94 protein-coding genes, 1 tRNA gene and 2 pseudogenes (1 of these 97 cut by a window edge) are annotated in these 104,938 nt (G+C 66.6%); 59 read left to right on the top strand and 38 right to left on the bottom strand.

Annotated elements, in window-relative coordinates; genetic code table 11:
• Positions 1-142 precede the first annotated feature (142 nt).
• Both MF607_RS02625 and MF607_RS02620 read left to right on the top strand, forming a co-directional pair.
• Positions 143-6,139, top strand: a complete 5,997-nt coding sequence (locus MF607_RS02625) for an autotransporter outer membrane beta-barrel domain-containing protein (protein WP_242115904.1) — start codon at positions 143-145, stop codon at positions 6,137-6,139.
• A gap of 151 nt (positions 6,140-6,290) precedes the next feature.
• Entirely contained in the window at positions 6,291-6,587 is a 297-nt protein-coding gene (locus tag MF607_RS02620; protein WP_242115903.1) for a hypothetical protein, read from the top strand.
• Positions 6,588-6,604: 17 nt separating this feature from the next.
• Here MF607_RS02620 and MF607_RS02615 read toward each other — a convergent pair whose 3' ends face one another.
• Positions 6,605-8,929, bottom strand: a complete 2,325-nt coding sequence (locus MF607_RS02615; protein WP_242115902.1) for a GH92 family glycosyl hydrolase — start codon at positions 8,927-8,929, stop codon at positions 6,605-6,607.
• 125 nt (positions 8,930-9,054) lie between these two features.
• Positions 9,055-11,661 (bottom strand): M1 family metallopeptidase, encoded by a 2,607-nt coding sequence (locus tag MF607_RS02610; RefSeq protein WP_242115901.1) that lies wholly within the window; start codon positions 11,659-11,661, stop codon positions 9,055-9,057.
• 191 nt (positions 11,662-11,852) lie between these two features.
• On the opposite strand from MF607_RS02610, the gene MF607_RS02605 reads away from it, so the two are divergent.
• Positions 11,853-12,908 carry an SPL family radical SAM protein gene (locus tag MF607_RS02605; RefSeq protein WP_242115900.1) on the top strand — a complete coding sequence of 352 codons (1,056 nt, stop codon included), beginning with the start codon at positions 11,853-11,855 and terminating at the stop codon, positions 12,906-12,908.
• Positions 12,905-13,414, top strand: a complete 510-nt coding sequence (locus tag MF607_RS02600) for a metallophosphoesterase (protein WP_242115899.1) — start codon at positions 12,905-12,907, stop codon at positions 13,412-13,414. The genes MF607_RS02605 and MF607_RS02600 overlap by 4 nt, the downstream gene beginning before the upstream one ends.
• A 39-nt stretch (positions 13,415-13,453) precedes the next feature.
• On the opposite strand, the gene MF607_RS02595 is transcribed toward MF607_RS02600, so the two are convergent.
• The 3 genes and pseudogenes from MF607_RS02595 to MF607_RS02585 form a co-directional block, all read right to left on the bottom strand.
• Complete coding sequence (locus MF607_RS02595) at positions 13,454-14,434, bottom strand: aldo/keto reductase (RefSeq protein ID WP_242115898.1); 981 nt, start codon at positions 14,432-14,434, stop codon at positions 13,454-13,456.
• Positions 14,435-14,504: 70 nt separating this feature from the next.
• Positions 14,505-14,804 (bottom strand): putative quinol monooxygenase, encoded by a 300-nt coding sequence (locus tag MF607_RS02590; RefSeq protein ID WP_242115897.1) that lies wholly within the window; start codon positions 14,802-14,804, stop codon positions 14,505-14,507.
• Positions 14,797-15,824: pseudogene (locus MF607_RS02585) on the bottom strand (zinc-binding alcohol dehydrogenase family protein). The gene MF607_RS02590 and the pseudogene MF607_RS02585 overlap by 8 nt, the downstream one beginning before the upstream one ends.
• A 160-nt stretch (positions 15,825-15,984) precedes the next feature.
• Here MF607_RS02585 and MF607_RS02580 point away from each other — a divergent pair.
• Positions 15,985-16,272 (top strand): winged helix-turn-helix transcriptional regulator, encoded by a 288-nt coding sequence (locus tag MF607_RS02580; protein ID WP_322539925.1) that lies wholly within the window; start codon positions 15,985-15,987, stop codon positions 16,270-16,272.
• A gap of 23 nt (positions 16,273-16,295) precedes the next feature.
• Here MF607_RS02580 and MF607_RS02575 read toward each other — a convergent pair whose 3' ends face one another.
• The 4 genes from MF607_RS02575 to MF607_RS02560 are packed head-to-tail and all read right to left on the bottom strand — an operon-like array spanning position 16,296 to position 22,229.
• Complete coding sequence (locus tag MF607_RS02575) at positions 16,296-16,553, bottom strand: hypothetical protein (RefSeq protein WP_242115896.1); 258 nt, start codon at positions 16,551-16,553, stop codon at positions 16,296-16,298.
• A 6-nt stretch (positions 16,554-16,559) separates the two neighbouring features.
• Positions 16,560-19,835, bottom strand: coding sequence for an error-prone DNA polymerase (locus MF607_RS02570; protein ID WP_242115895.1), 3,276 nt, complete (start codon positions 19,833-19,835; stop codon positions 16,560-16,562).
• Positions 19,835-21,523 (bottom strand): Y-family DNA polymerase, encoded by a 1,689-nt coding sequence (locus MF607_RS02565; protein ID WP_277925644.1) that lies wholly within the window; start codon positions 21,521-21,523, stop codon positions 19,835-19,837. Before MF607_RS02565 ends, MF607_RS02570 begins: the two co-directional genes overlap by 1 nt.
• Before the next feature lie 16 nt (positions 21,524-21,539).
• Complete coding sequence (locus MF607_RS02560) at positions 21,540-22,229, bottom strand: ImuA family protein (protein ID WP_242115894.1); 690 nt, start codon at positions 22,227-22,229, stop codon at positions 21,540-21,542.
• A 551-nt stretch (positions 22,230-22,780) separates the two neighbouring features.
• Between MF607_RS02560 and MF607_RS02555 the strand changes: the two genes are divergently transcribed.
• The gene (locus MF607_RS02555; protein WP_242115893.1) at positions 22,781-23,407 is read left to right on the top strand and encodes an SOS response-associated peptidase; all 627 of its coding nucleotides are present in this window, start codon (positions 22,781-22,783) and stop codon (positions 23,405-23,407) included.
• A 2-nt stretch (positions 23,408-23,409) separates the two neighbouring features.
• Positions 23,410-24,390, top strand: a complete 981-nt coding sequence (locus MF607_RS02550; protein ID WP_242115892.1) for an MBL fold metallo-hydrolase — start codon at positions 23,410-23,412, stop codon at positions 24,388-24,390.
• On the opposite strand, the gene MF607_RS02545 is transcribed toward MF607_RS02550, so the two are convergent.
• Positions 24,387-25,217 (bottom strand): aldo/keto reductase, encoded by an 831-nt coding sequence (locus tag MF607_RS02545; protein ID WP_242115891.1) that lies wholly within the window; start codon positions 25,215-25,217, stop codon positions 24,387-24,389. The genes MF607_RS02550 and MF607_RS02545 overlap by 4 nt on opposite strands.
• A gap of 117 nt (positions 25,218-25,334) precedes the next feature.
• Between MF607_RS02545 and dinB the strand changes: the two genes are divergently transcribed.
• A complete protein-coding gene (gene dinB, locus MF607_RS02540; RefSeq protein WP_242115890.1) occupies positions 25,335-26,417 on the top strand; it encodes a DNA polymerase IV in 1,083 nt (360 codons plus the stop codon).
• 17 nt (positions 26,418-26,434) lie between these two features.
• Positions 26,435-26,881: pseudogene (locus MF607_RS02535) on the top strand (transposase); the annotation flags it as partial.
• A gap of 687 nt (positions 26,882-27,568) precedes the next feature.
• Here MF607_RS02535 and MF607_RS02530 read toward each other — a convergent pair.
• From MF607_RS02530 to MF607_RS02505, 6 genes are all read right to left on the bottom strand, one after another.
• A complete protein-coding gene (locus tag MF607_RS02530; protein WP_242115889.1) occupies positions 27,569-28,111 on the bottom strand; it encodes a hypothetical protein in 543 nt (180 codons plus the stop codon).
• Between the two features lie 64 nt (positions 28,112-28,175).
• Positions 28,176-28,460: a class I SAM-dependent methyltransferase gene (locus tag MF607_RS02525; RefSeq protein WP_242115888.1), complete on the bottom strand. Its 285-nt coding sequence runs from the start codon at positions 28,458-28,460 to the stop codon at positions 28,176-28,178.
• Positions 28,457-31,678, bottom strand: a complete 3,222-nt coding sequence (locus MF607_RS02520; RefSeq protein ID WP_242115887.1) for an ATP-binding protein — start codon at positions 31,676-31,678, stop codon at positions 28,457-28,459. The genes MF607_RS02525 and MF607_RS02520 overlap by 4 nt, the downstream gene beginning before the upstream one ends.
• A gap of 161 nt (positions 31,679-31,839) precedes the next feature.
• On the bottom strand, positions 31,840-33,291 hold the full coding sequence (locus MF607_RS02515) for an RES family NAD+ phosphorylase (RefSeq protein ID WP_242115886.1): 1,452 nt from the start codon (positions 33,289-33,291) through the stop codon (positions 31,840-31,842).
• Complete coding sequence (locus tag MF607_RS02510; RefSeq protein WP_242115885.1) at positions 33,288-38,417, bottom strand: NACHT domain-containing protein; 5,130 nt, start codon at positions 38,415-38,417, stop codon at positions 33,288-33,290. The genes MF607_RS02515 and MF607_RS02510 overlap by 4 nt, the downstream gene beginning before the upstream one ends.
• Before the next feature lie 416 nt (positions 38,418-38,833).
• Positions 38,834-39,232 (bottom strand): VOC family protein, encoded by a 399-nt coding sequence (locus MF607_RS02505; protein ID WP_242115884.1) that lies wholly within the window; start codon positions 39,230-39,232, stop codon positions 38,834-38,836.
• 188 nt (positions 39,233-39,420) lie between these two features.
• On the opposite strand from MF607_RS02505, the gene MF607_RS02500 reads away from it, so the two are divergent.
• The gene (locus tag MF607_RS02500; protein WP_242115883.1) at positions 39,421-40,053 is read left to right on the top strand and encodes a tyrosine-type recombinase/integrase; all 633 of its coding nucleotides are present in this window, start codon (positions 39,421-39,423) and stop codon (positions 40,051-40,053) included.
• 157 nt (positions 40,054-40,210) lie between these two features.
• Here MF607_RS02500 and MF607_RS02495 read toward each other — a convergent pair whose 3' ends face one another.
• On the bottom strand, positions 40,211-40,675 hold the full coding sequence (locus MF607_RS02495) for a GNAT family N-acetyltransferase (protein ID WP_242115882.1): 465 nt from the start codon (positions 40,673-40,675) through the stop codon (positions 40,211-40,213).
• Between the two features lie 77 nt (positions 40,676-40,752).
• Here MF607_RS02495 and MF607_RS02490 point away from each other — a divergent pair, with 77 nt between their 5' ends.
• A complete protein-coding gene (locus MF607_RS02490; RefSeq protein ID WP_242115881.1) occupies positions 40,753-41,709 on the top strand; it encodes a bifunctional helix-turn-helix transcriptional regulator/GNAT family N-acetyltransferase in 957 nt (318 codons plus the stop codon).
• Between the two features lie 109 nt (positions 41,710-41,818).
• Here the strand turns inward: MF607_RS02490 and MF607_RS02485 are convergent, their stop codons facing one another.
• Entirely contained in the window at positions 41,819-42,280 is a 462-nt protein-coding gene (locus MF607_RS02485; protein ID WP_242115880.1) for a GNAT family N-acetyltransferase, read from the bottom strand.
• Between the two features lie 246 nt (positions 42,281-42,526).
• On the opposite strand from MF607_RS02485, the gene MF607_RS02480 reads away from it, so the two are divergent.
• The 5 genes from MF607_RS02480 to MF607_RS02460 all read left to right on the top strand — a co-directional run bounded on the left by MF607_RS02480 (position 42,527) and on the right by MF607_RS02460 (position 46,080).
• A complete protein-coding gene (locus MF607_RS02480) occupies positions 42,527-42,826 on the top strand; it encodes a PadR family transcriptional regulator (protein WP_242115879.1) in 300 nt (99 codons plus the stop codon).
• A gap of 23 nt (positions 42,827-42,849) precedes the next feature.
• The gene (locus MF607_RS02475) at positions 42,850-43,464 is read left to right on the top strand and encodes a hypothetical protein (RefSeq protein ID WP_242115878.1); all 615 of its coding nucleotides are present in this window, start codon (positions 42,850-42,852) and stop codon (positions 43,462-43,464) included.
• Complete coding sequence (locus MF607_RS02470) at positions 43,464-44,159, top strand: DUF3108 domain-containing protein (RefSeq protein ID WP_242115877.1); 696 nt, start codon at positions 43,464-43,466, stop codon at positions 44,157-44,159. The genes MF607_RS02475 and MF607_RS02470 overlap by 1 nt, the downstream gene beginning before the upstream one ends.
• A 139-nt stretch (positions 44,160-44,298) precedes the next feature.
• A complete protein-coding gene (locus MF607_RS02465) occupies positions 44,299-45,312 on the top strand; it encodes a hypothetical protein (protein ID WP_242115876.1) in 1,014 nt (337 codons plus the stop codon).
• A 153-nt stretch (positions 45,313-45,465) separates the two neighbouring features.
• Complete coding sequence (locus MF607_RS02460; protein WP_242115875.1) at positions 45,466-46,080, top strand: LysE family translocator; 615 nt, start codon at positions 45,466-45,468, stop codon at positions 46,078-46,080.
• Positions 46,081-46,124: 44 nt separating this feature from the next.
• Here MF607_RS02460 and MF607_RS02455 read toward each other — a convergent pair whose 3' ends face one another.
• From MF607_RS02455 to recJ, 3 genes are all read right to left on the bottom strand, one after another.
• A complete protein-coding gene (locus tag MF607_RS02455; RefSeq protein ID WP_242115874.1) occupies positions 46,125-46,574 on the bottom strand; it encodes a GNAT family N-acetyltransferase in 450 nt (149 codons plus the stop codon).
• A gap of 418 nt (positions 46,575-46,992) precedes the next feature.
• Positions 46,993-47,067: transfer RNA gene (locus MF607_RS02450), tRNA-Glu, on the bottom strand.
• A gap of 65 nt (positions 47,068-47,132) precedes the next feature.
• Entirely contained in the window at positions 47,133-48,896 is a 1,764-nt protein-coding gene (gene recJ / locus MF607_RS02445; RefSeq protein ID WP_242115873.1) for a single-stranded-DNA-specific exonuclease RecJ, read from the bottom strand.
• 88 nt (positions 48,897-48,984) lie between these two features.
• On the opposite strand from recJ, the gene MF607_RS02440 reads away from it, so the two are divergent.
• The 22 genes from MF607_RS02440 (at position 48,985) to ftsZ (ending at position 71,807) form a co-directional block, all read left to right on the top strand.
• Positions 48,985-50,193 (top strand): trans-sulfuration enzyme family protein, encoded by a 1,209-nt coding sequence (locus MF607_RS02440; protein WP_242115872.1) that lies wholly within the window; start codon positions 48,985-48,987, stop codon positions 50,191-50,193.
• Positions 50,190-50,588, top strand: a complete 399-nt coding sequence (gene apaG / locus MF607_RS02435) for a Co2+/Mg2+ efflux protein ApaG (protein ID WP_242115871.1) — start codon at positions 50,190-50,192, stop codon at positions 50,586-50,588. Before MF607_RS02440 ends, apaG begins: the two co-directional genes overlap by 4 nt.
• Entirely contained in the window at positions 50,585-51,376 is a 792-nt protein-coding gene (locus MF607_RS02430) for a LysR family transcriptional regulator (protein ID WP_242115870.1), read from the top strand. Before apaG ends, MF607_RS02430 begins: the two co-directional genes overlap by 4 nt.
• Positions 51,377-51,460: 84 nt before the next feature.
• A complete protein-coding gene (locus tag MF607_RS02425) occupies positions 51,461-52,453 on the top strand; it encodes a cysteine synthase A (protein WP_242115869.1) in 993 nt (330 codons plus the stop codon).
• A gap of 11 nt (positions 52,454-52,464) precedes the next feature.
• Positions 52,465-52,743, top strand: coding sequence for a hypothetical protein (locus MF607_RS02420; protein WP_242115868.1), 279 nt, complete (start codon positions 52,465-52,467; stop codon positions 52,741-52,743).
• Positions 52,744-53,100: 357 nt separating this feature from the next.
• Positions 53,101-53,571 carry a division/cell wall cluster transcriptional repressor MraZ gene (locus tag MF607_RS22895; protein ID WP_242115867.1) on the top strand — a complete coding sequence of 157 codons (471 nt, stop codon included), beginning with the start codon at positions 53,101-53,103 and terminating at the stop codon, positions 53,569-53,571.
• Complete coding sequence (gene rsmH / locus MF607_RS02410) at positions 53,568-54,518, top strand: 16S rRNA (cytosine(1402)-N(4))-methyltransferase RsmH (protein ID WP_242115866.1); 951 nt, start codon at positions 53,568-53,570, stop codon at positions 54,516-54,518. The genes MF607_RS22895 and rsmH overlap by 4 nt, the downstream gene beginning before the upstream one ends.
• Positions 54,515-55,099, top strand: coding sequence for a hypothetical protein (locus tag MF607_RS02405; protein WP_242115865.1), 585 nt, complete (start codon positions 54,515-54,517; stop codon positions 55,097-55,099). The genes rsmH and MF607_RS02405 overlap by 4 nt, the downstream gene beginning before the upstream one ends.
• The gene (locus MF607_RS02400) at positions 55,096-56,811 is read left to right on the top strand and encodes a peptidoglycan D,D-transpeptidase FtsI family protein (protein ID WP_242115864.1); all 1,716 of its coding nucleotides are present in this window, start codon (positions 55,096-55,098) and stop codon (positions 56,809-56,811) included. Before MF607_RS02405 ends, MF607_RS02400 begins: the two co-directional genes overlap by 4 nt.
• Positions 56,808-58,223: a UDP-N-acetylmuramoyl-L-alanyl-D-glutamate--2,6-diaminopimelate ligase gene (locus tag MF607_RS02395; RefSeq protein ID WP_242115863.1), complete on the top strand. Its 1,416-nt coding sequence runs from the start codon at positions 56,808-56,810 to the stop codon at positions 58,221-58,223. The genes MF607_RS02400 and MF607_RS02395 overlap by 4 nt, the downstream gene beginning before the upstream one ends.
• Entirely contained in the window at positions 58,213-59,601 is a 1,389-nt protein-coding gene (locus MF607_RS02390; protein ID WP_242115862.1) for a UDP-N-acetylmuramoyl-tripeptide--D-alanyl-D-alanine ligase, read from the top strand. The genes MF607_RS02395 and MF607_RS02390 overlap by 11 nt, the downstream gene beginning before the upstream one ends.
• The gene (gene mraY / locus MF607_RS02385; protein WP_242115861.1) at positions 59,601-60,671 is read left to right on the top strand and encodes a phospho-N-acetylmuramoyl-pentapeptide-transferase; all 1,071 of its coding nucleotides are present in this window, start codon (positions 59,601-59,603) and stop codon (positions 60,669-60,671) included. Before MF607_RS02390 ends, mraY begins: the two co-directional genes overlap by 1 nt.
• Positions 60,668-62,044 carry a UDP-N-acetylmuramoyl-L-alanine--D-glutamate ligase gene (murD, locus tag MF607_RS02380; RefSeq protein ID WP_242115860.1) on the top strand — a complete coding sequence of 459 codons (1,377 nt, stop codon included), beginning with the start codon at positions 60,668-60,670 and terminating at the stop codon, positions 62,042-62,044. Before mraY ends, murD begins: the two co-directional genes overlap by 4 nt.
• On the top strand, positions 62,041-63,273 hold the full coding sequence (locus MF607_RS02375; RefSeq protein ID WP_242115859.1) for an FtsW/RodA/SpoVE family cell cycle protein: 1,233 nt from the start codon (positions 62,041-62,043) through the stop codon (positions 63,271-63,273). Before murD ends, MF607_RS02375 begins: the two co-directional genes overlap by 4 nt.
• Complete coding sequence (gene murG, locus MF607_RS02370; protein WP_242115858.1) at positions 63,270-64,415, top strand: undecaprenyldiphospho-muramoylpentapeptide beta-N-acetylglucosaminyltransferase; 1,146 nt, start codon at positions 63,270-63,272, stop codon at positions 64,413-64,415. Before MF607_RS02375 ends, murG begins: the two co-directional genes overlap by 4 nt.
• The gene (gene murC, locus MF607_RS02365; RefSeq protein ID WP_242115857.1) at positions 64,412-65,818 is read left to right on the top strand and encodes a UDP-N-acetylmuramate--L-alanine ligase; all 1,407 of its coding nucleotides are present in this window, start codon (positions 64,412-64,414) and stop codon (positions 65,816-65,818) included. The genes murG and murC overlap by 4 nt, the downstream gene beginning before the upstream one ends.
• On the top strand, positions 65,815-66,009 hold the full coding sequence (locus MF607_RS02360; RefSeq protein ID WP_242115856.1) for a hypothetical protein: 195 nt from the start codon (positions 65,815-65,817) through the stop codon (positions 66,007-66,009). The genes murC and MF607_RS02360 overlap by 4 nt, the downstream gene beginning before the upstream one ends.
• Complete coding sequence (gene murB, locus MF607_RS02355) at positions 66,006-66,887, top strand: UDP-N-acetylmuramate dehydrogenase (protein WP_242115855.1); 882 nt, start codon at positions 66,006-66,008, stop codon at positions 66,885-66,887. Before MF607_RS02360 ends, murB begins: the two co-directional genes overlap by 4 nt.
• Positions 66,888-67,059: 172 nt before the next feature.
• On the top strand, positions 67,060-67,983 hold the full coding sequence (locus MF607_RS02350; protein WP_347340853.1) for a D-alanine--D-alanine ligase: 924 nt from the start codon (positions 67,060-67,062) through the stop codon (positions 67,981-67,983).
• Positions 67,980-68,909, top strand: coding sequence for a cell division protein FtsQ/DivIB (locus MF607_RS02345; RefSeq protein ID WP_242115854.1), 930 nt, complete (start codon positions 67,980-67,982; stop codon positions 68,907-68,909). Before MF607_RS02350 ends, MF607_RS02345 begins: the two co-directional genes overlap by 4 nt.
• A gap of 13 nt (positions 68,910-68,922) precedes the next feature.
• Complete coding sequence (gene ftsA / locus MF607_RS02340; protein WP_242115853.1) at positions 68,923-70,182, top strand: cell division protein FtsA; 1,260 nt, start codon at positions 68,923-68,925, stop codon at positions 70,180-70,182.
• Positions 70,183-70,286: 104 nt separating this feature from the next.
• Entirely contained in the window at positions 70,287-71,807 is a 1,521-nt protein-coding gene (gene ftsZ / locus MF607_RS02335; RefSeq protein WP_242115852.1) for a cell division protein FtsZ, read from the top strand.
• A gap of 141 nt (positions 71,808-71,948) precedes the next feature.
• Here the strand turns inward: ftsZ and MF607_RS02330 are convergent, their stop codons facing one another.
• A complete protein-coding gene (locus tag MF607_RS02330) occupies positions 71,949-72,101 on the bottom strand; it encodes a hypothetical protein (protein ID WP_242115851.1) in 153 nt (50 codons plus the stop codon).
• 18 nt (positions 72,102-72,119) lie between these two features.
• Here MF607_RS02330 and MF607_RS02325 point away from each other — a divergent pair, with 18 nt between their 5' ends.
• From MF607_RS02325 to tatC, 11 genes are all read left to right on the top strand, one after another.
• Positions 72,120-74,009 (top strand): SPOR domain-containing protein, encoded by a 1,890-nt coding sequence (locus tag MF607_RS02325; protein WP_242115850.1) that lies wholly within the window; start codon positions 72,120-72,122, stop codon positions 74,007-74,009.
• Positions 74,006-75,166: a deoxyguanosinetriphosphate triphosphohydrolase gene (locus MF607_RS02320; RefSeq protein WP_431311881.1), complete on the top strand. Its 1,161-nt coding sequence runs from the start codon at positions 74,006-74,008 to the stop codon at positions 75,164-75,166. Before MF607_RS02325 ends, MF607_RS02320 begins: the two co-directional genes overlap by 4 nt.
• A 73-nt stretch (positions 75,167-75,239) precedes the next feature.
• A complete protein-coding gene (argS, locus tag MF607_RS02315) occupies positions 75,240-76,967 on the top strand; it encodes an arginine--tRNA ligase (protein ID WP_242115849.1) in 1,728 nt (575 codons plus the stop codon).
• Positions 76,967-77,698, top strand: a complete 732-nt coding sequence (locus tag MF607_RS02310; protein ID WP_242115848.1) for an SPOR domain-containing protein — start codon at positions 76,967-76,969, stop codon at positions 77,696-77,698. Before argS ends, MF607_RS02310 begins: the two co-directional genes overlap by 1 nt.
• Before the next feature lie 59 nt (positions 77,699-77,757).
• Positions 77,758-78,762, top strand: a complete 1,005-nt coding sequence (gene nagZ, locus MF607_RS02305; protein ID WP_242115847.1) for a beta-N-acetylhexosaminidase — start codon at positions 77,758-77,760, stop codon at positions 78,760-78,762.
• Between the two features lie 72 nt (positions 78,763-78,834).
• Positions 78,835-79,260, top strand: coding sequence for a hypothetical protein (locus MF607_RS02300; RefSeq protein WP_242115846.1), 426 nt, complete (start codon positions 78,835-78,837; stop codon positions 79,258-79,260).
• Positions 79,261-79,293: 33 nt separating this feature from the next.
• Complete coding sequence (locus MF607_RS02295) at positions 79,294-80,025, top strand: segregation and condensation protein A (RefSeq protein WP_242115845.1); 732 nt, start codon at positions 79,294-79,296, stop codon at positions 80,023-80,025.
• A complete protein-coding gene (gene scpB, locus MF607_RS02290; protein ID WP_242115844.1) occupies positions 80,022-80,588 on the top strand; it encodes an SMC-Scp complex subunit ScpB in 567 nt (188 codons plus the stop codon). The genes MF607_RS02295 and scpB overlap by 4 nt, the downstream gene beginning before the upstream one ends.
• A gap of 38 nt (positions 80,589-80,626) precedes the next feature.
• Positions 80,627-80,911 carry a twin-arginine translocase TatA/TatE family subunit gene (locus MF607_RS02285; protein WP_242115843.1) on the top strand — a complete coding sequence of 95 codons (285 nt, stop codon included), beginning with the start codon at positions 80,627-80,629 and terminating at the stop codon, positions 80,909-80,911.
• Positions 80,912-80,958: 47 nt separating this feature from the next.
• Positions 80,959-81,360, top strand: coding sequence for a Sec-independent protein translocase protein TatB (tatB, locus tag MF607_RS02280; RefSeq protein ID WP_242115842.1), 402 nt, complete (start codon positions 80,959-80,961; stop codon positions 81,358-81,360).
• Complete coding sequence (tatC, locus tag MF607_RS02275) at positions 81,357-82,133, top strand: twin-arginine translocase subunit TatC (protein ID WP_242115841.1); 777 nt, start codon at positions 81,357-81,359, stop codon at positions 82,131-82,133. Before tatB ends, tatC begins: the two co-directional genes overlap by 4 nt.
• Positions 82,134-82,400: 267 nt before the next feature.
• On the opposite strand, the gene MF607_RS02270 is transcribed toward tatC, so the two are convergent.
• From MF607_RS02270 to lipB, 4 genes are all read right to left on the bottom strand, one after another.
• On the bottom strand, positions 82,401-82,535 hold the full coding sequence (locus MF607_RS02270) for an entericidin A/B family lipoprotein (protein ID WP_242115840.1): 135 nt from the start codon (positions 82,533-82,535) through the stop codon (positions 82,401-82,403).
• 318 nt (positions 82,536-82,853) lie between these two features.
• Complete coding sequence (locus MF607_RS02265) at positions 82,854-83,528, bottom strand: hypothetical protein (protein WP_242115839.1); 675 nt, start codon at positions 83,526-83,528, stop codon at positions 82,854-82,856.
• 203 nt (positions 83,529-83,731) lie between these two features.
• Positions 83,732-84,001 carry a hypothetical protein gene (locus tag MF607_RS02260; RefSeq protein WP_242115838.1) on the bottom strand — a complete coding sequence of 90 codons (270 nt, stop codon included), beginning with the start codon at positions 83,999-84,001 and terminating at the stop codon, positions 83,732-83,734.
• 89 nt (positions 84,002-84,090) lie between these two features.
• Positions 84,091-84,780: a lipoyl(octanoyl) transferase LipB gene (gene lipB / locus MF607_RS02255; protein ID WP_242115837.1), complete on the bottom strand. Its 690-nt coding sequence runs from the start codon at positions 84,778-84,780 to the stop codon at positions 84,091-84,093.
• 60 nt (positions 84,781-84,840) lie between these two features.
• On the opposite strand from lipB, the gene MF607_RS02250 reads away from it, so the two are divergent.
• Both MF607_RS02250 and MF607_RS02245 read left to right on the top strand, forming a co-directional pair.
• Entirely contained in the window at positions 84,841-85,677 is an 837-nt protein-coding gene (locus tag MF607_RS02250) for a hypothetical protein (protein WP_242115836.1), read from the top strand.
• Positions 85,674-86,414, top strand: a complete 741-nt coding sequence (locus MF607_RS02245; protein WP_242115835.1) for a hypothetical protein — start codon at positions 85,674-85,676, stop codon at positions 86,412-86,414. The genes MF607_RS02250 and MF607_RS02245 overlap by 4 nt, the downstream gene beginning before the upstream one ends.
• Here the strand turns inward: MF607_RS02245 and MF607_RS02240 are convergent.
• Both MF607_RS02240 and hemF read right to left on the bottom strand, forming a co-directional pair.
• The gene (locus MF607_RS02240; RefSeq protein WP_242115834.1) at positions 86,387-86,980 is read right to left on the bottom strand and encodes a GNAT family N-acetyltransferase; all 594 of its coding nucleotides are present in this window, start codon (positions 86,978-86,980) and stop codon (positions 86,387-86,389) included. The genes MF607_RS02245 and MF607_RS02240 overlap by 28 nt on opposite strands.
• A gap of 4 nt (positions 86,981-86,984) precedes the next feature.
• Positions 86,985-87,827, bottom strand: coding sequence for an oxygen-dependent coproporphyrinogen oxidase (gene hemF / locus MF607_RS02235; protein ID WP_242115833.1), 843 nt, complete (start codon positions 87,825-87,827; stop codon positions 86,985-86,987).
• A gap of 368 nt (positions 87,828-88,195) precedes the next feature.
• On the opposite strand from hemF, the gene kduI reads away from it, so the two are divergent.
• The 6 genes from kduI (at position 88,196) to MF607_RS02205 (ending at position 95,596) form a co-directional block, all read left to right on the top strand.
• Positions 88,196-89,035, top strand: a complete 840-nt coding sequence (kduI, locus tag MF607_RS02230; protein ID WP_242115832.1) for a 5-dehydro-4-deoxy-D-glucuronate isomerase — start codon at positions 88,196-88,198, stop codon at positions 89,033-89,035.
• 152 nt (positions 89,036-89,187) lie between these two features.
• Positions 89,188-89,940 (top strand): 2-dehydro-3-deoxy-D-gluconate 5-dehydrogenase KduD, encoded by a 753-nt coding sequence (kduD, locus tag MF607_RS02225; RefSeq protein WP_242115831.1) that lies wholly within the window; start codon positions 89,188-89,190, stop codon positions 89,938-89,940.
• Positions 89,925-90,938, top strand: coding sequence for a sugar kinase (locus MF607_RS02220; protein WP_242115830.1), 1,014 nt, complete (start codon positions 89,925-89,927; stop codon positions 90,936-90,938). The genes kduD and MF607_RS02220 overlap by 16 nt, the downstream gene beginning before the upstream one ends.
• 71 nt (positions 90,939-91,009) lie before the next feature.
• Complete coding sequence (locus tag MF607_RS02215) at positions 91,010-93,598, top strand: PAS domain-containing protein (protein ID WP_242115829.1); 2,589 nt, start codon at positions 91,010-91,012, stop codon at positions 93,596-93,598.
• Positions 93,595-94,791 (top strand): MFS transporter, encoded by a 1,197-nt coding sequence (locus MF607_RS02210; RefSeq protein WP_242115828.1) that lies wholly within the window; start codon positions 93,595-93,597, stop codon positions 94,789-94,791. The genes MF607_RS02215 and MF607_RS02210 overlap by 4 nt, the downstream gene beginning before the upstream one ends.
• Positions 94,792-94,837: 46 nt before the next feature.
• Complete coding sequence (locus tag MF607_RS02205) at positions 94,838-95,596, top strand: metallophosphoesterase family protein (protein ID WP_242115827.1); 759 nt, start codon at positions 94,838-94,840, stop codon at positions 95,594-95,596.
• A 412-nt stretch (positions 95,597-96,008) separates the two neighbouring features.
• On the opposite strand, the gene MF607_RS02200 is transcribed toward MF607_RS02205, so the two are convergent.
• From MF607_RS02200 to MF607_RS02185, 4 genes are all read right to left on the bottom strand, one after another.
• Complete coding sequence (locus MF607_RS02200; RefSeq protein ID WP_242115826.1) at positions 96,009-96,758, bottom strand: class I SAM-dependent methyltransferase; 750 nt, start codon at positions 96,756-96,758, stop codon at positions 96,009-96,011.
• 282 nt (positions 96,759-97,040) lie between these two features.
• Entirely contained in the window at positions 97,041-97,601 is a 561-nt protein-coding gene (rpsI, locus tag MF607_RS02195; RefSeq protein WP_242115825.1) for a 30S ribosomal protein S9, read from the bottom strand.
• Positions 97,601-98,080 carry a 50S ribosomal protein L13 gene (gene rplM / locus MF607_RS02190; RefSeq protein ID WP_242115824.1) on the bottom strand — a complete coding sequence of 160 codons (480 nt, stop codon included), beginning with the start codon at positions 98,078-98,080 and terminating at the stop codon, positions 97,601-97,603. The genes rpsI and rplM overlap by 1 nt, the downstream gene beginning before the upstream one ends.
• Positions 98,081-98,208: 128 nt before the next feature.
• A complete protein-coding gene (locus MF607_RS02185; RefSeq protein WP_242115823.1) occupies positions 98,209-99,240 on the bottom strand; it encodes a COX15/CtaA family protein in 1,032 nt (343 codons plus the stop codon).
• Between the two features lie 100 nt (positions 99,241-99,340).
• Between MF607_RS02185 and MF607_RS02180 the strand changes: the two genes are divergently transcribed.
• Positions 99,341-99,892, top strand: coding sequence for a DedA family protein (locus MF607_RS02180; RefSeq protein WP_242115822.1), 552 nt, complete (start codon positions 99,341-99,343; stop codon positions 99,890-99,892).
• On the opposite strand, the gene coaD is transcribed toward MF607_RS02180, so the two are convergent.
• Genes coaD through MF607_RS02165 form a run of 3 tightly spaced genes read right to left on the bottom strand, consistent with a single transcriptional unit; the run spans position 99,889 to position 101,533 of the window.
• A complete protein-coding gene (gene coaD, locus MF607_RS02175) occupies positions 99,889-100,389 on the bottom strand; it encodes a pantetheine-phosphate adenylyltransferase (protein WP_347340852.1) in 501 nt (166 codons plus the stop codon). The two genes, MF607_RS02180 and coaD, sit on opposite strands and share 4 nt — an antisense overlap.
• Positions 100,386-101,291: a polyprenyl synthetase family protein gene (locus MF607_RS02170; protein ID WP_242115821.1), complete on the bottom strand. Its 906-nt coding sequence runs from the start codon at positions 101,289-101,291 to the stop codon at positions 100,386-100,388. Before MF607_RS02170 ends, coaD begins: the two co-directional genes overlap by 4 nt.
• Positions 101,291-101,533 carry an exodeoxyribonuclease VII small subunit gene (locus MF607_RS02165; protein ID WP_055999565.1) on the bottom strand — a complete coding sequence of 81 codons (243 nt, stop codon included), beginning with the start codon at positions 101,531-101,533 and terminating at the stop codon, positions 101,291-101,293. Before MF607_RS02165 ends, MF607_RS02170 begins: the two co-directional genes overlap by 1 nt.
• A gap of 190 nt (positions 101,534-101,723) precedes the next feature.
• Here MF607_RS02165 and MF607_RS02160 point away from each other — a divergent pair, with 190 nt between their 5' ends.
• A complete protein-coding gene (locus MF607_RS02160; RefSeq protein ID WP_242115820.1) occupies positions 101,724-102,185 on the top strand; it encodes a hypothetical protein in 462 nt (153 codons plus the stop codon).
• Between the two features lie 49 nt (positions 102,186-102,234).
• On the opposite strand, the gene MF607_RS02155 is transcribed toward MF607_RS02160, so the two are convergent.
• The 3 genes in view from MF607_RS02155 to MF607_RS02145 are tightly spaced (at most 39 nt apart) and all read right to left on the bottom strand, a layout consistent with a single transcriptional unit that may run on beyond the window.
• Complete coding sequence (locus tag MF607_RS02155; protein ID WP_242115819.1) at positions 102,235-102,756, bottom strand: DNA-deoxyinosine glycosylase; 522 nt, start codon at positions 102,754-102,756, stop codon at positions 102,235-102,237.
• Positions 102,720-103,886 carry a BaiN/RdsA family NAD(P)/FAD-dependent oxidoreductase gene (locus tag MF607_RS02150; RefSeq protein ID WP_242115818.1) on the bottom strand — a complete coding sequence of 389 codons (1,167 nt, stop codon included), beginning with the start codon at positions 103,884-103,886 and terminating at the stop codon, positions 102,720-102,722. The genes MF607_RS02155 and MF607_RS02150 overlap by 37 nt, the downstream gene beginning before the upstream one ends.
• Positions 103,887-103,925: 39 nt before the next feature.
• A protein-coding gene (locus tag MF607_RS02145) for a M48 family metalloprotease (protein ID WP_242115817.1) crosses the window boundary here: on the bottom strand, positions 103,926-104,938 show its 3' portion. The gene runs 406 nt beyond the window's last position; only the last 1,013 of its 1,419 coding nucleotides appear in the window; the start codon falls outside the window, past its right edge — the gene reads right to left on this strand; it ends in the stop codon at positions 103,926-103,928.

Raw genomic sequence — 104,938 nt, 5'->3', positions numbered from 1 at the left:
GGTAGCAGCGGCCCGATCAGCGACCATTCCTCATCCGACAAACCGATCCGCTCGCCCAAGCCTGCCTCCAAATGGCAGCCTTGAATCAGTAGCAATTCATGCGGTCAAGCTTTGTCCACGATGCCTAGCGAACTACGACGATGTGAAGACGATGTTCGGGGACGACCTGAGCGCGGCGGCCCATCATTTCATCACGACCGGCTATGCTCAGGGTCGCACGGACACGGCTCTGGCCGGGCGTCAGGTTGTGTCGATGCCACACACCGGCGATATCGTGACGACCGGTGATCACTCGCAGGCGATCCACGCGCAGTCGATCGGCGGCGGCGGCGGCAATGGCGGATCGGCCCTGTCTGCTGCCACAAGCAACAAGTACGCGGCCTCCGTCTCGATCGGCGGCTTTGGTGGTGGCGGCGGCGACGGCGATGCCGTGGTCGTCTTCCGCGATGGCGGTACGCTCAACACCAGCGGCAAGATGTCGACCGCGATCTTCGCCCAGTCGGTCGGCGGCGGTGGCGGCAATGGCGGCTCGACTTCGGCCAGCGGCGCCGGTGCGGAAGGCGCATTGGAGGAGGCGGGCGCCGCGGCGTGGACGGGGCTGGTCGGCGACTTGGCCGGAAAGGCCACGCTGGCGATCGCGAGCAAACTGAGCGAAAGTTCGGGCGAAAGCAGCAAGGGTGATGCTGCCGCGGAGGAAAGCCCCGACAATGGTGCTGGGGCGGGCATCAGCATCGGCGGTGCCGGCGGCGGCGGCGGTCACGGCGGTATCGTGCAGGTCGAAACCGCGGCTACGGTCCTGACGAGCGGTGCCTTGTCCAACGGCGTGTTCGCGCAGTCGATCGGCGGCGGCGGCGGCAACGGCGGTTCTGCGGTGTCCGACTCAAAGGGCGGCATTGCAGCGGCGTCGGTCAGCCTTGGCGGCACCGGCGGCGGCGGCGGTAACGGCAACAAGGTCGACGTCCGAAACCATGGGTCGATCACTACGAGTGGCAGTCAAGCGACCGCCGTGTTTGCCCAGTCGGTCGGCGGCGGCGGCGGCAATGGTGGCGCGGCGCATGCAACGTCCGAATCGGGTGGTATTGCCGCCGTGTCGCTGGGCCTTGGCGGCTCGGGCGGCGGTGGCGGCACCGGCGGCACGGTGCTGGTTCGCAACGATGGCACGATCAGTGCGACCGGCAGCAACTCGGCGGGTGTCTTCGCCCAGTCGGTCGGCGGCGGCGGCGGCAATGGCGGCGCGGCATCGGCTGGCGCGGTGGCCGCGATGTCGGAAGAGGATGACGACAAGAGCACCAGCGCCTCGACCAAGCCCGCCAGTTCCGCCCCGGACGGTGGCAAGAGCGCGGCTTCGGCCGGTAAGACTGGCAACGGAAGCGACAAGGGTGCTGGTGCCGGGTCCAGTGGGGGCTATGCGGCCGGCATCGCTATCGGCGGTGCGGGCGGCACCAGCAGCCCGGGTGGCGACGTGAAGGTTGAAAACACCGGAACGATCACGACCGGCACTGCGGACAAGGTTGCGGACGGCGCCAATGCGCACGCCATCTTCGCGCAGTCGATCGGTGGCGGTGGCGGCAATGGCGGTTCGACCAGTTCCGAAGCCAATGCGGGCAAGGCTAGCGTTGCGCTATCGGTGGGCGGCACCGGCGCTGGTGGCGGAAACGGTGGCCAGGTCCGTGCGGGTTCGACGGGTACGCTCAGCACCTATGCGGCCAATTCCGCTGCGATCTTCGCGCAGTCGGTCGGCGGCGGCGGCGGTACGGGCGGTTCGGCTTCCTCCAAAACCGGCGACGGCGGCGCGACGTCGGTCGCGTTGGGCCTGGGCGGTTCCGGCGAGGGCGGCGGTGATTCCGGTTGGGTCTATGTCTGTGGCACGTTCAAGGACGATGGATCGTGCGCAACCTTCCTTTCGGGCACGGTGACGACGGCGGGCGCCAACAGCCACGGTGTCTTCGCCCAGTCGGTCGGCGGCGGCGGCGGATCCGGCGGGTCCGTGACGACCGCGACCACGGCGAAAACTGCGGACAAGAAGGAAGGCGCGGTCGCGATGGCATCGAACGACGATTCCGGATCGGAATCGTCGACCGAATCGGGCGTCGCGGTGTCGATGGGCCTTGGCGGGAAAGGCGCTTATGGCGGTAGCAGCGGCGTGGTGCAGATCCAAAGCGCAGCGCGGGTGACGACCACGGGCGACTTCGCCACGGCGTTGTTCGGCCAGTCGGTCGGCGGCGGCGGCGGCGCGGGCGGCACCTCGATCAGCAACGCCAATGGCGGCACCTATGCCGTGGCGCTGGCGCTCGGCGGTTCGGGTGGACGCGGCGGACAGGGAGGCGAGGTCTATGTGTCGGCGATGCGCGGCAGCGTCCTGACGACCTCGGGCACCATGTCGCACGGCATTTTCGCGCAGTCGGTCGGCGGTGGCGGCGGCGCGGCGGGCGTGGCCAGCGCCACGGCGGCGGATGGCGGCGACGGTAGCGGATCCCTGTCGCTCAGCGGTGCGGGCGGCGGCAATCAGCACGCTCAGAAAATTCATGTCTGGAGCGATGGCAAGATCGCGACCAGTGGCGCCGGTTCCAGCGCCATCATGGCGCAGTCGATCGGCGGCGGCGGCGGCAACACCGTATCGCGGCTGGCGACGATCAGTGCCGGTGATACCAGCATGTCCTTCCAGGTCGGCGCGAGCACTAGCCAGGGTAACGGCGAAGACGTCTCGGTCCGCGCGAGTTTCGACCCTGCAGTCTATACGGCGGGCTATACCGATCTGATCAACGCTTTCGGTCAGAATAATGCGGCCGCGCAGGCCCACTATGTCAACACCGCCGATATGCGGTCACCGACCGCGTTCAATGTCTCGCAATATTGGGCGAACAATGCTGACTTGCGCGCCGGCTATGGCGCCGACGTCACCGGGTTGGCCAATCACTATATCGGGGGTGGCAGGAACGAGGATCGCTCCTTGTCGGTCGGCGCTGGTTCCGTTGCCGATTACACCAACGCCGAATATGGCCGCTACAGCACTACCGGCAACCAGGCGACCGCGATCATCGCGCAGTCGATCGGTGCCGGCGGCGGTGTGGCGATCTCCGACGTTGCACGCGGCACGGCGGGCAAGAGCGTCACCGCGCCGTTGAACCTCGGCGCGACCAGTTCGAGTGCCGCCGGGCGCGGCAAGAGCGTCACGCTGATAACTGGCGATGGCACCGGCGGAACGCGGGCGACCCTGACCACCACCGGCGTCAACAGCAGCGGCATCATCGCGCAGTCGATCGGCGGCGGGGGCGGTATCGCATCCTTCTACATCGACAGGATCGCGCCCAACGGAACGATCAGCGCGCCCGTCACGCTCGGCAGCAAGGCCCATGGTCATAATGAGGGTGGCACGGTCGACATGACGATCGGATCGACGACGATCGATCTGACGGGGGGCAACAGCTATGGCCTGGTCGCGCAATCGATCGGCGGCGGCGGTGGCGTCGCGACGTTCGCGGCGGGCAGCACGGGCAATGGCGCATCGGGCAGCGCCCAGTTGGGGCAGTATGACGGCGACGCATATTCGAGCACGTCCAGCACGGTGAACGTCGCCTCGCACGCGAACATCGCCGTACATGGCCAGCAATCCGCGGGTATCGTTGCCCAAAGCATCAGCGCTGGTGGCGGGTTGGCCAGCATGCTGACCACGAACAACGCGACCTTCAACGACACGGTGCGCCTGGGCCATAGCCGCGGATCCGGAGGACAGACCGCGGGCGCGGTCAACGTCAACAACTATGGCACGATCACCACGTCGGCGGTCTATTCGCCGGGACTGGTGGCGCAAAGTGTCGCGGGCGGCGGCGGCCTTTCGCTGACGCGGCACAGCGCGGCGGAACTCGGCGACGGTGTCGGCGGCGTCAGCGGCGCGGTCACGGTCAGCAACGCTTCGGCGATCGTCACCAACGCCGACGCCTCGCCCGGAATCGTGGCGCAGAGCGTGGGGGGCGGCGGCGGCTTCGCCATCGCGAACAGTGCGAAATTCGGGGGCGGCCAGCCCGGTGCGGATGCCGGAACCGTCAACGTGACCAGCAATGCTGCTATTGAAACCCATGGCAGGAACTCGCCTGGCATCATCGCGCAGAGTGTCGGCGGCGGTGGCGGTGTCGTCCTGTCGAACAGCGGCTCCGTTTCGACGACGTTCGTGCGGGGGGCGGGCAGCTCGTCCGACGTTACCGTCACGATCAACAACAGCGTCACGACCTCCGGCGATTACTCGCATGGCGTTATCGCCCAGTCGATCCGTGGCGGCGGCGGTATCGTGCTTGGCGGCTCGACCAGTGTCGTCCAGGACGCCGGAGGCGATGGCCGTTCGGGTGTCGTCTACGTCAATGGCAGAGCCAACGTGCATGTCAGCGGGGCCGGGTCGAGCGCGATCGTCGCCATGTCGTCGAACGATCCGGTCATCGACATCGCCGAAGGCGTCCAGATCACCGGCGGTGTCGGCGGCTCGGCGCTGTTGCTCGACAGCCCGATCAGCCAGATCACCAATGCCGGCACATTGTCGACGATGGATGGGGCCGCTGGCCGGACCGTCCACTCCCTTTCGGGCGACACGACCTTCACCAACAAGGGTACGCTGATCGGATCGGTGAAGCTGGCCCAGGGCGGTACGAACGTGCTGCACAACCTGGCCGGTGCCACGATCAATGCCGGCGCCTCGCTCGATCTCGGCGGCGGCACGCTCAACAACGCGGGCGTGCTGGCCAATGCGGGCACTCTGGGCAAGGTCACGATCAACGGGTCGTTGCTCCAGTCCGAGGGTGCCTCGCTGCTGGTTCGCCTCGATCAGGCGACCGGCGCGGCCGACAGTTTCGAGGTGACGGGCACCGGCAAGCTGGCCGGCACGTTGCGCCCGACCCTCCTCAATCTCGGCGCGATTAAGCCCGGTACGATCCTGAAGACCATCATCACGGCGGCGGGCGATCTCGACGTATCGGGGCTGAAGGTCGAGAGCAGCGTCATTCTGAGCCATGCATTGAGCGTCCGGAACGGTCAGGTGTCGCTGGCATCGACGGTCGATTTCGCGCCAGCCGCGCTTTCCGAAAGTGGCAAGGTGATCGGCAAGGTCATCGCCCACGCGCAATCCGGTGGCCTGACGCACTTCCATAACGTCGTTCCGACCTTGCTGGCGATGAAGGGCCGCGTCGATCTGGACCAGGCCTATTACAATCTCAGCGGTGCCGCCACCTCCGCGATGTCGACGGTCGGCACGCAGATGTCTACCGCCTTCATGGCGACGCTGGTCCGTCAGCCGGGCGGCAGCAATGACGGCAGGGACTGGAACCTCTGGGGTCAGGGGCTGGCCGGATCGATCGAGACCGACAACCCGAATGTCGGTATGGGACATTTGTCGGCCCATATGCGTGGCCTCGCCATGGGTATCGATCACCGCTTCGATGCGAACACCACTTTTGGCATGGCGATGGGTCTTGGTGCGAGCGGCTTCGCGACCGCCAATGGGGTCAATGGCAAGGCCGATGTGTACCAGTTCGGGGTATATGGCCTCCGGCGCTTCAACGCAGCCTATGTCGCCGGTACGCTGTCTGCAGCCAGGTACGACAATGTGCTTGGTCGTCTCCTGCCGCTGACCGGCGGTCGGTACGTCGCCAGCCTCCGCGCACGGAACTATGGCGGACGGCTGGAAGCCGGATACCGCCTGTCGATGCTAAGCGGAGGCATCACGCCCTACGCCGCCGCGCAGGTGCAGGACTTCGTTACGCCGGCCTATTCGGAACGGGCCAGCGCGCAATCGCCAACCATTCTCGCCCTGAGCTTCGACCAACGGTCGACCTGGGACAAGCGGTTCGAACTTGGTTCGGCGTTCGACAACAGCTTTGCGCTTGGTCGCGAGCGCCGGTTGGCTCTGCGGATGACCGCCGCCTGGGTTCATCGGGCATCGTCCAATCCCGATGTAGCGGCAAGGTTCCAGGCTGATCAGACGGACGGCTTCCATGTCGCCGGCGCGGCACCGGTGGCGGATCTTGGCCAACTGTCGGCAAATGCCGAGCTGCGGTTGACGCCCAACCTTTCCCTGGGGATGCGCGTCGAAAGCGAAATGTCAGCTCGAACGGACGTTCACAGCGGCACTGCCCGCCTGAGCTATCGCTGGTGAGGCGTAGGGGGAAGCATCTGCAGGCAGATGCTCCCCCCGCTTTCCGCTTCCACCACAAGACGGTTTTGACTGGTCACTTACAAGACCGGCATGATCCTGCGGAAGACGGAAGATGTATAAGGGGGAGGTCGCAGCATTCGACAGGACTCGAATGCTGTGGCCTCTGCCTGCTGAGGGCAAAGCTGAATGTGAGCAAAAGGCACGGCTGCTTCTGCCGTTCTTTCACATAAATCCCGACATACCGCTGACAACCCAGCAGCAACCACAGTTCTTGTCGAGCGGATCGTTCGGCACGCGTCCGGTTCCGGTGATGGACCTGCCGTTGAAGCCGCCGTGTGGGAACGGCAGCTTCGTCCCAGATTTCGCCAATTTTCGGCCGCCAATTGAATCGTCTACCGGAAATGAACGGATGTCTGACGTTGGGGAGCGCGCAACGGCCCCCCAATGACCGGAACTGAGTCGTTCTCAACGCGTCGTGCTGGCAGAATATGGTCGCTCTTTGGGGTAGGTTGCCCAGGCGGTATTCGGCGTCGCCTGCATCGTGAAGCGCAACTCACCCCCGGCCATGATCTCGTCGTGCCGCAGATAGGCCCGCGTGACGGGTATTCCGTTCAGCATGACCTTCCCGACATAGGGGTGCCGATCGTCCAGCCGCTCGGCGATTACGGTCAGCTGCCGCCCGTTGGGCAGGGTCAGCGCAGCCCGATTCACGAAAGGACGACCGATCACATATTCCAGACTGCCGGGCGTCACCGGGTAGAAGCCCAGCGCCGTGAACACGAGCCAAGCCGACATCTGCCCAAGATCGTCGTTGCCGGATAGGCCATCGGGCGTCGGCCGATACTGGCTTTCGACGATCTGCTTCAGCCGGGCCTGCGTACGCCACGGCACCCCGGCATAGCTGTACAGATAAGCGACGTGGTGGCTGGGTTCGTTGCCGTGGATATACTGACCGATCAGCCCGGCGATATCCTCGGCGTGACTGTAATCGAGTTTCGAATTGTCGAATTCGAACATCGCGTCCAGCTTTGCTATGGTAGCCGCATCGCCGCCGAGCGCGCGGACGAGCGCAGCCTGATCCTGCGGTACGAACCAGCTATATTGCCAGGCATTACCCTCGGTATAATCCGATCCGTAGTTGATCGCCGTCGGATCGAACGGCGTGCGGAACGACCCGTCGCTTTTGCGCGCACGGATGAAGCCAGTCCGGGCATCGAAGCTGTTGCGCCAGTTGCCTGCGCGCTTTTCGAATGTCGTCGCGATGTCGGTACGGCCCATGGCGCGCGCCATCCGCGCGATCGTCCAGTCGTCATAGGCATATTCGACGGTCTTGGAGGCCGCCTCCGGCTCCTGATCGATCGGCACATAGCCGCGCTTCATATACCCGCCCAAGCCGCCATAGGGCGCATAGGTCGCGCTCGCGACCATCGCGGCAAGCGCCGCGTCCGCATCGAAGCCTCTGATTCCCTTCAGATAGGCGTCGGCGATCACGGGGGCGGCGTGATAGCCGATCATCGTCCACGTCTCGCGGCCCTGGAACTGCCAGACGGGGAGAATGCCGTCAGGACTGTCCCTGCGGCTGGCCACGAGCGACCGGACGATCTCGCTCGACAGGCTTGCCGGCTGGATGAGCGTCAGCAGCGGATGCTCGGCGCGGAACGTATCCCAGAGCGAGAAGGTCGAACGGAATGTATAGCCTTCCGCACGATGCACCTGATTGTCGGGGCCGCGATAGCGACCGTCCGCATCGCTCGCGACGGCGGGGGCCAGCAAGCTGTGGTACAGTGCCGTCGCCACGGACTTCGCCATCGGGGCAGACGCGTCGATCTTCACCGTATCGAGCGCTACGCGCCATGCCTGCGTGGTCTTTGCCCGGATCGCGTCGAAATCGCCGGGTTCGCTCGCTAGGTTTGCGATCGCACCCGCCTCGTCGACCGACGAGATCGCGCTGGTCACTTCAAGCGGTCGGTTGAGGGGGCCGAAATCGAAGCGGGCGACCAATGCGCGTCCGGCGCGGTCCGCAACGGCGTCGCTGCCGCGCCCCGGTCCCTGGAAGCCCTTATAAGGGACGTCCGTCTCGGTCGAGACGAACGCATGCCCCTTGAGCGGCGCGGAAAAACGGATCGCAAAGCACAGGTTGCGGTCGGGCGCCCAGCCGCGCGTCTGTCGGCAGCCGGTGACGATGCCGTCGGAGCGCAGCCTGATCGAGGACCACAGGACCTTGCCAGGGTAATTGTAGAGTGAGCTGCGCAGATCGAGCACCAGATGCATGGGCGGTGCGCCGGACGTGGTACGATAGCGCGCGACGCCGATCCGCGTCCCCGCGGTCAGCTCCGCCTGAACGCCTCGATCCTCAAGCTTGACGGCGTAATAGCCCGGCCGCGCGACCTCTGTCGCGTGATCATAGCGCGAGCGATAACCCGAACCCGGCTTGCCTGCGGTGCCGCGCTCCAGGGGCACGCTATCCCCGCTGACCGGCATCATGAGGAAATCGCCGAGATCCGAATGCCCGGCGCCGGAGAAGTGCGTCAGCGAGAAACCCTGGATAGTCGGATCTTCATAACGATAGCCCGCCGCATGGCTGTAGCATTCCCGGATGACGCATGTTGTGTCGGTATCAGGCGAGAATTGCACCATGCCAAAGGGGGCGACGGCACCGGGAAAGGTGTGACCTTCTCCTCCCGTGCCGATCATCGGGTCGACCTGATCATAGGTCGATTGCGCGGACAGCGGCATCGCGGCAAGACCGGCGAGCAGGGCCAGCACGGCCCCCTGACGAAAATGCTTCATCGCCGCATTAAAGCACCCCGGGGCATCTGGCGAAAGTCGCTCGTCGCAGTACGTCCATCATCTCAAAGGTTTGGCTCGATTGCGGCATGCAAGGCGGGCTGGCTATCCGGTTGCCGGGTCTTTCATCAGACCTTTGTTAACGTTGGAAATGTTGCGGCCCTGATATGCACGGTTAAAGCCAGTTCGTCGCGTGCGGTCAAAACCTTGCGACGTACATCGAGGGGAAGGCCGGGGTGCGCCTCCAGGAACCGATCGACGACATCGAGCGCCGCGGCATCGCGCTGGCCGCCGATAAAGGCGTCGATCCAGGCGGGCAGGAAGAAGATGCGCCGGTTCTGGCGAATCCATTCGAGCCGGTCGAGCGCCGGACGAAGGAAGGGCAGAGTGAGTTCGGCCTGCTCGATCGTGTTGAAGGCGCCAAGGCTTTCGCTCGCCCAAGCTTCGTTGAGCGTGGCATCGTCGAAATAGCGGCTGAAATAGGCCGCCTTGACAGAGCGGTCGGGTGTCGCCGCACGGGCGACGAACGCGTCCTTCACCGCTTCGCTCGTTTGGTCGAGCCGTTGCTCGGATGCGTAAAGCGCGGCGGCATCGGGCGCTGCGACCGCAATCAGGCGACGGACGATCGCCCAGCGTGTCGGCTGGCGGATTGCGGTGCCGGCCAACGTCGCGCGGCCCGCCAGAAGGTCGCGTAAGCGGGCAAATGCGAGCGGCGTCCGCGCGGTTGCGATCAGGCGATCGAGAGCGTCCTTGCGCAGGCCGTATCCCAGGTTCGCATTGTCGATGCGGGCGAGCAGCGCCTGTTCCCAGCGGGGCCGCAGCGGCGCGGACGCATCGTCCGGCAGGTAGACGTCGAGTGCGGCGGCGCCGCGCGACAGGATGGTGCGCGAAATCTGTTCGTCGGTTTCGCCGGGCAGGTGGTCGAGCAGCATCGTGATGTAGCGCGCCGGTGAGAAGCGGATGTCGCGGACGGTGTCCCACACCGCGCTCCACAGCATCGCGCGTAGCAGCGGATCTTTGACTGTACCGACGTGCCCGACGATCCAGGCAAGGGTGCGGTCGTCGGGCAGGAACAGGCCGTATCCCTGATCGTCGTCGTTCGGCCAGACATAGTCGGGCACCGGCAGCCCTGCCGCCCCGGCGACGGTCGCTGTCGTGCCGGAGAAGGCGGCGTCGAGCACCACGTCGGCGCGGTCGCGATAGCCCAGCCGTACCCGGACCTTCATCGGCCATGCGCCGCCGCGGTCGCCAGGTAGTGACCGCACCGGCCGTTGGACGAGCGTCAGCGACCCGATCCGGTCGCCTGCGATGCGGAGCTGCGTGTCGACGCGGGGGAGGCCGGCGCGTAGCATGTACTGGCGGCCGAATGCGGTCAGGTCGACGCCGGATGCCGCACCGACTGCGCCGAGCAGGTCTTGCCAGGTTGCGTTGCCATAGGCATGATCGATGAGGAAGCGGTGGAGGCCACGGCGGAACCCCTCCTCGCCGACCAGGAAGGCGAGCTGTTTGATGACCGCCGGCGCCTTGTTGTAGACGATCGGGCCGTAATTGCTCTTGGCGGCATCTAGGTTGGCGAGCGGCTGCCACAGCGCCTGCGTTCCGGTGGTCGCATCGGCGCGATAGGCGGGCGTTTTGGTCGACAGCAGGAAGGTGGTCCAGGCGTTGCTGTCGGGCTGTAGCTCCGCCTGGATGCGCGCGGCCATATAGGTCGAGAAGCCTTCCTTCAGCCACAGGTCGTCGAACCAGCGCATGGTGATGTCGTCGCCGAACCATTGATGGCTGATCTCGTGATAGATGGTGGCGTCGCGACCGACGCGCTGCGGCAGCGTTGGCGGCTCGCGGAAGATGAAGCGGTCCTCGTTGTAGAAGACCGCGCCGACATGCTCCATGCCGCCGAAGGGAAAGGCGGGCGCAAGCACCAGGTCGAGCTTGGCGAAGGGGAAGGGGATGCCGAACCAGTCGGCGAGCCAGCGCACCGCGGCGCGGTTGGTCGCGATCTGCGCCTCGGCATCGACTTCGGCACGGCGCGAGGCGCGCGCGTAGAGGCTGATCGGCCGCTCCCCCGCGGGCGCTGACGTCCAATGTGTCCAGGGTCCGGCGGCGAAGGTGGCGAGATAGGTAGAGATCGGCTCGGTTTCTGCAAAGCGCCAGCGCGTACCGCCGGTCGCCTGCTGCTGCTCATCGAGCGGCCCGTTGGCGATCACTGTCCAGCCGGTCGGCGCGGTGATCGTCCAGCGGAAGCGCGCCTTGAGGTCGGGCTGGTCGAAACAGGGGAACAGCAGATTGGCATCGGAGGGGACGAGCAACGTGTAGAGATAGGCTTGGCCATCCTTGTCGTCATGATAGCGGATGATCGCCGCCCCCGATGCCGCGATCGGTGTCGCGAACCGTGCCGAGACGATATTGGCGCCGGTCTTCAGCAACGCTGCGGGCAGGACGAGGTGTCCGTCGACCCGCCCCGCGGCCGGTAGCGGACGGCCGTTGACTGTCAGATCGGCGAGCGTAGGGCCGCGAAAGTCGAAGACCAGATCGCCGCTGTCGCCCGCGCGATCGAAACGGATGACGACCGTGCCCGCAGCGGTGTCCGCCGCAGTCAAGTCGAACGACAGGTCATAGTGGAGGGCGGAGATCTGCGCCGCCCGCGCCCTTGCGAGTTCAAGCGAAATGCCGCGCCCGACGGTGTCCTTCGCCGACAGACCGGCGGCACGCGCCTGGGCCGCGGCCCAGAGCCCCATCGGTGCCAGCATCGCGGAGCGGAGCAGCGTACGGCGTGTGTCGAGCAAGTGCAGGTCGGCCCCCTGTCTCGGTGGAGCGCCGATCCTAAGACGATGGGGCGGTGCCTGTCGATCGGTCGGACCGTCCCCGCGTGCCGTTCGTTTCCTTGGCCATGGCGACGATATCGACAGCACCGACGACGGCCAGACCCGTGGTAGGATGGCGCCCGCGTCGGTTGCTGGTGACGCGTTCGGCGCTGGGCTTCGCCCACGGCCGAGGGATCGTCGCGCGTGCTGAAGCGCAGGGTGTCGAAGTCGTGGCGCTTCCCGGCGATCCCCTCGCACTGGGGCTGCCCGACGATCCGCGGCGCGCCTATGCGGCGGCGAAGTCGACGCTCGCGGTGGTGGTTGCGCCGCCCTCGAAGCGGCGGCTCCAGCCGATCGCGCCCAGCGCCGACTGGCGGGTCGACCTCGCCGAGGGATGCCCGGCGCATTGCAGCTATTGCTATCTGGCGGGATCGTTGAAGGGGCCGCCGATCACCCGCGTCTACGCCAATCTCGACGAGATACTGGACGGGCTGCCAGCCTATCTGGGGCAGGGCAGCGTCACTTCGCGCAGCCAGGATCGCGCCCACGAAGGCACGACGTTCGAGGCATCCTGCTACACCGATCCGCTGGGGCTGGAAGCGATCACCGGATCGCTGTCGGCGGCGATCACCTGGTTCGGTCGCTGGGATGCGGCGGCGCAGCTGCGCTTCACCACGAAGTTCGCCGACGTCGGGCCGCTGCTCGGCCTCGACCACCAGAAGCGTACGCGGATGCGTGCGTCGATCAATCCGGCGATGTTCGCCCGGTTCGAGGGCGGCACCGCGCCGGTCGCGGCCCGGCTCGCGGCCTTGGCCGACATGGCGTGCGCGGGATATCCGATCGGCCTGACGATCGCGCCGATCATCGCGGCTGAGGGCTGGCGCGAGGCCTATGGTGCTCTGCTTGCCGATGCAGCGGCGGCGCTGGCCGGCATCGCCGGTGTCGACCTGACGATCGAACTCATCACGCATCGCTTTACGCCCGGATCGAAGGCGGTGTTGGAGAGCTGGTATCCCGGCTCCGCGCTCGACATGGGGGCGGACAACCGGACGACAAAGCGCACTAAGTTCGGGACTGAAAAGCAGGTCTATGATGCGCCGACGATGCGATCACTTCGCCTGTTTTTCGAGGAAAGGATCGCGGCGCTGCTACCGGCGGCGCGCATCCTCTATTGGACATGACCGTCTTCTTCACCGCCGACACGCATTTCGGCGATCACCGCACGATCAACATCCACAAGCGACCCTTCGCCAGAGTGGCCGAGATGGATGCCGAACTGATCGGCCGCTGGAACGCCGTCGTGGGCGCGGAGGATGTCGTCTGGCATCTGGGTGATGTCGCCCGGCGGCCGGCTGATGTCGCGGCGCTGCTGGCCAGGCTCAACGGAACCAAGCACCTGCTCCGCGGCAACAACGATTCCGATGCCACGGGCGCCGCACCGGGCTGGGCGAGCGTCGGCGACTATGCCGAGATCGAGGTCGAAGGCCGTGCGCTCGTCCTGGGGCACTACGCCTTCCGCAGTTGGAACCGCCAGCACAAGGGCGCGCTAAACCTGCATGGCCACAGCCACGGCCGCCTGACATCGATGCCGCGCCAGTTTGACGTCGGCGTCGACGTGCGCGATTTTTTGCCGGTGACGCTGGCACAGTTGCTCGCGAAGCGAACCACGGGGCCGGCAGGCGGATAAGCCCCGCAGCCGGCTTGGTCGATCCGTCCGTGGGGGCGGTTACGAGAAGCCGACCACCGCATGTGGCACGTACGGCGCCTCCAGCCGGGCAATCTCGTCGTCCGACAGGGTCAGGTCGAGCGCGGCGAGGGCGTCGTCGAGATGCGCCGGCTTGGATGCGCCGACGATCGGCGCGGACACTTCCGGCTTGGCGAGTACCCAGGCGAGCGCGACCTGCGCACGCGGCACGCCACGCGCGCTGGCGACGGCCGCGACGGTTTCGACCACCTTGCGATCCGCCTCCGCCGTTGCCGCGTAAAGCGTGCGGCCGAACTCATCGGTGGCCGAGCGTTCGGTCGTCTCGTCCCAGTCGCGGGTCAGCCGTCCGCGCGCGAGCGGACTCCACGGGATCACGCCGATACCCTCCGCGTCGCACAGCGGCAGCATCTCGCGCTCCTCTTCCCGGTAGAGGAGGTTGACATAGTTCTGCATGGTCGAGAAGCGCGTCCAGCCATTCGCCTCGGCGACGTGGAGCATCGTCGCGAACTGCCACGCGGCCATTGACGAGGCGCCGATGTATCGCGCCTTGCCCGCCTTCACGACGTCATGCAGCGCCTCCAGCGTCTCCTCGATCGGCACCTCATGATCGAAGCGGTGGATCTGGTAGAGGTCGACATAATCGGTGCCGAGCCGGGTCAGGCTGGCATCGATCTCGGTCATGATCGCCTTGCGGCTGAGGCCCGCGCCGTTCGGGCCGGGGCGCATCCGGCCATGGACCTTGGTGGCGATCACCACCTCGTCGCGGCGGGTGAAATCCTTCAGCGCGCGGCCGACGATCTCCTCCGATGTGCCGTCCGAATAGACGTTCGCGGTGTCGAAGAAGTTGATACCTGCCTCCACTGCCTGGCGCAGGAGCGGCCGGCTCGCCTCTTCGTCGAGCGTCCAGGCGTGATTGCCGCGATCCGGGATGCCATAGGTCATGCAGCCGAGGCAGAGGCGCGACACGTCGAGGCCAGTGTGGCCGAGCTTGATATAGTCCATGGATGGTCTCGCTTGTCCGGTTTGCTGCTGCAACGAACGGGAGGCTCTTGCGTCGCAAGCGATGGAAAGATCAGCCGATCCGCCGGAGTCGTTCGACGGATGGCGGCTCGGCAAGCAACGCGTCGAAGCGGGCGGCAAGGCGAGTGAGGGCAGGGGCGCGGCCATGGGCATCGAGGGCGGCCTGGTCGGCCCAGCTCTCCACCATCACGATCACGCCGGGCGCGTCGCGGCTCTCGTGCGCATCGTAGAGCAGGCAGCCCGGTTCCGCACGTACCTCGTCAAGCATCTCGAGTAACGTGGTGGCCAGTGCCTCGGCCTTGCCAGGCCGCGGCACGAGGCGGGCGACGACGTGAACGATCGGATCAGTCATGCTGGGCCTCCCATCCTTCCAGAACGATCTTGCCGCGCGTGGTGGTACTCTCGATGCGGCGGTGCGCCTCGATAAGGTTGGCGGCATTTATTGGCGAGAGCGTGTCAGTCGCCGTGGTGCGAACGCGCCCCACGTCCACCAGTTCGGCCACCGCGTCCAACAGTCGCCCCTGCTCGCCGACGTCCGGTGTATCGAATAGCGACCGGGTGAACATCAATTCCCAATGGACCGACACCGCCTTGCGCTTGAAGTCGACGATGTCGAGGCTGGCGGGATCGTCGATCAGCGCGAAGCGCCCCTGCGGCGCGATCAACTCGGCAATGTCGGTCAGATGGCGATCGGTATGGGTGGTCGAGAAGACGAAGGCAGGCGCGCCTAATCCCAAGGCAGTGATCTGCGGTGCCATCGGTTGGGAATGATCGATGACATGATGCGCGCCTAGGTCACGCACCCAGCTTTCCGTCTCGGCGCGCGAGGCGGTGGCGATCACGGTCAGGTCCGGGCTCGCGCGATCTGGATCGTAGCGGAACCCACACCACCCGCGCCGCCGATGATCAGGATGGCGCGGGCACCGCTGGCCGGCTGGTCGTCGACCTTCAACCGGTCGAACAGGGTTTCCCACGCCGTGATCGCCGTCAGCGGCAGCGCTGCCGCCTCGGCGAAGCCGATGCTGCGTGGCCGATGGCCGACGATGCGCTCGTCGACCAGCTGATATTCCGCATTGCTGCCGTCGCGCATCAGGTCGCCCGCATAGAAGACCTCGTCACCCACCTTGAAGCGGGTGGCTTCCGGGCCGACCGCCTCGACGACGCCCGCCGCATCCCAACCAAGGACGCGTTCGTCACGTCCGTCGAACGGCGCGGCGCCGGCGCGAACCTTCGCGTCGACCGGGTTCACCGAGATGGCCCGAACCGCGACCAGGATATCGCGCCCGGTCGGAATGGGCCGTGGCAGTTCTACGTCGATCAGGGCATTGGCTCGATCGATTGGCCCCGGCTGGCGATAGGCTATGGCGCGCATGGGTCTTGCTCCTTCTGCTGACGCACGCGAGATAGAGACGGTGTCAGCTTTTGTCGTAGGCACAAAAAACGCTCATAGTGTCGAAAAGGATACCGCTCCGATGGCGAAAGCCCGTCACTCCCGCCTCGATTGTACCCCGGGTTGTGCCGTCGAGGCAGCGGTGAGCCTGATCGACGGCAAGTGGAAGGCGGTGATCCTCTACCATTTGCAGGACGGAACCACGCGCTTCAACGAACTGCGCCGCCGCGCTGGTGATGTGACGCCGCGCATGCTGACCAACCAGCTGCGCGAACTGGAGGCCGACGGCTTGATCGAGCGCGAGGTCTTCGCCCAGGTGCCGCCGCGTGTCGAATACAGCCTGTCCGATCGTGGTCGATCCCTGTCGCCGATCATCGCGGCGCTGAAGGCTTGGGGCGACGCCAATATGGATCTTTTCGCCTTGCGGTGAAGTCCCGCCCGGCGACAGCAAGGCTATCTTGGATCGGCCTCCAGTTGCCGGACGATACCATTCAGCGCTGCCGTGCAGCCCTGGGCGCGTCCAATGTCGTGATCGGTTCCGGCGGAGTTCCAGAACATGTCGAGTGGCCAGCGCTCCGGGCAATGCGCGATCAGGCAGCGCAGCGCGAGCCGCACCTCGATGGTATCGACCTTGCCCTTGCCCGACCGTGCGGCGGCGGCGCGGAGGATGTGGAGCGATAGCTCGATAATGATCCGCTGATGGCGTGACACGGGCGATCAATGGAAGTCGCGCGACTTGATCCGCACCACCTGCTCGGGATCCCGGCCATTGGCGTGGGGTGGCCAGTAGCTGTCGCGCGGGCCCGGTCGCCAGCCGGCATCGCCCCGGTCGGGCGACCCGGCATGGCGCGCACCGTCTCCCCGGCCGGTCGCATGGGGGAAGTCCATCTGTCCGACTTGGGCGAGCAGCCCGCCATGGTCGATGATCCGGTCGCAGATGACATGGATGACAAGCCCCTCACGCTGGACCCGGCCCTTCATTCCGATCATCGCCGCCGACATGACGGTGCGGCGCTGCGCCTCGAACCGGTCGGGCCACAGGATGCCGTTGGCGATGCCGGTCTCGTCCTCGATGGTGATGAATAGCACGCCCTTGGCGCTGCCGGGCTTCTGGCGGACAAGGATGATCCCGGCGACCTCGACATGGTGGCCGTCCTTGATGTGGGCGAGGTCGGCGCAGCGGACGATGCCGCGGCGGGTGAGATCCTGCCGCAGAAAGGCAAGGGGATGGGCGCGCAGCGACAATTGTAGCGCGCGGTAATCCTCCACCACCTCGCGGCCTTCGGTCAGCGGCCGCAAGGGTACGTCCGGCTCCAGCCCCTCGGGGCTGAATGAGGCTTCGCGCGCATCGGCGGCGGCGAACAGAGGCAGGGGGGCCTCGCCCAGGCCTTTCACCTTCCATAACCCCTGGCGGCGATCCTCGCCCAGCGCATGGAAGGCGTCCGCCTCGGCCAGTCGCTCGATTGCCGCGCGCGGGACGCCCGCACGCCGCCACACCTCTTCGACCGACTGGAAAGGTGCGTCCCCCCGCGCCGCGACGATCGCCGCACCATGCGCATTGGCAAGGCCGCGCACTTGGCGCAGTCCGAGCCGCACGGCGAGATAGCGGCCGCGTGTCGGTTCTAGCGTACAGTCCCAGCGGCTGGCGTTGATGCAGGCCGGCCTTACCTCGACGCCGTGCTCGCGCGCGTCGCGGACGACCTGGGCGGGCGCGTAGAAGCCCATCGGCTGGGCGTTGAGCAGCGCCGCGCAAAACACGTCGGGATGATGATGCTTCATCCAGCAACTGGCATAGGCGATCTTGGCGAAGCTGGCGGCGTGGCTCTCGGGGAAACCGTAGGAGCCGAAACCCTCGATCTGCTTGAAGGTCCGTTCGGCGAAGTCGCGGGGATAGCCGCGCGACACCATCCCCTCGACCAACTTGTCGTAGAAGTGGCTGACGCCGCCGGTAAACTTGAACGTCGCCATGGCGCGGCGGAGCTGATCGGCCTCGACCGCGGTGAAGCCTGCACCCACGATCGCGACCTTCATCGCCTGTTCCTGGAAGAGCGGCACGCCCAATGTCTTCTCCAAGACCGCGCGCAATTCCGGACGGGGATAGTCGGGCTTCTCGCGCCCCTCGCGGCGGCGGAGGTACGGGTGGACCATGTCGCCCTGGATCGGTCCCGGCCGGACGATCGCCACCTCTATGACCAAGTCGTAGAAACGCGCGGGCTTCATGCGCGGCAGCATGCTCATCTGCGCGCGGGACTCGATCTGGAAGGTGCCGAGCGTGTCGGCCTTCTGGATCATCGCATAGACGTCTGGATCGTCGTCCTGCAGGTCGGCCATGCCGACGCGCAGGCCCTTGGCTTCCTCCAGCAGGTTGAAGGCGCGGTTCATGCAGCCGAGCATGCCCAAGCCCAGCACATCGACTTTCATGAACTTCAGCGCATCGATATCGTCCTTGTCCCATTCGATCACCTGCCGGTCGATCATCGCGGCGGGTTCAATGGGGACGAGGTCGTCAAGCCGGTCATGGGTGAGGACGAAGCCGCCGGGATGTTGTGACAGGTGACGCGGTACGCCGATCAGCTGGCGCGACAGTTCCAGCGCCAGGCGCAGCCGCCGGTCATCCATGTTGAGGCCGAGCTGGGTAACCTGCTTCTCGCCGACGCCCTCCTGGCTCCACCCCCAGATGAGGCCGGCAAGCGCCTTGGTCAAATCCTCGGGCAGGCCGAGTGCCTTGCCGACCTCGCGCACCGCCCCGCGTGCGCGGTAGCGGGTAACGACGGCCGTCAACGCGGCATGGTTGCGGCCATAGGTTTCATAGATCCACTGGATGATCTCCTCGCGTCGCTCATGCTCGAAGTCGACGTCGATATCTGGGGGCTCGCGCCGTTCGCCGGAGACGAAGCGCTCGAACAGCAGCTCGTGCTTGATGGGGTCTATGCTGGTGATGCCGAGCACGAAGCAGACGCAGCTGTTCGCCGCCGAGCCGCGCCCCTGACACAGGATGCCGCGCCGCCGGCTCTCCGCGACGATGCTGTTCACGGTGAGGAAGTAGGGTGCGTAACCCAGTTCGCCGATCAGCCTGAGCTCGTGCGCGATCTGGTCGCGATAGGCTTTTGGAAGTCCGTCGGGGAACATTCGCGCCGCGGCGGTCTCGGTCAACTGTTCGAGCGCGCCCTGCGCGGTCAGCCCCTCGACGACTCGTTCATGCGGATATTGGTAGCTGAGTTCGCCGAGGTCGAAGGTGCAGGCGCGCGCGATGGCGGCGGTGGCGGCGATCGCATCCGGGAAGGCGGCGAAGCGCCGCTCCATCTCGACTGGAGATTTGAGGTGTCTGTCGGCATGCCGCTCGCGCCGGTAGCCCAGCGTGTCGACCGTGCACTTCTCGCGGATCGCGGTGACGACGTCCTGCAACAGCCGAGCCTGCGGGGCATGGTAGAGGATGTCACCGAGCGCTACGGTTCGTACGCCTGCCTCCTCGGCAAGCGCTGTGAGATCGTGCAGCCGCAACGCATCGTTGGGCCGGCGGCGAAAGGCTAGGCCACAATAGCCGCGCGCCCCGAAGGTTCGGCGCAGATCGGCGAGATGGCGTGCGGTCGCGGCGTCGGCCTCGTGCGGGAGCAGGATCGCAATCAACCCCTCATTCCAGGCAACCACATCCGCCCAACCGAGCGTGCAGCCGCCCTTGCCCGCGCGCGACTTGCCCAGCGTCAGTAGCCGGGTGAGCCGCGACCAGGCGTTCTTGTCGGTTGGATAGAGCAGCAGCGCCCGCCCATCGTCGAGATCGACGCGCGCGCCTGCGATCATCCGCACGGCAGTGGCCTTCTGCGCCTCCCACCCGCGCACCAGTCCGGCGACACTGCCCCGGTCGACGATTCCGAGCGCGGTGTGGCCTTGCAGCGCGGCTGCGGCGAAGAGTTCGTCGGGGCTGGAGGCGCCGCGCAGGAACGAGAAATGGCTCGTCACCTGAAGCTCGACATAGGTCGCGGTGGGGGCCGCCATCAGCCGAATAGCCCGTGGAGGTACCAGCTGAGATCACCGGTTGCGGCATCGACCCCGTCGCCGCGGCGGAACAGCCAGAAGCGTGCGCCGGTGTCGTCCTCGACCCGAAAATAGTCGCGCACCGCCCAGACCTCGCCGTCGCGCCGCCACCATTCGCCGTGAATGCGCTCCGGACCATCTCCGGCCAACACCGCATGGACCTGCCCGCGCCAGGTGAAGCGGCGCGGCGGTGCGTCGGGGAGGAGGGCGAGCACGCCGGTCAGTGGCTCGGGCCGGCTGAGCAGCCGTACCGGCCGGCGCCAGGTCGGCCAGCCAGTCGGCGCGGCGAGCGGCGGCGCGCGGCGTACCGCGCGTTCGGGCACGTCGCTCTCGACTGGCGCGGCGGTGAACAGCGCCGCCTCGCCCACCCGGCCGGCGATCTGGTCGACAAGCGTCGCGACGTCGGGCACCGCCGCCTCGCCGGTCAGGTCGCCCGCTACCGCGGTAGCACCCAGCGGATCGGTCCGCGTCGCTGCGAGGCGCATCGTCTCGATCCCGTCACCCGGATCGATCCGCTCGATGCGCAGGTGGAAGAGGCGGGCGAGATGCACGACATCGCGGGTCGCGCGCGCGGTGCCGATCGCGAGCCGCTGCTCGCTGCCGTCGATCCGGTCGAGCAGCAGCACCAATGTGCGCACACCGCGCCTGCGCGCCTGCAACAGCAACATCATGTCGGCGAGCAGGTCGGCGATCACTTGCTCAATCGCCTCGGCGGTGCCGATCGGCTCGAGCAGCCGGCGCTTTGCGACCGGCGTCTCCTCGGGCACGACCGGCACGATCGGTTCGGGGACACGCCCCAGTGCCTCGTCGAGGCGGCGGACACTCGCCATGCCTAGCCGCCGGGCGAGCGGCCCGCGTGGCAGCGGCAGGAGATCGGCGATCCGGTCGAGCCCAAACCGGCTCGCCGCCGCTGTTGCCTCCGGGGTCAGGCGGAGTGCGGCAGGAGGTAAGGGAGCCAGCGCCTGTGCCTCTTGTCCGCCGGGAACCAGCAGGATGGCATCGCGACCGAAACGGGCGAGCGCATGAGCTGCGCCCGGCGTGGAGGCGACCGTGACCCGTGCGGTCAGGCCGAAGCGTCGGCAGAACCCGACCAGTCGTTGGCAGAAGCGGGTCTCGCCCCCGTGCAGATGCGCGACGCCGCTCAGGTCCAGCCAAAGCCCGTCCGATCCGCTGACCGCGGCGGTCGGGGTCCAGTGACGCACGGCATGCAGTGCCAGATCCGCCAGCAACGCGGCATCTGCCGCCCGGTCGGCGGGTCGGATGTCGAGATCCGGGATCAGCGCCCGTGCCTGCGTCACCGCCATGCCTGGGGTCAGTCCTAGCGCCATCGCCGCCGGGCAAGCAGCGGCGATGACCTGTCGCTGTCCGATCTGCTCGGCCAATACCATCGGCACGAGGTTCATCGCGGGTGCCGGCCCCGATACTGCCCTGTGCTGGCCCGGTAGGCTGGAGTATTTGAACGGATGGTCTGCCGCCTCCGACCGACGACCCAGCTCCCGCATCGGCGGTCGCTGGTGCAGCGGCAGTGCCGCCACCTGCTCCTCGACCGTTGCACGCGTAGCGCCTTGCTGCGCCCAGCGCGCGCCGGGACGCCAGCCGCCGCCCCGTGGCACCGAGCAGGCACCGGGGTCGTCGTCGATGGGAAGCATAGGCGCGGACCTTGGTTCAGGCAGCGCGCGCGGCCGCTCCAGCCATCGCAGTCGCTCGATCGCGAGATGCGGCAGGTAGAGCGAGGCGACCCGTGTCATCGCATGCCTCCAATTCCATCGTGAAACCCGGGCCGCCCCGTTGGCGCGCCAGCTCGACCATCCACCGCGGGCGGCCGACCCCGGGGGCGGGGAGCGGCGTGGACGGTGCGCAGGCGATCCGCCACCGTGTCATCGCCGCCGATAGTTCGGTGAGTGGGCATGTGCCCTGTCGGCGCCAGCGGCGCGAAAGCAGGGCAGGGGTATTTCCCGTCATTGCCGCCAGCTGCAGTCGCCGGGTCGCAACCATGTCGGCGCGCTTTACCTCGCCGACGACCGCTGCAAGCCCGCCATGACGCAAGCCATCCTCCATGACGGCCAGAACGTCCTTGTCCTCACGTACTTCGGCGAAGAACAGCGTGGCCGGGCTGAGTCCGGCCTGTTCGAGACCCGGCGCATAGAGGTCGAACCGGGTGAGCGCCCAGAGCACCCGGCGGCCGCTCAGCGCTGCTGCGCGCGCGGCAATCCCGACCGCGAACAGCGTGGCAGCTGCATCATCCGTAAGGGTCGGCGTCGCTGAAGTCGTCTCGTGTAGACCGCCGAGCGCCAGGCCGCCGCCCGTCAATCGCGTGTCTACCGCTTCGATGCCGAAAGGCAGGACCGCACCCACACCGCCGCCTACAGCGCCTATGGCGCCCCGCAGGCGGGCCAATGTTTCGAGGGGTGGGGCGGTAGAAGACATCATTGCTGCGACTCATATGTTCGCTATATGTTCTGTTGATTCCACAACCGGGTCAAGGCGTTGCGCAAGCGGATCGATAATCGGAGCGGGACAGGGGCGTGGCAGAAGAGGGCCGTAAAAGGGGCAGCCAGGAAGGCAGGGCAGGGGCCGATCACGATCATATCGGGCGGCGTCTGCGCACGTTGGAGGACTGTGCCCTGCACAAGCGCACGCTGCGCCTCACTTGTCCAAAATGCCGTCACGTCCGCGTCCTCGACGCGGTTGCGCTCTGGTGGATATTTTACCGGCGAGGATGGGACGGCACGCTCGGATTGGTGGGACGGCGATTATGCTGCTTGGCATGCCAAGCGGAAGGACGCACCCAGCGTCCCCATATGGTGATCGGGCGGGACCAGCCCACCGGCGCTGCTCTGCCCTATCCAGACGCTGCGACGTGGAAGAAGCTTGTCTCGCGCTACCGGTCGTGATCGAACAGGCGAATGTGTAATCTTTACAACATCAAGGTCGATCCCCGGACCTATTTCGACGCGCTTGCTGAGGTCGACGATGCGAGCAACACGCTGGAGGTCGAGAAGGATTACGCAGCGCCCGGCAAACCCGGCTATGTCGTTCGCGCCGAGGAGGGGCGGCGGGTTTTGAGCACGATGCGCTGGGGCTTCCCGACCCGCAAACCGCGCAAGCGGCCAGCGCGCGAGGGGGAACTGCCTTTCCTCTACGACTGGTGGACCAACGCCCGGAACATGCAGAGCAATATGTGGAAGCCGTGGCTGATGAAGGCCGAGCATCGCTGTCTCGTGCCCTTCACCCGCTTTGCCGAACCCAAGGCCGCCGCCGATCGGAAGGCGCCAGGCGACACCAACTGGTGGTTCACCGTCGAGGATCAGGCGGTGCCCTGCTTCGCCGGGCTATGGAAGGTCGATCAGGATCATGACCGGGTCTATGCCTTCTGCACGACCGAGCCCAATCCGCTGGTCGCGCCCAAGCACCCCAAGGCGATGCCGGTCATCCTGCTGGCCGAAGATCTGGAACGCTGGCTGACCGCCCCGTTCGAGGACGCGCTCAGCTTGCTGACGGCCTATCCATCACAGCTGATGAGCGTCGCCTGACCATGGCCCGCAACCGCTATTATGACGGTCCGCCGAGCGATCACTTCGACGGTACGCGCTTCTTCAATCCGGGGCAGCCCAGTACCGATCGAGGCTTGAGCGCCATCCTGCGCTGGAAGCTGGCGGGGGCTGCTGCCAAATGGCCGAAGTCGGCGCCGGTGACGCCCGCCAAGCCTAAGGCGCGCGTCGATGGCCTGTGCGTGACGATGGTGGGTCATGCTTCGCTGCTGATCCAGGCGGCGGGGGTGAACATCCTCACCGATCCGGTCTGGTCGGAGCGCGCCAGTCCGTTCCGCCGCGTCGGGCCGAAGCGGGTGACCGCGCCGGGGATCGCGTTCGACGACCTCCCCCCGATTGATGTCGTGCTGCTGAGCCATGCGCATTACGACCATCTCGATGTCGACACGCTGCGGCGCCTTCAGGCCGCGCACGACCCGCTGATGGCGATGCCGCTCGGCAACGATGCGATCGTCCGGGCGGCGGTACCGGCCGCGCGATGCCAGATCGGCGACTGGTGGGACCGGGTCGACCTCGGCGGCGGCATCGCGACGACGCTGACCCCGGCCAATCACTGGTCGAACCGCTGGCCGAGCGACACGCGCATGACGCTGTGGAGCGGGCATTATTTGGAAACCCCGACGGGTTCGATCTGGTTCGTCGGCGACACTGGCTATGGCGACGGGCGTATCTTCGGTGAGGTGCGCGAACGCCTGGGGGCACCTGACGTCGCCCTCATCCCGATCGGTGCCTATGCGCCGAAGTGGTTCATGGCCGTGCAGCATGTCGATCCGGCCGACGCGGTGCGGATCTTCAACGATGTAGGGGTGGGGCGAGCGCTCGGCATCCACTGGGGCACGTTTCAGCTGACCGATGAGGCACGCGAAGAGCCCGTTGAGGAATTGGCCACGGCATTGCGTGCTGCGAGTATCGCACCCGAACGCTTCGTCGCGGCCGAAGCGGGCGGTGTTTACCGCTTCGCCTAGAGCATCTCCAACGGCACGCGGCCCTTGGGGCGGGGGAACAACTGGTCCAGACGATCAAGGACGCTTCCATCGAGGGTCAGGTCAGCCGCAGCCCGATTGTCGCGCACATGCGCAACTTGGCCAGCCTTCGGAATGGCAATGACGTTGTCGCGCGCCAACAGCCAAGCCAACGCTAGCTGGGCGGGTGTCGCACCGATTTCGTCTGCAAGGGAGCATAACCCGGCATGGCCGACGAGGCGGCCCTGCTCGACGGGGCTGTACGCCATCGTCGGGATTGCATGTTCGGCAAGCCAGGGCAGCAAGTCGTGCTCGGGACCGCGCCGGGTCAGATTGTAGAGGATCTGGTCAGTTGCGCACGCATCGCCACCGCTGGCGACCAGCTCTTCCATATCATCGGCATCAAGATTGCTGACGCCCCAACGGAGAATCTTGCCCGTGTCGACCAGTCGCTCCATAGCCTCTACGGTCTCGCCCAGGGACACATTGCCTCGCCAATGCAGTAGGTAGAGGTCGAGCCGGTCGGTGCCGAGCCGCTCCAGACTGGCCTCACACGCGCGGGGCAGGCGATCACGCGACGCATTTTGCGGATAGGCCTTGCTGACAAGAAAGACCTGATTCCGCTTGCCTTGAATCGCCTCTCCGACGAGCCGTTCGGACCCGCCATCGGCGTACATTTCGACCGTATCGATCAGCGTCAGACCGAGATCGATACCTCCGCGCAGGGTGACGATCTCTTCTGATCGGACTCGCCGATCCTCAGCCATCATCCAGGTGCCTTGGCCAAGCGCGGGGACAGTGGTGCCGTCAGGCAAGCGGATCGTCTTCATGGTACCCTAAACGTGCCACTGGAATTTCGGAGCCATCACCAAACAGTTGCGTGTCAGTCTCGTTTATCGGACCAGCATATGTTCCCAATTCGTTCCGAATGCGATAGGCTCTGCGGCATGGTCACGCGCAAGATCATTCACGTCGATATGGACGCCTTCTTCGCGTCGGTTGAGCAGCGCGATGATTCCAATCTTCGTGGGCGTCCCGTTGCGGTCGGCTCGGCCGCGGCGCGGGGCGTGGTCGCGGCGGCGAGCTATGAAGCGCGCAAGTTCGGCGTGCGGTCGGCCCTGCCGTCGGTAACGGCGCTACGCCGTTGTCCGGACCTTCTCTTCGTGCGGCCGCGGTTCGAGGTTTACCGCGAGGTCTCCCGCCAGATCCACGCGGTCTTTGGCCGCTACACGGACCTGATCCAGCCGCTGTCGCTCGACGAGGCCTATCTCGACGTGACTGCTGACAAGCAGGGACTCGAGACGGCTTGGCGAACCGCCAAGGCGATCCGTGCCGACATCCTGGCAGAGACCGGGCTGACGGCGTCGGCTGGCATCTCGTACAACAAGTTCCTGGCCAAACTCGCGTCCGATCACCGTAAGCCCAATGGGCAGTTCGCGGTGACGCCGGAGATGGGCGCCGCATGGGTCGAGACGCTGCCGGTCGACCGGTTCCACGGAGTGGGGCCGGTCACTGCCAGGAAAATGAAGGGTCTCGGTATCGAGACGGGTGCAGACCTGAGGGCCAAGCCGCTGGAGTTCCTGCAAGAGCATTTCGGCAGCTCGGCTCATTGGTACTATTCGATTGCGCGCGGAGAAGATGACCGGCCGGTCAATCCCAACCGGGTCCGCAAGTCATCCGGATCAGAGACGACGTTCGACCGTGACTTGGTCGAAGCGACGGAGATCGAAGCGGGCGTCTTGCAAATGGCGGATGACGTCTGGCGATGGTGTGAGAGCCGACAGGCGTTTGGACGAACCGTGACGGTGAAGGTCAAATATGGCGACTTCCACCAGATCACGCGCAGGCGCAGCCAGCCGATGGTCGTGGCGACGCGAGATGCGCTGCACCGTGCCGCCCTCGAATTGATCCGATCGGTGTTGCCGACCCAGAAGGGTGTTCGGCTGGTCGGCGTGACGGTGTCGAATTTTGCTGACGCGAAGGCCACCACGGCCCCTGAACTGGCAATCTTTGCAGAGGCGGCAGCATGACCCTCGATCTGTTCGATACCTACGACTATGACGACGACAGCTACGTCTGCCCTGGCGGCAAGCGCTTGCGCCCCAGGAACCGCAACTTCGCAACCGCCCGGGGCGATGTCGGCCAGGACGGCTTCATCCGCTATCGCGCGCGACAGCAGGACTGCGGCGGCTGTGCCTTGCGGGAACGCTGCACGCCCAACATGCCGGCGCGCAAGGTCACCCGCTCGGTCCACGAATGGGCTCGCAACCTGGCCCGCGACATCGCCACCACCGACGCCTACGTCACTTCGCGGCGCCAGCGAAAGAAGGTCGAGATGCTGTTTGCGCACCTCAAACGCATCCTGAAGCTCGACCGATTGCGCCTTCGCGGTCCAAACGGTGCCAGGGACGAGTTCCATATGGCAGCCACCGCCCAGAACCTCCGCAAGATGGCCAAGCTCATCCCCATGCCGGCGCAGCCGCTACCCGCCTGAGCCGGCCGGCGTGGAACACCGCAACTCAGCGGCAACTCGTCAGACGGCCCCAACCCCAACTTCTTCAACACAATTGGGACAAACCCGTCGTTCCGAGGCCACAGGTTCAGCGTCAGCTTTTGCCGGAAGCCGACGTTCAGCGTCTGTTCGTGTGGCGTAGTTTTATGACTTGAAGTGGGCCGTTTGCAGTCTGGCGGGTATTGGACAGTTGCGCGGGGAAAGCGGACCTTCGTTCAGCTCGCTGCTGAAGCCGCAAAGATCCAAAATCGGTCATTGGCGACGTTACGAGCCGCTTCCGAAAGCTGACGAACGTGGGCGCGGCTCACGCCGCAAGAGCAACTTTGCTGCTTTTGGCGTAAAGTTAGCAGAACTCCATCAGAATGTGCCGCCCTATTGGCTCGCTTTTGCCCGCTCCTACCTGGTCACATGGTGAATGGGGCAAGCTCACTACTTCATCAAGGGCGACGTCGAGCCAAAAATCCTCGAGCTTGAGGCGCGTTTTTCCTAATCGCCCAGGACACAGCAGGGACGCGCAGCTTGGCGAAATCGGAGATCGTCGTAATCTACAGCAAGCGAGATCCGGACATCGCTGACCACAAAACGCCGGTGCGGCAGCTTTATCGCGCGTTAATACCACGTCCCAGGAAGTGCCTCCGCCGAAGGGAAGACGGTTTGCGACGATGACGATCAGGCGATCTTGGTACCGACCGTCGAGCGTGCCGTCTCGACGACGGCGCGCTGCAATGCCTCGCCGCGCTCGTTCATGAGTTCGACCGCCCGCTGGAACTTGGTGCCATGCTCCTGAGCAGGAACTTCGCCGTACCGCCTGTAGTCGCGCTTCATCGCGTGAGTGACTTCGTTGAAGGCGTCGCGCGCGGCGAACAACTCGTCCAACGCGGGCCTGACCGAGGGGAAGTAGAGGGCAACCAGCATCTCCATCACCTCTGCGCCCTCGTGCTTCCCCGGGTTCGAGCCGCTTGCTATCTGAAGGTCCAGCATCTGGTTCCAGTCGATCTCCCCGCGAAGCACTGGATAGTAGGTGAGCGCATGCTGGCCGAGGACCTTCGCGTACTGGTCGACCGCGAGATAAAGCGTCTCCGCTTTTCCCCGCAGGAACTCGAAGCGGTCCTTGCTCCGATTCAGCCGGCTAGTGACGAAGGCAGACGTGACGCCGCTCGCCAGTATCGTGGCGATGCCCAGGCCGAGCGTGATCCAAGCGGCCGCGTTCATGCTACTAGGCCTCGCCGCTGCGCCCGCACGTCGGCATCGCTCAATCCACGCACGGCGGTCCTCATCAGATCCCCAGTTTCTGGAAGAAGACCTTAATGCGCATCTCCGCGTCGACCATGCCCGCGTCGCGCATCCATGACGAGGGCTCAGCGGCGACGACCTCGAACCCGATAACCGCCAGCCAGGTAGCTTCGCGCCCGAAGCTCGCGCCCACGTCGAGCGCCAGAAGGCCTGGACCGGACGGAAGCAGCGTCGAGTAGGTGGCGCGGTATCCCGACGGGTCGTGAGCCTCGTATTCCGCGGTCAGCCGCTCGGACTGCGCGTCGTATGCAGCGACATGGTCGTTCATCCGGCGTCGCGCCTCGCGATCGTCTGGAGCCCCACGTGCTCGATGTCGTGCTCCGCCACATCGGCCGCCTCGACCACGTTGATGAACCTCTTGAGTATGACGAGGTCGGTCAGCAGGTCCGGCTCCTGGCCGGAGATCACGGCGGGCGCGAGGATGAAGCAGCCGGCCGCGCGGAGCCTCCTCAGGAAACCTTCCAGGTTCACGTCGTCGTCCGGCTCCACGACGTGGATGCGGAAGACCGTTTGGTATAGCGTGCCACGCTCCCACTCCCCGTCGTCCGGTCGTCGGCTGGTTATCTGGATGGCGTAGTGCGTCGACGGATAGCCCGGCAGGTTGCGGATGATCGAGATGCTGATCTCATGGTTCACGTCCTTCGTGCCGAACCGCTCCCGCCAGCGTTCGAAAATCCGGCGGGCGGCCGCACGGTCGAGAAACGCGAGCGCGAACACCGGCGGAACGTCGTCGCCGAGCGTCGTGTAGAGGATGCCCTTCCAGCTGGCCGCGTCCCAGCTGTGCATATCGATGACCGATTGCACCTTGACCTCCCGGTGCCGCGAAACGGTCGGGCGCCCGTCCTCGGTCATTCCGCGCGCGGGCCTGCCGTCATCGTCGTCGGCTGGACCTGCCGGCTCGACCTCCTCCACCGCCGGCCGCTCCCGCATGGGATAGTCGCGGCCGCCGCCATCGAGGCGGACGACGGGGCGACCGGCGATGCGCTGCAGCCCGCTGAGCGAGCCGAGGACGCTGGACACCCTGTCGTGCGCGTTGCCGCGGTCGAACAGGCGCCACAGCGCGTCGTTGAGGTTCGGCAGCGCGAAGGTGGCCGCCAGCATCTCGCCCACGATCTGTATGAGAAACGCACCGATGTCTGGTTGGCGTGGAAAGTCCCAGACCGGCAGCGACCTGGGCCAGGAAACCATCGAGCGCATCCCCCTGGGATCGGTCTGCACCTTCGGTCCGTCCTCGTCCGTCTCGACGACGTCGATACGGAACCGCTCGGTGTGCGGGCCGACGCCGTCCTCGATCATAGTCGCCAGCATGGCCTCGACCGTAGCAACCAGCGCCTGCCCCGTGACGATCCCGGCATCAGTGCCGGGGGTCGCGACCTCTACTGTCAGTCCGCAGATGCACGTCTCGAGGACTTGGCCTGCCGGCGAGTTGAGGACCAGTCCGCCGACGAGGTCGCGCGAGACCGGCTGAGCCTTGAGGAGCCCGAGGAACTTCGGCAACCCACCTTCCGCCTCGAGCTCCCGGTAGCCCTCGTCCTCGCGGAGGACCTCCTCATGGCCGAGGGCGTGGAGCAGCGCCATCCGGGCGATGGGCATCCCGGCCTCCTCCAGCGCGTCCGGCGCGCGCGAGAGCGAGGCGACCTCGGCATCGGTCATGTTGAGGATGTTGCTGCCGAGGCCGGCGTCCAGCTCTTGCAGGCCTTCCGTGACCCTGGCCTTGGACGCCTCATCGAGCGGCAGCGTGGCGAGCGCCATGCGCAGCAGGCGGAACGAGAGGATCAGCTCCGGCACGAGTCTCAGCTGGAGGGCCACCCAGGCCCAGATCTTCACCGTCGGCACGAAGCCGACAGGCAACTCGCTCGACTCCTCACCTTCGGCGGCAAGGCCGGCCGCCGCCATCAGGAGTGACGATCGCGACGCCCAGAACAGGTCAGCCCCGCGGTAGGCGATCGCAAGGTGCTGATGGGCCTCGATCATCTGCTGGGCATGCTCGCGCTTGGCGAGACGGACCGCCGCGCGACCCAGCAGCCGGATACGTTCGCAGCGCTCCTCGAAGTCTAGCCGGAGAGCCTGCCGGAGGAGGATGAGCGCACCTTCCGCGTCGGACGTGCGCTTGGCCACGAAATCGGCGAGCCGCTCTGCCACGGCGCGGTATGTCGGATCGCGGCCGGCGGGGATGGATACGACGTCGATCAGCCTCACCAGGCGATCGGCATCGAACTCCGCAAGGCCGGCGGCCTCGTCGAGGATAGATCCCAGCTCTGCCCAGATGGCAGGCAGTTCACCCGTCCTGCCCTCGGCGAAGTAGCGACCGAGGCGGACGACCGCGAGCGAGGTGCGAGCCTCAAGGCGGTGGTTCGGGCGCCCCTCGTCGCGCGTCATTGCCTCCAACGCGGCCTCCAGCCGGTCAGACCGCGCCGAAAGGTCGGCAGCATCCGGTGATAGCATGCGGTAGAGCACCGCGTTTACCAGCAACTGGTGGAGCTGGACAAGGAACTCGATGTTGCGGGCGTGGTCGGCGCCGAGGGCTTCCGCCTCGATGCCGGCGTAGCCATCCGACACCGCCGCAGCGTCGTCGAACCACCAGAAGGCGGTCCAGAGCGCATCGTGCCGCGCCTCTAGCTGCTGCCGCGCGGACCCGTGCTTGACGGCGAGCCGGATCGCGCGGGCGTGTCGACCATCCGTCTCGTGGCGCGGCAGCTCGAGGTTGCGCGACAGCTGCGCCGCGACCATCGCCTCGGTGACAAGCTGGCGCTCCATGCACTCGAACGAGGACGGATCGGCCAACGCACGCTCGACGTCCTCCAGGCGGCGGCGCCTCGAGTAGTCCTCCGGTCCCATGCGCATCGGATCGGACACGACCTGGCCAACGCACAGATAGTCGTGCGCGATGTCCTTGCGCTCCCTGTCGATCACCTCCTCGACGATCCACGCGCGGTCGAGGATCTTCACCGGCATGCCGTGGGCAGCTTCTAGCTCGGCCTCAATGCGTGCGCGGTCGGCCGCACGTGCGGACTGGCTCGTGACGAAGTAGACGCGCTCGAGCTTGCGGCCGGTCCCGGCGATGCCCGCGACGTCCTTCACAACCTTGCGCTTCCAGTCCTTCATCGCGCTGAAAGCGAAGCCCCAGTCGTCGCGGTCGGGTCCGTGACTGCCGACATAACCGAGATCGGCGATCGCCTCTGCAACAGGGAAGGTGTCGGCGTCGGTCTTGCCATCGCCGCCGCCCTCGGGCCCGCTCTGGGGGCGGATGTGCGGGCAGATCACGCGCTGGCAGAGCTTGCGGCAGAATATCTCGAAGCGCTGGTGCTCGTTGCGCGCCGTCATGGTCTCGAGTTGGAACTCGAGCATGGCGCGGTCGAGGACGTAGAGCGGACGGTCAACGGTGTCCGAGTAGAGTTCGGGCCGCATCTCGCGCATGAACAAGGAAGGCGTTGGCGGTCGCTTCCGTTTCTCGGTGCCGCCCTCCTCGATTCGGTCGTCGCTCATGCGAACGAAGGTAGAACGGGCGCCGCACCTAAGCCAGCCCAAACTCTCCCTGTGGCGCTCACCCCTGCTGGCTCCGCTTCATGCTCAGGTGCTCGAGCGACCATGACGATCCAGCGAAGTGCATGAGGGACCTCGCCATCGTCGAGCACGAGGCCACGAAGTCAAATGTCCAACGTGCGGCGTTGACTGCGGTAACGGGTCACCTGGGTCGCCTTGGTCATGATTTGGACCGCAGCGACCTCGAGTACGGTTAGGCTGTCCACCTCCAGGCGCAGCGCTGGGTCCCGGTCGTCATCTGGCGTGGCGAAGGGATTGATGAACGGGCCTTCCCAGAACAGCGGCTCCGGCCGGGGTGGAGCCGGAGGATCCGGCGGTGGAACGACCTCCGAAACCGAGCAGCCCGGCGACCACCCGCCCTCGTCCATCTCGCCCAGGCTCGCCGAAACGACCGTGCCGTCGGGCAACGCCACCGGCTCGATCTTTGACGCCCTCCGGAACAGCACCACGTTGTGGTGACTTCCTGCGCGCTGCACCGACGGATACAGCAGTCCGTCGAGATCCAGCTCCACGTTCGACGCGAGGTAGTCGGCGATCGCCTGCGTGATCAGGTACTCGGACCTCTCGTCGTTCGGCATCACCGGCATGGTCATGCGCCCGCTCAGGCTCTTCAGGAACTTCGCGAGCTCGAGGCGGACCATGTAGCCGGAGTCGAACACGCTCCCATCGATGTAGACGGACCGCAGCGCGTTGATATCGAGCAGCCGCAGGGGCCGGACGGCGTCGAACCTGCCGACCAGCGCGCGGCTGCCGACAGGGGGGCGAACCTCCGCCAACGCCGCCGCTGGGTCGGTCGCGCCGTAGAACAGCGAAACGCCGCGCGCGTTCATCCTCCCGTCGACTGCGATCTCGTTGGGCGGAGGCCCAAGCTCGCGCACCGGCTGCTCGAGCGCCAGCGCCAGCCGCACATCGCCATGGAACACCCGCGCCCTGTGAAAACCGCTCAGCTCCTCGCCGGGGCCTGCCAGCCTGACGACCGGACGGCCATCTCCCGTGGTCAGGCTGCCAACGCCATCGAAGATCCGCCCAAGGAGCGACTCCGCCTCCTTGTTGAAGAAGCGCGTCTCAGTCCGAAGCGACCGCTCGAAGCTGCGCCATTCGAGCTGATACTCGACGTCGTCCGGGCCGCGCTGTTCGTAACGGCTCTCCGGATCGAATTCGCACTCCTCGCCGGCCGCGGCGGAGTCGAAGTCGCTGTGCCGCTCCGAAAGTATCTCGAGGACCTCCTCCGCGATCTCTTCCGACACCTCGGCGGCGCCTGCGATCGCCCACAGGACATCCTCCCCGCGTCGCTCGAACTCGAAATCCGATTCGCGGTCGGCGAGCATCGCGGACTCGAACGCGTCCGGCTGGTCCGTGGTCCGGTAGTAGTGGACGGAAAACGCTGCTTCCACCGCGTCGGCGAGCTCCTCGACGGTCATGGCCGGTGCCATCTCGCCACAAAACGAACAAATCGCCTCACCGCAGCGGCGCGTCACGCCGGCACTCAGAAAGGCTTCGCCGATGCATTCGGCGCAGACCATCCGCTCGCCATCGTCGTCGACGTCGGCGGTCACCTAGCATGCCTCACCAAGTCCTGTTGCAGGAACGCGGCGCCCTTCACGCCCAATTCGATGAGTGCGTCCGAGACCTCGACCACGATCTCGCGGTGGTGCTGCTCGAGCGCGCGCGCGGCGATCAGCTCCCGCAGGAGAAGGACCACCTTCTCGCCGTTCGACGCGTATTCCCAGAAATCGAGGCTCGACCTCCGGGCACGCACGACCCGGCCAATCCAGCCGAGGCCGGGATCGGGCAGCAGGCGGTCGGGCCTCGCGCGCATGAGGGCGAGCATTGCGTTGAACGCGGTCTTCTCCGCGCCGAAGGCGGCTGCCGCGCGGTCTAGCATCGGCATCACCGCGTCGAGATTCGGCCACGCGGAATCGACGCCGCAGACCATCCCGCCGGACGCCGCGCAGAAGAAGGACGACACGGCTAGGCCCCGCTCGTGCTGGCCCGCATCGACCGGTTCTCCCGCCCACACGGGCCGATCGACGATCCAGCCGGTAAGGAGATCCCAGCTCTCGAGCGTCCCGGCGTCGAGCGCCTCAGTCCGCAGCATGCGGTCGATCAGGAAGCTGCGCACGACCATGTCCATGACCTCTTCGCCGGCGCGGCGGGCCGCGGCATCGACGCGCGCGATAACGAGCGTCCGGATTTCCGACGCAGGCAGCAGAGCGCACAGGCGCCCCAGCCACCGGCCGAACTTGAACAGCCATTCAAAGGGCGTGTCCCCACGCCCGTCCCTCTCGCCAAGCGAGGCGAGCGCCCAGTCCAGGGCGGACGCCGCGTGGGCGATCAGTGCGTCGCGCGTGCCCGGCGCGAGCATCGGGGGGATCGGGAGCCGGAACGCGTTGGAGTGCAGGTCGGAGCGGTAGTAGTCGCCATTGGGCCGCGAGCCCGCCGAGGCCGGCGCCGGATCGGGACTGGGTGTCTCACCTGCCGCCAGCGCGCGCTCGAACTCGTCGGCCATCTCCGACTGCTGATGGGCTTCGGCCCGCGACCAGTAGAGGCCGTGGCCGCTGTCGTGCGAGCGGGCGGCACGGCGCGTGGCGAGGCAGAACAGCGCCCAGACCATCTCGGGCACCGTGTTCGCGAAGACCGGCGCGGCGTCGTACACCGCCTCGACGACCTTCTCGATCGGGTCGACCGCGAGCTGGAGCAGCCCCTCTCGCCACTCCGGATTGGAGGGCTGGCGGCGCATGAGCGAGGCATAGGCGTGCGCCGCCATCGCCGGCGGGTGGGCCGTAACGTGGGCGCTGCGGATGGACAGCTCGTCCTTCACCTCGGCCATCGTCGCCGCGCGCCGGGTTATCCCGACGACGGTCTCCTCCGACTTCGCCCACAACTCGTTCTCGGCGTGCCGCGCGATCACGGCCGCGGTGGCCGACACCGCCGACTGCGCATTGTGGCGGGTCATGTCGGTGATGGGGGCGATCTCGTCGAACAGGTCCTCCTCGTCCAGCGCCACCATCTCGTCGAACGCGTCGTCCAGCGTGAACTCTCCACCCGGCACGCCGCTCTCGACCGCGGCGCTAGCCCAGAGGTAGAGCCGCAGGACCCGATTGAGCGCCGCGTGACCGGCCAGCATCTCCTTGTGCTCTTCGCCCTCGACGTAAGGCGGCTTAATCGAGATGTATTCCCGGCCATCGACCACCTCGCGGACGAGGTTGGCCGGATCGGCCTGCTGGCGCAGCGCCTCGAACGATGAGCGGCGCGTTTCCGCGCGTTCCGGGTCGTCCTGTTCCTCGGCCGTTGAGTAAGGGACACGGTCGAGGAAGGTGGCGATCGCGGACGCGTAGGCGGCCTTCACCTCTTCGGGCGCCAGGCCCGCCAGCAACGGCGCGAGGTCGCGCACGGTGCGCTGGCGGTGGGGAAGCCGGTTGAGCGTCCGGAGCGCGCCGGCGAGAAAGGCCGACCCGCCCCAGTAGCCCATCTCGTTGGCCTGCGACCCCATGTCGAGGACCTGCCGACCGATGTCCCATGTCCACAGCGCCGGATGCGTGCCGATCGCGAGCGCGACCGTGCTCGTCGCGGCGCTACCCAAGTTTGCAAGCACCAGACCGGCGCAGATCCCAAGGACCGCGTTGCACTCGTTGCCCCGCGCGATGCGCCGGCAGAGTTCGTCGAGCGGGTCGCCGGCCTCAAGGCGCTCGTGCGCCCAGGCGTCCAGCGCCAGGAACGCCGTGTCGAGGATGTGGACGTGCGATCCGCCGCGGAACCAGCGATACGTGCCGTCATCGCCCCAGAACTCGGCGTCGCCCTCACCGAGGTCGATGGTGATCGGTATCGGGGTCTCGCCCCGCTGGCGCCAAGACCGTCGCCAGCCGTCCATCGCGTGGTTGCAGAGGTCGCGGATGAGCGCCAGGCCGACATCGGCATCCGTCCGCAGGAGCTGCAGGAACGGCGGACGCAACGGCGACGCCGGATAGAAGTCGCTGTCGTCGCCGATTCCGAGCACGTCGGAGCGGTCACGGACCGAGGAGTAGCCATCGCTGCGCCGACGGTCATGGGCGAGCAGGTAGGCCCGGCGGACGAAGTCCGCGGTCTCGGCGGGTAGCGATGCGGCGAGACCGGCGCTCCCGTCAACGATCTGCTTCCTCACGCGGTCAAGGGCGTAGTCAGAGATCGAGGCGAGGTAGCTCCGAACGGTGTCCGGATCACCCGCCGCGGATTTCAGTAACAGCGCTCGGACGGGTGCCCGATCGCCACGGCGTCCGGTCCAGGCTCCGCGTTCAGGCTTGCCGGCGGAATCGCCGTCCCCGAGGCGCCCGTTGGCCCAGGCCGCGATATCCGGAACGAGCGCGTATCTCGCGAGTTGCGCCGGCAAAGCTAGCACCCATGAATCGAACAGCGGCACCAGCTCCGCGTCGACGGCCGGCGGAAGGGTGCCCAGTCGCGAGACGAGCCAGGTGATCAGGCGTATCCAGCTCACGAACTGCGGTGCGGCCGCCTCGGAGGCGTATTGCTCGCGCTGATCGCCCGTCAGGTCGGGGAACTGCGTCTCGTCGAGAAAGCGCAGGTCGCGCACGGTCTCGGTCGTGCGGACCGACAGGATCAGGCGCATGAGCAGCCGTCCGTCTTCGCGCATAAGCGCGTCCTCGATGCGGTCGAGCATCTCGGCGCTGCGGACTGACCGGACGGGGGCCGAAAGGACGACGCGGCTCCAGGTAGCGCGCAGGTCGTCCGCCCCGAGCGCGCCCAGCAAGGCGGCCCACGCGTCGCCGTCCTTCGACCGCTCGAGCAGGTGGGCCGCAAGGAGCTGGAGGGGCCGGGCGAGCTGCAGGTCCTGGTGCCCGTCGCGAACCGCGGTCGCGATGTCCCCGCGCCGGTCGAACAGGACGCGCTCGAGCACCCACTCCTCGTAGATGTCGTGGCTGAACGCCACGGTGCTGCCCTCGTCGACGTGCCGCAGCACACCCGACCGGAGCAGCTGGTCCAGCGCGACGGGATCGATGTCGCGGATCGCCAACGGAGCACCTGGCCCCATGAGAAGCTGCTCGCCCAACTTCAGCAGCACGTTCCGGCGCCCCTGCGCCGGCGCGAAGTCGGCGACGTCCGCGCCGCCGTGAGCCCACCACAGCTCGACGAGGTCGACCTCTGACCGGACCTCGGCACCGCCGGCGACCGGCAGGCGGGATAGCGCGTCGAGGAAGAACGGCCGCCGGAGGACGGTGTCGTAGTTGCGCGCGTCGGCGAGCAGCGGCCGCAGCAGCGGTATCGCCTCGGCCGCCTCGACCGCCTCACCGTCGTCGAAGCCCTCGACGCGCATGGTCCGCGAGCTGAGCTTAGCGTTCGCGTCGGGATCCAGCCAGCCGTCCACGCGCTGCGCGTTCTCCTCGCGCATCGTCATGACCACCCGCCAGTCGTCCAGGTCGGGGGTGTCGGCAATCGTCCGCAGGACGTCGTTGACCGTGACTTGGGTCGCGGCATCCATCTTGTCCGCACCGTCGATGAAGAGCGTGCGCGAACCGCCACGCCCGAGTTCACGCAGCGTCGTTGTCAGGGGAACGACGACGCCGAACTTCGCGGCGTGGGCCGGCCAGCCGCCTCCCGTGACCCGCAGATCGCGGAGCACGAGGATTGGCGCGCCCGCCGGCTGGTCGAGGGCGATCCGCTTCAGCACCGCCGACTTGCCCGCGCCGTGTTGGCCCACGACGCGCACCAGCCTGACCTCACTCAGCGCGTCGAGGACCTGCCCGTTGACCACGTCGCGGTTGATCCGCCGTCCGCCTATTGTGTCCCTGATGCTCGTCAGGGCGTGATGCGATTCCTGGGTCAGCGCGTCGATGAGCCGCGCGTGCGCCCGGTCCGAACCGACGGTCACGCCCTCGACCTGCAGTTCGCGCGCAACGGTCGCGCGGTCCACGCCGCCACCGCTCGGGATGACGCGGCTGGCCATCGCCGTGAGACTGCTCCAAGTGCGCCGCGCCTCGTCGGGCCCGCCGACGACGGAAGCCAGCTGGTCGACGGAGGCGAGCCGGTCGCGCGACGCGTCCTCTTGGTCGAGGTCGAAGGCGATGATCGTCAGCGACTTCATGAACGCGAGGATGTCCGCGTCGGTGGCGGTCGCCTCCCGCTCTCGGATCAGCTCATCGAGGATGCGCTGGAACTCGCGCTGGTCCTTGTTCGAACCGTTGGCGACGGCGAGCCGCTTCCGGTACTGCGCGGCATCCGCCGCGTGCCGGGCGCGCGCGAGGAGCGGCTGCACGCTGCGTTCCAGCTTCGTCGTGGTCTGGCTGACTGCGACGCCGATGCGATCGGTGTCGGGATTGAACCCGGTCCGCCTGAAGGTGGCCCAGGCGCGGGGGACGATGTCAGCCCACTTGTCGTCGCTGTCGGTGAACGACAGCGTGGTGGTGACCTGCAGGTCTAGCCGCGTAGGGGTGCCGTCAGGCAGGCGGCCATCGACGACGAGGTCGTCCAGCGGCGCGTCGATCTCCGACTGCTGGGTCTTCACCGCCGTGACCGTCCCAAGCACGCCGCGCGCGCCGCCCTCCGCGATCAGCGCGGCGAGGTAGTGGCTGGTGACACGTGATTCGAGGTGGGTTCCGCCCCTCCGGCGACATAGACGGGCAAGCTGATGACCTGACGGCAAGATGTTATTCTTGCGAAACAACGTGGTGATCGCCGGCCCGGGATTCAACGTGGTGTCGATCGCGATGGTTCCGTCAGCTACGCCGCCCGAAGAAGCAGACGTCGTACTGTTTTACACCGTTGCAGTAGCACACCTTCCGCGTCCCGTCGGGTAGTCGGTCGCCGAACACAGTCCGACGAGTCCGGTTCCCACCCAAATCTGTTGATCGCGACGGCATAAAGGAACGGCGGGTTTTGGGATAAATGCTAAGTTCGCCGAACGTCAGAAATTAGGGCGGGAGGCTGACTCGCCGGTCTCGCACCCTTGAAAGGCAACTCTTGGGAAAAGCCGCCGTTTAGTCGGGAATCATCGAATGTCGTAAGCTGGTCGAGAGCCGCTATCGCGGAAAACGGTGGGAAGCGGACACTCGCGCGATCGCAAAACCCGGGTCCGCTAGGGTAAAAAGCGAACCCGTGTTGGACAGATCATGCAGGAAAATGAACTCCGCACAATTTGTTGCCGTCTGGGTCGCGAAAATAGGCGAGTTCGACTGTTCCCAGCGATGCCGTATTGCGCGGGCCGGGCGGGGCTTCGATCGAGGTGCCGCCGTTGGCGACCGCGGTATCATGAAGCTGCTTCACTTGTTCGGGCGAGTTGCACGAAAAGGCGACGGTGCTGCCGTTGGCGACGCTTGCCGGTTCGTCGTTAATCGGCTGGCTGACGATGAAGTTGGTTCCGTTGCCATTATTATAGATCAGCCGCGTATGGCCGCTGTCGGCGATGTTCCGCGCCCCTTCGCCTGCCCCCAAAGTGGCGAGCACCGTGTCGTAGAAGCGCTTCGACCGTTCAACGTCGTTCGATCCGACCATGGTGTGAAAAAGCATCAGGACTCTCCTTGGGGCTGATCGACTTCCGATCGCCACTAGCCTTATAACCTACCCGGCCCATAGGACGCGGTCACCCCCGGGTCGTCGAATGTCCACAATTGGTCGGCATAGGCACCCGAGCAATACCAGACCGTCATACCCGCAAGCGTTCTTCCGATGGCCGATCTGGCCATTGGAGAACGATCATGGAGATGCCTGAAACCGAGCGCACCGTCACAAAGCGGCAAGTCTGGAATGCCGGAAGAACCGTCGGTGCGAAGCGTGCCCTCAAACCGAAGCAGATTTGGGAAATTCGGTTCTATCTCAATCAGCGTCGACGCCTGCGAGATCGGGCGCTGTTCGATCTGGCGATCGCCAGCAAACTCCGAGGCTGCGACTTGGTGCAGATGAGGATCGGCGACCTTGTCAGCAGCGGGCAAGTCCGAACGCGAGCGATTGTCATGCAGCAGAAAACAGGCCGACCGGTTCAGTTCGAGCTACTTCCAGATGCTCGCGCCAGCCTGCTGGCTTGGCTGGAGCGGCGGGGCGGCACGGTGGACGACTACGTCTTCCCCAGTCGAGTCGATCGTGATGGGCATCTCAGCACTCGCCAGTACGCCCGGCTTGTCGATGAATGGGTGACAGGGGTCGGTCAGATGCGAAGTGAATACGGTACGCACTCGCTCCGCCGAACGAAGGCATCAATCATCTACAGGGCAACCGGCAATCTGCGAGCTGTCCAGATCCTGCTCGGCCATAGCAAGATCGAGAACACGGTCCGCTATCTCGGCATCGATGTGGAAGACGCACTTGCCCTCGCCGAGAACACCGAGATTTGACCTGTCGGCTCCTCGCTCGGGCGAGGGGCCGCCCTTACGGCGCATGGGACAAAACAGCCAAATACGGGGCCTCGCCGAACGGCGGGTTCAACTGAGAGCTGCCGTCCGCCGCTGTCCCGAATACGATCGAATTTTGGGAAAGCCCGACCTCGATTGATTAAAGGTGTAATCCGAGGAATGAAGCGCCGGGAACGGGATTGAAAGAGATGGGCTCGGCCGCGACAAAGCCGAGGTCCGCATACAGGGTGCGGGCTGAAACAAACTTCCCATGCACGTCGAGCCGCATCTCGCAGTAACCAGCGGCACGAGCCTCCTCAATTAGCCGCTCCGCCAACGCACGGCCTAGCTGCCGACCACGCGCTTGGGGGCGGACATACAGTCGCTTCATTTCGCATATGGTGTGAGTGACCTGCCGCATGGCGACGCACCCTTCGATCGCGTCATCCGCCTCCGCGAGCAACACGCAGCCCTTGGGAGCGGCATACTTCTCGGTGAAAGTCGCGAACTCAACTTCGTTGTCCTGATAATCGAGATTCACCGAAGAGTTGGCGATGAACTCCCGCCAGATACCGAGAACAGCCACGCTGTCCGCCGGAAACTCTGCATGCCTGATGACCGCCATACCCCGTCCCGCCTTTCCTACTTCCAATCTGACCTTTCCAGTATATAACACGGTATATATCAGGCAATGGGGTTTCTATGAGCGATGTGATCCGGGAAATGGGCGCGGGCTTCTTGGGGAGTCGGCTGAAGAGGTTGGGAGAACGGATGCAGGCTGGCGCGGCACGGGTCATCACCAATGCCGGCCTCGAGGTGCAACCCGCCCATATGCCTCTGCTCGTCGCCTTGGACGGTCGCGCTCTGACGATTGGCCAGCTCGTGCAAGCGGTAGGCATAAGTCAGCCCGGCGTGACGCGGGGCGTCGGCCAGCTCGTGGACATGGGGCTAGTGCAGGCGGAGACTGGCAGCGATCAGCGACACCGGACCATATCGCTCACTGACAATGGTGCTGCCGCAATCGCCCGCGCCAAACTCTTCGTCTGGCCGCAGGTCACCGACGCAGTCGATCGGCTTTTGAACGGACGCTCCGAAGAGCTTCTGGCGATACTCGCAGACGTGGAAGACGCACTCGCTTCAACCCCGCTGGATCAACTGGCGGCGCAAGCCCAGCCCGAGGTGCTGTCCATTCGTGACTACTGCGACGATTTCGCCCGCGAGTTTCACGACATCAACGCCGAATGGATCTCCGACATGTTCCGCATGGAAGAGACGGATCGGAAAACGCTGGAAAATCCGCGCGCCAGCATCATTGACGCTGGCGGTGCGATCCTGTTCGTGGAGGCGGCAGGGATGGGGATCATCGGAACGTGCGCGCTACAGAAGACCAGCGCGAGCGGTTTCGAGTTGACCAAGATGGGAGTCCGCAAGGCCGCGCGAGGGCTAAAGGCCGGCGAGTTCCTGTTGAACGCCGTCATCGATAAGGCGCAGGAACTCGGCGCCGATCCCCTCTACCTGTTGACGAACGGTCGATGCGCCGCGGCGATCCACCTCTATGAGAAGCTGGGCTTCCAGCATGATCCCGGCATCATGGCTGACTATGGCGCGCGCTACGCCAGATGCGACGTTGCCATGCGCTACAATCGGGCGAGCGCATAGCACTGTGCCAGCTAAGGGCCGCTATGTTCCCATAAACGAACGGCCCGAGAGACGACCGGGGCCTTCTCGATCGCGATCGGATAATGGGAAAGGCTCGCGCGGGGTGGTGCTAGCCGACCGTATAGACCTTTTGCACAATGCCTTCTGGCGTACGGTAGGTCTGGAAGCCCATCGCCTCATAATAGCGAAGGCCGGATGGGTTATCAGCGCCGATATAGGCATCGATCTTCTCTAGTCCCGCTTGCTCTGCCGCCTCCCGGCTAGATCGAAACAGGGCGCTCCCTACGCCTTGCCGATGCGCGCGCGGACTGATGTGGGTGCCGATGATCCCCCAGCCCGCCGGCACGTCGTAACGGTTGCCGGCTTCCGCTCGAACCAAGGACTGGAAGCCGATAACATCCCCTTCGTCGTCAATCGCGACTGTGCAACGAACACTGGCCGGGTTGGCGATGTATTGCCGGGTCACGAACGCTTCATCGTTGGGCCGTTCTCGACCTGTATGTGCGATTATCTCGCGCAGCACTCGGCTCATAGCTACCGCATCATCGAGTAACGCTATGCGGGTATCCATCCATATATTCCCAACCTCTGTCCCCGGTGCCGACCTTATGCGCCAGTGGGCACGGCCTGCAAATGAGCGGTGGCAGTCCGTTCCCGAATGGAAACGACCAGCGAGACGACCGGGGCATTCCCATTGGGATGGAATATCGGGAAGACCCGCGCCTTATCATAACCCACTCACGATGACGCTGTGAGACGCCAAATGGCTCTTTGCGCGACCGTTGACTCTTAAATCTACATATGCCGTATTAGGCGGATGATCCGCAAACGTCGGCCTTCAAAGCAGATGCTGTCGCTCCTCGCCGCTCTGATGACGGAGCCATCGGCGTGGCGGCATGGCTACGACCTGATGAAGGACACCAGCCTGTCGTCGGGCACGCTTTATCCTCTGCTGATGCGTATGACCAAGCAGGGCTTGGTCGAGGCCGAATGGCAGGAACCGGCTCGGCTCGGACGACCGGCGCGCCATGCCTATCGGCTGACCGCGACCGGCGTCGCTCTTGCCGGTTCGATCCTACCCCAAGCCGGCACCGCGTGCGGATTATCATTCGCATGACGGCCGGTGCCGCAGAGCTTGTAATGATGCTGGCGCTGCGTTGCCTGCCGCGTGACGGCAGCGAATGGGGGCGGGCGATGCTGGCGGAGTTCGACGCGGCTCGGCGTGAGGGCAGGGCTCTGGGCTTTGCCTGCGGATGCCTGATGGCCGCAGGACGCCGGTTGCCTCTTCACGCCGAAGGGCGGATCGCGTTGGTGAGCCACGCCCTCATACTCGGGCTGATCGTCCCAATAGCCACCTTTCATCTCGGCTGCGCCCTGTCCGGAGCCAGGTTTATGCTGGCCGGTCACGATCACTACCATGCCATGCTGATGGCGGGCGGTACTCGCGGGCAGGCATTGGCCGATGCCTATGTCGCGGTAACCCCGGCGCTGACGCTGTTGCTGCTGCTGCTCGGTTCGGCTCACCTGGCTGTCGCCTGGTTCGTGCTCGAAGGGGGATGGCGCAAGGCAGCGGTTCTCTGGCTGGGGGCGACAATCATCGCCTCGCTGATCGTCCACATCATTACCACGACCATCCCAAACGCTGGCGGCAGCGCGATCCAGTTCGCGGCGCTGGCGATCGAGTTGGTCGCGATCCCGCTATTGGCCTGGTGGCGGAAGGCCGGTGCCAATTCGTCTCATTGGAAGGATGCTTGATGAAGACGTTAGTCATGGTCGCGGCGCTCACCGTTGCCGGCGCGGCGACGCCGAAATTGGAAGGCAATCGCCTTCAGGCCGGTTCGACCTGCTACGCGATCATCGCCGGTGACAAGACGATCGGCTCGACGCTGCAGACGGTCACGGCGTCGCGAGCTGGCGGCAAGCCAGTGTGGGATATCGTCGTACATCAGAAGCTCGACAGCGGTGCATTCGATATGCGCGACCATTTCGTCGTTGATCGCGAGACGCTGTTGCCGATCAAAATGGATAGTCAGCGCGGGCGCGAACAAACCGACAAGGGCTGGCACCGCATCAGCATCGAGTATGGCGCGCATGGCATTCGCGGGGAGAGGGAGACGGCGACAGGATCGGTTCCGCTGAACGTTGCGCTGACGGGGCCTACCTGGGACGGCAACCTGTGGGGACTGACCTTCGCCGCGTTGCCGCTCAAGGAGGGGGGCACCTACGCCATTTCGTTCTGGCAGTACGACAAGGGTTTCGGCACCTTCACCGCGCGGGTCGTTGGCAGCGAGGACGTGGACACACCATCGGGCAAGGTAGCGGCCTGGATCGTCGAGGCGGGTGACAACCCGGCTCAGCTCGCGCGCTACAGGATCGCCAAGGCGACGCGACAGGAGCTGGGATATGCGGCCGGTCCGAGTGGTCAGCGCCTTGGCGGTGTGTGCCAATGATCGTCGTTGAGGATCGCGAAAAGAGAGCCGCAGATGCGTTCCCGAAACTGGCCGAAAAGGCTGTTCCGAGAAGATGGCGACGCTGGTGATTGCGAGCGAAGGCGGTGTATAAGCACGAGCGCAGAAATCGGGGGTTTCTATGGCGGTCTCGACTGGTGAGGATGTCGATCGCAGGCATGTTGCAGCAAGCATTGCGCCCATCATCATTATCGCGCTGGCCGGATTAGCGATACGGACGCCGTTAGCGATCGCCCATCCGTTCGCGGCGCTGTTGCTGTTCCTGTGGGTGGTTGCGGACACGCTGATGCTGTCGCTGATCGCCCGATCAGCCGGAAAGCCAGCATGGAGCGCCGTGCTAGGCGTGCTGGCCGGCGCCAGCTTCACCGTCTGGCTGGGGTCGCCATCGGTGATACGAGGCACCCTGTTCGAGGCGCCGATCCTAGCGCTGACGATGGCGGGAATCGTTCTGGGCCACGTCGCTTGGGCGACGGCCCGAGCGCGCTGGACGATGGATAAAGGCATCGCTCGGAAGGAGCGGTGGGTGTTGGCCGCATCGGAGATATGTCCGCCGGCGCTGGTCCGCCTGGCCGTCGCAGAGATGACGGTGATCCATATGGCGCTGTTCCGCTGGGGTGGCCCGGCCGACGTGCCGGCGAACGCCCGAGCCTTTGCCTATCACAAGCATCTGACACCGATGTGTGCGACGCTGCTGATCCTGTCGGCAATCGAGATCGCGGTTTACCACCTACTCGTCGGGCATTGGAACCGCACCGCCACGCTGGTCATGTTCGTGCTAAGCGACGTAGGCTTCGTGTACCTGGTCGGGCTCATCAAGTCGTTTCGATTCAGGCCGGTGCTGTTAACGCCTGAGGGCGTGCGCGTGCGGGCCGGCTTCCTGATCGACCAGTTCGTGCCGCTCGATGCGATCGCTGCCGTTGAAGGCGGCTTCACCGGCGAGGAGGTACGCGATCCCGCGACTCTCAATGCCGCGCTGCTTGCTTGGCCCAACATCATGCTGCGGTTAAATCGCCCTCTGTTTCGTCACTCGTTCTTGAAGAAGCGGGGGCCAGCTACTCGTGTCGCGTTTCGCTTGGACGATCCGGAGCCGTTCATGCGGTTGCTTATTTGGCGTTTGGGGCAGCGGCCTAGCTAAGCGTCGTTCCCGCAAACGAACGGCCAACGAGACGGCCGGCACCGTCTCGTTTGGAATGGTATTTTGGGAAAGCCGTCTTTGCCCAGTCGCGAGCGGGGGCTTGACCACCGATGCTAAGCTGGCGAGATTTCTCAGATCCCACGGAGGTTCTGCATGGAAGCAATGTCGATCGCTATCTTCGCAGGAGCATTGCTTCTAAACGCGGGAACGCCGGGACCGAGCGTCGCTGCCTTGGTATCCCGCGTGCTGACCAATGGTTGGCGCGACGTTCTCCCGTTCATCTTGGCGATGTGGCTGGGTGAGGTCGTCTGGCTGACGATGGCGCTCGCAGGTCTGACGGCACTCGCTCAAACCTTCCAATTCGGATTTACGGTGCTGAAGTGGGCTGGCGTTGCCTACTTGGCCTGGCTTGCGGTGAAGATGTGGCGGCAACCGCCAGAAATCCCCGATGAAGCATTGCCACGCCGGACGTCACCTCTCTCCATGTTTGGTGCCGGCATGGCGGTCACACTCGGCAATCCGAAGATCATGGTATTCTACGTTGCCCTACTTCCCGCTTTGATAGATGTTTCCAAGGTCGGGCTTTCGCAATGGGCCGCGTTGGCCGCAGTGACTCTCTTCACCTTGGCTGCGATTGATCTGACGTGGACATTTCTCGCCCACAAGGCGCGTGCCTTCCTGCGCACCCCCCCTGCCGTGCGGCTTGCGAACAGGATCAGTGCTTTGACACTTGGTGGAGCTGCGGCGGTCATAGCGGCGCGCGACTGATAGATCGGCTTCTTAAATAGCCGATTTCGTTAATTCTGGCGTCGCTAAATAGCTTTGACCATATGAACGAGAACGCCGTCACTTATGGCTTCTTCTCGCTCAACGTCATACCCCAACGAGCTGTAAAGACGGACATTATCTTCAAACTTCGCGTTAGTGTAGAGCCTGACCGCCTCGAACCGTGCCTCTGCCGCCAAGCTCTCCGCATGAGCGACCATTTTCCTGCCGTAGCCAAGCTTTTGGAAACGCGGAGCGACAGCCACATTTTCAATCAATAGATCGTCGCGGCGCTGATTGATCTCCACCAAAGCAGCCACTTCATCCTCTACAACCAGAAGGTCGGTACGATGATCCCTGATATGGGCAGCGTGGTCGGCTTTCATAGGTAAGGGTTCGCGACCAATGACCGGCACCCATTTGGCATAAGCTGCTCGTGTGATCGTGGTGACGGCATCGGCGTCTGCCAAGGTCGCAGTTCGGATCGTTTCGCTCATGCGCTAACTATGCCGCCGTAGGTGGCGGAGGAAAAGAGCGAACCATATTCCCGATTGGGAACGGCGGGCGGGACAGCGGGGACCATCCCGTTTGGGATGGGTGCGAAGGATCGCGGCCGTACAATATTAGGGAACACCACTCCGAGGCGTGCCCTTCTCGAAATCCGTTCCCGATTGCCATTGCTCGAAACGGTCGAACCCGCATGGGAAAGCGAGAATATTGAAACACCCGCTAAAGTTGCAGCCCACCGGTGCTGAGCGTGCCGCGGCGACCGCCTAAAGGGCCGTCCAACGATGGCTCTTCAATCGAAAGAATCGATTACCAGCATCCACCGCCATCCGCGCGCGTCCGTGGACGACGTATGGACCAGATCACCGACTTTGGGAGGTCAATCACCATCTAAGTGATTGATTTCGCTGGTGACCCCTACGGGAATCGAACCCGTGTTTCAGCCGTGAAAGGGCCGCGTCCTAACCGCTAGACGAAGGGGCCGTGAAGGCGTGGACGGGCTGTTAGGGGAGGGTTGGCGATCGGTCAACACACTTTTGCATTTTTTGTCAGTCGGCCCATGCCATGTCGTCGATATGCAGTTCGGCGGAGGGTCGGCTGCCCCAGTCGTCCAGCTTGGCGCGGCCGGCCAGCCAGACGCGGCGGTGCGCGGGGGCGCCGAGCAATGCCGCGCCGAGATCGGTCTCGGCCTGGCGAAACGCTACGCCCTTGAATCGGCGGCCGTCGTCGCCGGTCAGGATCGCTCGGACATGGCCGTTGCCGACGATGTCGGCCTTCACGATCCGGACCGGCCCGGCAGCGACGCGGGGCGAGGGCCAGCCCATGCCATAGGGGCCGCCGGCCTCCAGCGCCTCGATCAGCGACGGACTGACCCCGCCGGGCGCCAGCACCGCGTCGACCAGCAATGCGCGGTCTTCGCGCGCCCTTTCGACCGCATCCTCCATTCTTTCGTGCAGGAAATCGGCAAGCGCGGGGATCGCCGCCGCTGCCACCGTCACGCCCGCCGCCGCCGCATGGCCGCCACCGGCGCTGACCAGCCCTAGTTCCTTTGCGGCGAGGATCGTCGCACCCATGTCGACGCCAGGGATCGACCGGCCCGATCCCTTGCCGACGCCATGTTCGTCGATGGCGATGACCAGCACCGGCCGGCCGAGCTTCTCCTTCAGCCGTCCGGCGACGATGCCGATGACGCCCGGATGCCAGCCGCATCCCGACACGACCACGCAGCCACGCGCCTCCTGCGCGCGCGCCGACAGATCGGCCTCGGTCTGCACATCGCCCTCGATCAGGCGGCGTTCCTCGTTCAGCCGGTCGAGTTCGACCGCAAGCGTGCGCGCTTCCTCCGGGTCCTGCGTCGTCAGCAGACGGACGCCCAGATCCGATTTGCCGACGCGTCCACCGGCATTGATGCGCGGTCCCAGCGCGAAGCCGAGATCGGTACAGGTCGGCGCACGGGTCAGGCGCGACGCTTCGATCAGCGCGGCAAGGCCGATATTGCGCCGCCCGGCCATTACTTTCAGCCCCTGCGCGACGAATGCCCGGTTCAACCCGCGCAACTGCGCGACATCGGCGACGGTGCCCAGCGCTACCAGGTCGAGCAGGTCGAGCAGGCGGGGTTCGGCGCGGGACGCGAAAAAACCCCGCGCGCGCAAGGTGCGCAGCAGCGCCGCGCCGAGCAGAAACGCGACCCCGACCGCCGCGAGATGCCCATGCGCCGCGCCTTCGCCTTCATCCAGTCGGTTCGGGTTCACCACCGCCAGCGCCGGCGGCAACTGCGTCGTACATTGATGATGGTCGACCACCAGCACATCGACCCCGGCGCCCTGTGCGGCGGCGAGCGCGTCGAACGCCTGCGCGCCGCAATCGACCGTGACGATCAGCGTGGCACCTTCGCCCGCCAGCCGCAGCATCGCCGGGGCGTTGGGGCCGTAGCCCTCCGTTTGCCGGTCGGGAATGTACGGGCGGGCGCTCAGCCCCAAATCGCGCAACAGGCGCACCAGCAACGCCGCCGAGGTCGCGCCATCGACGTCGTAATCGCCGAAGATCGCGACCGGCTCGCCCGCAAGCACTGCGTCGGCGAGGCGTTCGGCGGCGCGGTCCATGTCGCGGAAGATCGATGGATCGGGCATGAACTGGCGGATGCTGGGCGCCTTGTGCGCGTCGAGCCCGTCGCGCGGACAGCCCCGCGCCAGCAGGATACGGGTGACGAGGTCGTCGGCGACGAACCCTTCGTCGCACACATCGCCCTCCAGCCCCCGCCAGCGCCAGGGCTGGCCGAGGATGGAGCGATGCACATTGAGTACGGAACGCATCGCCGCGATGTACTCTCTGCTGCCAAGGCGGTCTAGCGGGGCGCATCCCCTCTGGAAATTCTCCGCCCGAGCGCGCAAAGACCCACGCATGAAGCGCAAGACCGGACAAGACCGCAGCATCACCGCCAATTGGCGCCCCGCAACGCAGGCCGTGCGCGGCGGCACTGCGCGCAGCGAATATGGCGAAACGTCGGAGGCGCTGTTCCTCACCTCGGGCTATGCCTATGATTGTGCGGGCGACGCCGCCGCGCGCTTTGCCGGCGAACAGGTCGGCATGACCTATTCGCGGTTGCAGAACCCGACGGTCGAGATGCTGGAAGAGCGTATTGCCCTGCTGGAGGGGGCCGAGGCGTGCCGGACGATGGCGACCGGCATGGCGGCGATGACCGCCGCGCTGCTGTGCCAGTTGTCGGCGGGAGACCATCTGGTCGGCGGGCGTGCGGCGTTCGGGTCGTGTCGCTGGTTGACCGACACGCTGCTGCCGAAATTCGGGATCGAAACCGATGTCGTCGACGCACGCGATACGCAGGCGTTCATCGACGCCAGCCGCCCGAATACGAAGGTCTGGTTCTTCGAGACGCCGGCCAATCCGACGATGGATGTCGCCGATCTGACCGCGATCTGCGCGGCGGCGCGCGAGCGGGGCATCGTCACCGTCGTCGACAACGCCTTTGCCAGCCCCGCGCTGCAACGGCCGATGGCGTTCGGTGCCGACGTCGTCGCCTATAGCGCGACCAAGCTGATGGAAGGGCAGGGCCGCGTGCTCGCCGGGGCGGTGTGCGGGACGAAGGCGTTCATCGACGACGTCCTGTTGCCCTTCACCCGCAACACCGGGCCGACGCTCAGCGCGTTCAATGCATGGGTGGTGCTGAAAGGGCTGGAGACGCTCGACCTGCGCGTCATGCGCCAGTCGGAAAATGCGTTGAAGGTCGCGAGCTTCCTCGAACAGCGCGTGCCGAAGATCAACGCGCCGGGCCTGCCCAGCCATCCGCAGCACGACCTGTGCATGCGCCAGATGAAGATGGCCGGGCCGATCTTCTCGTTCGAACTCGATGGCGGGCGTGCCCAGGCGCACGGGCTGCTCGACGCGCTGCAACTCATCGATATCTCGAACAATATCGGCGACTCGCGGTCGCTGATGACGCATCCCGCCTCCACCACCCATTCGGGCTTGGCCGAGGAGAAGCGGATCGAGATGGGCATTTCGGAGGGCATGATCCGCATCAATGTGGGTCTGGAGGACGCCGACGACCTGATCGCCGATCTGGATCAGGCATTGCGGGCGGTCGCCCTATGAAGGCGCTGTTCCCGCATGAGGCGACGACCGACGGCATCGCGGTGCGGGTATCGGCGACCTATCTGCCCGAACAGTCGCAGCCCGCACAGGGACGCTGGTTCTGGGCCTATCATATCCGGATCGAAAACGGGTCGTATCGCACCGTGCAGCTGCTGACCCGCCACTGGATCATCACCGACGGGCGCGGCGAACGGCACAGCGTGGAGGGGGAGGGCGTGATCGGCGAATTGCCCGTGATCGAACCGGGCGGCAGCTTCGACTATGTGTCGGGTTGTCCGCTGTCGACCTCGAGCGGGGCGATGCAGGGCAGCTATCACATGCTTGCCGACGATGGCGATACGTTCGACGTGGCGATTCCGCGCTTCGCGCTGCTGGCCCCGGCGGTCGGCGCATGAAGCGGACGCATCTTCCGCTGAACGGCCTGCGCGTGCTCGATGCGGCGGCGCGCCATCTGTCGTTCACCCGCGCCGCCGACGAACTGGCGGTGACGCCGGCGGCGGTGGGCCAGCAGGTCCGCGCGCTGGAGGATACGCTGGGTGTCGTGCTGTTCCGGCGCACCACGCGCGGCCTCGAACTGACGCCCGAGGGCGAGGCGGGGCTGGCGGCATTGCGCGGCGGTTTCCTGCAATTCGAGGAAGCGGTCCGCGCGATGCAGGCGGGGCAGTCGTCCAAGTCGCTGACCATCGCCGCGCCGCGCGACCTGACCCAGAAATGGCTGTTGCCGCGCCTGTCGCGGATTGCGACGACCGACCCCGAACTGCGCTTTGCACTGGTCGCGGCGGACGATGCGATCGACTTTACCGAGGCGAATCTCGACCTCGCCATCCGTTGGGGCGACGGGCCGGGCGCGCATGAGGGCGAGGCGCTGGAGTCGGATGGCATGGTCACGATCGAGCGGGCCGGCGGGGGTGCCGACACGCGGATCGGCTGGGCCGGGTGCGAGCCGGAGGACGCGTCGGCGCTGGTGCGCGTGGCCGATGCCGGGTTGGCGATCGACGCGGCGGCGGCGGGCCTTGGGCGGGCGACGGTGCCCGAACTGCTCGCGCGCGGCGACATTGCGGCCGGACGGGTGAGCGTGGTCGGCGAGCCGAAGGGCGGGCGACAAGGCTATTGGCTGGTCGCGCCCTTGCCGCAATGGCGGCAGGCGAAGGTCAAGGCGTTGGTGGATGCGTTGGTGGGGTAGCCCCAAGCCACCATTGCCACCCACCAATCCATTCTACGGCCCCGCGCGCTTGCCCCGGCGGACGTCCCGCGCCATCTGGAACCCATGCATATCGCCTCCGACACGCTCGCCCTGATCGGCAACACCCCGCTCGTCCGCCTCAAGGGGCCGAGCGAGGCTTCGGGTGCGGAGATTTTCGCCAAGTGCGAATTCGCCAATCCCGGCGCCAGCGTGAAGGATCGCGCCGCGCTGTCGATCGTCGAGGATGCGGAGGCGCGTGGCCTCATCCAGCCGGGCGGTACGATCGTCGAGGGGACGGCGGGCAATACCGGCATCGGCCTTGCCCTGGTCGCCAATGCCAAGGGCTATCGCACGATCATCGTCATGCCCGAGACGCAGAGCCGCGAGAAGATGGACACGCTGCGTGCGCTTGGCGCCGAGCTGGTCCTCGTGCCGGCCGCGCCCTATTCGAACCCCGGCCATTTCGTCCACACCAGCCGGCGGATCGCCGAGGAAACGCCGAACGCGATCTGGGCGAACCAGTTCGACAATATCGCCAATCGCCGCGCACATATAACCGGTACCGCCGCCGAGATCTGGGAGCAGATGGGCGGGCGGATCGACGGCTTCACCTGCGCGGCCGGGACCGGCGGAACGCTGGCCGGGGTCGGGCTGGGGCTCAAGGAAAAGGACGAATCGGTCACCATCGCCCTGACCGATCCACACGGCGCGGCGCTGTACGACTATTATGCCTGCGGTGAGTTGCGGTCGGAGGGATCGTCGGTTGCTGAGGGGATTGGGCAGGGGCGGATCACCGCCAATCTCGATGGCGCTCCGGTCGATACCCAGTTCCGCGTGTCGGACGCGGAAGGCATGGTTTGGGTCCGTCGCCTGCTGGCGGAAGAAGGGCTGTGCCTCGGCCTGTCGTCAGGCATCAACGTTGCCGGGGCAGTGCTGCTGGCACGGCAATTGGGGCCGGGCAGCCGGGTCGTGACGATCCTGTGCGATACCGGCTTCCGCTACCTTTCGACGCTGTACAATCCCGAATGGTTAACGGCGAAGGGCTTGGCGGTCGACAGCGCGGGGACTTCGGCGTAACAAGCGTCCGAATGTTGCCACGGTCCGATCAATCGCAACTGCTGCAACGCCTGCGCGTCGGGGCGACCGGTCTGGTGCTGGTCGTGCTGCTGATCGTGCTCGCCAGTGCGCTGTTCCGCTCGGCGATCGACGAGCCGCCGATTACCGAGGACGTCACCGCGGTCGATGAATCGGCCAATGTCGCGCTCGCCAACCTGACCGCCGGCAATCCCGACGAACCGCTCGCCGAACTGGGCATCGCACCCGGTACCGCGCCCGGCAACAACGCGACGTTCGCCGAAGCGCGCTGACCGCGTACGCGCGGCACCGATTACCGTAAATTCGTTGCCCGCGCCCCCTAGCTAGCCTCTGTCCGGTCGCCAATCCCAATGATGCCCATTCATTTCCGGTCCCGGTGGGGGGCGATCCCATCGGCGCGCGCCCTGCTGTCCACAATCGGTGGGCGAACAAACAACGTACAGCCCACAATCCACCGGTCTGGTGGGGTAAAATCCCACTCTCACCCAACTTCTCCCATTGTGACCCAAGTGTAGTTTTGGTACCTCTCGAACCGTCACAGGGGGCAGGTCCTGGGATCGTCGAACTTTCTCGCGCGGCGCGTATTTGCCGGGCGCGACGCTTCTCCTGCGTCACCAAACAGGGGCGATGTGTCGGACAGGGAACTCTACCTGAGCTACGGGCTACAGGCGGTCGACGCGAAGGGTCGCGTCGCAGTGCCTGCCAAGCTGCGCTCGGTGCTGGAGAAGAATGCCGACGCCCGCGAACTGCTCGTCAAACGCCATGGCAAGCATGTCTGCCTCAGTGCGTTCGACACCGCCTGGCCCAAGATCCTGTACTCGCGCCGGCCGCAGGGCAGCGATGAGGATGTCGACACCGACTATAACGTCGCGGGCAAGGCGTTCGGCAATCTCGAATCGGCGCCGTTCGACAGCGCCGGTCGCTTCGTGCTGCCGACCTTCTACCGCCGCCGGGCGAAGATCGACAAATGGGCGTTCTTCCATGGGCGCGGCGACACCTTCAACATCTGGGACCCGTTCACCCTGATCGCCGACGAAGAGATCGACGCAGACACGCGCGAGCTGTGCGCTTTCCTGATGGAAGAGAAGGGGCTGCAATGACCGCCGCTCCGCATATCCCGGTCCTGCTGAACGAAGCGGTCGCGGCACTCGCGATCCAGCCTGGCGAGACCCATGTCGACGCGACGTTCGGCGCGGGCGGCTATACGCGTGCCATGCTTGCGGCGGGCGCGCGGGTGATCGCGTTCGACCGCGACCCGACCGCGCATGCCGCCGCCAAGCCGCTGCTCGACGAGGCCGGTGACCGGCTGACGCTGATCGAAGCGCCTTTTTCGGCGATGGCGGGCGAATTGGCGGCGCGCGGCATTGACGCGGTCGACGGGGTCGTGATGGATATCGGCGTGTCGTCGATGCAGCTCGATCAGGCCGATCGCGGCTTTTCCTTTCAATCGGATGGCCCGCTCGACATGCGGATGAGCCGGGAAGGAATGACGGCGGCCGAATGGCTCAACACCGCCGACGAGGCCGAGATTTCGGACGTGCTCGACCGCTATGGCGAGGAGCCGCGCCATCGCCGCGTCGCGAACTTCATCGTCGGCGCGCGGCCGTTGTCGCGTACCGGCGAACTCGCCGCCGTGGTCCGCCGCGCGCTCGGTCATCGTCCGCACGAGAAGAAGGACCCGGCAACCCGCGCGTTCCAGGCGATTCGCATCCACCTGAACGACGAACTGGGCGAACTGACCGCCGGGCTGGATGCGGCCGAGCGGGTGTTGCGCCCGGGCGGGCGGCTGTCGGTGGTCAGTTTCCACAGCCTCGAGGACCGCATCGTCAAGCGGTTCCTGCGCGAGCGCGGCGGGGCGATGCCTGCCGGTTCGCGCCACCGCCCGGTGGTGGTGCAGGGACCGGCGGCCAGTTTCGGCAGCATCGCCAAGGCGGTGCGGCCAGGTGACGAAGAAGTGACGATCAACCCGCGCGCGCGTTCAGCGACGTTGCGTGCGGCCATTCGCACGGCGTCCGCGCCGTGGAGTTCGAACGGGAGTGCGATGTGATGGGTGCGTTCGGGTTCGGAACGTTGGGCAAGCTGGTGGCGATCGGCGTGATGGCGCCCGCCTTCTACCTCGTCATTTCGCAGGGGGCGGCCGAGCGCGGCCGGGTCGAGGCGGTCGAGCGATCGATCGTACAGGCGCGCAAGGATATCCGCGCGCTGGAAACCGAATTCGACACTCGCGCGAACATGGCGCAGCTCGAACGCTGGAACGGGGACGTGCTGGCGCTCGCCGCGCCGCGCGCCGAACAATATGTCGGCGGCGAACACCAGCTGGCGTCGCTGCCGGGCCGGACCGAGGGCGGTAACGTCGCGCTCGCCTATGTCGTGCCGAGCGCGCCGATGGAACTCGCACCCCCGACGCCCGAACCCGCGCCTGCCGCCGCTGCACCCGCCGCCGCCCCGACGCCGGTGAAGGCCGAGCCCGCCCGTACCGTCAGGCCGGTCGGTCCGGTCCAGACGGCAAAGGCCGATGTGATCCCGGCCAAGGCGCGGGCGGTGGCGATGCTCGACCGAACCCTGCTAAGCGATGCGACCATGGCCGATCTGGCCCGTTCCGCCCGCAAGGAAGCCGCCCGCCCGTGATCGTCGTCGTCGCCCCGCCGCTCAACCAGCAGCGTGCCGACGGCGCGCGCCATACGCTGGTGAACATCGCCCATTATCGGTTGATGGTGCTGATGCTGCTGTTCGCGGCAGGGGTGGCGGCGATTCTCGTGCGGCTGATGCTGCTCGGCGTCATGGCCGAACCGCGCTCGGCGATCGCTGCGGAATCGGCGCTGGTCCCGTTGCGCGGCGATCTGGTCGATCGCAACGGCGCGCCGCTGGCGCGCACCATCGATGCATGGTCGATCGCCGTGCGCCCCGACAAGGTGATCGGCGACAAGCGGCAACTGGCCGAACAGCTGGCGGCACTGATGCCCGACCATGACGCCGGCTATTATTACGCGCAGCTCAATCTCGACCGCAGCTTCGTCTATCTTCGCCGCCGCGCGCTGCCCGAACTGGTGCAGCAGGTGAATGCGCTGGGCGAACCCGGCATCGCGCTCGGGCGCGAACCCGAACGCCTCTATCCGCAGAGCGCGATGGCGGCGCATGCGCTCGGCTATCTCGACATGGACGGGCGCGGCGTGCGCGGTATGGAGAAGTTCCTCGACGCGCGGCTGGTCGACCCGGCCGAGCGCGGGCGTCCGGTCGCGCTCAGCCTCGACACCCGGGTACAGGCGGCGCTGGAAAGCGAGCTCGCCAATGCGATGGCGGTGTTCCAGGCACGCGGCGCCGGAGGCATCGTCCTCGACAGCGATACCGGCGAAGTCATCGCCATGACCTCGCTGCCGACCTTCAATCCCAACCACGTCACCGCCAACACCGGTCAGATGAATACGGTGACGCAGGGCGTGTACGAACTCGGGTCGGCGTTCAAGCCGCTGACCATGGCCGCCGCGCTCGACGACGGCGTCGTGCCGTCGCTGTCGAAGCGCTATGATGCGACGCAGCCGCTGGCGGTGGGCGGCTTCCGCATCCGCGACGATCATGCCCAGAAGCGTTGGATGAACATCCCCGAGATCCTCGTCCATTCGTCGAACATCGGCACGGCCCGCATCGCCGACGAAATGGGGCAGGCGCGGATGGAAAAGCTGTTCCGCTCGCTGCATTTCGACGCGGCGCCCGATCTGGAGGTCGAAAAGTCGCGCCCCATCTGGCCGCATTACTGGGGCCGGACGACGACGATGACCACCGCTTATGGTCACGGCATCGCCGTCACCCCGCTGCACCTTGCCAGCGCCTATGCCGCGCTGGTCAATGGCGGCATCTGGCGCCCGGCGACGCTGATGAAGCTGAAGCCCGGACAGGCACCCGCCGGACGCCGGGTCTTTTCGGAGGCGACCAGCGCCAAGATGCGCGCGCTGCTGCGCCTGATCGTCACCGACGGCACCGGTCGGAAGGCGGAGGCCCCCGGTTTCCGCGTCGGTGGCAAGACCGGCACCGCCGAAACGGTCGGCGCCGGCGGCGGCTATTCGAAGAAGGTCAACGTATCCACCTTCGCCGCGGTCTTCCCGATGGATCGCCCGCGCTATGTCGTGATCGCGATGCTCGACAGTCCGAAGGGGACGAAGGAAACCTTCGGCTTCACCAGCGCGGCATGGACCGCCGCCCCGGTCGTCAGCCGGGTCATCTCTCGCACCGGACCATTGTTGGGGGTGATTCCCGACGCCAATGCCGATATCGACGTCACCGGATTGCGCGGGCTGCTGTGGCGCGCGCCGGGTGATGCGAAGAAGCTGGCGAACGTGGAATGAGATTGGGAACGATTACCGGCGGTGGCGAACCGCAGATCGTCACGGGGTTTGCGATCGACCATCGCAAGGTCGCACCGGGCACCGTGTTCGGCGCGTTCGAAGGGGCGCGGGTCAACGGCGAGGACTTCATCCCCGCTGCCATCGCTGCCGGCGCGATCGCCGTCGTCGCCCGCCCCGAAGCGGTCGTGGAGGGCGCGGTCCATATCGCCGCCCGCGATCCGCGCGAGGCCTTCGCCCGTGCCGCTGCACAGTTCTTCGCGCCGTTTCCGCCGACCTGCGTCGCGGTCACCGGCACCAATGGCAAGACCAGCACCGTCGAAATGGTGCGTCAGCTTTGGCGGATGCAGGGGCATCATGCCGCGTCGATCGGCACGCTGGGCGTCACCACCGCCGACGAACGCGTCACCACCGGGCTGACCACGCCCGACATCGTCACCTTCCTGTCGAACGTCGCCGGGCTGGCGCGCGAAGGCGTGACCCATGTCGCGTTCGAGGCGTCGAGCCACGGCCTGTCGCAATATCGCACCGAAGGACTGCCGGTCCGCGCCGCCGCCTTCACCAATCTCAGTCGCGATCACCTCGACTATCACGGCGACATGGCGACCTATCTGACCGCCAAGCTGCGGCTGTTCGCCGAGATGCTGGCCGATGACGGTACGGCGGTGGTGTGGGTTGACGATCCGCATGCCGACCGCGTGATCGATCTGGCGCGGGTGCGCGGCAACACGCTCATCACCGTCGGCGAACATGGCGACACGCTGCGCCTTACGGGACGCGAGCCGAGCCTGCTCGGCCAGGCGCTGACGATCGAGGCCGAGGGGCAGGCGCACAAGGTGCAACTGCCGCTGATCGGTGCCTATCAGGCGGCGAACGCGCTGACGGCGGCTGGCCTTGTACTGGCGACCGGCGGAACGCTCGCCGCGACGTTGGCCGGGTTGGCCCGGTTGCAGCCGGTGCGCGGGCGACTGGAGCGCGCGGTGATCCTGCCGAACGGCGCGCCGGTCTATGTCGACTATGCGCATACCCCCGACGCGCTGGAAGCCGCCATCGCGGCGCTGCGTCCGCATGCCGAAGGCCGGCTGATCGTCGTGTTCGGCGCGGGCGGCGACCGCGATACCGGCAAGCGCGCGCCGATGGGCGAGGTCGTCGCGACCCATGCCGATGTCGCGATCGTCACCGACGACAATCCCCGCACCGAGGACGCCGCGACGATCCGCGCGCAGGTGCTGGAGGGCGCGCCGAACGCCACCGAGATCGGCGACCGCCGCGCCGCGATCCGTGCCGCGTGCGAGATGGCGCAGGCCGGCGACATCGTGCTGATCGCGGGCAAGGGGCATGAGCAGGGCCAGATCGTCGGCGACATGATTCTGCCCTTCGACGACGTGCAGGTGGCGCGTGACTGTGCGGGCTGATGGAGTCGGTCCGCTCTGGACCTCGGCAGCGATCGCCGCTGCGACCGGCGGGGTTGCTTCCGCCGACTTCCATGCGGACGGCGTAGCCTTCGACAGCCGCGAGGTCGGCCCCGGCGACCTGTTCGTCGCGCTGTCGGGCGAAGCGACCGATGGCCACCGCTTCGTCGCGCAGGCGTTTGCGCAAGGGGCGGCAGGGGCGCTGGTATCGCAACCGGTCGACGGGCCGCACGTGCTGGTGTCCGACACCATCGTTGCGCTCGACCAGCTCGCCCATGCCGCCCGCGCGCGCGTGGCCGGGCGGATCATCGGCGTGACCGGATCGGTCGGCAAGACCGGCACCAAGGAGGCATTGTTCGCGGCGCTCGACCGAGTCACCTTCGGTCAGGCGCATCGATCGGTCAAAAGCTACAACAACCATACTGGCGTGCCGCTCAGCCTGTCGCGGATGCCGGCGGCGACGCGGGCGGCGGTGCTCGAAATGGGCATGAACCATGCGGGCGAGCTGTCGAAGCTGACCCGGCTGGTCCGGCCGGATATCGCGATCATCACCACCATCGCGCCGGCGCACACCGAATTCTTCACCGGCGAAGATGCGATCGCCCGCGCCAAGGGTGAGATTTTCGAAGGGCTTACCCCCGGCGGCGTCGCCATCGTGCCGTATGACAGCCCGCATCGCGACACGCTGATCGCCGCCGCACAGCCCCATGCCGGCCGCATCGTCACCTTCGGGTTGCGCGACGGCGCCGATGTCCGCGCAATCGAACATGTCCGCCTGTCGAGCGGCGACAGCTTCGTAACCGCCCGGCTAGGCGATCGCGAGATCAGCTATACGCTCGCCCCGCCCGGCGAACATTGGGTCGCCAATTCGCTGGCGGTGATGGCGGCGGTCGATGCGTTCGGCGGCGATCTCGGCGTCGCCGGTCTTGCGCTCGCCGATCTCGACGGTCTCGCCGGGCGTGGCGCGCGGCGGCGGATCAAGGTCGGCGACGGCGAGGCGCTGGTCATCGACGAAAGCTACAACGCCAATCCTGCCTCGATGCGCGCGACGCTGAAGGTGCTGGCCGCCGAACGTGCCGAACGCCGCGTCGCGGTGCTCGGCGAAATGCGCGAGCTCGGCGAGTCTTCGGACGCCTATCACGCCGCGCTGGCGGTCCCCGTCGACGAAGCGGGTGTTTCGCGCGCCATATTGGTGGGGGAAGGGATGCTCCCCCTCGCCAAGGCGCTTGAGGGGCGCGTCGAAACCGTCCATGTGCCCGACGCCGCCGCCGCCACGCGGGTCCTGTCGGACCTGCTGCTGCCGGGCGACGCGGTGCTCGTAAAGGGATCGAACGGGGTGGGGCTGGCGCGGGTCGTCGCCGACCTGTGGGGCCAGGACTGATGTTGTACGAAATTGCCGAATATCTTGGCTTTCCCGGTGTGCTGAACCTGTTCCGCTATCTGTCGTTCCGCACCGGTGCGGCGACGGCGACGGCGCTGTTCCTCGGCCTGATCATCGGTCCGCGCTTCATCGGCTGGCTGCGCGTGCGCCAGGGCAAGGGGCAGCCGATCCGCCTCGACGGGCCGCAGACCCACCTCGCCAAGCGCGGCACGCCGACCATGGGCGGGCTGATGATCCTCACCTCGCTCACCACGTCGGTGCTGCTGTGGATGGACCTTGCCAACCCGTTCGTCTGGGCGTGCCTGTTCGTGACGCTCGGCTTCGCAGCGATCGGTTTCCTCGACGATTATGACAAGGTGCGCAAGGCGAGCACCGCGGGCGTGTCGGGCCGGGTGCGCCTGCTGCTCGAATTCTTCATCGCCGGGGTCGCGAGCTGGATCATCATCCGCCAGACCGGTACGATGCTGTACGTGCCGTTCTTCTCGGGCGTCGCGATCGATCTGGGGCCGTTCTACGTCATCTTCGCCGCCTTCACGATCGTCGCGTTCGGCAATGCGGTGAACCTGACCGACGGGCTGGACGGGCTCGCCACCATGCCGGTCATCATCGCCTCGGTCGCGCTGATGCTGATCGTCTATATGGTCGGCAACGCCAAGTTCGCCGCCTATCTCGGCATCCCGCACGTGCTGGGGGCGGGCGACCTCGCGCTGTTCTGCGGCGCGATCGTGGGGGCGGGGCTGGCGTTCCTGTGGTATAATGCGCCCCCGGCGGCGGTGTTCATGGGCGATACCGGCAGCCTCGCGCTGGGCGGCGCGCTGGGCGCGATCGCCGTATCGTCGCATCACGAAATCGTGCTGGCCATCATCGGCGGGCTGTTCGTAGTCGAGGCGCTGTCGGTCATCATCCAGGTGTTCTGGTACAAGCGCACCGGCAAGCGCATCTTCCGCATGGCGCCGATCCACCATCATTTCGAACAGCTCGGCTGGGCCGAGGCGACGGTCGTGATCCGCTTCTGGATCATCGCCTTCGTGCTGGCGCTCGCCGGCCTCTCGACGCTGAAACTGCGGTGATTGTCGCCACCGCCTGGGCGGGGAAGAGGTTCGCGGTGCTGGGACTGGCCCGCTCCGGCGCGGCGACGGTGCGGGCGCTGCTCGCCGGTGGCGCGGAGGTCGTGGCGTGGGACGGTGATGCAGCAAAGCGCGACGCCCTGTTTCCCTCTCCTCGCTTGCGGGGAGAGGGTCGGGGAGAGGGGCCTTCTTCTTCTACGCCATCTCCCGCCACACCCCCTCTCCCAACCCTCTCCCCCATGGGGGAGAGGGCTTTGGTGTTTGCCGATCCGATGACGTTGGACGCCGTCGAGGTCTACGATCTGGACGGCATCGTCGTCTCGCCCGGCGTACCGCTCAACCGCCACCCGATCGCCCAGTATGCCGGCGGTGTCCCCATCATCGGCGACATCGAACTCTTCGCGCAGGCTCGCCGAGACCTCCCCCCGCACAAGGTCGTCGGCATCACCGGCACCAACGGCAAGTCGACCACCACTGCGCTTGTCCACCACATCCTCGACCAAGCCGGCATCCCCGCGCGCATGGGCGGCAATATCGGCCTGCCGATCCTCGCGCAGGACCCGTTGCCCGCGGGCGGCGTCTATGTCCTCGAACTGTCGAGCTACCAGATCGACCTGACGACCAGTCTCGACTGCGACGTCGCAGTGCTGCTCAACATCACCCCCGACCATCTCGACCGCTATGCCGGCTTCGAAGCCTATGCCGCGTCGAAGGCTCGCCTGTTCGCGATGCAATCGTCCGGCCATGCCGCGATCATCGGCACGGGTGACCCGATGTCGACCGCCATCGCCGACACCCTGCCGCACGCGACCCGCATCGCCGTGCCCGCCGATGCGCCCGCCTATGGCCCCGCGCTCGCCGGCCCGCACAATGCCCAGAACGCGCTGACCGCCATCGCCGTGTGCGAAGCGCTCGGCCTCGACGCCGACACCATCCGCGCCGGCCTGCAAAGCTACCGCGCGCTGCCACACCGCATGGCGCACGTCGCCGACGTAGAGGGCGTCGCCTATGTCGACGACAGCAAGGCGACAAACCCCGATTCCACCGCGCCGGCGCTCAACGCGTTCGGTCGCATCCATTGGATCGTCGGCGGCCTCGCCAAGTCCGACGACCTCGATGCCTGCCGCCCCGGCTTCGGCAATGTCGTGCGCGCCTACACCATCGGCACCGCCGCCGATCGTTTCGCCGAGTTGCTCGCCCCCGACATGCCGGTCGAGAATGCCGGCACCCTCGACGCGGCGGTCCGCAGCGCCGCCGCACAGGCGCAGCCCGGCGACACGGTCCTCCTGTCGCCGGCCTGCGCATCATTCGACCAGTATAGCGATTTCGAAGCGCGCGGCCGCGCCTTCGCAGCAGCGGTGGAGGCTTTGCGATGACCGATATCGGACGCGGGCGGGATGTGCGCGCGCTGCGGCAACGCGTTGAAACCATCCAGGGGCGCAGCGCCCGCTCGCCGATCGGCGCGTGGTTCCGCGAAGTCGACCGGGTGCTGCTGCTGATCGCGATGGTGCTGATCGCGATCGGGCTGGTCGCGGTCGCGGCGGCCTCGCCCGCCTCTGCCGTCCGCTACTCGGGCGGCGACGTCACCGTGCCGCCGATGATGTATTTCTGGCGACAGGCGGGGTGGATCGGCCTGTCCTTCCCGGTGATGATCGCGGTGTCGATGCTGCCGGTCACGTTCGCCCGGCGGTTGTGCCTGCTCGGCACTGCGGTGCTGGTCCTCGCACTGATGGTCACGCCCTTCGTGGGGGTCGAGGCGAACGGCGCACGACGCTGGGTCAGCCTCGGCATTGGCCAGTTCCAGCCGTCCGAGTTCCTGAAACCCATGTTCATCGTCACGACCGCGTGGTTGCTGTCGCTGCGGGCCAAGGATCCGCAACTGCCGATGCTGCTGGTCACCGGCGCGCTGACCGCGGTCATCGCCGGCTGCCTGATGCTGCAGCCCGATTTCGGCCAGACGGTGATCTTCTGCGGCGTCTGGGCGGCACTGCTGATCGTCGCGGGCATTCCGGTGCGGACCATGGCGTTGCTCGGCGGGGCAGGGGTCGGGCTGGTCGCTGCCGCCTACACCTTCTACGGCACGGCGCGGGTTCGCATCGACGGCTTCCTGTTTCCGGATCCCGAAAGTGCCGCGACCGACAGCTATCAGGTCGACATGGCCCATGCCGTGCTGACCGCCGGTGGCGCGATCGGCACCGGTCCCGGCGGCGGGCGGGTGAAGTTCAAGCTGCCCGAAGCGCATACCGACTATATCTTCGCCGTGGTGGGCGAGGAGTTCGGCCTGATCGCCTGCGGCATCATCGCACTGATCTTCCTCGCCATCGTCGTGCGGGTGTTCGTCCGTCTGCTCGATGAGGAAGACGCGTTCAAGCTGCTCGCCGCCGCCGGCCTGGCGGTACAGTTCGGGGCGCAGGCGCTCATCAACATGGCGGTCAATGTCGGTATCGCGCCGTCGAAGGGAATGACGCTGCCGTTCATTTCCTATGGCGGGTCGTCGATGATCGCGCTGTCGATCGGGATGGGACTGCTGCTCGCTTTCACCCGCCGGAACCCGTATCTGACCCGCTCACCCTATGGCCAGCAGCGCTGGAGCGGAGCGAAATGAGCAAACATTATGTCCTCGCCGCCGGGGGCACCGGGGGGCATATGGTCCCGGCGGCGGCGCTGGCGGTCGAACTGACCCGGCGTGGCCACCGTGTCGCGCTGGTCAGCGACGAACGCGGCGTGCGCTTTCCCGACCTGTTCGACGGTATCCAGACGCACGTCCTGCCCGCCGGGCGGTTGAGCGGCGGCCCGATCGGCTGGCTGAAGGCCGGTCGGCAGATGCTGGCCGGGCGGTCGATGGCGATCGAACTGTACAGGACGTTCCGCCCCGCCGCCGTGATCGGCTTTGGCGGCTATCCGGCGCTACCCGCGCTGCTTGCCGCCTTTGCGCAGAAGGTGCCGACGATCGTCCACGAACAGAACGCCGTGCTCGGCCGGGTCAACCGGCTGGTCGCGGGCAGCGTCGATGCCATCGCGACCAGCTATGAGGCGGTCGAGCGGCTGAAGGACAAGCATGTCCCCAAGACGCATCTGGTCGGCAATCCGGTGCGCGACAGCGTGCTGGGCTTGCGCGAGCGTCCCTATCCGCAACTCGATGCCGATGGCATCTTCCGCGTACTGGTCACCGGCGGCAGCCAGGGGGCAAGCGTGCTGAGCCAGGTCGTGCCCGATGGTCTCGCGCTGTTGCCGGTCGCGTTCCGTCGCCGGATGCAGGTGACGCATCAGGCGCGGATCGAGGATATCGATGCGGTGCGTGCCAAATATGCCGAACATGGCATTCCGGCGGAAATCGCGACCTATCTGCCCGACCTGCCCGACCGGCTGGCATGGGCGCATGTCGTCATCGCGCGCGCAGGGGCGTCGACGATCGCCGAACTGACTGCGGCGGGGCGTCCCGCGATCCTCGTGCCGCTGCCCGGCGCGACCGACGATCATCAGACCGCGAATTGCCGCGAGATCGTGTCGGCCGGTGGCGCGCGTGCGATCGCCCAGTCGCAATTCACCCCCGCGGAACTGGCCAAGCAGATTCAGAAGCTCGGCCTCGATCCCGCTGCGCTCGCCAACGCGGCGGCGCGTGCGCGTAGTTGCGGGCGGCCGTTCGCGGTGCGCGATATGGCCGATCTGGTCGAAAGCATCGACGCACCAAAGGCGAAAGTGGGCAAGGTCGCCCCCGCCAAACGACAGAAGGAAGCATTTGCGTGAAGGGTGTCGCGACCGATATCGGCACGATCCATTTCGTCGGCATCGGCGGCATCGGCATGTCGGGCATTGCCGAGGTGATGCACAATCTCGGCTATAAGGTGCAGGGATCGGACGTCGCCGAGGGCTATGTCGTCGACGGCCTGCGCGCGCGCGGCATCGACGTGCATATCGGTCATAGGGCGGAAAATGTGGAGGGCGTGGCGGTCGTCGTCACCTCGACCGCGATCAAGCCCGGCAATCCCGAACGCGACCATGCGCTGGCGAAACGCATTCCGGTGGTGCGCCGCGCGGAAATGCTCGCCGAACTGATGCGGCTGAAATCGACGGTTGCCGTTGCGGGGACGCATGGCAAGACGACCACGACCTCGCTGATCGCGGCGCTGCTCGACGCCGGCGGCGTCGACCCGACCGTCATCAATGGCGGCATCATCAACAGCTATGGCTCGAACGCCCGGCTCGGTGCCTCCGACTGGATGGTGGTCGAGGCGGACGAGAGCGACGGCAGCTTCCTGCGCCTCGACGGCACGATCGCGGTCGTCACCAACATCGACCCCGAACATCTCGACCATTATGGCAGCTTCGACCGGGCGAAGGACGCCTATGTCGAATTCATCGAGAATGTGCCTTTCTACGGCGCGGCGGTGCTGTGCCTCGACCATCCCGAGGTGCAGGCGCTGATCCCGCGCATCCGCGACCGCCGCATCGTCACCTATGGCTTTGCCGCCCAGGCCGACGTGCGCGGTGTCGAGGTGACGGCGGGCCGCGACGGCAACCGGTTCGACTGCGTCGTGCGCGACCGCGACGGCCAGACGCGGACGATCGCCGGCATCCATTTGCCGATGGCCGGCCGCCACAATGTCCAGAACGCGCTGGCGGCGATCGCCGTCGCGGTCGAACTGGGCCTCGACGACGCGACCATCGCGCAGGGTTTCGCCAAGTTCGGCGGCGTGAAGCGCCGCTTCACCCGTGTCGGCGAAGTGGCGGGCATGACCGTCATCGACGATTACGGCCACCATCCGGTCGAAATCCGCGCCGTCCTCTCCGCCGCACGCGAAGCGACCGGCGGCCGGGTGATCGCCGTCGTCCAGCCGCATCGTTACAGCCGTCTCGGCGCGCTGATGGACGAGTTCGCACAGGCGTTCAACGACGCCGACGCCGTCCATGTCCTCCCCGTCTATGCCGCCGGTGAAGCCCCGGTCGCTGGCGTCAGTGCCGAGGCGCTGGTCGACGGAATCCGCCTGCGTGGCCACCGTTCGGCACAGGTCGCCGCCGACAAGGACGCGCTTGCCAAGGCACTTGCGGCCGAAGGGCAAGAGGGCGACCTGATCGTCTGCCTCGGTGCCGGCGACATCACCAAGATCGCCGCCGGCCTGCCCGCCGCGATCGAGGGCAAGCTGGCATGAGCGACTGGTTCTCCACCGCGATCGAGATGCAGCGCGAAATCCTGCGCGCGCAACAGGCGCAGCTCGATGCGGCGAAGAAGCTGCTCGACACCGCCGAACAGCGCGACCTCGGCGAAGTTGGCAAGCAGGTCGCCGATGCGCAGGCCGAGGCATGGACCGCCTGGGCGCGCTTCTGGGGCGTCGGCAAATGAACCTGCCGCCGGTCCGTGGCCGGCTGACCGCGAACGCACCGCTGGCCCCGCTCGTCTGGTTCAAGGCGGGCGGCGCGGCGCAGTGGCTGTTCGAACCGGCCGACACGGACGACCTTAGCGACTTCCTCCGCGCACTCGACCCGTCGGTCCCGGTCATGGGGCTGGGTCTCGGCTCCAACCTGATCGTCCGCGACGGTGGCGTGCCCGGCGTCGTCGTCCGCCTCGGCAAGCCGTTCGCCCGGGTCGCGGCAGACGGCCTGACGCTGACCTGCGGCGGCGGGGCGAGCGGCATCCTCGTCTCCTCGACCGCGCGCGATGCTGGCATCGCCGGCGTCGAGTTCCTCCGCTCGATCCCCGGCACGGTCGGCGGCTTCGTACGGATGAACGGCGGCGCCTATGGCCGCGAGGTCGCCGACGTGCTGGTCGAGGCGCAGGTCGTGACCCGCGACGGCACGCTGACGACGCTGGGAAAAGCCGACCTCAACTATCGCTACCGCCACAGCGACCTGCCCGAAGGCGCGATCGTCGTCTCCGCCACCTTCCGCGGCGAAGCAGGCGATCCAGTGGCGATCCAGACCGAAATGGACCGCATCGCCGCTGCCCGCGAAGCCTCGCAGCCGCTCCGCTCTAAGACCGGCGGATCGACCTTCAAGAACCCCGACGGCCACAAGGCATGGGCGCTGGTCGACGCCGCCGGCTGCCGGGGGCTGCGCAAGGGCGACGCGCAGGTGTCGGAAAAACACTGCAATTTCCTGCTCAACACCGGCAACGCCACCAGCGCCGATATCGAGGCGCTGGGCGAGGAAGTCCGCGCGAAGGTGCTCGCCGCCTCGGGCGTGACGCTCGAATGGGAAATCCAGCGGGTGGGGGTGGCGTGACTGATCTTTGCCAAACCCTGCCGTTTGGTTCGAGCAGCTTCGAGCGTAGTCGAGAAGCGCCCGTCGAGAACATCGTCGTTTGGGGCAACCCCTTCTCGACTTCGGGTCTCGACAAGCTCGACCCTGCGCTCGAAGCAAACGGGTATAGTGTGATAGCAAAGGAACCGACCGCGTGACCGACCCCCTGCACATCGTCGTCCTCATGGGGGGCTGGTCGTCGGAACGCGAAGTCTCGCTCATGTCCGGCAACGGCGTCGCCACCGCGCTCGAGTCGCTCGGCCACCGCGTCACCCGCATCGACATGGACCGCAACATCGCCGCGCGCCTGACCGAAGCGAAGCCCGACCTCGTCTTCAACGCGCTGCACGGCTCGCCCGGCGAGGACGGCACGGTGCAGGGCATGATGGACCTGATGGGGCTGCGCTACACCCATAGCGGCCTCGCCACCTCGGTCATCGCCATCGACAAGGTGCTGACCAAGCACGCGCTCGTCCCAGCCGGCGTCCCCATGCCCGGCGGCCGGATCGTCAAGACCGCCGAACTCCACGAACGCGACCCGCTCCCGCGCCCCTATGTCCTGAAACCGGTCAGCGAAGGATCCTCGGTCGGCGTCGCGATCGTCACCGACGACAGCAACTATGGCAATCCGATCGCCAAGGACGCGAAGGGGCCATGGCAGGAATTCGACGAACTCCTCGCCGAACCCTTTATCCGTGGTCGCGAACTGACCACCGCCGTGCTCGGCGACCGTGCGCTCGGCGTCACCGAATTGAAGCCCAAGAGCGGCTTCTACGATTACGACAGCAAATATACCGACGGCCTGACCGAACATGTCTGCCCCGCCGACATTCCCGACGATATCGCGCAGGCGTGCATGGCCTATGCCGTCACCGCCCACCGCGTGCTCGGCTGCAAGGGCGCGTCGCGCACCGACTTCCGCTGGGACGATACGCAGGGCATCGAGGGCCTGTTCATCCTCGAAACCAATACCCAGCCCGGCATGACCCCCTTGAGCCTCGTTCCCGAACAGGCGCGCCATGTCGGCATGAGCTACGAACAACTCGTCGGCTGGATCGTGGAAGAGGCGATGCGATGACCCAGACCGGCAAGCGCGTCGTCCAGACCCGCACCGTCAAGCCCAAGCGCCGCGTTCAGCAGAAGCGCCCGGTCCGCGCCTCTGTGCTCGATCAGGCGGTGGCGGCACTGCCCGGTGGCGCCGCCACCGCCCGCCGGATCGTCGGCTGGAGCCTGACCGCCGGCGCGGGCGCCATCGTCATCGCGCTCGCCAACTGGTTCGGCCTGTTCGGCATGGTCGGCGTCGCCGCTGCCGAAGCGGTCGGATCGGCGGGCTTCCGCGTCGAACAGATCGAAGTGACGGGCCTGAAGCGCATGGACGCGACCTCGGTCTATGCCGTCGCGCTCGATCAGCGGTCGCGGGCGATGCCGCTGGTCGATCTCGACGCCACGCGACAGAAGCTGCTCGGCTATGGCTGGATCGCCGATGCGCGCGTCTCGCGCCGCCTGCCCGACACGCTGGTCGTCGACGTGGTCGAACGCGATCCGGCGGCGGTGTGGCAGAACAAGGGGCAGTTGATGCTGATCGACGAGGGCGGCGTGCTCCTCGACGGGGTTCAGCCCAACCGCATGCCGCGCCTGCCGCTGGTGATCGGCGATGGCGCCAATGCGCAGGAACCCGCCTATCGCAAGCTGATGGCCGCCGCGCCCGCGCTCAAACCGGTGGTGAAGGCGGCGGTGTGGGTCGGCAATCGCCGCTGGGACATCTTGTTCCAGACCGGCGAACGGCTGGTCCTGCCCGAAGGGGACGCCGAGTCGGCAAAGGCGCTGGTCAAGTTCGCGCAACTGGACGGCACGCTGGGCCTGCTCGGCAAGGGCTATGACCGGTTCGACCTGCGCGATCCGACCAAGCTGGTCGTGCGGATGAAGCATGCGACGCCGAACGAGGTCGAGGATGACGGGTCGGACAATCAGGCGGCGGCGGCACCGCTGACCGACGCCGACTGAACAGGGGGGGCATATGGCGAAGACGGCACCGGAAGGAATCATCACCGCACTCGACATCGGCACGTCGAAAGTGTCGGCACTGATCGCGCGCGCCGACGACAGCGGCGAACTGACCGTGCTCGGCACCGGCCAGCGCGAAAGCAGGGGCGTCAAGCGCGGCTATATTGCGGACATGAAGGCGACCGAGACGGCGGTCCGCGAGGCGGTCGAACAGGCCGAACGCATCGCCGGCTTCAATATCGAGGATGTGTGGGTCAGCTTCTCGGCGGGCGGCCTCGTGTCCGATATCGTCAAGCTGGAGGTCGATCTCGGCGGCCACCGCGTCGAGCAATCCGATATCGATGCGCTGCTGAAGGCCGGCCGCAACGCCATCGATCCGGGACAGCGCATGGTGCTGCACGCGCAACCGATGCGCTACACGCTCGACGGGCTTGGCGGGGTGAAGGAGCCGAAGGGGCTGCACGCCGACCGGTTGGGCGTCGAGATCCATGTCGTCGCCACCGAAGGCTCGCCGGTCCGCAATCTCGACCTGTGCGTCCGTTCGGCGCATCTCGAAACCAAATCGATCGTCGCTGCCCCCGTCGCGACCGGTTTGGCATGTCTGTCGGAGGAGGAGCGCGAACTGGGTGTCGCACTGGTCGAAATCGGGGCGGGGATCACCAACGTCTCGGTCTTCGCCAATGGCGTGCTGACCGGCCTCGCCTCGATCGCGATGGGTGCCAGCGACATTACCGACGACGTCGCCTCCGCCTTCGGCACCAACCGCGCACAGGCCGAACGGCTCAAATGCTTCTACGGGTCGGCCAACATGTCCCCGCGCGACAATCACGACATGATCGAGGTCGCCCCGGTCCGCGCCGAGGAGGATTCGGAAGGGACCCGCATCACCCGCGCGCAGCTCATCACCACCATCCGCCAGCGGCTCGAACGACTGGTCGGCGAGATCGGCAAGGAACTGCGCCGGTTGAACTTCGACGATCCGGTCGGGCGACAGGTCGTGCTGACCGGCGGCGGTGCCGAACTGAAGGGGATCGCCGACTATGCGCAGCAGGCGCTGGGCCGTCCCGTCCGCGTCGGTCGTGCCCGCGGGCTGACCGCGCTGCCGGAGGCGCATTCCGGCCCCGGCTTCGCCACGCTCGCCGGGCTCGCCATGTTCGCCGCGTCGAACCCGGTGGATTTGCGTGCGTTACAACCGACGCAACAAATGGTATCGCGTCCCAGCACGGGGGCGCTGTTCCAACGGCTGCTGACGGCATTTCGCGCCAACTATTGACTTTTTATTACCATCGGGCCGCGGGGGACTAGGATCGCCTCGCCGCTTGATGCACAACGGCATGGTAATTGTGCCCGGTGCCGGCCGGGACAGGGAGACCGAGTATGAGCATCGAATTTCTGGCACCCGACGTGGATGAACTGACCCCGCGCATTACCGTGATCGGGGTCGGCGGTGCCGGCGGCAACGCGATCGCGAACATGATCCGTGCCGAGGTGCAGGGGGTCGAGTTCCTCGTCGCCAACACCGACGCGCAGGCGCTGAAGCAGTCGTCGGCGCCGCAGCGCATCCAGCTTGGCGCGAAGATCACGCAAGGGTTGGGTGCCGGCAGTCGTCCGGAAATCGGTCGCGCCGCGGCCGAGGAAACGATCGAGCAGGTCCAGAAGAGCCTCGAAGGCGCGCATATGTGCTTCATCGCCGCCGGCATGGGCGGCGGTACCGGCACCGGTGCGGCCCCGGTGATCGCGAAGGCTGCGCGCGAGATGGGCATCCTGACCGTCGGCGTCGTGACCCGTCCGTTCGCGTTCGAGGGCAAGCGCCGCGCGAAGTCGGCCGAGGCCGGCATTGAGGAACTGCAGAAATATGTCGATACGCTGATCGTCATCCCGAACCAGAATCTGTTCCTGATCGCCAACGCCAACACGACCTTCAAACAGGCCTTCGAAATGGCCGACGAAGTGTTGCAGCAGGGCGTGCGCGGCATCACCGACCTGATGGTCATGCCCGGCCTCATCAACCTCGACTTCGCCGACGTCCGCTCGGTGATGCAGGAGATGGGCAAGGCGATGATGGGCACCGGCGAGGCCGAAGGTGACAATCGCGCGATCGAGGCGGCGCAGCAGGCGATCGCCAACCCGCTGCTCGACGGCGTGTCGCTGAACGGTGCCAAGGGCGTGATCGTGTCGATCACCGGCGGCGACGACATGCGCCTGCTCGAAGTGGACGAAGCCGCGAACCATATTCGCGAACTGGTCGACGACGACGCCAACATCATCTGGGGTTCGGCGTTCAACAGCGAGCTGGAAGGCAAGATCCGCGTCTCGGTCGTCGCGACCGGCATCGAGGACGAAGCCCCGTCGCAGGCACAGCCCGCCCCGGCCCAGCCCGAACCGACCCGCGCCTTCTCGTTCAACGCGCCGCGTCGTCCGGCCGCTGCCGCGCCCGTAGCGCCGAGTGGTGCCGCTGCCGACCATCTGCAGGAAGCCCCCGCGCCCGCGCCGATGGAGCGTTTCCCGCAGGGCGTGAGCCAGCCGTCGGCGTCCGAACGGGTCGTGCCGCATTCGACCTATGACGCGCCCCAGCACATGCCGCCGCAGGCACCGGTGCAACCTTCGCACGCTGACGAGGACGAACTGGTGCTCGGTGCCGAGGCCGCCGCGCCTGCGCCCGCGCCGACCCCGGCAAGCGATTTCGGCGCGTCGTCCAGCGAAGGCCGTCGCCGCTGGCTGACCCCGGAAGCGCCCGCCGAACCGGCCCCACGCGAGGAAGCGGCGCCGACGCGCAAGCCCGGCGGCACGCTGTTCGAACGCATGGCCAATGCCGGCCGCGCGCCCGCCCGCGGCACCGACGATGGCAAGGAACCGCTGGACATCCCGCGCTTCCTCCACCGTCAGAACAACCAGTAACCCCACCGCCCCGCGACCGGCATCGCGGGGCGTATCCCGGAAATCCTCCCCGCTCTGCGGGGAGGGGGACCATCCGAAGGATGGTGGAGGGGGATCGCCCCACCCGAAACGCCCGAAACTTTCCTACACGCAAGAACCCTGTCAGACTCGAATGCGGCGCCAGCCGCCCGCCCGGTCGCTCTGCAACACCTCGTTACGTGTAACCTTCGTCACCTTCGCCGCCCGTTCGTCGCCATGACCACTCGCTTCGTCGCCGACCCCGCCCAACCGCCATTCCCGGTTCAGCCCCGACATGGTGTAGCGAAGCCGCCCATGACCCGATTCCCGCTCCTGTCCGCGACCGCCCTGCTGCTCGCCACCGCCGCCCCGCTGCCCGTCGCGGCGCAGTCGGGCGCGATCGTCCAGTCCGTGACGACTCCCAACGCCGACCGCCTGTCCGAACAGATGCGCATTTTAGGTCGCAACCCCAACGACGTATCGGCGCTGGTCGAGGCCGGGCGTCTCAGTGGCAAGCTCGGCGACACGGACGCAGCGATGCAGTTCCTCGCCCGCGCCGAAAAGGTCGCCCCCAGCGACCCCCGCATCCGCGCCGCCCGCGCAGTTGCGCTGGTGGGCATGGAGCGGCCGGGGGAGGCGCTCGCCCTGTTCGCCTCGGCCGAACGCGCCGGCGTGGCGATGACGCCCTATCTGGCCGAACGCGGCCTCGCCTACGACCTGCTCGGGCAGGGCGCACTGGCGCAGGCTGATTATCGGCAGGTGCTGCGGGCAGGGGAGGACGACGAGGTCACCCGCCGCCTCGCGCTGTCGCTCGGCATCGACGGTAATCTGGCGGAGGCGACGAAAGTCCTGAACCCGCTGCTCGTCCAGAACGACCGCGCCGCATGGCGGGTGCGTGCCTTCACCCTCGCCATGTCCGGGGATGCGGCGGGCGCGGACAAGATCACCGCCAGCATGTTGCCGGGCTTTGCCGCCAGCCTCTCGCCCTTCTTCCGCCGGCTGCCGCAACTGGCCGGCGCAGATCGCGCCTTTGCGGTGCATTTCGGTCGTCTGGCGCCCACGCCCGAACGGATCGCCGACGCCCGACTCGCGCCGTCCTTCCCCGCACCGGTTCGCGCGACCGCCCCGGTAGCGGTCGCCGCTGCGACCCCGGCGCCCGCTCCGGTCCGCCAGCCCAGCGCCGCCGAACGTCGCCGTCAGGCCGCCGCCGAGCAGGCGCGCAGCACGGCGGAGGCGCAGGCCCGGCAACTGGCGCAGGCACGTGCCGACGAGACCGCCCGCCGCGAATCGCTGGCCCGCCTGAACGCCGAACGGGCGGCACAGGCGCAGCGCGAACGCGATGCGCAGCAACTGGCCGCCCAACAGGCCGAACAGGCGCGCATTGCCGAGGCGACTCGGCAGGAGGCCGAACGCGTCGCCGCGCGGCAGGCCGAGGAACGCCGCGTCGCCGCCGCCGCGCTCGCCGAACGCGACCGGCAGGCACAGGCTGCGCGCCCGCCGGTCCAGGTCGCCGCCGCGCCGGTGCCGGTCACCGTCGTCGACCGCCCGGCCGCAACGCCGCCGGCGACGCCGAGCGTCTCGACGGCCGCCGCGACCGTCGCCGGCCGCCGCGAATCGAACGACGACGTCCTCGCGCGGATCATCCGCAACCTCGACATTCCGGCCTCCGAACTCGGCGTCGGTCCGCCGCCCGCACCTGCCGCACCCGCCACCAGCACGACCTTCGCCGCTGACGCCGAAGCGGCGCGCCGTGCTGCCGCCAAGCGCGAAGCCGACGAACGCGCCGCCGAGGTCGCTAAGGCCGCCGAGGCCAGGAAGCTCGCCGCCGCCCGTGCCGCCGCTGCCAAAAAGGCTGCCGACGCGAAGAAGCTGGCCGACGAGAAGAAGGCCGAGGCCGCCGAAGCGGCGAAGCTCGCCGCCGCCAAGCGCGCTGACCCCGAACGCCATTGGGTACAGGTCGCTGGTGGCGCGAACGTTGCGGGGCTCCCCGCCGCTTGGGCGGTGATGGCCGGGAAGGCTCCCGCGCTGAAGGGGCGGCAGGCATGGACCACGCCGCTGCGTGCGACCAATCGCCTGCTGACCGGTCCGTTTAAGACCGATGACGAGGCGCAGGCGTTCGTCAACACGTTGCGCAAATCGGGGGTGCAGGCCTTCGCCTTCACCAGCGAGGTGGGTCAGAAGGTTACGCGGGTGCCGATCAAGTGACGGCCCCCTATGCCGCGAACCCGCATGCTCATGGCGGTCGGCTGCATTCCGAACCGGGCGATGCGACGCGAGGTCCGCGCGACGCGTTTCAGCGCGATCGCGATCGGGTCATTCATTCGATCAGCTTCCGCCGCCTGCGCCACAAGACGCAGGTGTTCATGGCGCCCGATGGCGACCATTTCCGTGTTCGGCTGACCCACAGCCTCGAAGTCGCGCAGATCGGCCGTGCGGTCGCTCGCACGCTTGGACTGAACGAGGACCTGACCGAAGCGCTGTGTCTTGCCCACGACATCGGCCATCCGCCCTTCGGCCATGCCGGCGAGGATGCGCTGGAGGCGGCGATGGCCGCGCATGGCGGCTTCGATCATAATGGCCAGACGCTGCGGACGCTGACCTGGCTCGACAGCCCCTATCCGCGCTGGCGGGGGCTGAACCTGACCTGGGACACGCTGGAAGGGCTGGCCAAGCATAACGGCCCGATCCCGACGCCCGGCTGGGCCTTGTCGGAGGCTGACGCGGCCCATGGTCTCCGCCTGAACGAATGGCCCTCGCTCGAGGCGCAGATCGCGGCGATCGCCGACGACATCGCCTATGACAATCATGACATCGACGATGGCCTGCGCGCCGGCTTGCTGACGCTCGACCAGTTGCTCAGCGTACCGTTCGTCGCTGCCGGATGGGACGCCGTGCGCAGGCGCTTCCCCGACGTGGCCCCCGAACGGCTCGTCGGCGAACTCACCCGGTCGCAGATCGGAGCGATGGTCAACGACCTGATCGCCGAGACGCAGCGCCGCGTTGCTGCCGCCGGTGTCGAGACCGTCGCCGATGTCCGCAGCACCGGCCAATGCCTCGCCCATTTCTCTCCCGAAATGGCGGAGCAGGAGCGGGTGCTGAAGCGCTTCATGTACGCCAATCTTTACCATCACCCGCGGCAACTGGCGGCGGCGGAGATGGCGGGGCGGGTGGTGTCGGGACTGTTCGCGGCCTATCACGACGATCCGCGGGCGATGCACGATGGCTGGCATACGACGCTGCCCGAGGCCGAACCCGATCGTAGCCGCCACATTGCCGATTTCATCGCCGGCATGACCGACCGCTATGCCGTCCGCTGCTATCGCGAGGTGGTCGGCCCGATCGACCTGCCCGAGGGGTTCTGACCGCATAGCAGCTTTTGCCTAAGCCGACCCTTTCGGCTAAGCGGCGCGGTTCCACCAATCGACCGGAACCGCCATGACGCTGTACCCCCGTTTCTTCGCCCATCTCGACCGCGCGCTCGATACGCTCGTCGCACGCGGCGACCTGCCGGCGGGACTGGAGCGACGCGCGATCACGGTTGAGCCGCCGCGCGACACGAGCCATGGTGACCTGTCGACCAACGCGGCAATGGTGCTGGCCAAGCCCGCCAGGACCAATCCGCGCGCGCTGGCCGAATTGCTGGTCGCCGAACTAGCGGGCCTGCCCGAAGTCGCCGCCGCGTCGGTCGCCGGACCGGGCTTCATCAACCTGACGCTGACCGATGCGACGTGGCGCGGCGAACTGACCGCGATTGCCGAGGCCGGCGACGACTATGGTCGGTCGCAGGCGGGGGCCGGGACGGTCGTGAACATCGAATATGTCTCGGCCAACCCGACCGGCCCGATGCATATGGGCCATTGCCGCGGCGCGGTGGTCGGCGATGCGCTGGCCAGCCTGCTCGAATGGAACGGCGCGCGCGTCGTCCGCGAATATTATGTCAACGATGCCGGCGGCCAGGTTGCCGTCCTCGCCCGCTCGGTCCATCTGCGCTACCGCGAGGCGCTGGGCGGAACGGTCACCATTCCTGAGGGGCTGTATCCTGGCGACTATCTGGTCCCGGTAGGGCAGGCGCTCGCCGCCGAGTTCGGTGACCGGTATGTGAACGCCCCCGAAGAAGAATGGCTGGTGCTGTTCCGCACCCGCGCCGTCGCGGCGATGCTCGCCATGATCAAGGCCGATCTGAAGCTGCTCGGCATCGAACATGACGTCTTTTCCTCCGAAGCCGAATTGCAGGCGGCGAAGAAGCCCGAAGCCGCAGAGGCTTGGCTGCGCGAACGCGACCTAGTCTATGACGGTGTCCTCGAAGCGCCGAAGGGTGAGACGCCCGAGGATTGGGAACCGGTCGAGCTGCCGCTGTTTCGCTCGACGAAGTTCGGCGACGATCAGGACCGCCCGATCAAGAAGTCGGACGGCAGCTGGACCTATTTCGGCGCCGACCTCGCCTATCATTTCCAGAAGGCCGAGGGAGTCGATCAGCTGATCGATATCTGGGGCGCGGACCATGCCGGCACCGTCAAGCGGATTGTCGCGGCGGTGCAGGCGCTGACCGAGGGCAAGACCCGCTTCGACGTCAAGCTGGTGCAGATGGTGCGCCTTCTGCGCGGTGGCGAGCCGGTCAAGATGTCGAAGCGCGCCGGCAATTTCGTGACCCTGGCCGATGTCGTGAACGAAGTCGGCAAGGACGTCGTGCGCTTCACCATGCTGACCCGCAAGGCCGATGCGCAGATGGACTTCGACTTCGCCAAGGTGGTCGAGGCGTCGAAGGACAATCCGGTCTTCTATGTCCAATATGCTCATGCCCGCGTCCATTCGCTGGCCAGACGTGCGGCGGAGGCGGGGATCGCCGTTACCGACGATGCCGACCTGTCCCGTCTCGATACGGTCGAACTGGCGCTGGTGAAGCGTGCGGCGCAATTCCCGCGCATGGTCGAAAGCGCGGCGGCGGTCCGCGAGCCGCACCGCATCGCCTTCTACCTCTATGACCTCGCGGCGGAATTTCACGCGGCGTGGAATCTCGGCAATGACGATCCGTCGCGCCGCTATCTTCAGCCCGAGGATCCCGCGCTGACACAGGCACGGCTTTTCCTCGCGCGCGCGATCGGGCAGATTATTCGCAACGGCCTTGCTATCATGGGGGTCGAGGCGGTTAAGGAGATGAAATAATGGCGGATTCGATCGCGTCCGGCGATCCCGACCACGAACGTCTGCCATGGCTGGAAAGCGCCGATCCGGAACCGGATGCGCCGCGTCCGGTGTGGCGGACGGTCCTGCTGGTACTGATCGGTTTGCTGATGGTGGCCGCGATCGTCTTTGCCCTGTTGCGCCAGCGCGATGCGCCGACCGCCAGCGGCACCGGCGACCTGATCGCCGCGCCGAACGAGCCGTACAAGACGCGCGCCGAGGGTAGCGACGGGATGCAGGTGACCGGCGACAGCGACACCGCCATTGCCACCAGCGAAGGGGCGACCGGCGGCAACGCCTCGGTCAATCTGAATGCCGTGCCCGAGGCACCGGTGCAGGGCCGCGCCGCCGCGCCGGCCGCCGCCCCGGCGAGCAGCGGTACCGGGCGTGTCGCGACGGCAGTGCCGACGACGACACAGCGGCTGGAGGCACGCGCCCCGGCGGCTGCCGCGCCGGCGCCGACGGCAGCGGGGGCAGGCGGTTCGGTCGTCCAGCTCGGCTCGTTCCCAAGTGAGGCGGTGGCGAATACCGCGTGGAACCAGCTGTCGCGTCGTTTCGGCTATCTCGCCCCGCTCGGCAAATCGGTGCAGGTCGCGGAGGTGAAGGGCAAGACCGTCTATCGCCTGCGCGTCAACGCCGGCAGCGCCAACCAGGCATCGGACCTGTGCGGCAAGCTCAAACTGGCCGGAGAGAATTGCTTTATCGCGCGATGAGATAGGCGGATGAACCGGGTCGGTTGTCGTGCCGGGCTGGCTGCGCTAGCCCAGCACATATGAAGCCCGTGATCTTTGGCCTGTCCGGCCCGACGCTGACCGCCGACGAAGCCGCTCTGTTCCGCGAAGCCGATCCGCTCGGCTATATCCTGTTCGGTCGCAACTGCGTCGACCGCGATCAGATGCGCGCGCTGACCGACGCGCTGCGCGACCTGTCGGGGCGGGATGATGTGCCGATCCTGATCGATCAGGAGGGTGGGCGCGTCGCCCGGATGCGCGCCCCCGAATGGCCCGCCTTTCCCGCGCCTGCCGCCTTCGCTGCGCTGTACGATCGTGCACCGTCGTCGGCGATCGCGGCGGCCAAGGCGAACGGGCAGGCGATCGGTACGATGCTGGCGGAGGTCGGCGTGACCGTCGATGCGCTGCCGCTGCTTGATGTGGCGCAACCCGATATGACCGGCGCGATTGGCGACCGCAGCTATGGTGCCGATCCGATGCAGGTCGCCGCCCTTGGTCGCGCGACGCTCGACGGGCTGGCGGCAGCGGGCGTCGTCGGCATCGTCAAGCATATGCCGGGTCACGGCCGGGCACGGGTCGACAGCCATCACGAACTGCCCCGCGTCGATGCGTCGGACGCCGAACTGGCAAGCGACCTGCAACCCTTTACCACGCTCGCCCACGCGCCGATGGCGATGACCGCGCATGTCGTGTTCTCGGCATGGGACGCCGATCGCCCCGCCACGCTGTCGTCGACCGTCATCCGCGAGATCATCCGCGAGCGGATCGGCTTCGACGGCCTGTTGATGACCGACGATATCGACATGAAGGCATTGTCGGGGACCCCGGCGGACAAGGCCGCGGCTGCGATCGCCGCCGGATGCGACGTCGTGCTCGATTGCTGGGCTCGCATGGCGGAGATGACGGCGATCGCCGACCGGCTCGATGCCATTGCACCGAAGTCGCGAGCGCGACTCGATCGGGCGATGGCGGGCGCCGGCCACGGATCGGACGTGCCGTTCGCCGAACTGGTCGCCAAGCGCGATCATTTACTGGCACTTGCCTGAAACCGTCCAGCATTAACCTTTCCCTAACCATGATTGCCGCAGTCGTGCCGCGGTTTCAGGGGGGGAAGAACGTTGCTGTCGACCGAGCCGCTGCCGCTGCAGCATAGCTGGCCGTTGTTCGAAGCCGGCGTTCGCCTGCCGCTCGGCGCGGTGCATGACCTGACCGTTCCGCTCGCGGCGCCCACCTTTCGCTGCGACCTCGGCCGCGACTGCCTGTACTGGTCCGACGGCATCTTCGCGCTCTACGGCCTGCCGGTCGGCCGCACACCCGAACGCGCACTGGTGCAGTCGTTGTTCGATGACGAGACCCGGCAAAAGCTGCAACGGCTCGCCGCCTATGCGATCAAGCACCGACGCGGCGTGACCGTCGATGCTGAGCTGCACCCGCTCGACGTCGCTCGCCGCTGGCTGCGGATCACCGCCGTGCCGGATCCGGCCGCGCGCGGGCGACCGATCCTCTACGGCACGCAGAGCGACGTGACGCACGAATATCGGTGACGGCCCCGGCATCGCGCGGATAGGGTCGCGACTATGGAAGCCGATGCGCCGGTATTGACGATCGAACTGGACGGATGGGAAGGCCCGCTCGACCTGTTGCTGGCCCTCGCCCGCGCGCAAAAGGTCGACCTGCGACGCATTTCGATCCTCGCGCTGGTCGAGCAATATCTGCGCTGGATCGATCGCGCGGCGGCGTTGCGGCTCGAACTGGCGGCCGACTGGCTGGTGATGGCGGCATGGCTCGCCTATTTGAAATCGGCGCTGCTGCTCCCGCGCGAGCCGGACATGGACCCGGACCCCGAGGAACTGGCGCTGCGCCTGCAACTGCGCCTCGAACGGCTCGATGCGATGCGCGAGGCGGGCGCCCGGCTGCTCGCCCGCGACCGGATCGGGCGCGACGTGTTCACCCGCGGCGATCCCGAAGGGTTGCACGTCGTGCGCAAGGCGCGCTGGGACGCCAGCCTCTACGAGCTGATCGACGCCTATGGCCGGGTCAGCGCGCGGACGCGACCCGTGTTGCACGTGGTCCGCCACCGGCCGGTGATGACGCTGGAGGTCGCGATCGCGCGGGTCGAAGCGCTGCTCGGCACCGCCATCGACTGGACCGTGATCGGCCACTTCCTGCCGGCCGATGCCGATGAACGCTTTCGTCGTTCGGCACTTGCCTCGACCTTTCTGGCGGCGCTGGAACTGGCGCGGCAGGGCAGGTTGGCGATCCGTCAGGACGCGCCGTTCGGGCCGATCGAACTCCGGCCGGTCGCATGACCGATCCGTTCGTGCGCGCCGTGGAAGCGGTGCTGTTCGCCAGCGAAACGCCGCTGACCGCGACGATGATCGCCGCCTATGTCGGCAACGGCGACGTCCGCGCCGCGCTGGCGACCATTCAGGCCGACCATGCCGGGCGCGGCTTCGGACTGGTCCGACGTGGCGAGCATTGGCATTTCGAGACCGCGCCCGACCTCGCCCATTTCTTGCGCCGCGACCGCGACGAATCGCGCAAATTGTCGAGGGCGGCGATCGAGACGCTGGCGATCATCGCCTATCACGAGCCGGCCACCCGCGCGGATATCGAATCGATCCGCGGCGTACAGATATCGAAGGGGACAATCGACGTGCTGCTCGCCGCCGGCTGGATTCGCCCGGCGGGGCGGCGCGAGGTGCCCGGACGTCCGTTGACGTACGCAACGACGCCGGCATTTCTCGACCATTTCGGGCTGAACAGCCGCCGCGACCTGCCCGGAATCGCCGACTTGCGCGCCGCCGGCCTGCTCGAACCAATCGACGATGCTTTTGCAACCATGCTGGAAAGCGGCGACGATAGCGACTAAGTGAACCGCAACGATCCGTTTCGTGTGGAGTGTGGACGATGGGTGGTCTTAGCATTTGGCACTGGCTTATCGTCGGCGTCCTGGTCCTGTTGCTGTTCGGCAAGGGACGTTTTTCCGACATGATGGGCGATGTGGCGAAGGGGCTTAAAAGCTTCAAAAAGGGTATGGCCGAGGATGACGAGGTGCCGCCGCCGCCGGCGCGCCCGCGCGAACGGCTGGAACAGCGTCCGGTCGACGATCGCTACGATCACGATCCCGCCCCGCGCGATCCGGCGTATCGCGATGCCCCGCGCGAAACCGACCGTCCGCACGGCGACCGCTGATTCCCTGCCAACCGGCGGGCCGCGTGCCCGCCTGAACCCGAGCGCCGATGTTCGATATCGCCCCTACCGAATTGATGGTCGTCGCGCTGGTCGCGCTGGTCGTCATCGGCCCGAAGGACTTGCCCAAGGCGATGCGTTTCGTCGGCCATTGGGTCGGCAAGGCGCGCGGTGTCGCGCGTCAGTTCCGCTCGGGCTTCGACACCATGGTCCGCGAGGCCGAACTGGCCGAGATGGAAAAGAAATGGGCGGAGGAGAACGCCCGGATCATGCGCGAGCATCCGACCACGGATACGCCCGTCCATCCGGTCGACGCGCCGTCCCCGCCGCCGCCGGTCCATGATTCGGTGCCGCCGGAGCATCAGGCCGCGCCGGTCATGGTCGAGCGCCCCGAACTGCGCGAAGGTCCCGCTGACCAACCACCGGCCGCCGACGGCAAGGCCGCGTCATGAACGATATCGACGACAGCCAGGCACCCTTGCTCGACCATCTGGTCGAACTGCGCCGGCGCTTGCTCTATTCGGTGGTCGCGGTCGCGATCTGTTTCGGCGTCTGCTTCTATTTTTCCGAACAGATTTTGACGTTTCTGGTGAAGCCGCTGCTCGCGGCGGGGCAGAAACGCGTCATCTTCACGCAGATTTTCGAAGCGTTCTTCGTGCAGATCAAGGTCGCGTTCTTCGCGGCGATGATGCTCGCCTTTCCGGTGATCGCCAACCAGCTGTGGCAGTTCGTCGCACCCGGCCTGTACCGCAACGAAAAGCGGGCGCTGTTCCCCTTCCTGCTTGCGACGCCGATCCTGTTCATCGCGGGCGCCGCGCTTGCTTATTATGTGACCATCCCGGTCGCGCTGCATTTCCTCCTCGGCTATCAGGGCAATCTTGGCGGGGTGCAGCAGGAGGCGCTGCCCTCGGTCGAAAATTACCTGTCCTTCGTGATGCAGTTCCTGTTCGCGTTCGGTCTCGCCTTCCTGTTGCCGGTGCTTCTGATGCTGCTGGAACTGGCAGGGATTGTCACCCGTAAGCAACTGGTCGGCGCGCGCCGCTATGCGATCGTGGCTGCTTTCGCCATCGCTGCCGTCGCGACGCCGCCGGATATCGGATCGCAGTTCCTGCTCGCCGTACCGTTGATCCTACTCTACGAACTGGCGCTGATCGCGATCTGGTTCACCGAGAAGCGTCGGGCGAAGCGCGATCCCGACGCCGCCGGCGACGAAGAGACCGCCTGACACGGCGTATCGTGGCACGCGGTCCAGCGCGGCTGCCACAAGCCGACCCGTTCCGTCGGACCGGACGTAATCGCAGCGCGGCCTCGGATCGCCCGGTGACGGCATGCGGGGAAGCCGTGACAGGTTCGGCATCGGTCGGGGCGACGTTTCCGGCCGACGCTATCGAGAACGAAGCCTGTCGTGACGATCGGTGGCGGGCACACTAAAACAAAGAAAAAGGCGGCCCGGATCCGATCCGAACCGCCCCAGCGACCTCGTGCGCAGGACCTACTTGGAATCCTTGGCCGCGCCCGCCACTGTATCGCCCGCCGACGACACGTCGCGGCCAACGCCTTCGACCGTGTTGCACGCGCTGATGGCGAGAGCACCTGCGACCACTGCCAGGCTCAGAATCTTACGCATATTGTCCTCCAACATGAAGGCGGGATGACCCGCTGTCGGAGGGAATGTCTGATGCGGGACTTCGTTCCGGTAGGGCAACGCATTGCATTGGCCATAAAAAGCAACCCGCCGGTTTTCACCGACGGGTCACTCAAGTTGAAACCAGAATATGGGCCCGGCGATGCTACCGGGGGGGGGAGGGTCTGCACCAACCGGGCCCTTTTCGTGGATAGCGAGAGCGGGGGGCATAAATTCGCTATCCGAAGATCATAACGGCATGCCTGATGCTTGGTTCCGGTCGATGTCCGCCTTTTTTTGCAATTCGTATCCGGTTTGCGATCAGGCGGGATACGCCCCGCACCGCTTTGCCTGCCACAGACCCTTGCGCCAGCATTTCTTGTTGTCGAACTGGTACAAGCGGGCGGGGCGGGCATAATAGGGGAGGGCGCGGGTGAATTGCTGTTCGCCATAGGCGACCAGCGAGTTGCGCATCTTGCGCATCCGCAACTCGGCGAACTCGCCCAGATAGCCGCGCGGAACGAAGATCGCTTCCTGCCCGATCTCGTTCGCCGCCTGGCAGAAGCTCAACTGCGCGGATACGGTCGAAAAGCTCGAATAGACGCGGGTGCCGAACTGGTCGAGCGCGGTCTGGCCGGCCTTGGTCGAACCGGCGGTGCGGATGAAATATTTGCCGAGCGCGTCATAGCTTTGCTTCAGTTCGTCGGCATGATCGAACAGCAACGCGTTGTAGTTATGCAGCGTCAGCAGTGTCGGTTCGAACTGGCATTGCAGCGCGGCGACGTTCAGCCCCGAACGCAGGTTCCACAGCACGGCGGCGCGACGCTCGGCCGGCGTAGCACCGGGCAAAGCCTGGGTCGCGACGCCGGGTTCCTCACCGGTGACGCGCGCGCCTTCCATATCGACGGGCTTCAGAAAAAATTGCGCCGACGCGGGGGTGGCCGCGACGGTCAGGGCGGCGGCAGCGGCCAGAACCAGGGTACGCACTACGCTCATCTCTTCCTTTCACGGCGCCTCAACGCCTTGGGCAAGCGCGATGGTTAGGCAGTTTTGCGCATCGACCCAAGCCTGATTTTGCGATCTCCACCACGTTTCGCCGCACGGGTGCGTAACGATCCGCCCGCCGGGGTGACGCCCAACAAAAAGGGGCCGCCCGGTCGCCCGGACGGCCCCTTCGCCAGAATAGCCGAAACGGCTGATTACATGGCGTTGGTCATGCCGGCTTCGTTCGACATCATCATGTCGTTCGACATCATGGTGTCGTTCGACATCATCATGGTGTCGTTGCCCATTGCGCCGTCGACGGCGGTCATGTTGTCCGACATCGTGCCGTCCATCATGTCGGTCGAGTTCAGGTCGGTGACGGTCGCGTTGTCGGCGGTGGTTTCGGTGTTGCCGCCGCAAGCCGACAGCGCCAGCGCCGCGCCGGCAACGATCGAACCGGTCAGAATCTTCGAGAATGCACGCATGGTAAGCTCCCTAAGCTGTGGAGTAGGCGGCTTTCTTATGCCGTTAATACCCAATCCGCGCTGGACATTAGTCGAACGACCCGTCCCCCTCAAGCCTCGTTTTGCGCGCTGGCGTACAAGGCGTTCAGGAAGGCGGGGAAACCGTCTGCCAACGCCCGATCAAAGTCGGTGGCATCGACCGGTTTGCCAAGGGCCTTCGCGCTCGTAACCGGATATTCGGCGATACCACAGGGGATAATCCCACCGAAATGTGTCAGATCCGGGGCGAGGTTGACGGAAAATCCATGCAGCGTCGTCCATCGGCGCACCCGCACGCCGATCGCGCCGATCTTCGCTTCGGTGCCGCCGTCGCTGGTCCAGATGCCGATCCGGTCGGGAACGGCATAGGCGTGGATGTCGAACTGCCCGAGCGCACCGATCACCCAGGATTCGACGGCATGCACGAAGCGCCGCACGTCGCGCCCGCGTCGCGTCAGGTCGAGCATCAGATACCCGATCCGCTGTCCCGGGCCATGATAGGTATAGCGTCCGCCCCGCCCGGCGGCGTGGACAGGGAAACGGGTGTCGAGCAGTTCGGCGGGGTCGGCGCTGGTGCCGGCGGTGTAGAGCGGCGGATGTTCAAGCAGCCACACCATCTCGGTCGCGCTGCGATCGGCGATGGCGGTCGCGCGCGCCTCCATTTCGGCGAGCGCGGCGGGATATTCGATCCGGCCGGGCGAGCGGCGCCATTCGATCTGCTGTTCGATCGCGATCGGCGGAACGGTAGGATTGCTGGCCATTTTCATTCGGAAGGAGGAGGGGTAGAGCGTCCTTCGGACATATGGGGAGCGAGCGCAACGATGGTGAGTGTCGGAACAGTGTGGGACCGCGCGGTCGATTTCGTCCGCGACCATCTAGGCGCGGTGATGCCGGTGCTGCTCGTTACGCAGTTCGCCGCCCCGGCGATCAGCGGCAGCCTGGCGGGCGTGCGCGCCGATGCGACCGGCGGCACCGCGGTGGGACTGGGGCTGTTGTCGGTGGCGACGACGATCCTCTCGCTATGGGGTGCGCTGTATCTGGTCGGGTTTGCCGCGCAGCCGACCGGTCGCGAGGATCGGTACGCGGCGATGCGCATCGCGAAAAACCGTTTCCTGCCGTTGATCGGGATCAGCATCGTCGTGCTGGTCGTGCTCGGCATCCTCGCACTGCCCGGCATCCTTCGCGCGGTCGCCAGCGGGATCGATCTCGCCGCTATCGCGAATGGCAGCACGATGCAGCCGTCCGAATTGGGCAGGCTGGGATCGGCGCTGCTGTATTTCCTCGCGTTCGCCATCTTCATCCTGTGGCTGTCGGCACGGTTGCTGCCGATCAACGCGGTCGTCGCCATGGAGCGGCGGGGGCTGGGCGCCTTCGGTCGCGCCTTCGCACTGACGCGCGGCATGACGTGGAAGCTGATCGGTCTGATCCTGCTCTATGCGATCGTCGCGGGGATCGCGGTGTCGGCGGCGCAGTTCGTGTTCGGCGCGGTCGCCGCCTTGATCTTCGGCGACAGCGGCGGGCTGTCGGTCGCGGCCATTGGCGGGGCCGTCGCGGTTGCGGCGGTAAGCGCGGTGCTGGCGCTGTACCAGTCGGCGTTCATCGGCAAGCTGTACCGCGCCGTGATCGGCGAACAGGACGACATGGCCGTTTTCGCATGAGGATCGATATCGGTGCGGCGCTGCGGGAAGCGGTCGCGATCTGGCGACGTGATCGCGAGGTCGTTGTGGCGGTCGCCGGCCTCTTCTTCTTCCTGCCCAATCTGGCGCTGTCGCTGCTGCTGACCGCCGCCAAGGCGCCGGTATCGGTCGATCCGGCGACGGGCGACGACGGTGCGCTGCTGGCGGCACTGCAGGCGCAGTTGATCGAGAATGCGCCGTGGCTGGCGATGCAGGCACTTGCCGAATTGATCGGCATCGCGGTGCTGCTCGCCTTGTTGCTCGACCCGGCCCGGCCGACCGTTGGCGAGGCATTGCGTTCGGTATTGCGTCGTCTTCCGGTGCTGGTTGCAGCGATGCTGCTGGTCAATGCCGCGAAGCTGGGCGGGTTGCTGCTGCTGGTGCTGCCCGCCCTCTATGTGATCGGCCGGGTGTTCGTGGTGATGCCGGTATTGATGGCCGAACCCCAGCGGCGCTTCGGCGACGCCATGGGCCGCGCCCTCGCGCTGACGCAGGGGCATGTGATGCAGTTGCTGTCGCTGTCGGCGATGCTCTATTTCGGCGGACAGCTTGTCGCGCTGCTGCTGACCAGCACCGCCGGCGCGGTATCGCGCAGCGGCGGCAATCCGGTGACCATGGCGATGCTCGCCACCGCCATCGCCTTTGTCGGGGCGGCGATGTCGACGGCGTTCGCGCTGGTCCGCGCGACCATCTATCGACGGCTGGCGAGCAGGGGATAATGCGGCGCGGCGTCGGCGGGTAGCACGTCGATGCTGCGCGGATCGACGAAGGTCTCGATCGTCCGCTGATACGGCACGAAGCCCGAGCGGCGGTAAAAGCCGAGCGCGCCGGGATGGTCGAGCGTGCAGGTATGCACCCACACCCGTCGCACGTCCTTGCCCCATGCCAGCGCCAGCGCATGTGCCATCAGCCAGCGGCCATGGCCCTGTCCGGCCAATTCGGGGATCAGCCCGACATAGGACAATTCGCACTCGCCCGGCTTGCGGTCGTCCAGCTCGAGCATCCCTACCTCGATCCCCGCACGGTCGACCACGGCCCAGATGCGGACGGCGTCGTCGTGGATGATCGCGGTCAGCGTCGCATCCGCCATCACCAGCCGCGAAAACCACAGCCACGGCCCGCCGATCCGGCGGAACAGCGCGCGATAGCGCTCGATCCCCGGCTTCTCCCACCGCACCAGTCGCAAGGGCGACGTCGGCAGCGGGGCCGGGCGCGGCCGTTCGAGCATTTCGAGCGAGGTGACGATTGTCGCCACTTCGTCGGGCTTCACCGGGATCAGCCCCATCGCGTCAGCTCCACGTCGCCAGCGGCGGCAGGCTCATCAGGATCGCATCGATATTGCCGCCGGTCTTCAGCCCGAACAGCGTTCCCCGGTCATAGACCAGGTTGAATTCGGCATAGCGCCCCCGCCATTCGAGCTGGCGGGCGCGATCGGCATCGTCATACGGCATTGCCATGCGCCGCCGGACCAGCTGCGGATAGATCGACAGAAACGCCTCGCCGACATCGCGGGTGAAGGCGAAGTCGTCGTCCCAATCGTTCGACAGGTGATCGTAGAAGATACCGCCGACGCCGCGATGCACGCCGCGATGGGGGATGTAGAAATAATCGTCGGCCCATTGCCTGAACCGCGGATAATGCGCCGGATCATGTGCGTCGCACGCCGCCTGCATCGCCGCGTGAAAGTCCGCCGTATCCTCTGCATAGGGGATGGGCGGGTTGAGATCCGCGCCGCCGCCGAACCAGCGCTTCGTCGTGACGAGGAATCGGGTGTTCATATGCACCGCCGGCACATGCGGATTGGCCATGTGCGCGACGAGGCTGATGCCGGTCGCGAAGAAGCGCGGGTCTTCCGCCGCGCCGTGAATCGACTTGGCGAAATCGCCTTCGAGCGTGCCGCCGACCGTCGAGACATTGACCCCGACCTTTTCGAACACCTTGCCCTTCATCACCCCGCGCACGCCGCCGCCGCCGGGCGCACCCGACGGATCGGTGCGGTCCCACGGCGTATAGGCGAAGGTCGCGTCCGATCCGGCCTCGCACTCGATGGCCTCGAACGACGCACAGATGCGGTCGCGCAGCGATTCGAACCAGCTACGGGCGGATTGTTGTTGATGGTCGAGCGGTTGCATCGCCGCGCTTTGCCGGGCGGGGCGGCCGGGAGCAAGAGGACGGAATGTCTCAATCGGTTGTGGGACGTACGCGGCGGCTGACCAGAACTGAGAAACCGGTGTCAAGAACTCGGTAAGAACGGCCGGCGGGTGCGATCTTAGCTCAAAAATGTCCGCATACCGAACGGATGCATCATATTGCGGAACGAACGGCGCTTGATCCGTGCCACGCCGCCGGGCCGGAATATGACGCGAATCCGCCATTCCTGCATCGTAAAAACCGGTCGACGCGGCCGGCCAAGGGGGGTAGGACGGGTGCAACCGATGCGAACCGCCGGACCTGTCAGCTGCCAAATGGCGCTGATACCGGTTACCTGATGGAGAGAGTCATGTTCGACCGCACCTATTACGCGACCCACCCCGACATGATGGAATGCGTATCGAACGAGGAACTGCGCGACCGGTACCTGATCGACGGCCTGTTCCGCGAAGGCGAATGCGTCCTCAACTACACCCATGCCGACCGGTTCGTGATTGGCGGCGTCGCGGTGGGCGATGCCCCGGTCAAGCTGCCCGCGCAGACCGAACCGAAATCGGCCGAGGGGCATCCGTTCCTCGAACGCCGCGAAATGGCGGTGGTCAATGTCGGCGACGCCGAAGGCACGCTGACCGTCGATGGCGAGACGTTCACGCTCGGCAACAAGGACTGCGTCTATGTCACGATGGGCGCGACCGACGTCGAATTCGCCGGCAAGGGCGCGCGCTTCTACATCGCGTCGTGCCCGGCGCATAAGGGGTTCCAGACCCGCAAACTCGGCATCGCCGACGCCAATGCGCTCGATCGCGGCAGCCTCGAGGAATCGAACGAGCGCACCATCTACCAGCTGGTCATTCCCGGCGTCTGCGATTCGGCGCAGCTGGTCATTGGCCTGACCGTGCTCAAGCCCGGCAGCGTGTGGAACACGATGCCGCCGCACATCCATGAACGCCGCAGCGAGATCTATTTCTACTTCGAACTGCCGACCGAGAACGACAAGGTGTTCCATTACATGGGCGAGGGCGAAGCGATGCGCCACATCGTCATGGGTAACGAGGAAGCGGTGATCTCGCCGCCCTGGTCGGTGCATATGGGGTCGGGCACGCGCGCCTATGCCTTCATCTGGGCGATGGCGGGCGAGAACCAGGACTATACCGATATGAAGGTGCTCGACATCTGCCAGCTGGCCTGATCCTGCCGTATCCCCGCGCAGGCGGGGATTCAGAGCCGCGGACCTGAACGCTCGTAGCCCTGGGTCCCCGCCTGCGCGGGGATACGCGGTGCGAAGGACCGGGCACCGCGTGATAGCCCAAATCCTGCCGGCGCGGGAACCGAGGAGTTACCATGAATCCCTTCGATCTTTCGGGCCGGGTCGCGGCCGTCACCGGCGCCAATACCGGCATCGGACAGGCGATCGCGCTGGCGTTGGCCGCTGCCGGCGCCGATGTCGCGCTGATCGGGCGCACACCTGCCACCGACACTGCCGATCGGGCGCGGGCCATGGGTCGCCGGGCGGAGATCGTTTCCGCCGATCTGTCGACCATCGCCCCGGTCGAAGGGGTCGTGCAGCAGGTCGTCGATACGCTTGGCGGGCTCGACATTCTGGTCAACAATGCCGGTATCATCCGCCGCGCCGACAGCCTCGACTTTACCGAGGAAGACTGGGACGCGGTCATCGACACCAACCTCAAATCGGTGTTCTTCCTGTGCCAGTCCGCCGGGCGCCACATGGTGGCGCAGGGGCGGGGGAAGATCATCAACATCGCCTCGATGCTGACCTTCCAGGGCGGCGTCCGCGTGCCGAGCTATACCGCGTCCAAGTCCGGCATCGGCGGCCTCACCAAGCTGCTGGCCAATGAATGGGCGGCGAAGGGCGTGAACGTCAATGCGATCGCGCCGGGCTATATCGCCACCAACAACACCGCCGCGTTGCAGGCCGATGAGACCCGCAACCGCCAGATTCTCGAACGCATTCCCGCCGGGCGCTGGGGTGCGGCCGATGATCTGGGCGGGGCGGCGGTATTCCTTGCGTCTTCGGCGTCGGATTATGTTAACGGCCATGTCCTCGCGGTTGATGGAGGATGGCTGGCACGATGATCCTGTGTTTCGGGGAATTGCTGTTGCGGTTGAGCGCCCCCGGGCGTGAGCTGTTGATGCAGAGCCACCGGTTCGACGTGCATGTCGGCGGGGCGGAGGCGAATGTCGCGGTCGGTCTCGCCAATCTCGGCCATGCCGCCGCCTGTGTCAGCGCGGTGCCCGACAATCCGCTCGGTCACGGCGCCGTCGCGGCGATCCGCGCGCAGGGGGTCGATTGTTCGCGCGTCGTCCGCCGCGACGGGCGGATGGGGATGTATTTCCTCAGCGTCGGCGCCGGCTTGCGCGCCTCCGACATCGTCTATGACCGCGCCGGCTCCAGCTTCGCGACCGCGCCGGCCGATAGCTGGGACTGGGACCGGCTGCTCGACGGCTGTACCCGGCTGCACCTGTCGGGGATCACCCCCGCGCTTGGGCCCGACAGCGCCGATGCCGCGATTGCCGCTGCCGAAGCGGCGCGGGCGAAGGGGCTCACGATCTCGTTCGACGGCAACTACCGCGCCCGCCTGTGGGAAGCATGGGACAGCGACCCGCGCAGCGTGCTGACCAAATTGGTGAGCCTTGCCGACGTGTTGTTCGGCAACCACCGCGACGTGTCGCTGCTGCTCGGCCGCGACTTTTCGGGCGATGGCGAGGATCGCCGGCGCGAGGCGGCGGAGGCGGCGTTTACGGTCTTCCCGAACCTGAAGCACATCGCTTCGACCGCGCGCCATGTCGACGATGCCGACCATCACCGGCTGTCGGCGCGGATCGATACGCCGTCGGCTTCGGTCCAGACCGACGAGATTACCATCTCCGGCATCGTCGACCGCATCGGCGGTGGCGACGCCTTTGCCAGCGGCGTGCTCCACGGGCTGATGTCGGGCAGGAGCGAGGAAGTCGCCGCGCATTGGGGACTGGCGGTCGCTGCGCTCAAACATTCGCTTCCTGGTGATTTTAGCCTGTTTCATCAATCCGATATCGATGCGTTTCTTGCCGGCGGACTGGACGTCCGCCGCTGATCCGATCATAGCTGTCGGCCAAGGGGGGCGCGGCTGCGGAACGGCGGTCCGCGGACCACGTTACTTGGGCGATGCGAGGCGACGTGGATCAGGACGGGGGCAGCAGCGAGACGGCGCGGCGCGACGATCGGCGGATCGCGGTCGAAATAGCCGGCAATGACAGCGGCACCGATCCGTTCGTCGCCGCGGTCCGCGCGACGCGGATGCCGATGCTCATCACCAATCCGCGACTGCCCGACAATCCGGTGGTGTTCGTCAACGACGCCTTCTGTCGTCTGACCGGTTACGACCGCGACTGGATCATCGGCCGCAACTGCCGTTTCCTGCAGGGTGAGGATACCGACCCCGCCACGGTGGCGCAGATTCGCGAGGCGGTGGCGGGGGAGCGGTCGATCGAGATCGACATCCGCAACTATCGCCGCGACGGCACGCCCTTCTGGAACCGGCTGCTGCTGGCGCCGGTCCCCGATGCCGATGGCAAGCTCGCCTATTTCTTCGCCAGCCAGCTCGACGTCACTGCCGTGCGCGACCGGGTCGACGGCCTCGAATCGAGCAACGCCGCGCTGCTCGCCGAACTCGCCGGCCGCTTCCGCGAACAGGAGGAGCGCGAGCGAGAGATGCTGTTCGCGCTGGAGGCGGGGCGCTTCGGCACCTGGGCGTTCGAACGCATCAACCGCCAGCTGAGCATGTCGGCGATCTGCCGCACCAATTTCGGTTTCGACGCCGATTATCCGCCATCGCCCGCCGAAATCTCGGCGATCCTCCACCCCGACGATCGCGCCGCGGCGATGGCCGCGATCGAGGCGAGCCTTGCGGGCGAACCGCTCGAGATCGAGGTCCGCGTCTGCGTGCCCGGCGGCGAGACGCGCTGGATCGCCAGCCGGGGCCAGCCGACCCGCGATGCACAGGGCGAGATCACCCGCCTGACCGGCGTGTCGATCGACGTCACCGTCTACAAGCGGCTGGAGGGCATGCGCGCGGCGATGGCCGAGCTGAACGAGATGCTGCGCCTGCTCGATGACCCGGTCGAGATGACCACCGCCGCGTCGCGCATCATCGGCGAAGCGCTGGGTGTCGACCGTGTCGGCTATGGCGTGGTCGACCGCGCGGCGGAGACGATCACCATCGAACGCGACTGGAACGCGCCCGGCGTGACCACCATCGCCGGCGTGCTGCAGTTCCGCGACTATGGCAGCTATATCGACGACTTGAAGCGCGGCGAGACAGCGGTCGTGACCGACGCCCGGACCGATCCGCGCACGCTCGACACCGCAGCGCAACTCGAATCGATCAACGCCCGCGCGTTCATCAACATGCCGCTGACCGAAATGGGTGGGCTGGTCGCGCTGCTGTACGTCAACCATGGCGAGCCGCGCGCGTGGCGCGACGACGAGATCGCCTTCGTCCGCGAAGTCGCCGAGCGCACCCGCGCCGCGACCGAACGTCGCCGTGCCGAGCGCGAACTGGCGGCACTTGCCTCCTCGCTCGAAGAACAGGTCGTCGACCGGACCAAGGCGCTGGTCACCGCCCAGGATGCGCTGCGCCAAAGCCAGAAGATGGAGGCGATCGGCCAGCTGACCGGCGGCGTCGCGCATGATTTCAACAATCTGCTGACGATCGTCCGCTCCTCGGTCGATCTGCTGCGCCAGCCCTCGCTGGTCCCCGAACGCCGCGAACGCTATCTCGCCGCGATCAGCGATACCGTCGACCGTGCCGCCAAGCTGACCGGGCAGCTGCTCGCCTTCGCCCGCCGCTCCGCGCTTCAGCCCGAGACGTTCGACGCCAATCTCGCCGTCGACGCGCTCGGCGACATCGTGCGCACGCTGGCCGGGTCGCGGGTCGAGGTGACGATACATGCCAGCGGCGAACCCGCCTTCATTCATGCCGATCCGAACCAGTTCGACACCGCCATGGTCAATATGGCCGCCAATGCGCGCGACGCGATGCAGGGCGAGGGCGCGCTGACGCTGTCGGTCGCGTGCATCGACGGCATCCCCGCCGGCCCGACCACACCCGCCTTGCCCGGATCGTTCGTCGCGGTGACCATTGCCGATACCGGCAGCGGCATCGACGAGGAAACGCTCGGCCGCATCTTCGAACCCTTCTTCACGACCAAGGAACTGGGCAAGGGCACCGGGCTCGGCCTCAGCCAGGTGTTCGGCTTCGCCAAGCAATCGGGCGGCGAGGTCCGTGCGCGCAGCGTGCCCGGCAACACCGAATTCATCCTCTACTTGCCACGCGCCGCCGCCCCCAGCGGCGACGTAGTAACCGCGCGCAGCGATGCCGAACCCAGCTGCGGCGACGGGCTGCGCGTCCTGGTGGTCGAGGATAACGAAGCGGTCGGCACCACCACCACCCATGCGCTGGAGGCGCAGGGCTTCGTCACCGTCCACGCACCCGATGGACAGGCCGCGCTCGATCGGTTGGCCGCCGACCCCGATGGGTTCGATGTCGTGTTTTCGGACGTGATGATGCCCGGCATCGGCGGCATGGAACTGGCCGCGCGCGTCCGCGATAGCCACCCACAGCTACCGGTGCTGCTGACCAGCGGCTATAGCGACGTGATCGTCCGTCACGGCACCATGGGGTTCGACCTGCTGCACAAACCCTATACAATCGGCCAGTTGGTCACCGCGCTGCGCCGGACCGCGGGACGTTGATCCCGCCATCGGCCGGCATGCCGCGCGGGTTCGTCGCGCTCTACACGCTCGCCTATTGCGGGCTGTTCGTCGCGTTCATGCCGTTCGTGTCGATCCTGTTGCAGGTGAAGGTCGCCGCGATCGATCCCGCCAATCGCGTGACTTTGTTGGGGCAGGCGGTGCTGGGCGGCGCGCTGGTCGCCAGCATCGCCAACATCGCCGCCGGTTGGCTCAGCGACCTGCGCTGGCGACGCAGCGGCAGCCGGCGCGGGCCGATCGCGCTCGGGCTGGTGCTCATCGCCTTCGCCTTCGCCGCCGTCCATGCCGCCTCCACCGCTACCGCGCTGCTGGTCGCGATCGCTTTGTGGCAGGTCGCGCTCAACCTGATGTTCGCGCCGATGGTCGCGGTGATGGCCGACGAAGTCCCCGACGGCGCGAAGGGGCGGGTGTCGGGCCTGCTCGGCATCTCGCACCCGATCGGCGTGTTGTCGGCCGCGGCAGTGACCGCGCCGCTCTTCGCCACCGAAGCCGCCCGGTTCGCGGCGAACGTGGCGCTGGCGGCGGTGATGATCGTGCCGTTCCTGTTGTTCGTGCGCGAACGCGGTGCCGGTGGCGGAGCCCATGCGGCGGCGCCGGCAACGACCGCGCTCGCCCGTCGCGACCTGATCCGCGCCTGGGTCGCGCGGCTGGCGATGCAGGTCGCTGGCAACGGCCTGACCGCCTATGCCTTTTTCCATTTCTCCGATCGCTGGCGGGGGCAGGGGGATGCGGCGGGACCCGTTGCTCAGGCGATGGCGGTCGTGACCGGCGTGGTCGTCGTCGCCACGATCCTCGCCGGGCGCTGGTCGGACCGGGTCGGCGGGCGCAAGCCGTTTCTGGGCGGCGCGACCCTGTTGGTCGTCACCGGCCTGATCGGCATGGCGCTGGCCCCCGGCTTTTTGGGGGCGGCGATCGGCTATGGCGTGACGCAGACCGGGCTGTCGGTGTTCCTCGCGCTGCATTCGGCGCTGGCGATGCAGTTGCTGCCGTCGCCCGCCACACGTGGCCGCGATCTGGCGATCCTCAACCTCACCAACACCGTGCCTGCCTGTGTGCCGCCCTTGCTGGCCGCGCTGGTGCCGGCCGGGGCGGGGCTGGGCGCGGTGTTCGTCGCGCTGGCGCTGGTCGCGGGAGCCGGCGGCCTGACCGCGCTTACCATCCGGTCGGAGCGCTAGGCCCCCTCGCGCGTTGGCTGCACTCGCAATATCTGGGGAGTGCCCGATGATCCGCCTGTTTCATGTCAGCGACGTCCATTTCGGCGCGGAGGACAAGGCGGCGATCGCATGGTTCGGCGAAGCGGTGAAGCGCGAACAGCCCGATGCGATCATCATGACCGGCGACCTGACGATGCGCGCCCGCACTGCCGAGTTCGAGGCTGCCGCCGAATGGCTCGAAAGCCTCGGCCGCCCGGTCACGGTCGAGGTCGGCAACCACGACCTGCCGCTCTACAACCTCTTTGCCCGGTTCGTCCGGCCGTACAAGCGCTACAAGCGGCTCGAACGCATGATCGAACGCCCGCTGGAGATCGACGGCGTCGCGATCGTGCCGCTCAAGACCACGGCCCGTTTCCAGTTCCGCTGGGACTGGTCGAAGGGTTATGTCGGGCCGAAAGCGCTGGCCCGAACGCTGAAACTGATCGATCGCGTGCCGAAGGGCGACCTGATCTTCATCGCCGCGCATCATCCGTTGGTCGATGTCGGCACCAAATCGAGTGGCGAGACCGATGGCGGGGCGGCGGCACTTGATGCGGTCGTTGCCGCCGGCGCCCATGCGGTGCTGTCGGGTCATGTCCACGACCCGTTCGACCTGCCCTACCGCACCGTCAAGGGCCGGCTGCGCATGATCGGTGCAGGCACGCTGTCGACCCGTACCCGCCGCGACCCGCCGTCGTTCAACGAAATCCGCATCGAGGGCCGCGAGTTCGAAACGATCGCACGCAAAATGGGCGCGCAGGACGAGCCGGTAACGATGGGCGGGTAGGGGGTCGCCGTAATCCCCGTCGCCTTGGACCTGAACCGGGGCCCGCTACTCGTGCGCCTAGAGACTGGCCCATCCAAATCGAGTCAGCCGTCATCCCAGCGCAGGCTGGGATCTCCCGGTGGTGACGCGGGACAAGAGCCGCACGAGGCGCCGGGGCCTCCGCTGGGGCGACGTTTCCGGTTAGCTGGATCAGGTCATAAGGGCCGGCGCCAGACCAGACCGTCTCTGCCAAGGTGCCTTACGCCGTATCCCCGCGAAGGCGGGGATCCAGGGCCCGGCGCACAGGCCTTCGTTCTGCTTGGCCCTGGACCCCCGCCTTCGCGGGGGTACGGATGCAACCAAGAGGCAGGCAGACGATGCTCGCCGAAATTCTATCAACCCCGGCCCGGCAACGTCGCCGCGCCTCAACCGCTCAAGCCATCCGTCGCCCGATCAACGTCCCCTTGGTCCCGCGATTGACCAGTTCGAAGCGGAAATTCGGCCAGCGCCGCCGCCAGCGCTGTGCGACCACCCGTTCGCCCGGCCGCGCGCCATCGTCGAGCATGACCACGCCGCCCACCGGCAACCGGTCGAACAAGGTTTCGGCCGCGCCACGGACATAGGGATGGATCGTCCATGGCGGCCCGTCGATCAGTAACAGGTCGACCTGATCGGGCAGCGCATCGATATCGTACCACACGCCCGGCCAGTCGCCCGGTGCCTCGACCAGCGGCGCCGCCCGCAGATCGGCAGCGATGCCATGTTCGGCCAGCCATTCGCGCGTCGCGTCGACGAAGCCGGCATGCTGGTCGAAGCTGATGAGCTGCCCGCCGCCATGTTTTGTAAGCGCCGCACCGGTCACCAGGCTCGACGCGCCGGTGCCCAGTTCGACGACGGTGCGCGGCCGGCTGGCAGCGATCTGTTCGACGATCAGCGACAGATAGCCGGTATCCGCCTTCCAGCTTCCCAGATTGGGCAGCGCATCGGCCGCAAGGCCCAGTTCGGCCATCAGCCGCGCCTTGTCTGCGCGCTTGCCGCCCGACAGGCTGCGCAGCAGCCACGGCCACTGGATCGCACCGAAGGCAATGGTGAACAGCTTGTCGGACAGGCTGCGGCGCAGTTCGTCGGGCCACAGGTCCGAATCGGCAAGCGGCAGCAACGATGTTTTGGCACGCGAGGTCATGGCGTCTCTTGGATTCCGGCTCCGCCAGCGTGCGGACGGGCACTCGCTATACGGTTACGGTACAAACGAAAAGGGCGGCCCGATACCGGACCGCCCCAAAGTGCGTACTGTTGACCGCAAAGGCAGAACCTTTTCTCCGCCCCGGCGTGACCGGCGTCACCATAAACGGCGACGGCCCGCTCCCCGTTCGGGCCCGCACAGCATCTGCTGGTCGGGTGTCCGAATGGGAAAGCGGGCCATTTCCACGAAGCACGCCCGTCGGGACGTGCTTCGTGAGTAACCTTAGCGCTTCGAGAACTGGAAGCTGCGGCGGGCCTTCGCCTTGCCGTACTTTTTGCGCTCGACGGCGCGGCTGTCGCGGGTCAGGAACCCGGCGGCCTTGACCGGCGCACGCAGGATCGGCTCGTAGCGGGTCAGCGCCTGGCTGATGCCATGCTTGACCGCGCCGGCCTGACCCGACAGGCCGCCGCCCTTGACGGTGCAGATCACGTCATACTGACCATTGCGGTCGGCGACGCCGAACGGCTGGTTGATGACGAGACGCAGCGTCGGACGTGCGAAATATACTTCCTGATCGCGACCGTTGATCGTGATCTTGCCCGAACCCGGCTTCAGCCACACGCGGGCGACGGCGTCCTTGCGACGGCCGGTCGCATAGGCGCGGCCATAGGCGTCGATTTCCTGCGCGCGCAGCGGCATGGTCGGACGGGCCGGCTCGACCGGAGCGGCGGCGGGGGCGTCGGTGCCAACTTCGGCGGCCGGAGCGGCCTGCTGGGCGGCGGCGGGTGCCTGCTGACCGGTCAGGTTCGCAAGGTCGGAAAGGGACTGGCGGTTGTCGGACATTATGCGCCCACCTTGTTCTTGCGGTTCATGCCCGCGATGTCGAGAACCTCGGGGTTCTGCGCTGCGTGCGGATGCTCCGCACCCTTGAAGATACGCAGGTTGCGCATCTGCTCACGGCCCAGCGGACCGCGCGGAATCATCCGCTCGACGGCCTTTTCGAGGACGCGCTCGGGGAAACGACCTTCGAGGACCTTCTCGGCGGTGACCGCCTTGATGCCGCCGGCATAGCCGGTGTGCTTGTAATAGGTCTTCGTCTTCGCCTTGTTCGAGGTGAAGCGGATCTTGTCGGCATTGATGACGACGACATTGTCACCGCAATCGACATGCGGGGTGAACGACGTCTTGTGCTTGCCGCGCAGCACGTTGGCGATGATCGACGCAGCGCGACCGACCACCAGGCCGTCGGCATCGACGATATGCCACTTCTTCTCCACCTCGTGCGGCTTGGCCGACTTGGTGGTCTTCATGAGCGCCTTCATGGGCGTTGGACCTTTCGGAAGTTAACCGCAGCCACCCCGAACCGGAGCGGTGCGAACGCCGGCCAATTGCCCGCACGACCGCCGAAAGTCAAGTAATGTGCGGCTTTGCTGACGGGTATCTGAATACCCTATCGCCGCCGGCCGGTTGCATGCGCCGCCCATGTCGTCGCCACCACCAGCATCGCACCCACGAACTGGTGCAACGCCGCCACCTCGATCCGCACCCCGGTCATGACCGTCGCGATGCCCAGCAGGATCTGGATGCCAAACGCGATATGTACAACCTTCGCCACCTTCGGATGCCCGGCACGCTTTGCGGCCCGCGCCAGCACGATCAGCGCCGCGACCGTGACCCACGCCCACCAGCGGTGAATGAAGTGAACGACATAGGGGTCGTTGACGATCGCATCGAGCGGGGCGCGCGCCGCCCATTCGTCCGCCGGAAAGAACCGCCCGTTCATCAGCGGCCACTCGTTCGTCACCAGCCCCGCGTTCAGCCCGGCGACCCATGCCCCGAACAGCAGTTGCACGAACAGCACCAGCCCCGCGATCGCGCCGATCGCCGTCATCCGCGCTGGCCGCGCATAGCGATCCGCCGCCAGCTCGCGCAGGTCGAGCGCGGTCCACACCGTCCCTGCCAGAATGAGCAACGCGTTGAGCAGATGTACCGCCAGCCGGATGTGCGACACGTCGGTCCGCACCGACAGCCCCGACGCGACCATCCACCATCCGATCGCGCCTTGCAGGCCACCGAGCGCCAGCAGCGCCAGCAACCGCCCCTTATATCCGGTCGGGATTGCACCCCGGATCCAGAACCATGCGAGCGGGAATGCGAAGGCCAGCCCGATCACGCGCCCCAGCAGGCGATGGACATATTCCCAGAAGAAGATGCCCTTGAACTGTGCCAGCGTCATGCCCTGATTGAGCAGCTGATATTCCGGAATGCGCCGGTAATTGGCGAACTCCGCCTCCCACTGCGCGGCGTTGAGCGGCGGGATCGTCCCCGACAACGGCTTCCATTCGGTGATCGACAGTCCGGATTCGGTCAGCCGGGTGATGCCGCCGACCACGACCATCGCCACGATCAGCGCGGCGACCCACCACAGCCAGCGGGCGATTGCACCCGGCCGGGCGCGCGAGGGAAGGGGCGGAGCGAGCATGTCCGGCATCTAGCGTTCGTACCCGTCGCGCGGAAGGGGCGTGTTTCGCTTTACCCGCCGGGACTTGCCGCTACGGTGCCGCCATGCCGAAAGCCTGCCCATGACGATCGAGGCGCTGATCGCCCGCTACGGCCTCGCCGCATTGGTTCTCGGCGCGGGTATGGAGGGGGAGACGGTCGTCATCCTCGGCGGGATCATGGTCCAGCGCGGGGTGCTGCCCTATGTCGGCGCAGTCCTCGCCGCCGCGATCGGATCGTTCATCGCCGACCAGCTCTTTTTCGCCGCCGGACGCCGCTTCCGCCATCATCCGCGCGTGGTCCGCTGGCAGGAAAAGCCGGCCTTCGCCCGCGCGTTGACGACGTTCGAACGGCATCCGACGCTGTTCGTCTTTGCCTTCCGCTTCCTTTACGGATTGCGCACCGTCAGCCCGGTCGCGATCGGCACCACCCGCCTGCCGCTCACCCGCTTCGCGGTCCTCAACGGATCGGCGGCGCTGCTATGGGCGACGATCTTCGTCTCGATCGGCTATTGGTTCGGCCATGGCCTCAGCGAACTCATCGGCCGCTGGCTGCCGTCGTGGCAGGTGCTGGCCGGCGGCGGCATCGCGATCGTGCTGCTGGGCGGACTGACCTGGTGGTGGCGACGGCGTTAGTCGCCCTTGCGCCCGATCCGCTCGACCCGGGCGGCTACCTCTTCACACACCGCCGGCGACACGAACTTGGCGATCGACCCGCCATACATCGCGATCTCCTTGACCAGCCGCGACGCGATCGGTTGCAGCGATACGTCGGCCATCAGGAAGACCGTCTCGATCCGGTCGTTCAGCTGCTGGTTCATGCCCGCCATCTGATATTCATATTCGAAGTCGGCGACGGCGCGCAGGCCCCGCACGATGACGCTTGCCCCCTGCCTCTCGGCAAAGGTCATCAGCAGCGCATCGAACGCGACCACTCGAATATCGCCCGCGACCCCGGCCACTTCGCGCTCGACCATGGCGAGGCGTTCGTCGAGCGAGAACATCGGCGATTTCGACGGGTTGGTCGTCACGCCGATGACCAGCCGGTCGACCAGCTTCGCGCCGCGCCGGATGATATCCATATGCCCGCGCGTGATCGGATCGAAGGTGCCGGGATAGACGCCGATCCTCACCGATCGCGCTCCAGCACATAGCGGGCGATGGCGCGCAGCAGGTCGGCTTCGTGGCCGAAGTCGCGCAGATGCTCGATCGATTGTTCGACCAGCATCCGCGCCTGTTCGCGGGCGCGGTCGAGGCCGAGCAGCGACAGGAACGTCTCCTTGCCCGCCTCGCCATCCTTGCGCAGCGCCTTGCCGACCGCCGCCTCGTCGCCTTCGACGTCGAGAATGTCGTCGGCAATCTGAAAGGCGAGCCCGATATCGCGGGCGAACCCTCGCAGCGAGGTGCGCTGATCGGCGGGCAGCCGGCCGAGGATTGCGCCCGCTTCGACCGAACAGGCGATCAACGCGCCGGTCTTCATCGCCTGCAACCGGGTGACGGTATTGAGGTCGAAGCTGGTTTCCTCCGCTTCGAGGTCCATCGCCTGTCCACCGGCCATGCCCGACGGCCCCGATGCGTGCGCCAGGTCGGCGATCAACTCGATACGGACGTGACTGTCAGGATGCGTCGCTTCATGCGCGAGGATTTCGAACGCCAGCGCATGCAGGCAATCGCCGGCAAGGATCGCGGTGGCTTCGTCATACGCCTTGTGGACGGTCGGCTTGCCGCGCCGCATATCGTCGTCGTCCATGGCCGGCAGGTCGTCGTGGATCAGGCTGTAGACATGGATGCATTCGATCGCGAGCGCGGCGCGCGCGGCACGGCTGCGCTCGACATTGAACAGCCGCGCGGTTGCGAAGACCAGCAACGGCCGCAGCCGCTTGCCACCGCCGATCGCGGCATGCCGCATCGCGCGGTACAGGTTCGCGCGCGGATCGCCGGGCACCGGCAGCAGCGCATCGAACTGGCGATCCATCTCTGCCGAGATTTCGCGAAGGGCGGCGTTCAGCGACACCGGCGGCGCGATCGTCGCCATTATTGCGCGTCGAACGGCTGGGTCGAGGCGCGCCCTTCGGCATCGACCCGGATCGCCTCGATCCGCGCCTGCGCCGCATCGAGCCGCGCGGCGCATTGCGCGCGCAGCAGATCGCCGCGGGCATAGAGGTCGATCGCGGTCTGAAGGTCTTCCTGACCCGTCTCCAACCGGCTTACGATTCCCTCGAGTTCGCGGAGCGCATCTTCGAAGGACAGGGCGGAAACATCGCGTTCGTCGGACATGAGCGACGCTATGGGGCAGGGGGCAGGGCGATTGCAACCGGGGTAAGTCGGATGTCGTGGATTAAGAGCGCTATCGACCCGTGGACGTGGCAACTGCCGGAACAATCATGCTCGACGGTGTTCGCTGCCTAGTTGTAACGTTCTGCGCATAACAATTGCGTCGAATGTATCGCTGTCGTGGAGGTGCCGTGTGAGTGTAGATTTTTACGTTGCAGTGCCCGCCGCCAACTGGCCGACTGCTGCTGCGGTACAGCAGTGCATGACGGATGGTGGCTTTCCGGTAGCGATCAAACGGTTCCCTACACTGGATAGCGCGGGCGTCGTGCGCGACGGCGTGCTGGTGGCGATTGATGGCCATGACGCGTATCTGGAGGGAGAACTGGCCCCCGCTATGCTGATGCCGGAAGATGTCAAGATCTTGAATGATCGCCTGTCGAGAGTATCCGCTTCCGAACGGATCGACGGCAAGCATGCGGTCCTGAGTATTCGGATCAGCATGCCGAACGAAATGCGGGCTACTGCTTATGTCATCTCGGCGCTGATTATCTGTTTCGATGGGTTTGGCTTTGAACCACAAGGCGACACATATGGGCGGAAAGACTTCGCTCAAACGCTCATTCGTGGTGCGGAGGCTCTTAAAGGATTGTTGTAGCATAGTTCGGTGAGTGGCGGCCTGCTCGCCGATAGCCGGAGTCGCGCGATCACGCAGACCGAAGGTACTTCGCGATCGCATCCCATGCCGGCTGCTTCACCGCAACGCCTACCGTATGCAGCGGACTGCTCGACGGCAGCGCCAGCGTCTCGACTCCGCTCACCATGCCGCGTCCCGCCTTCCACGCCGTACCGCCATTGAACGCCACCAGCCGCAACGCTGGCAGGGTCCCGATCAGCGCGGCCACATCGTTCGCAGTCGCGTCGCGGATTGCGGCGTCGCTGCTGCCGGGGCGGGTCGCGCTCGCCACGACATCCCACAGCCCGATCCCAGCCGCCCGAAGCGCCGCCAGTCGCGCCTCATAGGGCAGGGGAGGCAGGTCGGCTCCGATCACCGGCGACAGCAACCGCCAGAACTGGTTCTGCGGATGCGCGTAATAGCGCCCCGCCGCAAGCGAGGCGTCCCCGGGCAGGCTGCCAAGGATCAACACCCGTGTCGACAGGTCGACGACCGGCGGGAACGACGCCTTGCGCGTCACACCGCCTGTCCCGCCGCCCAGCCGCTCGACCATGCCCATTGGAAATTATAGCCGCCGAGCCAGCCGGTCACGTCGACCGCCTCGCCGATCACGTACAGGCCGGGCAGGTGTTTCGCGGCCATCGTCTTCTGGTTCAGCCCGTCGGTCGCGACCCCGCCGACGGTCACTTCCGCCTTGGCAAAGCCTTCGGTGCCGTTGGGATGGAATTGCCAGCCCGACAGCCGCCGTTCGATATCGCCCAGCACCGCGTCGCGCGCATTGCCGAGTTCACCGGTCACTTCGAACTTCGCCGCCAGCGCCTCCGCCAGCCGATCGGGCAGGGCGGCTCCCAGCGCCGATCGCAGCCCGGCGCGGGGACGCGCGCGCTTGGTCGCGAGCAGCCAGCCCGGTGGCTGATCGGGTACGAAATCGATCGTCACCGCCTCGCGATGCCGCCAATAGGACGACGCCTGCAGGATCGCCGGTCCCGACAGTCCGCGATGGGTGAACAAGGCCGCCTCGCGAAACTGCGCCTTGCCGGCCCCCGCCACGACCTCGGTCGCAACCCCTGACAATTCGCGGAACAGCGCATCCTCGGGCGGCAGCGTCAACGGCACCAGCGCCGGCCGCGGCTCGACCAGCTTCAGCCCGAAGCGCTTGGCAAGGTCATAGGCGAACCCCGTCGCGCCGAGCTTCGGGATCGACGGCCCACCGGTCGCGATGACCAGCGACGGCGCGGTGGCGCTACGGTCCCCATGCACGACGGTGAACACGCTATCGGCATGACTCACGTCGCGGATCCGCTGGCCGAGTGCGATATCCGCGCCTGCCGCCTCGTCGAGCAGCATTGCCACGATCTGCCGTGCCGACCCGTCGCAGAACAACTGCCCCAGCGTTTTCTCGTGCCACGCGATGCCGTACCGATCCACCAGCGCGACAAAGTCCTGTGCCGTGTACCGCCCCAGCGCCGATCGCGCGAATTGCGGATTGGCCGAGACATAGCGATCCCAGCTCGCGCCAATATTGGTGAAGTTGCACCGCCCGCCGCCCGAAATGACGATCTTGCGTCCCGGCTCGGGTGCATGGTCGACAACCAGCACCCGCCGCCCACGCTGCGCGGCGATCCCGGCGCAGAACAGGCCCGCACCGCCCGCGCCGAGGATGATGACGTCATGGCTGGTCATCGCCCGCCCTTCGCATGGCCGAAGGGCGAGGTGAAGGGGTCAGCCTCGCACCACGACCTTCACCAACTGCCCCGGCACCAGCCGCGCGCCGTCCTCCAGCCCGTTCAGGGTCAGGAACCGGTCGCGCTGGAAATCGGGATAGGCCATTTGCCGGCTGAGCGAATCTACGGTGTCGTTGGCCTTCACCGTGACGATGCGGATGCGTTTGCCGACGATCGCATTCGCCTCGGCCTGGCTGAGCGTGCCGAAGCTGTCGAGCAGCGGTTCGAACGGGCCGATGCCGCGTCCGGCGGGCGTGACGATCTGGAAATAATAGATGGCCGAGGGGTAGCGATAGGCGACGATCGTCACATCGACCGCCTGATTGTTGGCGGTGGCGCGCGTCGTCGCGATAGCGGCTTCGGTGCCGTTGATCCGCGTCAGTTGCGGCTCGACCGCGGTCCGCGCCCCCAGCGACGCCAGCCGCTGCTGCACGAAGCTCGCCGGATCGCCGGCCGGCCCCATCCGGAACTCGGCCTGCCCGCCTTGCCCGGCGATGGTCACCGCGTCGGTTCCGTTCTGCAGCGCATAGCCGGCCGGTGCGGTGAAGCGGATGCGGAGCGCGGGGTGCTTGAAGGTCGTGCCGTCGATCACCCCCTGCGCGGGATCGTCGTCATAGCGAAGGCCATCCAGCATCAGCAAATAGGTCACGTCCTGTGCCGGTTGGGTCGTCGCGCGACCGGCCTGCTGCGCCAGCGCCCGCGCGCGGCGGACGCGGTCGGCGCCATTGGGGTGGGTGCTCATCCATGTCGGCACGGCGTTGCCGCCCCGCCCGCTGGTCTGCGCCGCCAACGCCTGCGCTTCGTTCAACTGCACCAGCGCATCGGCCATGCCCGACGGCGCATAGCCGGCCGCCGTCGCATAGCGCACGCCGAACTGATCGGCCTGATACTCTTGATTGCGGCTGTAGGACAGGGTATAAAGCTGCGACCCGACGCCGGCGATCCGCCCGACCAGATCGCTGCCGGTCACCGCCCCCAGCAGCGTCGCGCCGAGCGTGCCCAGCGTCGAAC

It is taken from the genome of Sphingomonas lacusdianchii, assembly GCF_022664395.1.
GTDB lineage: Bacteria > Pseudomonadota > Alphaproteobacteria > Sphingomonadales > Sphingomonadaceae > Sphingomonas > Sphingomonas lacusdianchii.
The sequence above is the reverse complement of the archived record's forward strand: the minus strand, read 5'-3'. Positions and strand labels throughout refer to the sequence as shown.

Bases quoted from the DNA above. Each gene is read 5' to 3' on its own strand.
- ftsA (WP_242115853.1), top strand. From the start codon at position 68,923: ATGGCGAAGACGGCACCGGAAGGAATCATCACCGCACTCGACATCGGC.
- MF607_RS02480 (WP_242115879.1), top strand. From the start codon at position 42,527: ATGATCCGCAAACGTCGGCCTTCAAAGCAGATGCTGTCGCTCCTCGCC.
- MF607_RS02505 (WP_242115884.1), bottom strand. From the start codon at position 39,232: ATGCTTTTTCACACCATGGTCGGATCGAACGACGTTGAACGGTCGAAG.
- MF607_RS02595 (WP_242115898.1), bottom strand. From the start codon at position 14,434: ATGGACTATATCAAGCTCGGCCACACTGGCCTCGACGTGTCGCGCCTC.
- MF607_RS02470 (WP_242115877.1), top strand. From the start codon at position 43,464: ATGAAGACGTTAGTCATGGTCGCGGCGCTCACCGTTGCCGGCGCGGCG.
- MF607_RS02205 (WP_242115827.1), top strand. From the start codon at position 94,838: ATGATCCGCCTGTTTCATGTCAGCGACGTCCATTTCGGCGCGGAGGAC.
- apaG (WP_242115871.1), top strand. From the start codon at position 50,190: ATGAAGGCGCTGTTCCCGCATGAGGCGACGACCGACGGCATCGCGGTG.
- mraY (WP_242115861.1), top strand. From the start codon at position 59,601: ATGTTGTACGAAATTGCCGAATATCTTGGCTTTCCCGGTGTGCTGAAC.
- MF607_RS02345 (WP_242115854.1), top strand. From the start codon at position 67,980: ATGACCCAGACCGGCAAGCGCGTCGTCCAGACCCGCACCGTCAAGCCC.
- murG (WP_242115858.1), top strand. From the start codon at position 63,270: ATGAGCAAACATTATGTCCTCGCCGCCGGGGGCACCGGGGGGCATATG.
- MF607_RS02555 (WP_242115893.1), top strand. From the start codon at position 22,781: ATGTGTAATCTTTACAACATCAAGGTCGATCCCCGGACCTATTTCGAC.
- MF607_RS02310 (WP_242115848.1), top strand. From the start codon at position 76,967: ATGGCGGATTCGATCGCGTCCGGCGATCCCGACCACGAACGTCTGCCA.
- MF607_RS02500 (WP_242115883.1), top strand. From the start codon at position 39,421: ATGGAGATGCCTGAAACCGAGCGCACCGTCACAAAGCGGCAAGTCTGG.
- nagZ (WP_242115847.1), top strand. From the start codon at position 77,758: ATGAAGCCCGTGATCTTTGGCCTGTCCGGCCCGACGCTGACCGCCGAC.
- MF607_RS02240 (WP_242115834.1), bottom strand. From the start codon at position 86,980: ATGGGGCTGATCCCGGTGAAGCCCGACGAAGTGGCGACAATCGTCACC.
- MF607_RS02375 (WP_242115859.1), top strand. From the start codon at position 62,041: ATGACCGATATCGGACGCGGGCGGGATGTGCGCGCGCTGCGGCAACGC.
- MF607_RS02485 (WP_242115880.1), bottom strand. From the start codon at position 42,280: ATGGATACCCGCATAGCGTTACTCGATGATGCGGTAGCTATGAGCCGA.
- MF607_RS02330 (WP_242115851.1), bottom strand. From the start codon at position 72,101: ATGTCGGGGCTGAACCGGGAATGGCGGTTGGGCGGGGTCGGCGACGAA.
- argS (WP_242115849.1), top strand. From the start codon at position 75,240: ATGACGCTGTACCCCCGTTTCTTCGCCCATCTCGACCGCGCGCTCGAT.
- MF607_RS02590 (WP_242115897.1), bottom strand. From the start codon at position 14,804: ATGACTGATCCGATCGTTCACGTCGTCGCCCGCCTCGTGCCGCGGCCT.
- MF607_RS02620 (WP_242115903.1), top strand. From the start codon at position 6,291: ATGCTGTGGCCTCTGCCTGCTGAGGGCAAAGCTGAATGTGAGCAAAAG.
- MF607_RS02455 (WP_242115874.1), bottom strand. From the start codon at position 46,574: ATGAGCGAAACGATCCGAACTGCGACCTTGGCAGACGCCGATGCCGTC.
- MF607_RS02260 (WP_242115838.1), bottom strand. From the start codon at position 84,001: ATGCGTGCATTCTCGAAGATTCTGACCGGTTCGATCGTTGCCGGCGCG.
- MF607_RS02250 (WP_242115836.1), top strand. From the start codon at position 84,841: ATGGTGAGTGTCGGAACAGTGTGGGACCGCGCGGTCGATTTCGTCCGC.
- MF607_RS02460 (WP_242115875.1), top strand. From the start codon at position 45,466: ATGGAAGCAATGTCGATCGCTATCTTCGCAGGAGCATTGCTTCTAAAC.
- rsmH (WP_242115866.1), top strand. From the start codon at position 53,568: ATGACCGCCGCTCCGCATATCCCGGTCCTGCTGAACGAAGCGGTCGCG.
- MF607_RS02545 (WP_242115891.1), bottom strand. From the start codon at position 25,217: ATGAAGACGATCCGCTTGCCTGACGGCACCACTGTCCCCGCGCTTGGC.
- tatB (WP_242115842.1), top strand. From the start codon at position 80,959: ATGTTCGATATCGCCCCTACCGAATTGATGGTCGTCGCGCTGGTCGCG.
- rplM (WP_242115824.1), bottom strand. From the start codon at position 98,080: ATGAAGGCGCTCATGAAGACCACCAAGTCGGCCAAGCCGCACGAGGTG.
- dinB (WP_242115890.1), top strand. From the start codon at position 25,335: ATGGTCACGCGCAAGATCATTCACGTCGATATGGACGCCTTCTTCGCG.
- MF607_RS02530 (WP_242115889.1), bottom strand. From the start codon at position 28,111: ATGAACGCGGCCGCTTGGATCACGCTCGGCCTGGGCATCGCCACGATA.
- MF607_RS02155 (WP_242115819.1), bottom strand. From the start codon at position 102,756: ATGGTCGAGCGGCTGGGCGGCGGGACAGGCGGTGTGACGCGCAAGGCG.
- MF607_RS02430 (WP_242115870.1), top strand. From the start codon at position 50,585: ATGAAGCGGACGCATCTTCCGCTGAACGGCCTGCGCGTGCTCGATGCG.
- MF607_RS02220 (WP_242115830.1), top strand. From the start codon at position 89,925: ATGGCTGGCACGATGATCCTGTGTTTCGGGGAATTGCTGTTGCGGTTG.
- MF607_RS02395 (WP_242115863.1), top strand. From the start codon at position 56,808: ATGAGATTGGGAACGATTACCGGCGGTGGCGAACCGCAGATCGTCACG.
- MF607_RS02420 (WP_242115868.1), top strand. From the start codon at position 52,465: ATGTTGCCACGGTCCGATCAATCGCAACTGCTGCAACGCCTGCGCGTC.
- scpB (WP_242115844.1), top strand. From the start codon at position 80,022: ATGACCGATCCGTTCGTGCGCGCCGTGGAAGCGGTGCTGTTCGCCAGC.
- MF607_RS02550 (WP_242115892.1), top strand. From the start codon at position 23,410: ATGGCCCGCAACCGCTATTATGACGGTCCGCCGAGCGATCACTTCGAC.
- MF607_RS02360 (WP_242115856.1), top strand. From the start codon at position 65,815: ATGAGCGACTGGTTCTCCACCGCGATCGAGATGCAGCGCGAAATCCTG.
- MF607_RS02440 (WP_242115872.1), top strand. From the start codon at position 48,985: ATGAAGCGCAAGACCGGACAAGACCGCAGCATCACCGCCAATTGGCGC.
- MF607_RS02525 (WP_242115888.1), bottom strand. From the start codon at position 28,460: ATGAACGACCATGTCGCTGCATACGACGCGCAGTCCGAGCGGCTGACC.
- murB (WP_242115855.1), top strand. From the start codon at position 66,006: ATGAACCTGCCGCCGGTCCGTGGCCGGCTGACCGCGAACGCACCGCTG.
- MF607_RS02170 (WP_242115821.1), bottom strand. From the start codon at position 101,291: ATGGCGACGATCGCGCCGCCGGTGTCGCTGAACGCCGCCCTTCGCGAA.
- rpsI (WP_242115825.1), bottom strand. From the start codon at position 97,601: ATGTCCGACAACCGCCAGTCCCTTTCCGACCTTGCGAACCTGACCGGT.
- MF607_RS02270 (WP_242115840.1), bottom strand. From the start codon at position 82,535: ATGCGTAAGATTCTGAGCCTGGCAGTGGTCGCAGGTGCTCTCGCCATC.
- MF607_RS02185 (WP_242115823.1), bottom strand. From the start codon at position 99,240: ATGCTCGCTCCGCCCCTTCCCTCGCGCGCCCGGCCGGGTGCAATCGCC.
- MF607_RS02295 (WP_242115845.1), top strand. From the start codon at position 79,294: ATGGAAGCCGATGCGCCGGTATTGACGATCGAACTGGACGGATGGGAA.
- MF607_RS02165 (WP_055999565.1), bottom strand. From the start codon at position 101,533: ATGTCCGACGAACGCGATGTTTCCGCCCTGTCCTTCGAAGATGCGCTC.
- hemF (WP_242115833.1), bottom strand. From the start codon at position 87,827: ATGCAACCGCTCGACCATCAACAACAATCCGCCCGTAGCTGGTTCGAA.
- MF607_RS02465 (WP_242115876.1), top strand. From the start codon at position 44,299: ATGGCGGTCTCGACTGGTGAGGATGTCGATCGCAGGCATGTTGCAGCA.
- MF607_RS02495 (WP_242115882.1), bottom strand. From the start codon at position 40,675: ATGGCGGTCATCAGGCATGCAGAGTTTCCGGCGGACAGCGTGGCTGTT.
- tatC (WP_242115841.1), top strand. From the start codon at position 81,357: ATGAACGATATCGACGACAGCCAGGCACCCTTGCTCGACCATCTGGTC.
- MF607_RS02565 (WP_277925644.1), bottom strand. From the start codon at position 21,523: ATGCTTCCCATCGACGACGACCCCGGTGCCTGCTCGGTGCCACGGGGC.
- MF607_RS02570 (WP_242115895.1), bottom strand. From the start codon at position 19,835: ATGGCGGCCCCCACCGCGACCTATGTCGAGCTTCAGGTGACGAGCCAT.
- MF607_RS02245 (WP_242115835.1), top strand. From the start codon at position 85,674: ATGAGGATCGATATCGGTGCGGCGCTGCGGGAAGCGGTCGCGATCTGG.
- kduI (WP_242115832.1), top strand. From the start codon at position 88,196: ATGTTCGACCGCACCTATTACGCGACCCACCCCGACATGATGGAATGC.
- MF607_RS02325 (WP_242115850.1), top strand. From the start codon at position 72,120: ATGACCCGATTCCCGCTCCTGTCCGCGACCGCCCTGCTGCTCGCCACC.
- MF607_RS02610 (WP_242115901.1), bottom strand. From the start codon at position 11,661: ATGGGGCTCTGGGCCGCGGCCCAGGCGCGTGCCGCCGGTCTGTCGGCG.
- MF607_RS02265 (WP_242115839.1), bottom strand. From the start codon at position 83,528: ATGAGCGTAGTGCGTACCCTGGTTCTGGCCGCTGCCGCCGCCCTGACC.
- lipB (WP_242115837.1), bottom strand. From the start codon at position 84,780: ATGGCCAGCAATCCTACCGTTCCGCCGATCGCGATCGAACAGCAGATC.
- MF607_RS02150 (WP_242115818.1), bottom strand. From the start codon at position 103,886: ATGACCAGCCATGACGTCATCATCCTCGGCGCGGGCGGTGCGGGCCTG.
- MF607_RS02180 (WP_242115822.1), top strand. From the start codon at position 99,341: ATGACGATCGAGGCGCTGATCGCCCGCTACGGCCTCGCCGCATTGGTT.
- MF607_RS02490 (WP_242115881.1), top strand. From the start codon at position 40,753: ATGAGCGATGTGATCCGGGAAATGGGCGCGGGCTTCTTGGGGAGTCGG.
- kduD (WP_242115831.1), top strand. From the start codon at position 89,188: ATGAATCCCTTCGATCTTTCGGGCCGGGTCGCGGCCGTCACCGGCGCC.
- MF607_RS02215 (WP_242115829.1), top strand. From the start codon at position 91,010: ATGCGAGGCGACGTGGATCAGGACGGGGGCAGCAGCGAGACGGCGCGG.
- MF607_RS02200 (WP_242115826.1), bottom strand. From the start codon at position 96,758: ATGACCTCGCGTGCCAAAACATCGTTGCTGCCGCTTGCCGATTCGGAC.
- MF607_RS02475 (WP_242115878.1), top strand. From the start codon at position 42,850: ATGATGCTGGCGCTGCGTTGCCTGCCGCGTGACGGCAGCGAATGGGGG.
- recJ (WP_242115873.1), bottom strand. From the start codon at position 48,896: ATGCGTTCCGTACTCAATGTGCATCGCTCCATCCTCGGCCAGCCCTGG.
- MF607_RS02425 (WP_242115869.1), top strand. From the start codon at position 51,461: ATGCATATCGCCTCCGACACGCTCGCCCTGATCGGCAACACCCCGCTC.
- MF607_RS02520 (WP_242115887.1), bottom strand. From the start codon at position 31,678: ATGAGCGACGACCGAATCGAGGAGGGCGGCACCGAGAAACGGAAGCGA.
- ftsZ (WP_242115852.1), top strand. From the start codon at position 70,287: ATGAGCATCGAATTTCTGGCACCCGACGTGGATGAACTGACCCCGCGC.
- MF607_RS02615 (WP_242115902.1), bottom strand. From the start codon at position 8,929: ATGAAGCATTTTCGTCAGGGGGCCGTGCTGGCCCTGCTCGCCGGTCTT.
- MF607_RS02285 (WP_242115843.1), top strand. From the start codon at position 80,627: ATGGGTGGTCTTAGCATTTGGCACTGGCTTATCGTCGGCGTCCTGGTC.
- MF607_RS02600 (WP_242115899.1), top strand. From the start codon at position 12,905: ATGACCGTCTTCTTCACCGCCGACACGCATTTCGGCGATCACCGCACG.